Here is a 112,450-nt window from a genome sequence, read left to right on the forward strand (position 1 = left end):
GATCAGGACTTCGTCGTCACTCTTCGGAGCACTGAACTGCCTGCGCTGCAGGGCGTATCGACCGGCGATGGCCAATCCGACGCGGGCGGCCGCTGCCGCGGAACCACCGACGGTGACACGTCCACGAACCAGTGTGCCGACCATCGTGAAGAAACGACGGTTCGGGTTCTCGATCGCCGAGCTGTACGTGCCGTCCTCGGCGACGTCGGCGTAACGGTTGAGTAGATTCTCACGCGGGATGCGGACCTGGTCGAAGACGATGCGGCCGTTGTCGACTCCGGGCAGTCCACCCTTGAGCCCGCAGTCGGACGTCGTGACGCCGGGGAGGTCGTTGCCGGCGTCGTCACGAATCGGCACGACAAAGCAGTGGACGCCCTGACTTTCGCCTCCGGTGATCAGCTGTGCGAACACCGCTGCGACGGTGGCGTGCTGGGCAGCGCCGCCGATGTAGTCCTTGCGAGAGGACGGAGTGGGGGAGTTGACGACGAACTCGCCCGTCTCGACGTCGTAGGTCGCCGTGGTTTCGAGTTCCTGGACGTCGCTGCCGTGACCGGTCTCGGTCATCGCAAAGCAACCGAGCAGGTCCAGATCGATCAGCGGCTTGACGTACGCCTGGTGGTGACGCTCGGTGCCGAGGTTTTCGATGGCGCCGCCGAACAGACCCCACTGGACGCCGGCCTTGACCATCAGTGAGAGGTCGGACATCGCGAGCATCTCGATGCTGGTGACGGCGCCACCCGCGTCGCCCGTTCCGCCGTGAGAGACCGCGAAACCGTTTGCGGCGTACCCGAGATCGGCGAGGACCCGCATCTGTTCGAGAGCCTTGGAGCGCGCAATGGCGGTGTTGGGTGTGTAGTGCGGAGCAAAACGTTCGTCGTTCAATTCGCCGCGAACGCGCTCACGCACCTCCCGCCAGCGTCCGTCGAGTGTTGTCCTGAGGTGGTCCGCTGTGGTGGCCATGGAACCGACGATAGCGCGTAGCGCACCGCGGGCAACCCGGTTCGATCCCAACCTCACATTCAGCAGGAGCCCGCGGCACCCGCTTCGATTCCTTGGCGGAAGAGTTCCTTCTCGCTCTCGGACATAGCCTGGTACGAAGGGTCGTTCTCGACGATCTTCAGGAAGTCGGCGCCCGCCGTCTGGGTCGACGTGTCGCCGCTCTGAACACGCTGCTGAACGTAGACGGACACCGCCGAACACCCGCCGAGAAACGCGGGGTCGGTGCTCGTCGCTGCGGTGGTTCGAGCCGAGTCGGTGGCGCTCGGCGGCGACGAAACTGTCGCCTTGTCGTCGTTCGAAGCGTCCGAACCACACGATGTGAGAAGAATCGCAGCCGAGACTATCAGCGTCGTCAACAGTCGCTTCATGTCCGGAATCGTCTCACGCGGGGCCCGGTTCGACCGGAAAACTCGCCTCGAGCACCGAAGTCCTACACCCTGTCGTTGTCAGATTCGACAGAACTGGGACACTGGAAGCCGTGACTGTGTCTTCCGGTGATCCCGACGTGCATGCAACGAACTCCGCTCGGCTCTTCGAACGTGCCGGCAACGTGATTCCGGGTGGCGTCAACTCGCCCGTCCGCGCGTTCGGTTCGGTCGGCGGAACACCGCGATTCATTCGCGAAGCATCCGGCTACACCCTCACCGACGTCGACGGAAACAATTACGTCGACCTGGTGTCGTCCTGGGGTCCGATGATTCTCGGGCACGCTCACCCGGCAGTCGTCGAAGCCGTTCGCGAAGCAGCCCTCGGAGGTCTCTCCTTCGGTGCGCCGACCGAAGGCGAAGTTGCCCTCGCCGAGGAAATCGTCGCCCGCGTCGCGCCCGTGGAAAAGGTTCGCCTGGTCAACTCCGGAACCGAAGCCACGATGAGCGCAGTCCGCCTCGCCCGCGGATTCACCGGACGCACCAAGATCGTCAAGTTCTCCGGTTGCTATCACGGCCACGTCGACGCCCTTCTCGCCGACGCCGGATCCGGCCTCGCGACGTTCGGGCTGCCGACCTCTCCCGGCGTGACCGGCGCTCAAGCAGAAGACACCATCGTCGTGCGCTACAACGATCTCGACGCGGTGGCCGCGGCCTTCGCGGCCAATCCCGGCGGCATCGCGTGCGTCATCACCGAAGCTGCCGCCGGAAACATGGGCGCCGTCGCACCGCTTCCCGGTTTCAACGAGGGTCTGCGTCGTCTCACCCGTGAGCACGGCGCACTCCTGATCATGGACGAGGTGATGACCGGATTCCGCGTCAGTGCCTCGGGTTGGTACGGCATCGACAACGTCGCAGGCGACCTCTACACCTTCGGCAAGGTCATGAGCGGCGGACTGCCCGCCGCAGCATTCGGCGGCCGCGCCGACATCATGGGCCACCTCGCACCGGACGGTCCCGTCTACCAGGCAGGCACCCTCTCGGGTAACCCCGTAGCCGTCGCCGCCGGACTCGCGAGCCTGCGCGCCGCCGACGCCGAGGTGTACGCCAAGCTCGGCCGGAACGCGACCGCCCTCGGCGACCTCATGACCCAAGCACTCACCGCCGAAGGCGTCGAACACCGAGTGCAGTACGCAGGCACCTTGGTGAGCGTGTTCTTCACCGAGAACACGGTGACCAACTACGACGAAGCCAAAGCCGCGCAGACCTGGCGATTCCCCGCCTTCTTCCACGCACTGCTCTCCCGCGGCGTGTACCCGCCGCCGAGCGCGTTCGAAGCGTGGTTCGTCTCCGCAGCACTCGACGATCGAGCCTTCTCGATCATCGCCGACGCCATGCCGCACGCAGCCAAGGCCGCAGCTGCTGCCGTCAAGCCCTGACCAGTTCCCATTCCAGAAGACCCGCACGCTTCCGACATCCATCATCTTCAGCGAGGACCCTCGACTGTGACCGACGCCGATCACCCCGACCACACGTCCACCCGCACCATCGTCCACGTCCTGCGCCACGGCGAAGTACACAACCCGCGCGGGATCCTCTACGGACGGCTCCCGGGCTTCCGGTTGTCGGTGGCGGGCGAAGCTCAGGCTCGTGCGGTCGCGTCGGTGCTCGCCGATCACGACATCACCCACGTGGTCGCGTCGCCGCTGCAGCGGGCGCAAGAGACCGCGACTCCGATCGCCGAGGCACACAAGCTCGACATCGTCACGGACGAAAACCTGATCGAGGCAGGCAACGAGTTCGAGGGTCTCAAGGTTGCCGTCGGGGACGGTGCGCTCTCGCGTCCGCGTCACTGGTGGAAACTGCGCGACCCGTTCACCCCGTCCTGGGGCGAGCCCTACCTGCAGATCGCGCATCGCATGCTCGCAGCCGTCAATGCCGCACGCGTCGCGGCAGTCGGACACGAAGCCGTCGTCGTCAGCCATCAGCTTCCGGTCTGGACTCTGCGTCGATTCCTGCAGGGTGAGCGTCTGTGGCACGATCCCCGTCACCGTCAGTGTGGACTGGCGTCGTTGACGTCACTGGTCTACGAAGGCGACACCCTGGTCGACATCGTCTACTCCGAACCTGCCGGCGCCTCCGACCCGAGAGTGACAGGAGCATGATTTCGCGCCGCATCGCCGCAGCATTCGCAGCCGCTGCGTCGGCGATGCTTCTTCTCTCGTCCTGCGCGACCGGCGACGACGCCGTCGCACAGGGCGGAACTTTCGACTTCGTCTCACCGGGCGGACAAACCAAGATCTTCTACGATCCGCCGTCCGACCGAGGCACCATCGGCAAGCTCTCCGGGCCCGATCTGATGAACGAAGGTCAGAAGGTCGGTGTCGAGGACTTCGAGGGCAAGGTCGTCGTCCTCAACGTCTGGGGTCAGTGGTGCGGACCGTGCCGTGCCGAAGCCGACGACCTGGAACAGGTCTACGAGCAGACCAAGGATTCGGGCGTGCAGTTCCTCGGCATCAACGTCCGCGACGATACCAAGAACAAAGCGCAGGACTTCGTGGTCGACAACAAGGTCTCGTACCCGTCGATCTACGACCCGTCGATGCGTTCGCTGATCGCCCTCGGTGACGGCTACCCCACGTCGGTCATTCCGACGACGATCGTCCTGGACCGCCAGCATCGCGTCGCCGCGGTGTTCCTCCAAGAACTTCTCGCCGAGGATTTGCTGCCCGTCGTCCAGCGAGTAGCTCAGGAAGACGCGCAGTAAAGATGACAACCACGACCACTACGCTGCTGGCCGGCAGCGACACATTGAGTGCCGGTGTGGGCGAAGCGTTTCAGAACGCGGCGTCGTCCGGTCCGCTTCTGCTCGCCCTCGGCGCCTGTGTGCTCGCCGGTCTGGTGTCGTTCGCTTCACCGTGCGTCGTGCCGCTCGTTCCCGGCTACCTGTCCTACCTGGCCGGCGTCGTCGGTGCCGACGCTCCCGCGATCACCGCCGAAGAGGCGAAGACGCGGACGATCACCCGGAGCAGTCGACTGAGGGTGGCCGGTGCGGCCGGACTGTTCGTCGCGGGCTTCACCGTTGTGTTCGTCCTCGCGACCGCGTCGGTATTCGGCGTGATCTCCACGCTGCTCGTCAACCGCGAGGTCCTGATGCGAGTGGGCGGTGTCGTCACCATCGCAATGGGTCTCGTCTTCATCGGGCTGATTCCGGCGCTGCAGAAGGACGTTCGTTTCGAACCGCGTCGCGTGTCGTCACTGGTGGGTGCGCCGCTGCTCGGGGGAGTGTTCGCTCTGGGCTGGACGCCGTGCCTCGGTCCGACATTGGCAGGCGTGATGTCCGTAGCGGCGGGAACCGACGGGATGACCGCCGCGCGTGGTGTCACGTTGATCGTCGCGTACTGCATCGGACTCGGCCTGCCGTTCATCATCTTGGCGCTGGGATCGGCGCGCGCGCTGACCGGCGTCGGCTGGTTGCGTCGTAATGCACGCACCATTCAAATTTTCGGCGGAATCATGTTGGTGGCAGTGGGAATCGCCCTCGTCACCGGCGCGTGGGACCAGTTCGTCGGCTGGGTTCGCGACGCATTTATCTCGGAGGTGACGCTGCCGATATGACAGCTGACGACAATAACGACCACCCGAAACCCGTGCTGCCGAAGCAGTCGGTGATCGGTCGAGTCGTTGCACTCGGGCGCAACACCTGGCGCGGGCTCACCTCGATGCGGACCGCGCTGGTACTGCTGTTCCTCCTCGCGCTCGCTGCGATCCCCGGCGCCCTGCTGCCACAGCGAACCCTCAACGAGGGCAAGGTCACCGACTACATCGCCGCGCGTCCGACGCTCGGTCCGTGGATGGACCGCCTCGAATTGTTCGACGTGTTCAGCAGTTTCTGGTTCACCGCGATCTACGCACTGCTCTTCATCTCGCTGGTCGGCTGCATCCTGCCGCGTTGCGTGGAGCACGCGAAGGCGCTGCGCACCCGTCCGGTGAATGCGCCGCGCAATCTTGCTCGCCTGCCGCACCACACCAAGAGCGTCGTGGACGGCGAGACTCCCGACGAACTTGCTGCCCGGGTGTCGAAAGAACTGCGCGGGTGGCGCGTCGAAACGCGTCGCGGCGATTCGAAATCACGACGCGAAGGCGAGATCACCATCTCGGCGGAGAAGGGATACCTCCGCGAGTTCGGCAACCTCGTGTTCCACCTCTCGCTGGTCGGATTGTTGATCGCGATCGCCGCGGGCAAGTTGTTCGGCTACGAGGGCAATCGCATCGTCATCGCCAACGACGGCCCCGGGTTCTGCACGACCTCGCCGGCAGTGTTCGACTCCTTCGTCGCCGGTCTGAGCCTCGACGGCACCGGCATGACCCCGCTGTGTGTACGTGTGAAGAATTTCCAGGCCGACTACCTCGAGACCGGTCAGGCCGAGATGTTCACCTCGGACATCTCGTACCAGGCAGGCGACGACCTCGAGTCCGATACCTGGCGGGACACGACCATCCAGGTGAACCACCCGCTGCGGATCGCCGGCGATCGTGTGTACCTGCAGGGACACGGATATGCGCCGACGTTCACCGTCACGTTCCCGAACGGTGAGACCCGCACCGAGACGCTCCAGTGGCGTCCGGACGACGCCACGACGTTCCTGAGCAGTGGCGCGATGCGCTTCGACCCGCCGGGCGGCATGTATCCCGATGCGGACGAGCGTCGGAAGAATCAGATTGCCATCGAAGGATTGTTCGCGCCCACCGCGCTGTTCCACGGCAACCTGCTGTCGTCGAGTTACCCGGCGATGAACGATCCGGCAGTCGCCATCGACATCTACAAGGGCGACACCGGACTCGATACCGGTAACCCGCAATCGCTGTTCGAACTCAACACCGAACTGATCAATCAGGGCCGACTGGTCAAGCAGGATCGAGTCAATCTGTTTCCGGGGGAGAGCGCGACGCTTGCCGACGGAACCCAGGTGCGATTCGATGGTGCCGTCGACTTCGTGAACCTGCAGGTCTCCCACGATCCCGCTCAGGTGTGGGTGTTGGTTTCGGCGTTGACCATGATGGCGGGCCTACTCGTCTCGCTCGTGATCAAGCGTCGCCGCGTCTGGGCACGTATCTATCCAGATGACGAACGACGTACTGTAGTAGAACTTGGTGGGCTTGCCCGCACCGACCACGCAGGCTGGGGCGACGAGTTCGACCGCCTCGCCGACCGCTTGCTGAAAAGCAATCCGACCACCGCGGTGAACCAACCGCACGCGCAGGAGAACGCCCGATGACAACGAACGAGACACTCGCGCAGTACAGCGACTGGGCCTTCAAGTCCGCCTTCACCGTGCTCGTGCTGGCGTTTGTGCTGCTCATCGTGCAGTACGCGTCGGCCAGAGCAAAGGCGGTTCAGGACAAGGAACTGGTCTCCGCCGGCGGTGTCGACGCATCCGTGCCTGGCAGGGTCGCGGAGACTCCGAGCAAGTCGCTCTCGGAACGATTCGGCGGAATGGGCCGAGCTGTCCTGGTCGTCGGAACGGTGCTGATCATCGCGTCGATCGTGCTCCGCGGATTTGCGACGGAACGATTCCCGCTCGGCAACATGTACGAATTCGTGGCGATGGCGTGTGCGGCGTCGTTGCTGGTCGGGCACGTCCTGTTGATCAAGCCGGCGTACCGTCCGATGTGGGTCTTCCTGCTGGTGCCGGTTCTGATCTTGATGTTCCTCGCCGGCACGGTCCTCTACGCCGACGCGGCTCCCGTGGTGCCGGCGCTACGCTCGTACTGGCTTCCGATTCACGTGACGATCGTCAGCGTCGGTTCCGGAATCTTCATGATCGGCGGTATCGCGAGCCTTCTGTTCCTGCTGCGACTGAAGTTCCCGCCCGGTGACGAAGGCACGAGCATCGGTGGCCGGATCGCAGAGCGACTGCCCGATGCCCAGACTCTCGACCGCTTGGCGTACAAGAGCACGATCATCGCGTTTCCGCTGTTCGGCGCCGGCGTCATCCTCGGTGCCATCTGGGCGGAAGCTGCGTGGGGACGCTTCTGGGGTTGGGATCCGAAGGAGACGATGTCCTTCATCGCCTGGGTGATCTACGCGGCCTACCTGCATGCGAGGGCAACGTCCGGGTGGCGGGAGACGAAGGCCGCCTGGATCAACATCGCCGGTTTTGTTGCGATGCTGTTCAATCTCTTCATCATCAACATGGTCGTCTCCGGCTTGCACTCCTACGCGGGACTCACCTGATCCTCTCGAGGTACCGTGGGTGGCTGCCGACCGGTCTGTAGATATTACCGGTAGGTACGTCAGGGGCGGGCAACAGTTACGATGCAGCTTGGCGAATTACTAGCTGTCTGGTAGCTGTGGGATCGACGAGGGGGAGCGGCGAGATGGCCGACAAGATTGAAGACGCCGGAGCAGGATTGTGGGAGCCGGTGCGCCCAGCCGAGCCGACGCGGCGCGAGCCGCGCGCATCCGCGCCCGAGCCGTCATCGGACTCGGTTCCCAGCGACGTTCGTAGTCTCTTCGTGGCCCCGGTCGACTCCGGGCCGCTCCAGCAAGTCGCCGGCCAGGCGCCCGGTGCACCCGCCGCTCCGCCGCCGACGACGACCCCAGCGGCTCCGGTACCAGGTCCCAAGACTCCGGTCATCCAGTATCCGGCAGCGCAGCCAGGCCCGATCAACGGCCAGTTCTCGACCTCGCCTGCGATGCCGATGCAGACCTACGAACCTACGAATCGTGGAGGGTCGCTTCCTGATTCACGAACTGGCGTTCCGCAGCCTGTTCAGAATTCGCAGCCTGTTCGGAACTCGCAGCCTGTTCAGAACCTGCATCCTGTTCAGAATTCGCAGCCCGGCCCGACGGCGCATTCATCCGCGAGACCGCTCCAGCAACCGCAGGCACCTTTTTCGCCCGGCGTCCATCCGCCCAATCCCGCGATTCGGCAGTTCGGTCATCCCGGCGCTGCGCCGGTGCAGAACGGCCACGCCCTCCAGAATGGTCAGGCCGTGCCGATGGCCCCGCCGACGGCGCCACCTACTCGCGCTCTGATGCCGCAGACCGGACTCACCTCGGCTCCGGACAGTCGCTTCGAGTCCGCTCTCCCGATGACTGCGCAAGATCTCTCGGCTGCGCTCCTCGTCAAGCGGCCTGTCCGGCCTGCCCCGGTGGGTGGCTGGCGCAAGGCGCTGTACACGTTGTCCGGCCGATCGGTGAACCTCGGAAACGGTGCAAAGGAGCAGCACCTCGTCGAGTTGACGCGCCAGATCAACCAGCCGCTGCAGGGCTGCTACAAGGTTGCGGTGCTCAGTCTCAAAGGCGGCGTCGGAAAGACCACGACCACAGCGACACTGGGGTCGATGTTCGGCTCGATCCGCGGCGATCGCGTCGTCGCTGTCGATGCAAACCCCGACCGGGGAACGCTGAGCCAGAAGATCCCGCTCGAAACTCCGGCAACAGTGCGAAACCTGCTGCGCGACGAGAACAGCATCGAGAAGTACAGCGACGTCCGTGGCTACACATCGCAAAATCGACACCGGCTCGAAGTGCTTGCCTCCGACAGCGATCCAGCAGTTTCAGAGGCCTTCAGCGGTGGGGACTACACGCGCACGGTCGACATGCTCGAGAAGTTCTACAGCATAGTTCTGACCGATTGCGGCACCGGATTGATGCACTCGGCGATGCAGGCCATTCTCGAAGGTGCAGATTCGTTGATCGTCGTCAGTTCCGGTTCCGTCGACGGTGCACGTAGCGCCTCCGCAACACTTGACTGGCTCGACGCTCACGGTTACAGCAGGCTGGTCGCCACGTCCGTAGCTGTCATCAACGCGGTACGGCCTCGCTCGGGCAAGGTTGATCTGCCGCGGGTCGTCGAGCACTTCGAGCAGCGCTGTCGAGCGGTGAAACTGATTCCGTTCGATCCGCATTTGGAAGAGGGCGCCGAAATCGATCTGGACCGGCTGCGTCCAGGTACTCGGGAAGCGGTGCTGGAGTTGGCTGCGGTGGTTGCGCAGGACTTTCCGGCCTCCCCGTTCGCGTTGACGGGGCGGTAATCGGATAGCCGGGCGAGCCCGGACGCTACGTCGACGCGTCAGTCGGCGGTACGTCCGGACCTTCCGTGCGCTTGCGTCGTGTTTGCTGGTTCACATTCCACAGGAATTCGGGATCGTCATCCGGCCCGCGTACACCGCTCACCGGGGTGCGCGTCGACGGATCGGGCCCGAATGCCTTCCACATCAGAACGATCAATGTCACCAAACCCACCAACGCCAACAGATACAACACGGCGCACCTCCTCAGGGAACTGAAGTCGAGCCTACTCAGTCTCCGCCCCGCTTCACCAGAAGTGGTGCGGACAAGCGTTTCGGCTCAGTGCGCTAGTGCTGTATCTGTCGGGTACTGCAAGATCTGTCGGGTACTGCAAAGTGCTTCGAAGTGAGCCGAGTTTGCTCAGTTGTTGTCTGCTTCGGTGGTCAGCGAGCGCAGAAGCTGCATGACCTCGGTCTCACGGAATCGACGATGTCCTCCTGGCGTGCGAAGCGAGCCCAGTCGTCCTGCGTGTGCCCAGCGGGTCACGGTCTTGGGATCGACATGAAACAATGCCGCTACCTGTCCGGGCGTCATGAGTGCGTCTGCGGCGGTATTGAAGGTTGGTGCGCTCATTGTGAGGTCCTCCATGTTGATGTCGAACGTTTGACGAACAGTGATTCCGAACCGAGCAGTGATTCCGAACTTTGGTTCCGAACCGGTGTGTCGACCAGTTGCCAAAAACCTGCGTCGAGTTTGTTTCGAAGTCCTTCGCTCACATTCGACCGTTTTCTGAGTGGTAGCGCAATGTTTGCACAGATATAGCCGGGTAGTCGATCTTTCAAGAAAAAGTAATGTTTAAGTAAAGGACAAAATGGATATAGCGGGCTCGGTCCCACCCGTATTCGGAATGGGTAACCTGAGAGGGTGAGTCAGTTGTCTGAAAACCCCGAAAATGTTCCTTCTGAGCCGGTTAAGGCCAGTAAACCTTCCGCAAACTCTGGGCAAGCAAAGTCGGCTTCCGGGCCGGTGACCAAGGGTCAACTGGCCCGCGACGTGGTGCTGTACTCGGTCGCTCGGCTGCTGCTTGTCGTCGTGATCGGTGCCGTCATCATCGGTGGCGGAAAGCTCGCCGGCACGGACGTTCCCTTGATCGTCGCGGCGCTGTTCGCAGTTCTGATCGCGCTGCCGCTGTCGTTGCTGTTCTTCGCGAAACTGCGCAAGCGTGTCAATGCGGGCATTGCGGCGGTCGACGCCCAGCGTCGGTCCGATCGTGACGATCTTCGCTCCAAGCTGCGCGGAGACGGGCGGTGACCACGGGCTCGCTCGACGTCGACCGTCGGACCTCACGCCAGTGGGTCGACAACGCGGTGCGGTTGATCGAAGCCGACGCGCAACGCAGCGCGGACACTCACCTGCTGCGCTATCCGCTGCCGAGTAACTGGACCGTCCAGCTTTATCTGAAGGACGAGTCGACCCACATCACGGGGAGTCTCAAGCATCGACTCGCACGGTCGCTTTTCCTCTACGCGATCTGCAACGGCTGGGTTACCGAAGAGACCACTGTCATCGAAGCGTCGTCCGGATCGACTGCTGTCAGCGAGGCGTATTTCGCGAAGTTGCTGGGCCTGGATTTTGTCGCGGTGATGCCCGCGAGCACGAGTCCCGCCAAGATCGCGTTGATCGAGGCGCAGGGGGGACGTTGTCATTTCGTGAGCGATCCGTCGTCGATCTACTCGGAATCGCATCGGCTCGCGAGTGAGTTGAACGGTCACTACATGGACCAGTTCACCCACGCCGAGCGCGCGACGGATTGGCGCGGAAACAACAACATCGCCGAATCGATCTTCACTCAGCTCGAACACGAGGAACATCCGATTCCCGACTGGGTGGTCGTCGGAGCCGGGACGGGCGGAACCGGTGCCACGATCGGCCGCTTTCTTCGTTACCGGAAATTCGACACGGGGCTGTGCGTGGTGGACCCGGAGCACTCCGTGTTTTTCGACGCGTGGCGAGCGAGCGATCCGTCGATCGTCGGTACTCGAGGTTCCCGGATCGAGGGCATCGGCCGTCCGCGCGTCGAACCGTCGTTTGTCGGTCAGGTGGTCGACCGAATGATCAAGGTGCCGGACGCAGGCTCGATCGCGGCCGCACGGCACGCCAGCGCGGCCCTGGGGCGCAAAGTGGGCGGCTCGACGGGGACGAACCTGTGGGGAGCTTTTGCGTTGATTGCCGAAATGATGGCGGCCGGGCGCAGCGGCAGCGTCGTCACCCTCCTGTGCGACGGCGGAGAGCGTTACTCGGGGACGTACTACAACGACGAATGGGTGGCGTCGGAAGGGATCGACCTGCTCGGTCCGACGGCAGTGCTGGACGAGTTCGTCCGTTCGGGTGCGTGGACGGCCAGTTCCTGAATCGCCGGCGCCGGACCGTGTGACGGGCGGCTCATCGTCACCCGCGGCCAGGCGTCCAGCCCGGACGACTGCTCGTCCGTTCTGATGCGTATCAGGCCGGGAGAGAGCGTGTTCTCGGCCAGACGCACGAACCCGAGTCGCTCGTAGTACGGCGCGTTCCACGGAACGTCGACGAACGTCGTCAGAGTCACGAGATCGTGGTGATGGTCCGCCGCCCATTCGGTGACGGCGTCGATCAGCTGAGCTCCGAGGCCTTTGCGGGCATGATCGGGGTGAACGGAGACCTGTTCGATATGCGCACCGCCGTCCACGATCTCGACGAGCGCGTACGCAACGGGTACGTCGTTTGCGTCGGTCTGAACCCAGATGTGCTCGGCTGCGAGAAAATCGTTCAACTCGTCGAGCGTCGGCGGTGGATCGTCTGCGATGGCGTCCATCCCGATGTCTCGGAACGGTTCGCCCGCGGCGATCTCGATCTGTTGCAGTGCGGGTAGGTCGGTGGATATGGCCGAGCGGATCACAGAAACCGTTTTACCTCGAGAGTGGAGTTTCTCCCAGCGCTACGCCTTCTGTAACGCAAACCTACGCAACCGTAGGTTGTGTATCGTTTGGTCAAGGGGCACTTCTCCAGCGAGGGCGGACCATGGGCAATCCTGAAGTTTCACTCGACAATTACGAGGCTGTGTACGAGTACTACCGCAGTCATCAGCAGAACCGATTCGTGGCGAAGCTCGCTTATGCCGCATTGGCGCTGAAGTACCGCCCGCGAGTGAGGTACGCGCCGGGTGCGGAAGCTGCGCTGAAGACTCTGCTGGAACGTAAGACGCAGTTGGTCGTGGCGGTCAATCATCTGACCGAGAGCGACCAGTTCACGCTCGCCGCGACCGCGTGGCGTACTCCGTTGCGTCGAGTGATCGGACGGACCCGGGTCCTCGCCAAAGACGAACTCTTCGTTGATCCTTCACAGCGCAAGAAGGTCGACATGATGGGCAGCATCCCGGTTTTTCGCAGCAAGAACTACGGTCTCCGGGCTGTTTCGGATGCCGGCCGAGTGATGATGGACGTCGCGGCCGAGCGTCTGGGCAACGGGGATTGTCTGGCGATTTTCCCGGAAGGGACGTGCAACACCGAAGATCCGACGCGGTTGCAGCACGTCAACAGTGGAATCGGCCACATCATCGCGCGCGCCGAGAAATTGGGATGCTCACCGGCTCTGGTGTCGATCGGCATCAACTACGGTCCGGTGGCCGGCGACGTCAAGGCTGCGAGTGTCTTTGTCGGAATGCCGGTGACCGAACTTCCGGACAAGCCGATGGATATCGCCCGAACTGTGCAGGCGGATTTGCAGGTGGCAGTGAACGGGGCCGTCGCCGGATACTAGGCGCGCCTGTCAATTTTGGTTGACAGATTCCGGTTGTCAACCTAAATTGACATCATGACCGAAGCAACCTCTCTCGCTGCTGCCGCCGGTAGCCCGGATCCCACCGAGGGATTGCGTGCTGTTCGAGCGCTGCGTCGTCTTCTCGAAAAACTCGAGGCCATTCAGGTCGCTAATGCGCGCCGTCACGGATGGTCCTGGCAGGCGATCGCGGAAGCTCTCGAGGTCAGCCGTCAAGCCGTCCACAAGAAATACGCGTCCGCGCAGTCGGAATCGATGCTGCGTTCACTGCGCGAGAAGGGCAGGTAATTGCCATGTTCGAAAGGTTCTCCGCACAGGCTCGAGGCGTCGTTGTCGATGCTGTCGCCGGCTCCGGTCCTGTCACGCCGATGGAACTTCTGACCGCGCTGCTCACCTCTGATCGGGGCATCGCCACCGAGGTGCTCACCGAGTCTGGTGTCACGCTCGACGTGATCCGCCACGCCGGCGCCGGATCGAACGAAGGTAGCTCCAACAATTTCGACGACGACGCCGAGATACTCAAGTCGATCGGCATCGATCTCGATGCGGTTCGGGAGAGTCTCGAGCAGTCCTTCGGCGAAGGTGTGCTGGACGAGACTCCTGTGCCGGACGGCGTCGACACTTCTCGCAAGAGCCGATTCGGGTTCCCTCGTTCACGATTCGAGAAGGACTCCAAGAAGGTGTTGGAACTCTCGCTCCGTGAAGCGCTCGCGCACAAGGACAATCGAATCGGTGCCGAACACATCCTGCTCGGCATCCTGCGTGTCGCCGACGGGCCTACCCGTCAGGCCCTCGAAACGCAGGTCACGATGTCGGTGATCCGTGAGCGCTTGGAAGCGAAGATGAATCGCGCCGCCTAGATTCGGCACGGCTCCGCATGCACGGGGCGGGATGTGCCAGCATTCAGACATGACATTTCTGGCACGTCTCATCATCAACGGCATAGCCATCTGGCTGGCGTCGGCGTGGGTCACCGGCATCACGATCGCCAACCACGACAACGGCACCTGGGGCACGGTTCTCGTGATCGCGGTGATCGCTTTGATCTTCACGGTGGTCAACGCGTTCATCAAGCCGGTAGTGCAGCTTCTCTCGCTACCGCTGCTCATCCTGACTCTCGGATTGTTCACGCTCGTGATCAACGCCCTCATGCTGATGCTGACGGCGTGGATCTCGTCCGGAACGTCCTACGGCTTGACGGTCGACGGCTTCTGGACGGCAGTCTGGGGCGCGCTGATCATCTCGATCGTGAACTTCCTGCTCAGCGCGTTCGTCCCGGACAACCGTTGAGTCCGTCGACTTTCAGGCGAGACTGAGCGCAACTGCGGTCGCGGCACCCCAGACGAGCATGGCGAGTCCGGTGTCGCGCAACGCGGGGATCAGGGCCATACCCTGCCCGCCCGAACGCAGTGGGGCGTTGGCTCGGATTGCCAGTGGCAACGCCAGCAATCCGAGCAATGCCCACGGAGTACGCAGGATCAGCAGCAGGGTCGCGACGAACGGGACGGCCAGCAGGATCACGTGCAGCGTGCGGGTCCTGGCGTCGCCGAGCCGGACTGCGAGAGTGATCTTTCCGGACTCGGTGTCGGTCGGGATGTCTCGAAGATTGTTGGCAACGAGCACCGCGCTCGAGAACGAACCGATGGCAATCGCGCCGGCCAGCCCGGCCAGATCCACCCGCTCGGCCTGTACGAACTGAGTTCCCAGTACTGCAATCAGTCCGAAGAAGATGAACACGGCGATCTCGCCGAACCCGCTGTATCCGTAAGGCTTCTTGCCGCCGGTGTAGAACCAGGCACCGATGATGCAGAACACGCCGACCGCAACCAGCCACCAGGCTGTGGTCGCCGCCAGAACGAACCCGGCTACCGCGGCAACGGTGAAGCAGCTGATCGCCGCGGCCTTCACGGCTCCGGGACTGACCAACTTCGATCCGACCAAGCGCAGTGGCCCGACGCGGTCGTCGTCCGTTCCGCGGATTCCGTCGGAGTAGTCGTTCGCGAAATTCACCCCGACGATCAAGGCCAAGGAGACGATCAGTGCCAGGAGCGCCTTCCACCACACTGCGAGGTCCAGGGACGCCGCGGCTCCGGTGCCGACCAGCACGGGCGCAATCGCGTTCGGGAGTGTGCGCGGCCTCGCGCCTTCGATCCATTGAGCAGCTGTTGCCATACAACGATCTTTGCACTGTGCAATACGATCGAACGCGGTGGATCAGCACATGACTCGAGACGTGAGTGAGCGCGCCAGGTACGCGCAGTCGGGCGAAGACCTGGCAGACATTGCCTTGCTCGGACCCGTTTCGACCAAAGTGGGCGGTCGTCTGGTTCCGTTGCCGGGTCCGCGAGCTCGAACTCTGCTGGTTGCGCTGGCTCGCAATCCGGGTGAGCCACGTACCGCGCAGAGCCTGATCGACGACGTCTGGGGGCTGGAGCCGCCGCGCTCACCGATGAACGCCCTCCACACTCAGGTCTCGCGCCTGCGATCTGCACTCCCGGACGGGGCCCTCGAAGTCACGGCGGCCGGATACCGGCTCACTCTCGCTCGGGAGCGTGTCGACCTGGCCAGGGCAGCGGACGCCGCCCGTGGTCTGCGCACCGTCGGCGCCGACGCGTCCGAAGCGCTCGCCGTCACGACCGCGTCATTGCGCCTGTGGCGCGGTACCCCCGGGAGTGACGTCGTCGGCGACGTTGCAGATCGTCTGGCGCTCGACGCAGGCCGGGTGTACGACGAACTGGAGACGGCGCAGATCGACGCGTTGCTCACATTGGGGGAGTACGCGGCAGCCATTCCCCTGGTGCGCGGACGCCATCTGGCGAGCCCATTCGACGACACAGCGGCCGAGGCGTTGATGCGTGCGCTCGCCGGAGCAGGCCGAGTCAACGAGGCACTCGAAGTGTTCGCGGAGTTCCGCAACCACCTCGCCAATCGCCTGGGCGCTGATCCGTCACCCGCACTGGTGACTCTCAACGCGGAACTTCTCGGGGCACCTGCGGCTACACCGCGGGCCGCGCGTGCGATCGGTCTGCGCGCTGCCCCCAACACCTTGCTCGGTCGCGACAACGACATCGACCAGATCGAATCCTTGCTCGCCCGCTCGCGCGTCGTCACCATTCTCGGACCTGGTGGCGCCGGAAAGACCCGTCTCGCACACGAATTGGGCCTGCGCGGATCCGTGAATCAGCCGGGCGTCTCGGTGGTCCTCGTGGAGTTGGCGTCGTTGCGCAGCAGCGAAGATGTCATCGCGGCCATCGGAGGCACCCTCGGAATCAGCGAATCCGATCTGGCGCCAGGCAAATTGACCGTCGGCCGAACGCATTCGGCGAGAGAGCGACTCAAAGAGGCGCTGTCCGCCGGTCCGATGTTGCTCATCCTCGACAACTGTGAGCACGTGATCGGCGCGTGTTCGGAGATCGTGGCCGAGATGATCGCGGCCGGTCGTCAGCTGACGGTTCTGACCACCAGTCGTTCTCCGCTCATGATCAGTGCCGAGGCGGTGTACCCGTTGCCGCCGTTGGCGATCGACGACGGAAGCGGCTCGGCAGTCGAACTCTTCTCGGCGAGAGCCCGTGCGGTGCGGCCCTCTGTTCATCTGGACGTCGACGCGGTAGTCAAGCTGTGTACGACGCTCGACGGACTCCCGTTGGCGATCGAGCTCGCTGCCGCTCGGGTCCGTACCATGAGCGTCGACGAAATCGGTTCGAGACTGCGAGACAGGTTCGCGTTGTTGCGCTCCGATGATCCGACGTCTCCGGATCGGCATCGCACCCTGCACGCGGTGATCGACTGGAGCTGGAATCTGTTGGGCAGCGGGGATCAGATTGCGTTGCGTCGATTGTGCCGATTCCCGGCCGGCTTCACCCTTTCTTCGGCGCAGGCCGTTGCCGGGTGGGGCGAGTTGACCGATGTGGCAAGTGCCGTCGAAGCGCTGGTGAATCAGTCACTTCTTTCCGTCAGCGACGGGCAGGGAGATCTTCGGTACTACATGCTCGAGACTGTCCGTGAATACGGCGAGGAGCAACTCGCCGCGTCCGGGGAGGGACCGGAAGTGATTCGGCGCCTCGACGACTGGGCGATTGCGATCGCCGAGGATGCCGTCGTGCGTGCAAGGACGGATCAGCTCCGTCTGATTGCCGACCTCGATGCCGAGCACGACAACCTTCTGGCTGTACTTCGCTGGGCCGTGGAACGCGGCGACGCGGTGACCGTAGCCAACGTCTTTCCCGTCCTCGCGATTCTGTGGGCCGTACGAGGATCGAACTCGGAAATCTCGAACTGGGCGTCGAAGATCGTCGGGGCGACCGCGGACAACGATCTGCGCGACGTGAATGCAGAACTGGTGGGCGCTACGTTCATCCTGGTGGCGATGCATCTCTTCTTCGGAGAGGCCGATCGAAACCATGCCCGTGCGCGGATCCGACTTCGAAAGTTGTTGCGTGAGCGCGATGATCTCGGTCCGTTGTTCGCATTTCTGATCAAGCTGACCACGAGTGGGATCGCCAACCACAAACTTGCGCGGTTGGTGGCCGAAGGCGTTCGCAGTTCCGATCCCGAGACCCGAATGGCGGCGCTGTCCGCGCGTTCGAACATGCGGGAGAACATCGGAGATCTGCGCGGTGCGTTGCTGGACGGGGAGACTCTGTTCGACTACGCCACCAGCATCGGTGACGAGTGGGGTCTGGCGATGGCGGCCCAACATGTCGGGTCGGTTCACAGCCAATCCGCCCGCTATGGCGAGGCCATCGAGTTCTACGCGATCGCGGCGGCGTCGATGGAACGCCTCGGTGCGCGTGACGAGGCGATGCAGCTCATCTGCTTTCAAGCCGGAGCAATGATCGCGGCCGGTGACACGGCTGGTGGTCGGGTGCTTCTCGATCGTGCACGTCCGGCATTGGCGCATTCGGGTGGGACCGGGGCCATCGAAACCGATCAACGGCGCGCAGCGCTCATAGCGAGTATCGCCGAGGCGGATCTCGCGGACGGCCGTATCGACGAGGGCTTGGCTCGGTATCGAGAAGCGCTGGAGCTGTTGGGTTCTGCGATCGAGAACATCTTCGGTGATCCCTTCGTCGTTCTGCTCGGTGCCGCGGCTGTGTGCGCTCACGCAGTTCACGGCCGGCACGAACTGGTGGCGGGCCGCGTTCTGCAGATGAAGGAGTCGAGTGCTCTCAAGCTCGATCCCAACGGTTACGCGGACCTGCCGCTCGCGGGTTCGTTGGCGTCGGCGATCGGGTCGTTCGATCTTGTCACGGGCAACATCGAACGCGGAGTCGAACTGATGGCTTTGTCGTTGAAAATGCCGGGGAGACAAGACTTCGTCTCGCTCCATCACGCGCGCCTCTCCGACTTCGCGGTTGGTCTGGTCGGAGCCGACAGGTGGTCTGTGGAAACCGAGAAGGTATCGGGTTACTCACGCAGAGCGGTCCGCGAAGCAGTGTTGGCTGCGCTTCGCGGACCGGTGCTGGACTAGGTCTGGACGATGGTGCGGGACTTATGTCTTGCGCATGTACATCCGCACGGTCAAAGGTGCCATGACGGCAACGATCACCGCGGCGCCCACCAGCGACCACACGACGTGGATACCGAAGTGGCCGTCGTTGGCCAGCTCGCGAACCGCGGTCACCAGGTGTGAGACCGGATTGACGTTCACGAACTTCTGAAGCCAACTCGGCATGGTGGCAGGATCGACGAACGCATTCGACAGGAACGTAAGCGGGAACAGCACGAGCATCGAAACACCCTGCACCGTGGACGCTTTGTTCATCAGCACGCCCATGAGAGCGAAGATCCAGCTGATGGAGAACGCGCACACCATGACCAGGATCGCGGCAGACAGAATGCCGACCACGCCGCCTGCGGGGCGGTAACCCATCGCGAAACCGACGATGAACGTGATGGTCGTGGCGATGCCGTAGCGCACGACGTCGGCGAGCAATGCACCGGACAGCGGGGCGATACGAGCGATGGGAAGGGACTTGAAGCGGTCGAACACGCCCTTGTCCATGTCCTCACGAAGCTGCGTGCCCGTGACGATGGAACCGGTGATGACGGTCTGGACGAGGATGCCGGGGATGATCGTCGGCAGATATGCCGTCACGTCACCGGCGATCGCGCCGCCGAAGATGTAGGTGAACATCAACGTGAAGATGATCGGCTGGATGACGACGTCGAACAGTTGCTCGGGATTGTGCTTGATCTTGAGAATTCCGCGGTACGCCATCGTGAACGTGTTCGCGAAGCTCTGCTGCAGGCTGATGCGGCGGGGTGCGGCATCCGGCTGGGCTATCGGCGACCGGGGTTTGGTGAGGGTGGTTGTCATGCGACGCTCCGATCGGAGTCGTTGTCGGACTGGGCGTCGTTGCGGCCACCGTCTTCGGGCTGGTGCCCGGTGATGGTCAGGAACACTTCGTCCAGGCTGGGTTTCTGTACGTTGATTTCGTCGACGGCGATACCTTGCTCACGCAGACGGATCAACAGGTCCGCCGTGATCGACGGGTCGCTCAGCGGGGCGGTGATCCGCCCGACCTCGGGAGTGACACCCACCTCGACGCTCAGCGCAGCGGCGATGAGCGAGCGAGCCTCCTCGGTGCGATCACGATCGACCAGCTTGAGTTGGAGCGAGGAGATCCCGACCGAAGCCTTGAGTTCGTCGGCGGTGCCGTTGGCGATCACGCGGCCGCGGTCGATCACCGCGATGCGATCGGCCAGTTGATCGGCTTCGTCGAGGTACTGCGTGGTGAGCAACACCGTCGAACCCTCGGCGACGAGTCGCCGGATGGTCACCCACATCTGGGCGCGGGTGCGCGGATCGAGGCCGGTGGTGGGCTCGTCGAGAAACAGCAGCGGCGGGCGCGCGATCAGGCTTGCCGCCAGATCCAGGCGTCGACGCATGCCGCCGGAGAAGTTCTTCAGCGGTTTGGTCGCGGCCTCGACCAGATCGAACTCCTCGAGGAGTTCCAGGGACTTGGTGCGCGCATCGCGGCGGCTCAGGCCGAGCAACCGCGAGAAGATCACGAGGTTCTCGGTCGCCGTCAGATCCTCGTCGACGGAGGCGTACTGACCGGTGACGCCGATCAGGGATCGGACCGCGGTGGGTTCACGGCTGACGTCGTGGCCGAAGATGCGCGCCTCACCGCCGTCGGGGCGAAGGAGAGTGGCGAGCATGCGGACGGTGGTGGTCTTGCCGGCGCCGTTCGGCCCGAGGACGCCGAACACCGAGCCGGTGGGGACGGTGAGGCTGACGCCGTCGACCGCGCGGTGCTCGCCGAACTTCTTGACGAGTCCGTCGGCCTCGATGGCAAGAGGCGAAGCTGTGTGGTTCATGGGATGAAGCTTGGCAGACCGATCTTGCATGGACCTTGCGTGGAACTTGCGGTTACTTGCACAGTGCGCGAGGTCGGTGCTCCACAACCGGCAAACAATCCCCAGACGGATCTTGCTTGTCGGTGTGCGGGCGCGGCGGCATCACGCTCGCTGCATGGAGATTCTTACGCGGGCACAGGCTCACCGGGACGGCACCAGCGACGCGCAGTTGCAGCGAGCGGTCAGGCGCGGCGAGCTGCACCGAATCGCAGCGGGGATCTACATGCGCGCCGATCACTTCCGCGAACTCGATGCGAGAGCACGCCACCGCTGCGCTGTCATGGTAGCCACCGAAAGCTGTGGACCAGGCGCAATCGTGAGCCACGCTTCGGCAGCGGTCATGCACGGATTGGATTGCGGCGGATTGCGATTGGACACCGTGCACATGACGCGTAACCGGTGCTCGGGTGGGCGGAAGAGTCAAACCTTGCATCTTCATCCGGCAGTGGTCCCGGCCGAGGAGGTCGTGCTGATCGACGGCGTCGCAACCACGTCGCTTGCGCGAACGTTCGTCGACCTCGCACGGACGACGCCGTTCGAGACCGCCGTGGTGATCGGTGATTGCGCCCTGCGACGTGGGATGAGGCGTGAGAACGTCGACGCTTCGCTCGATCATGCGCGCGGACGGCTGGGAATGAGTCGCGCTCGAGTGGCGGCGACGTTCATCGAACCAGGTGCCGAGAGTCCGGGGGAGTCCATCAGCCGGGTACGCATGCGCGACGACGGTTGGCCGATGCCGACCCTGCAGCACGAGATCCGTCACGGTGGCCGGTTCATCGGGAGAGTCGATTTCTTCTGGAAAGAGCACGGTGTGGTGGGCGAGTTCGACGGGATGGTCAAGTATCGCGGCGACAATCCAGGGAGGGCGGTAGAGCGCGAGAAACTGCGGGAGGACGCGATCCGGGACGCGGGGTTCGAGGTGTTCCGGTGGGTATGGGCGGATCTTCGCGACTTCGAACGTGTCCGCGAAAGGTTCGAGCGGGCTTGCCTCCGCGGAGCCGCGCGCTGATTGTGCAGCCGCGGCGCTGATCAGGCCTGCGGCTGAACAATCGGGCTGCGGCTGCTAGCTGAACCGAGCCACCAGGGCGGCGCGGTCGAGCTTGCCCGGTCCGCGCAGGGGGAGCGCGTCCAGGACGAAGAGTTCCCGCGGCGCTGCGGTGACGTCGAGTGTCCGCTGAGCATGTGCGCGTAGTTCGTCGAGCGTCGGAGCTTCGCCCTCGGGTACGACGACGGCCACCACCCGCTGCCCCAGCCGCGGGTCCTTGATGCCGATCACCGCGCACTCGCGAACGGCGGGGTGATCGGCCAGCGCGGCCTCGACCACCTGCGGTACGACGGTCAGCCCACCGGTGGAGATTGCCTCGTCCAACCGGCCGCTGATGCGCAGGACCCCGTCGACCACAGCTCCGGCGTCGTCGGTCCGGAACCATCCGGGTTCGGCGAAAGCGGGGTGGTCGGGAAGCCCGCGGTACCCGGACGCGAGCATCGGACCGCCCAGCAGTACTCGCCCGTCGTCGATACGAATCTGCGCTCCGGACAACGGGATTCCGTCGTAGACGCAACCGCCGGACGTTTCGCTCATCCCGTAGGTGCGGACGACGGTGATGCCCGCTTCGGTGGCCTGCGCGAGTACCGGTGCGGGAGTAGCAGCGCCGCCGAGCAGAACCGCGTCGAGCGAAGCCAGAGCCTCGACCGCGGCGCGATCACCGAGTGCCTTGACCAACTGCGTCGGCACCAACGAGGTGTAGCGGCGCGGTCCGCTCATCGCGGCGACAGCGCCCGGCAATGCGGCAGGGTCGAAACCCGCACTGACGTCGACGATCACCGGTTGTGTTTCGGCGAGGACACTGCGCAACAGAACTTGCATCCCGGCGATGTGGTGCGGGGGGAGAACCAGCAACCAGGATCCGGTGCCGCCGAGGCGTTCATGGGTCGCGTCGCCGCTGGCTCGCAGTGCGCTCGCGGCGAGCATCGCGCCCTTCGGGGTTCCGGTGGTCCCCGACGTGGCGACCACCAGCGAGATGCCGTCGTCGATTGGCTGATCGGGGTGCAGAGCGTCGCTCAGTCGGGCCGTCTCGCGTGCGTCGGCCGCCGGGACGGGAAGCACGGCGTCGTGCACGCCGTCCAGGATCTGCGCGATGGCAGGCAGTACCTCGAAGACCGCCTCACCCTGTGGAACGGCCAGTGTGCGAAGAACGTTCACCGGACGTCCGGTCCAGCCAGCGGCCAACCACCGGCAGCCAGATGGCTTCGTACGCGGTCGACGTCGGTTTCGAGTGGCATCTCGTTGGTGATCTTCGTGATGAGGACCTGGATGTCGGTCTTCTCGATGGGCAGATCGCCGTCCTCGATCAACGCGTCGGCGACGGCGTCGACCTCGGTTTCGGAGAGTCTGCGAGTGAGGAGCGCGAAAAGTGGGATGTAGTCCTGCTCGGGGACGCCATTGGGATAGCCGGCCCGCAACCAGCCGACTATCGACGTGAGGAAGGGCGGAAGGGCCATGACGTCAGCTCACGTCTCGAACTTCGTTGTCGGTGTCCACGTCTTCGATGACCGGCCACCCACCTGCGCGCAGCCTTTCGGTGACACGATCGACGTCGTCCTCGGACGGCTCCTCGTTGAGGATTCCCTCGATGATGGCGCGGATGGTGTCGTAGTCGACATGGCGGTCCGGCACTTCGTGTGCCGACTCGATGGACATCGAAACGACCTGCTCGATCTCCTCGTCGGTCAGACGACGACGGAGAACGGCGAGCAGCGCAAAATGATCCTTGTCCGGGATGCCCTCGGGATACCCGGCACGCAGCCAGTCGAGCACGCTGCGCAATGAATACTTGCTCAAATCCTCGGCCTCATTTTCGTTTCGGTGGTTTCAGTGGTGTGCCGCGACGACCACTCAGAAGACGTGGATTCCGAACGTGCTGGCCAAGAAGTTCTTCATCAACAACAGTATTCCGGCGAAGATCGTGACGAGCACGACCGCAAAACAGAGGTACGCACCCATTTTACCCAGGGTGGACGGTCCTTCGGTGCCGTCGGCGTTCGGCAGACTCAGCGACTTGAGGCCGAAGGCGAAGATCGCCGGCAGTCCGGCTCCGAAGAGCAGTCCGACTGCCACTACCTGCCAGAGCGAATCGAGGGTATCGGTGAGTAGATGCATTCTCTTGCGCCCCTTTCAGGAGTTGCGAGTGGGTTCGGTGGACGGAGTGGGATCAGCAGTCGGAATCTCGCGAGCCGTCGCATCCGGATTCTCGTCCCATTCGGCGGTCACGTTGGCGGCGTCTACGGGTTCCTTACGCGAACGCAGGTACATGAAGATCGCGAACGCGATGAGGGCAGCGAAGACGACGAGAACGCCGGCCAGGCCGCCGATCAGATGCGCGAGTGCCCAGCAGATGGCGCCGACCACTGCGGCCGACGGCAAGGTGATCAACCAGGCGGCGGCCATCCGGCCTGCGACGCCCCAGCGGACCTCGGCGCCCTTGCGCCCGATGCCGGTACCGAGGATCGATCCGGTGGCGACGTGGGTGGTCGAGAGGGGGAGTCCGAGGTGGCTCGACGTGAGAATGATGGCGGCGGACGACGCTTCGGCTGCCAGACCCTGCGGCGCGGCGATCTCGACAAGGCCCTTGCCCAGGGTGCGGATGATGCGCCAACCGCCCAGGTAGGTGCCGAGAGCGATCGCGACGGCACAGGTGAACTTCACCCAGAACGGCATCTCGGTCTCGGCGGTGATGGTGCCGTGAGCGACCAGGGCCAAAAAGATGACGCCCATAGTCTTCTGGGCGTCATTGGTGCCGTGCGCAAGTGAGATCAATGAGGCGGTGCCGATCTGGCCGAAACGGAAACCGCGCTCACGCTCGTCTTCCTTGACGGATGCGGTGATTCGGTACACGAGCTTGGTACCGACGCCTGCGACCAGGGCCGCGACGACCGGCGCGAGGATCGCGGGGACGACGACCTTGGTCAGAACTCCACCCCACTCGACGCCGCCCATACCGATGGAGGCGATTGCGGCGCCGATCAATCCGCCGAACAGTGCGTGTGAGGAGCTCGACGGCAATCCGAGCAGCCAGGTCGCCAGATTCCAGATGATTCCGCCGACGAGACCGGCGAAGACGATCAGCAGCAGATCCTGCCCACTGACCGCACCGAGGTTGACGACGCCTTTGGCTACCGTCGCGGCGACCTCGACGGACAGGAACGCCCCGACCAGGTTCAGGATCGCGGAAAGTGTGACCGCAACTTTGGGCTTGAGTGCTCCGGTCGCGATGGAGGTGGCCATTGCGTTACCGGTGTCGTGAAAACCATTCGTGAAATCGAACGCGAGGGCGGTGACAACTACCACCAGGAGGATTACGAGCTCTGCGGTCACAACGTGAATTGTGCGTATCGAACGCGTAAAAGTACAGCGAACGGGATGCGAACAGGGGCTCCGCGGAGTACGTCCCCGCGCGTGGGCTGCGGCGCTGCCGTTCGCGATGTGTTCAGCGCCACGAAATCGGAACCCTGTGTGGGACCTCACTTTTTGGTCTCACTCACCGGGAAGGCACATTCGGACCGTTTTAAACGCTGATTACCTACGGGCACCGAGCGCACCGGAACAGGGGTTTCACCCCTGTTTCTCGGTGTCTGTCAGTGAGAAGGAGAGCTCCGACCGTGAAGCCCAACAAGTCCACGAAGCTGATCGTGGCACTCGCCGCGACCGCCGTTCTGGCGTCAGCCTGCGCATCGAATCGTGGTGACGATCCCTACGCCGTCGCTGTCGGCGGACCCGGCGTCAGCGCAGACCTTGCGTCGAGCACATCCGACGCGAAGTTCGGCACCCTCGATTCGCCCTGTGGTGAAGGCGACGCCACCGGCGCAACCGATCAAGGCGTCAGCGACACCGAGATCAAGATCGGGTTCGGTGACGACCGCGGTTATGTGAAGTCTCCTGGACTGAACAAGGAAATGAGCGATGCGGTGAACGCGCTCATCTCTTGGTGCAACGATCAGGGCGGCATCAACGGCCGCAAGGTTGTCGGTACCGACTACGACGCCGCGATGACGCAGGCCAACTCAGTCATGCAGGAAGCGTGCGCGAGCCAGTTCATGATGGTCGGCTACGGCTTCGCGATGGATCAGACCGCCGAGCAGACGCGTGTCGCGTGCAACCTGGTGTCCGTGCCAGGCTTCACCGTGTCACCCGACGCAGCCAACGGACCGATGACATTCCAGGGTGTCCCGTTCCCGGTCGACTACGCGAACGGTTCGCAGTGGTTCCAGATGGCCGAGATGCACCCCGATCTGGTGAACGACTTCGACGTCGTCAACAGCACGATGCCCACGATCATCAGCTCCACCACGAAGATTCGCTCGATCGCCGAGGCTGCGGGCTTCAAGCTCAAGGATTGCGGCGTCACACTCAACTACGAGGGGGAATCGAGCTATGTGCCGTTCGCCGAGAAGTACAAGGAGTGCGGCGCGAAGGGGATCTGGACGTCACGATCGGCAAGCCCGTCGGAGCTGAACTTCGTGAAGGCCCTCGACCAGGTCGGGATCGATCCCATCTTCTTCGGTGAAGCCACCTGGTACGGCGCGACCGTCTCCGATTGGAACAAGGACACCGGACTGCTCGACAACCTCAACGCGGGCATGACCTTCCAGATGCTCGAGAACGCGGACAAGGTGCCCGCAGTGAAGAAGTACGTCGATCTGGTCTCCGAGCAGGGTGGCAAGACCGCGCTCCTCGGTATGCAGGCGGCGTCGTCCTTCCTGCTGTGGGCGGCCGCCGCGGACGAGTGCGGTAGCGATCTGACGCGTCAGTGCATGGTGAACGAACTCTCGAACATTCACGAGTGGGACGGCGGCGGATTGCACGCCGTCACCGATCCCGGCAAGAACATGCCGGCCACCTGCGGACTCATGACCTCGTTGAAGGGCAGTAGCTACGCGCAGGCGTTCCCGTCCACCGCGGGCGAATTCAAGTGTGACCCCAAGTACCTCGTCGCGACCGACAAGAGCACCTGGGGGACCGAACTCGGCGCTGACCGCGTGTCGACGAAGTACCAGAACGCCAACGTCATCAAGCCGCAGTCCTGATTCTTCCGACTCGGGCGGCGAGCGCCAACCGCCGCCCGAGTCCCTAACGAGGGTTCAGCCATGAACACTTTTGTCACTTTCACGATCCTGGGCCTGGTCCTGGGGTCGGTGTACGCGATCGCCGCCTCCGGGCTGGTACTCACGTACAACACGTCAGGCATCTTCAACTTCGCGCACGGTGCACAGGCAATGCTCGGTGCGTTCATCTACTGGCAGTTGCGCTACGGCTGGGAACTTCCCACCGTCGTCGCTTTGCTGATTTCACTCGTCCTGGTCGGGCCACTGATGGGCCTCGGCCTCTACGTCCTGATCATGAAGGGTCTGCGCGATACCGCCGAGGTCACCAAAATCGTTGTGACGGTCTCGATCCTGCTCGGAATGCTCTCGATCTCGCACTGGTTCTGGCACCCCGAGACCGCTCGGACGATGCAGATGTTCTTCGGCGACCAGTCCAAGATCACGGTGTTCGGCGCGAGCATCCGCTACCACGAGTTGATCTGCATCCTCGTTGCGATCGCCATCGCCGTCGGCCTGCGCATCCTGTTCACGCGCACCCGCGCCGGTGTCGCGATGCGCGGCGTCGTCGACGATCCGGAACTGTTGCGCCTCAACGGCCACAATCCGGAGCGTCTTGCGGCCCTGTCCTGGGCGATGGGTTCGACGCTCGCAGTCCTGGCCGGCATCCTGATCACCCCGATCAGTGGCGGCACACTCGAGGCGAACATGTTGACACTCTTGGTGATCGACGCGTTTGCCGCGGCCATGTTCGGCCGGTTGCGCAGCATTCCGCGCACGTTCGTCGGCGCCGTGGTCCTCGGGCTTGCCGGTACGTACGTATTGGCGTACTTCCCGACGAGTTGGAGTTGGACATCGAATTTCCGTGTCTCCCTGCCGATGATCGCGCTGTTCGTGGTGCTGATCGTGCTCCCACAGGACCGCTTGCGTGGCGCGGTCACTCGTACTCGCGAGCGTTACCACGTGCCGAGCGTGCCCAAGGCCGTCGTCTGGGGCGTGGCACTGATCGTCATCGTCTACCTGATCCGTCTGCTGATGGTGACCTCCGCCGTCACCACACTGACCATCGGAATGACTTTCGCGATCATCGCGCTCTCGCTCACACTCCTCACCGGCTACGCGGGTGAATTGAACTTGGCGCCGGTATCTTTCGGCGCTATCGCTACCATCGTGGCCTTCCACTTCGGGATCTCCGGTTCCGGGTTGGCTGCGCACCTCAACCTGTGGGGCATCGTCGTCGGAGTCCTCGTCACCGCCGTGATCGGTGGCCTCGTCGCCCTGCCGGCGCTGCGGCTCAGAGGGCTGTATCTCGCGCTGGCAACCATGGCCTTCGGAGTGTTCCTCTCCAACATGGTCCTTCGCGACACCACCGAACACGAGATGTTCGGCATGAAGTACTCGCTGTTCAAGGACGGGAACATCGCCCTCCCTCCGCTGAAGATCGGTCCGCTCGATCTGAGCAACGAGACGGTGTTCCTGATGACCGTGACCGCGCTGTTCTCGATACTCGGCGTCGGCGTCATCGCGTTGCGTAACAGCGGCTACGGGCGCCGACTCGCGGCGATGAAGGACAGCCCGGCCGGTTCGGCCATGCTCGGACAGAGCCTGGTTCGGCTCAAGCTCAGCGTCTTCATGATCTCTTCGGGGATCGCCGGTCTCGGCGGCATTCTGATGTCGAGCGCCATGGGGTCCGTCTCGGGCGAGAGCTTTGCCATCATGGTCAGCCTCTCGCTGCTCATGCTGACCGTCGTCGCGGGTATCGGATACGTCACCGGCGCCCTGTTCGGTGGACTGATGGCTGGAATCGGGTTTGCGGTCATCATGGTCTCGTTCACCAATCTGGCTTCGGCGCAACCGGAGTTGGAGGGAATGTGGCTGCTCTTCGGCAACATCGCGGCAGTCAGCCCGGCACTGATCGGCATCGGCGTCGGCGCGAACCCCAGCGGAACGGTCCACAGCGTGATCGAGGGCTACCGACGGCTCGCCGGTGCCAAGCCTGTTCTGATCGGCGGCGCCGCAGTCGTTCTGCTGACCTACGTCCTCGCTCTGACCGGTGTACTCGGCAACTGGTGGTTCGCGTCCATCACGATCGCGGTGGTGTTCATGCTGCCGGTGATCGGTGAGATGGTCATGCCCAGCGCGGTTCTCACTCCGGAGGAACTGGCCGCCAAAGCGACAGTCGTTCCCGAGGACATCGGGATCGATGTCCCCTACAGCCCCGAGATCCGTGACGAGATCGACCGCGAACTGGGGATTCCTCAGTACCAGGGTGGCTCGCCGAAGGAGTTGACCGTCCATGTCTGATACACCACTTCTCGAAACGCGCGGTGTGAGCGTTCGTTTCGGTGGACACGTCGCGGTCAAGGACGTTTCGCTCACCGTGCAACCCGGCACCGTGACAGGACTCATCGGACCGAACGGTGCCGGCAAGACGACGCTCTTCAACACCATCACCGGGCTGCAGAAACCCACCTCCGGTCAGGTGTTCCTCGGCGGCGTCGACGTGACGAAGCTACCGCCGCACAAGCGGGCAGGTCGCGGGCTGGCACGTACCTTCCAGCGGCTCGAACTGTTCGTCTCGCTGTCGGTGCGTGACAACCTGCGCGTCGCCGGAGACATCCACAAGGCGAACGGCCGCAACAAGATCGACGTGGACAGCGAGACGGATCGTCTGCTGGAGCTGACCGGGCTGACGGATGTCGCGGACAAGGACGTCGCGGACATCCCCACCGGACGCGCCCGCGTCGTCGAAGTTGCACGGGCGCTCATGACCGACCCGCGAGTGCTGCTGCTCGACGAACCGGCCTCGGGTCAGACCGAGCAGGAAACCGAGGTCTTTGCCGAGATGCTCACCGAACTTGCTGCGGGTGGACTCGGAATCTGTCTGGTGGAGCACGACATCCCGCTGGTGATGAAAGTGTGCTCGACCATCCACGTGCTCGACTACGGCGCAGTCCTCGCCTCGGGTGAACCGGAGAAGATCCGGACGGATCCGGAAGTGATCGCGGCCTACATCGGGACCGAGGAGGAGGCGGTATGACTTCAGCGAAAATTGGCGAGGCGAAAATCGACGAGGGTATACGCAGCCCCGACCGCGCCGAACCGTTGCTCGAACTGTCCGGTGTCCGCGCCGGTTACGGATCCATCGAAGTTCTGCACGGGGTGGACCTGATTCTGGAACCGGGCGCCGTGGTGGCGCTACTCGGACCCAACGGTGGCGGCAAGACGTCGACGCTCAAGATCTGCTCGGGCGTCCTTCCGGTCACCCGCGGCGAGTTCCGGCTCGCGGGCCAGGTCGTGAACGGAGTCGAGCCTTCGGAGTTGGCTCGGCTGGGGGTCTGCTCCATCCCCGAAGGACGCGGGATCTTCGCCAACCTCACTGTGCGGGAAAACCTGTGGATCGCCACCGGAACGGGCGTCGGGCTGGCCGAACTCGAAGAGGTTGCGTACGGCAGGTTCCCGATCCTGGGGGAGCGGCGCGGACAGTTGGCCGGATCGATGTCCGGTGGTGAGCAGCAGATGCTGGCGCTGTCACGGGCACTCGGCACTCACCCGACGGTGCTCCTGCTCGACGAGCTGTCGATGGGTCTCGCACCTCGAATCGTCTCGCAGATGTACGACGTCGTCGGCTCGCTTGCAGCCGAAGGCATTTCCATTCTCGTCGCCGAGCAGTTCGCGCGAGCGGTGCTGCCCATCGCGACGTCGGCCGCACTGATGTTGCAGGGACGCGTCGTCAAGACCGGCGATCCACACGACATCGAAAACGAACTTTCTACCAGTTATCTAGGAGGATGACGATGACTACTCTCGCCGAAGATCGCCGTGAGGAATTCAAGAAGAACATCGCAGAGTTGAAGCTGGACAAGAAGCAGGCAGGCGGCGACGCGGCGACGCGCATCGCGGGCCTGGTGCTCATGGTCGTCGGAGTGGTCGGCGCCTTCGTCGTCTACATCTCTTCGCTGACGCTCTCGGACCTGCGGGATCTGGTGTCGTACCAGATCCTCACCGTGGTTTTCCTCGCCCTGACAGTGGTCGGTGCCGCTCTCTTCCTGGCCGCATCGGTGGCAAAGGTGCTGCGGCTGTGGCTGGTTCGCCAACTGCTCGAGGGCCAGGCACAGACAGATCAGATCTCGCAGGCGTTGAGCACGCGCAACTGATCTTTGTGAAGAACCGAAAGATGCCCGCCACGAAAGTCGTGGCGGGCATCTGTCATTGCTCGGCTACAGCGGTGTCTCGGCTACAGCGGTGTCTCGACTACGCGGACGGTGGCCGGGAATCGCGTCGGATGGGATGGTCCTCCGGGATCTGCACCATCACGATCGGTGTCCCGTCCGGGTCGGCGATCCACATCTCGTGTAGACCCCACGGTTCCTGTCTTGCCTCGCGCGCGATCTTGACCCCGGCGAGAACCAGTTCGGTCTGAACGGCAGTGAGGTCCCGGACCTGCAGCCAGATCGCGCCGCGAAAGCCGCCCTCGCCGGTGCCGCCGTGCGCAGCGACTTCGATCAGCCCTTGGCCGGCGAAGAAGACTGTGCCGCCGGGATATTCACGAGCGATCGCCAGACCGAGGGTGTCTCGGTAGAAGCTCAGCGTTCGTTCGTACTCGCTCGGGCGCAAAATCGTCCGACTGCTCAGAATCTCCACGTCCGACCTCCCTCTCGCACCTACTGTGTCAGAAATACCAGGGATATGGTGACCAGTCGGGATCACGCTTTTCGAGGAACGAGTCACGACCCTCGACGGCCTCGTCGGTCATGTACGCCAAACGTGTTGCCTCACCGGCGAACAGCTGCTGGCCGACCAACCCGTCGTCCTGCAGGTTGAACGCGTACTTGAGCATCCGCTGTGCCTGCGGCGACTTGCCGTTGATCTTGCCGGCCCAGTCGATCGCGACGTTTTCGAGTTCCGCGTGGTCGACAACCTTGTTGACCGCGCCCATCTGATGCATTTCCTCGGCGGTGTACGTCTCACCCAGGAAGAAGATCTCGCGAGCGAACTTCTGGCCCACCATCTTTGCCAGATAGGCGCTGCCGTAGCCGCCGTCGAAGCTTCCGACGTCGGCGTCGGTCTGCTTGAACCGTGCGTGCTCGCGGCTGGCGAGCGTCAGGTCGCACACCACGTGCAGGCTGTGGCCGCCGCCCGCAGCCCAGCCGTTGACCAGGCAGATCACGACCTTCGGCATGAAGCGGATCAGGCGCTGGACCTCGAGGATGTGCAGGCGCCCGGCGCGTGCTTTGTCGACGGTGTCCGCCGTTTCACCTTCGGCGTACTGGTAGCCGCTGCGACCACGGATGCGCTGGTCTCCGCCGGAGCAGAACGCCCAACCGCCGTCCTTCTCGCTGGGTCCGTTGCCGGTCAGGAGCACCGCTCCCACGTCGGAGGTCATCCGGGCGTGATCGAGCGCGCGGTACAACTCGTCGACGGTGTGCGGGCGGAACGCATTACGCACTTCCGGTCGGTCGAAGGCGACGCGAACGGTGCCTTGACTGACGTGCCGGTGGTAGGTGATGTCGGTGAGGTTCTCGAATCCGGGGACAGGGCGCCAGAGCTGCGGGTTGAAGGTCACCTGAGCCACGATAGAGGCACGGCTCGCGCGTCTAACGGATACCTGAGGTAGAACACGTTCCCGGGCGCGCTAACGTGCAGGTCATGAGCGAACAAACCGCAGACGGCACGGAGATCGTCACAGACGGTGAGAAGCGGGGCGGATTTCCACGGTTCCGGCACACTCCCGCAGGTCCGGACTTCGGCCGCTTCGTCGAAGCGATGCGCAGGTTGCAGGACCTTGCCGTCTCGACCAATGTTCCCGACGACGTACTCGCAGACATCGCTACGCAAGCCGAAGAGCTTGCCGATCGGTTGACTCCGTACGAGGTCCCGGAAGGCAAGTCGCCCGCAGGCTCGAACATCCAACTGCCCGGACGCGGCAGCCTCCTCATGCTCCCGTGGATGGTCGAGAAGTTCGACACCGAAGGAGTCCGCAGTACCGGCGTCTTCCGTCGCTACCACCTGGGCGGCAACGGCGCCGCTCACGGCGGTGTCCTGCCCTTGCTGTTCGACGACGTCTTCGGGATGACGGTCCACGCGGGTGGCCGTCCGATCTCCCGCACCGGCTACCTCCACATCAATTACCGCGCGATCACTCCGCTCAATCAACAACTGGTGATCGAGGGGCAGGTGGATCGGGTCGAGGGTCGCAAGACTTTTGTCAGCGCGCGCCTGACCGATCTCGACGGCAAGCTCCTCGCCGACGGTGAGGCGCTCATGATCGAACTGCTTCCGGGACAGCCCTGACATGTTCCCCTCGTTCGACGATCTGATCGCGGACGCCGTGGTGCTCGCACTACCGATGCGAGTTCGCTTTCGCGGCATCACGACTCGTGAGGCCCTGCTCGTTCGCGGCCCGGCCGGGTGGGGAGAATTCGCCCCGTTCGTGGAGTACGACGACGACGAGGCGTCGCAGTGGCTGCTCGCCGGGATCGAGGCGGCGTGGCTGGGTCCGCCGCCGGCGCTTCGTGACGCAGTTCCCGTCAACGCGACCGTGCCGGCGATCGACGCGTCTGCCGTTCCGGAATTGCTGGAGCGCTTCCCCGGCGCCCGGACAGCCAAGGTCAAGGTCGCCGAGAAGGGACAGTCGCTGGCGCAGGACGTCGCCCGGGTGAACGAGGTGCGTCGGCACATCCCGAACGTGCGCGTCGACGCCAACGGCGGGTGGAGCGTGGACGAGGCGATCACGGCCTTGCGAGCGATCACCGATGACGGTGAACTCGAATACGCCGAGCAGCCTTGTGCAAGCGTCGAGGAACTGGTCAGGGTCCGCGCCGCGGGGACCGGTGTGCGGATCGCTGCCGACGAGAGCATTCGCCGTGCCGAGGACCCGCTGCGCGTCGTACGAGCGGGCGGAGCGGACGTCGCCGTCGTGAAGGTGCCGCCGCTGGGCGGAATGCGTGCTGTGGTGGCGCTGTCGGCGCAGCTGGCGGACTACGGGGTGCCGGTGGTGGTCTCGAGCGCTCTGGACACGGCTGTGGGGATGTCCGCGGGACTGGCGGCCGCGGCAGCCTTGCCCACCCTTCCGTTTGCCTGCGGACTCGGTACCGGCGGCCTGTTCGTCCGGGATGTCGCGGTCACCGGGGCAGCTGTCGACGGTGCTTTGTCGGTGGGTGCCGTCGAGCCTGATCCGGTTCTGCTCGAGACGCTGGCCGCGCCCGCGGACCGGCGCGACTGGTGGTTGGTGAGGGCCAGGCGCTGCCATCGGATACTCGGCAGTAGGGACCAGCCGAATTTCGTATAGTCTCGGGCGCGACCTGATGAACATCAGTGAAGAATGAAGGGATCGAAAGTGGTTGCAGCTCTGAACGAAACCCTGCTCGAGGAATCACGGGTTCCCGCGGTCGTCGCGGACGTGCAGACCTTGATCGACGCAGAGGTTTCGGATAAGTCGGGGGCCTCAGGGCTGGCTCTCAAGGGTGGCTACGGCGCGGTCAAGAAGGTGAGCCCGTCCATCGTGCCGGACGCCGTCACCGCGCTTCTGCCGGCTTTCGTGGCAAAGCTCGAGCCGTACTGGCAGGAATTCTCGGCTTCCGGCGAAGGCAGCTTCGCCGATTTCATCAGCGCCCGCGGTGACGCGGTTGCCGATTCCCTCCTCGAGGTGACGGACGAGCGTATCGAGGGCAGCGACAAGGCCGTCGTCAAGTCGATGTACTCGAAGCTGCGCGGTTCGGCGAAGAAGCATGTGACTGCAGCTCTGCCGCGTCTGGGCGATGTGATCCAGAAGCACGCTGCATAAGCGAACGTAAAACGACGAGTGGCCCGGGAGTTTCTCTCGGGCCACTCGTCGTTTTCGGTGCGTTTGTCAGTGAGCCGAATGTCCGTGGCGCCAGAAGCCGGTGAAGGTGATGTCGGTTTTGGCGAACTTCCGGTCGTTCACGAGGTGCCGACGCAGCCCGGTGGTGAGTGCCTGTTCGCCGGCGACAAAGGTGTACGACGGCCCCTCGGGCAGTTCGGCGGCGCGGACGGTCTCGAGGGTCAGAACACCCGGCGTCGCGTGTTCGTCCTCGCGAACGAGCCAATGCACGTTGACGTTCGCCAACTCCGGAATGTCTTGCTTGTCTTCGATGTTCGGAATCTCGACGAAGACCTCGGCACGCAGGTCTGCGGGCGCGGATTCCAGAATGCCGATGATCGCGGGAAGTGCACTCTCGTCGCCGACGAGCAGTTGCCACTTGGCCTCGGGTGTGGGGTTGTAGATGCAGCCTTCGTCCAAGAGAGCGACCTCGTCGCCGGCCGACGCGGTGTCCGCCCACGCGGATGCCGGGCCGATGTCGCCATGATAAGCGAAGTCGATGTCGATCTCCGTGGTCTCGCCGAAGAGACCGGATCCGGCGGCACGGTAGGCGCGAATCGTGTAGTTGCGCACGACGGGTCGCGTGTCCTTGGACATCAACAGGTACTGCGCATACCAGAGATTGCTGGCCGCGCTCGGCAACCGGAGTTCACTCTGGCCGACCTGCGGGATGAACATGCGGAACCACTGATCGGCACCCATCGGAGCGATGGTGGACAGCTCTTCGCCGGCAATGGTCACCCGGATGAAGCTGGGGCTGATTCGTTTGTTCGCCACGACCTGCGCCGACACGATGCTGCGTGAGGCCGGTTTCACGAACTTGGCGCGCTTGGCCATGACTGGTTGCTCCCTGATTATCTGTTACTCGTACCTAATCAGGTAACCCTAACCTGATTTACGGTCGCTGTGGAGTGGTGGGTCTGTCCTTTTCGACGACTTCGGGAGGAAGACCCCACTGCGCTCGGCCAAGTCGGCTCATCGGTGCGATTGCCGCGAAGTCCGGTAGGCCGTCGTCGGCGACAGCCTCGGGACGTACGGCGACCGCCACCACATTTCCCATCACGACAAATGAATTACCGACCTCGATGACCTGGTGGAGCGTGCATTCGATGGCGATCGGGGAGTCGGCGACCCGTACGGGGCGAACCCGCTCGCTCGGCTCGCTACGGATGTTCAACTCGAGAAACTCGTCGGCCTCGGCGTCGTAGAAGGCGGAACTCTGGTTCACCACGTCGGCAAGCCTGGCAGTCGCCAGGTTGATCACGAATTCGCCGGTCGCTTCGATGTTGCGCAGACTGTCCTTGCGTCCGACCGACGTGAACTGCACGATCGGCGGCGCCGAACTTGCCACGGTGAAAAAGCTGTACGGAGCCAGATTGCCGACGCCGTCCGCCGACAGCGTGGACACCCAGGCAATCGGCCGGGGGACCACCGAAGCGGTGAGTAACTGATAGAACCGGCGGGGTTCGAGCTCGGCTGGATCGAAGAGTGTGCGCACCCACACATAATGCCGCTGTCCCCGCCCCTGGGCATGCTTGCGCCCGAACATCTGACACTCTTGAAGGCGTGAATCCGTCCACTGCACAAGCCACAGCCGTCGTCGACGAACTGGTTCGTGGTGGCGTGCGTGAAGTCGTGCTGTGTCCAGGCTCTCGCAACGCGCCCCTCGCATTCGCCCTCCAGGCCGCCGATCTCGACGGCCGGTTGCGTCTGCACATGCGGATCGACGAGCGGACAGCAGGCTTTCTGGCACTCGGACTGGCAATCGCCGGGAAACGACCGGTCCCCATCGTGATGACTTCCGGGACCGCCGTCGCGAATCTCGGACCCGCTGTCCTCGAGGCCAACTACGCGCGAGTGCCGCTGGTGGTCCTGAGCGCCAACCGGCCGTACGAGATGCTCGGCACCGGCGCCAACCAGACCGTCGAGCAACTCGGGCTCTTCGGCAGTCAAGTCCGCGCAACCATCAGCCTGGGCCTGGCGGAGGACGATTCGACGCAGAACAGCCAGTGGCGCTCGGCGGTCTGCCGGGTCCTCGCCGCTGCCCGCGGAACCAGATCCGGAAACGCGGGTCCGGTGCATTTCGATATCCCGCTCCGTGAGCCGCTGGTGCCGGACGTTCACGTCCAGGGACCGGTTCCGGAGGGCCGTCCCGGCGGTGCGGCCTGGACCACCACCCAGAATGCGACGCTCGACGTTCCCGTCGATCTGGATCTCACCGCAGATACGGTGGTCATTTCCGGACACGGCAGCGCACTTCGGCCTGAGCTGGCCGGCCTGCCGACCGTGGCCGAGCCGACGGCTCCGATGCACGGGATCGCACTGCATCCACTCGCGCTATCGCAACTCAAGCCCAAGCAGGCGATCATCACCGGCCGCCCGACGTTGCATCGTCAGGTCTCGAAGGTGCTGGCCGACCCGGGCGTCGACGTCTACGCGCTGACTACCGGGCCGCGCTGGCCGGACGTATCCGGCAACGTACTCGCCACCGGAACCAGAGCAGTGGTCACCGGGACTCCCGATCCCGCCTGGATCGCTCGATGCGCCGCGCTGACCGAACACGCCGAAACTGCCGTCCGCAAGCAACTCGACGCCCACCCCAAGGCCACCGGCCTGCACGTGGCAGCTGCTGTCATGGATGCTCTCGCGGACGGCGACCAGCTTCTGCTCGGCGCATCCAACCCTGTTCGCGACGCGGCCCTCGTGAGCTATCCCAAGCCCGCCGTACGGGTGCTGTCGAATCGCGGCGTCGCAGGTATCGACGGCACCGTCTCGGCGGCGGTCGGTGCTGCGTTGGCGTACGACGGCGGCCGGACCGTCGCTCTCATGGGCGACCTGACCTTCCTGCACGACGCGTCCGGGCTGCTGATCGGGACCGGTGAGCCGAGGCCGAGCGACCTCACCATCGTCGTCGCCAACGACGACGGCGGCGGTATCTTCGAGCTCCTCGAACAAGGCGACCCGCAGTACGCCGGCGTCTTCGAGCGAGTGTTCGGAACACCACACGGCATGGACCTCGCTGCGCTGTGCGCGGCCTACCGCGTGCCGCACGCAGCGGTCACCGTCGACGCCCTGGCAACGACGCTGGCGCAACCGGCCAACGGCATTCGTGTGCTCGAGGTCGCGACGGATCGCAGTGGGCTGCGCGAACTCCACGCTTCCGTGCGGGCACAGCTGTGACGCAAACAGTTCTGCGTCGCCTCCGCATCGGTGTGCTGGTGGTTGCGGTCGGCATTTCCGTGCTCGCGGTGATTCTGGTTCTCGGTGCCTGGCGCAACGATCGGACCATCGAATCGAACATGGGGACCGCAACCGCCGAGGTGCTCTCGGCGGGCTCGCTACGTTCGGCGATCAGCTTCGTGACACCGGACGGCGCGAATCACAACCCTGAACTCGGCGTGCTCTACCCCACCAATCTGACTGTGGGACAGCGCATCGAGGTGGAGTACTACAAGACCGAGCCCGATTTGGTTCGGGTAGCAGGACGTAACGCGACGGTGGCACTGATCCCGGCCGGATCGGTGATCGTCGTGACGTGGCTCCTGGCCGGACCGTCGATCTGGTACCTGCGCAAGCGGGAAGCGCAGGCGGCAAGTTCGGCGCCGGTCGCCTCGAGTTAGTTCGCGCTTCGCCCGAACTTCACACGAACATGACGTGGACTTTTCCTGGCCCTGTCACCGTTCTCGGTGTGAGAGTAGCCATCGTTGCGGAGTCATTCCTGCCCAACATGAACGGCGTCACCAACTCGGTACTACGCGTGCTCGAACACCTCGATCGCACTGGCCACGACGCCATGGTCATTGCGCCGGACACTGTCGGATCCGACACCTCTGCCGCCACCGAACACGAAGGCGTTCAGGTGGTTCGGGTGCCAGCCGTCATGGTGCCCAAAGTCAGTTCACTTCCCGTCGGCCTGCCGCAACCACGATTGACCACGGCCGTGCGGACCTTCGCGCCCGACGTCGTCCATCTGGCGTCACCGTTCCTGCTCGGCGCCGGAGGAGTGGCCGTCGCCAAACGCCTCGGAATCCCCACCGTCGCGGTCTACCAGACCGACGTCGCCGGATTTGCCGAAAGCTACGGGCTCGGCGTCACCAGCCGCGCCGCGTGGGCGTGGACCCGTCGAATCCACAAGAGCTGCAACAGGACACTCGCGCCCTCCACGTCGGCAGTCGACGCCCTCGAAGAGCACGGCATTCCGCGCGTGCACCGATGGGCCCGCGGCGTCGACGCACAACGATTCGCGCCTTCGCGTCGTAGCTCGGTGTTGCGGCAGTCCTGGATCGGCGACAGCGACCGGTTGGTGGTCGGCTTCGTCGGTCGCCTCGCGCCCGAAAAGCACGTCGAACGATTGGCGGCCCTGGCCGGCGATCCCAGTGTGCAGATCGTCGTCGTCGGAGACGGCCCGGACCGCGAGAACCTACGACGACTGATGCCGGACGCGATCTTCACCGGACAACTCGGCGGTACCGCGCTGGCCGACGCCTACGCGAGCCTGGACGTATTCGTTCACCCCGGCGAGCACGAGACCTTCTGCCAGGCGGTCCAGGAAGCCCTCGCGAGCGGTGTGCCTGTCGTCGGACCGGACGCCGGCGGACCACGTGACCTGATCTCGCATTGCCGCAACGGCTACCTCCTGCCGACGGACAGGTTCACCGAACTCCTGCCAAGCGCAGTCGACGCACTTCGTCAGCGTGATCTGCGGGTGCAGTTCGGCTCCGCGGCGAGGCGCTCGGTGCTGCACCGGACCTGGCCGGCAATCTGCGAAGAGTTGCTCCGTCACTACGAGGACGTGCAGGGCCTCGGGCGGCGAACGGGTGCCAGAGCAGCCTGAACGCCCTCGCTGCCCGAGGGTTGGTAGCGTTTCGGGTGTGGCCACTACACACGGAACCCGAGCAACTCTCGAGAAGCAACCGCACGAAGTCGCGTCGATGTTCGACGACGTCGCGGAGCGATACGACCTCACCAACACCGTGCTGTCCTTCGGCCAGGACAAGGGCTGGCGCAAGGCCACCCGCGAAGCCCTCGACCTCAAGCCGGGCGAGAAGGTACTCGACCTCGCCGCCGGAACCGGAGTCTCGACCGTCGAACTGGGGCGCTCCGGTGCCTGGTGCGTCGCCACCGACTTCTCCAAGGGAATGCTCAAGGCCGGAATCTCGCGCAAAGTTCCGATGGTCGCAGGTGACGCGATGTACCTGCCCTATGCCGACAACGTGTTCGACGCCGCGACGATTTCCTTCGGCCTGCGCAACGTCTCCGACTTCGAAGCCGGACTGCGTGAGATCGCCCGCGTCACCAAGCCGGGCGGACGTCTCGTCGTCAGCGAGTTCTCGACGCCCGTCTTCGGGCCCTTCCGCACGGTCTACATGGAGTACCTGATGAAGGCGCTCCCGCAGGTCGCACGCACCGTCAGCAGCAACCCCGACGCCTACGTGTACCTCGCCGAATCGATCCGCGCCTGGCCGACCCAGGAAGAGTTGGCCCGCAAGATCGAGGCTGCCGGCTGGAAGAACGTCAAGTGGCGCAACCTCACCGGCGGCATCGTGGCGCTGCATTACGCCACTGCCTGAACTGCTGTGCGCCTTTATCAACCCCCGGCGGTTATTAAAGGCGCACAGCACTTGCTCAACCGAACAACGGTCGGGAGTCGATCTTTCTCGACGCGGCCCCCGACGCCCGCCAGGCCCTCGCCGTCAGGTCGACGTCGGCGTCGGTGACGAGGTTCCCCATCACCCGAACGGCGACCGTCATCAGTGCACGTGAGCGCATCGCAATCGGGCCCGACGCGGGCAGGAACTGCGGAACCGTCAGCAGGCCTGCGAGCCGGCGCGCGACCGAGAACGCCTGGCCGTAATGCTCCCGAAGCACGGTCGGCCACAGCTCCGTGAGGTCGTCGGCGCCGAGCTGTTCGACCACCAGACGTCCGCCTTCGAGGCCGTAGTCGATGCCCTCACCGTTGAGCGGGTTCACGCACGCTGCGGCGTCGCCGATCACGGCCCAGTTGCGTCCGGCGATGTTGGAGACGGCGCCGCCCATGGGTAGCAAAGCCGAAGCGACGGAATGTATCTCGCTGCTCCACTGCCACTCGCTTCGGCGCTGGTCGGTGTACAAGTCGAGCAAGGGACGCAGGGCACCCGGCGCCGGGCGCTTGGACGTCGCCAGTGTCCCGACGCCGATGTTCACCTCGCCGGTGCCGAGCGGGAAGATCCAGCCGTACCCCGCCTGCAACGTGCCCTCGGTGTCCCGCAGTTCCAGATGCGAGGTGATCCACGGGTCGGCGCTGCGCGGCGTCGCGACATACGCGCGTGCCGCGACGCCGTACGCGGTGTCCCGGTGCCACTGCCGTCCCAGCTTCTTGCCGAGCGTCGAGCGAACGCCGTCGGCGATGATCAGCGTCCGACAACGAAGGGTGCTTCGTCCCGAGGGGCCGGCGAGTACGACGGCGGCTACTCGATCACCGTCGAGTTCGACGTCGACGGCCTTGGTGCCCTCGACCATGACCGCGCCGGATTCGACGGCGCACCGGCGAATGGCGTCGTCGAGTTCGGTCCGAGGGATCGCACTGCCGATCGGCGGGAACGACGTCCCTGGCCACTCGAGTTCGAGTTCTTGTCCGAAGCCGGACAACCGCAGGCCCTTGTTCGTCGTATGTGACCGAACCCACTCGCCGAGGCCGAGGAGATCCAGTTCGGCCACGGCGCGCGGAGTGAGTCCATCACCACAAGTCTTGTCTCGCGGGAACACGGCAGCGTCCACCAGCACGACGTCTCGGCCGCTGCGGGCGGCCCACGCCGCGGCCGAAGAACCCGCGGGACCTGCGCCGATGACCACAATGTCGGTTTCGGTCGGAAGCGTATCGACGACGGGGGACTGCTCTTCTACGGACACACTCACATCTTCCCAGGCTCGCGATCGCCACCGTGGCGAGGCCGTCCCGAGTGCGAACCGCTAGGTTCACTACCGTGGGAACCGAGCCGTCACTGACGACAGGAATGGGTACTGACATCGTGAGCACCGAAAAGACTGCTGCCGACGCAACCGCATCGAGCACCGTCGTTGCAGGCATCGACCTGGGCGACGAACAGCTCGCCGCAGTAGTGCGTGGTGGACTCTCCGATGTCGAGGAGTTGTTGGTCAGCGAGCTGTCCGACGGAGAAGACTTCCTCACCGAGGCCGCGCTGCATCTCGCGCGAGCTGGTGGAAAGCGCTTCCGTCCGTTGTTCACGATCCTGACAGCGCAACTCGGACCGGTGCCGAACGATCCGTCGATCATCACCGCAGCGACTGTCACCGAACTCGTTCACCTGGCGACGCTCTATCACGACGACGTCATGGACGAGGCGTCCATGCGGCGCGGAGCACCCAGCGCCAACGCCCGCTGGGGAAACAGTGTGGCGATCCTGGCCGGCGACTATCTGTTCGCGCACGCATCACGACTGGTGTCGACGCTCGGACCCGAGGCCGTTCGGATCATCGCCGAAACGTTCGCCGAACTGGTCACCGGCCAGATGCGCGAGACGATCGGTGTCAAGAAGGAGCAGGATCCGGTCGAGCACTACCTCAAGGTCGTGTGGGAGAAGACCGGTTCGCTGATCGCTGCTTCGGGACGCTTCGGCGGCACCTTCTCCGGCGCCGACGCAGCTCACATCGAGCGCCTCGAGCGCCTGGGTGACGCCGTCGGCACCGCGTTCCAGATCTCCGACGACATCATCGACATCTCGTCCGTCTCGGCGCAGTCCGGCAAGACGCCCGGCACCGACCTGCGCGAGGGTGTCCACACCCTGCCCGTCCTGTACGCGTTCCGCGAAGAAGGAGCCGACGCAGATCGCCTACGGGAGCTGCTCGCGGGCCCGGTCACCGAAGATGCCCTGGTAGAAGAAGCTCTCGAACTGCTCGAGCGTTCGCCGGGCATGGTCAAGGCGAAGGCAAAGCTGGGCGAGTATGCCGTCGCGGCGAAAGCTCAGTTGGCTGAGCTCCCGCAGGGACCGGCCAACGAAGCGCTCGTGCGTCTCGTCGATTACACGATCGAACGAGTCGGCTGACACCTCGGCGAATCGGGGCTACCGGGTGGAAACCCCGACAGTCACTGGGTGGGAACCCTGATGACCCTGTCCTTCGTTGACTGAACAGAACCGGTGCATACACCGGGGAGTTCGGGTGAGCCTTCGGCTCCAGCGAGGCAAGAGGTGAGCGGTTTGCACGGCTACGCGAACGGTGCGAAGACATTCGGCTTGTTGGTGGGGATGTCGGCGCTGATCGTCTTCATCGGCTCGCTGTTCAACAGCCCGTTCCTTCTGTGGGGATCCGTTCTGTTTGCCGTCGGCATGAATGCCTACGTGTACTTCAACAGCGACAAGCTGGCGCTTCGATCGATGCGCGCCCAGCCCATCACCGAGGTCGAGGCACCGGCGATCTACCGGATCGTGCGCGAACTCGCCACGACGGCGCACCAACCGATGCCCAGGCTGTACGTCAGCCCCACGAACGCCCCGAACGCGTTTGCCACCGGTCGTAGCCCTCGGCACGCCGCGGTGTGCGTGACCAGCGGCATCATGCAGATCCTGAACGAACGCGAACTGCGTGCCGTGCTCGGGCACGAACTCTCCCACGTCTACAACCGGGACATTTTGATCTCGTCCGTGGCCGGCGCGATGGCCAGCGTCATCTCTGGCCTGGCCAACTTCGCGATGTACGCGAGCATCTTCGGCGGCCGAGGGAACGGGCAGGGAAGCAATCCGATCGCGCTGCTGCTCGTCTCCCTGCTGGGACCGATCGCAGCAACCGTGGTCAAGCTGGCCGTCTCGCGCTCTCGCGAGTACCAGGCGGATCAATCGGGAGCCGAGCTCACCGGTGACCCGCTGGCGTTGGCGTCGGCGCTGCGCAAGCTCGAGTCGGGCGTGGCAGCCGCGCCGTTGCCGCCTGAGCCCAAGCTCGCGGCGCAGTCACACCTGATGATCGCCAACCCCTTCAGAGCGGGGGACAAGGTGAGCAAGCTGTTCTCGACGCATCCGCCCATGGCGGATCGTATCGAGCGTTTGGAGAAGATGGCGGGGATGTAGGGGCCTTCGGCCCCTGTGAGCCTTTCTGGTCGTCGGAACTACCAAAAAGGCGCACAGGGGCGCAGCCCCTACTACCGGTAGTTCACGAACTGCAGGGCGATCCCGAAGTCCTCACCCTTGAGCAGGGAGATGACGCCCTGGAGGTCGTCGCGCTTCTTGCTGCTCACACGAAGTTCCTCACCCTGGATCTGCGCCTTGACGCCCTTGGGGCCCTCGTCGCGAATCTTCTTGGTGATCTTCTTCGCGTTCTCGCTGCTGATGCCCTGGACCAAGGTTCCGGACAGCTTGTAGATCTTTCCGGACTGCGCCGGCTCGCCGGCATCGAATGCCTTCAGCGAGATGTCGCGACGGATCAACTTCTCCTTGAACACGTCGAGGGCGGCCAGCAGTCGCTCCTCGGTGTCGGCGTTCAACGTGATCGTCTCTTCACCAGACCACTCGATCGACGCTCCCGTGTTTCGGAAGTCGAAACGCGTGGTCAACTCCTTGGCAGCCTGATGCAGGGCGTTGTCCACCTCTTGACGGTCAACCTTGCTCACCACGTCGAAGGACGAATCAGCCACTTCACACTCCCGCTTTCCGGTAGTTCACGAACATCGAGTTCCGCCCACCTTCCATACCGGTGGACACCTCGACGTTATCGGGTCGGCACCGCCCGTTACCACCCGGTTTGCAAAATGGGGGTGTGTTCGTTGTATTCTTCTCACCGCACCGAGGAAGCCGTTTTCGGCCGCCGCACGTCGCGATATACTTGCGAATGCGCCGGATCGAAGCCTGGTGCAAGCACGGCAGATTGCCCGAGCGGCCAATGGGAGCGGACTGTAAATCCGTCGGCTTATGCCTACGTAGGTTCGAATCCTACATCTGCCACACCAAGTCAGCCCCGATTCTCTTCGCGAGAGTCGGGGCTGACTTTTTTTGTGCGTGTACCGAGGTCGAGCGCGCGTTGGCGACGCAGGCGCCGGCTTCGGCTCAGGGGTGTCGGGGGCTCAGGGGCCTCGGGATGGGCACCGGGGGATGGTTTCAGGGGGAGTGCAGGGTCGAGCTGGTTCCCGCAAAGCCCTCGCCAGCGGCCCCGATCGGTGCAACAATGGGCTCCGGCACCATTTTTGCCCCGATGACCAGCGGATTTGGTGCTGGCGCTCGTTCGTGTGTAATCTTTCGGAGGCTTCAAGAGAGCGGCAACGCACTCCTGAGCCACGCCCCCTTAGCTCAGTCGGTAGAGCGTTTCCATGGTAAGGAAAAGGTCAACGGTTCGATTCCGTTAGGGGGCTCGCTGGATTGTGGTGCCGTGCTTTCCGCGCGACACTCGACACCGAGGCGGTGTAGCTCAGTTGGTAGAGCAAACGACTCATAATCGTTGCGTCGCCGGTTCAAGTCCGGTCACCGCTACACAATATGCATGATCCACCCTGATTGCTCGTAATCAGATACACCCGAAAGAAGGCATCCCGTGGCCTCCTCGACCGACGTTCGGCCCAAGATCACCTTGGCCTGCGAGGTATGCAAGCACCGCAACTACATCACCAAGAAGAATCGGCGCAACGACCCCGATCGCCTGGAGCTCAAGAAGTTCTGCCCCAACTGCGGAACCCACCAGTCGCATCGCGAGTCGAAGTAGTAAGTCCTTAACAGGACGACGATTTTCGCGGAAGACCCTCTCTGGGCCTGCGTCTTCGGGTCCTAGCTAGAAGAGAGTCTCACCGCGTGACAGATTTGCAAGAGAACCAGGCAGCGGCCGAGGTCCCTACGGACCCGGCCGCTCATGCCGTCCAGATGGTCGGTCACCACTATCGTGTCGAAGACTTCTACGAGGTCGGACGCGAGAAGGTACGCGAGTTCGCTCGCGCCGTCCAGGACGCCCATCCCGCGCACTACGACGAGACGGCAGCCAAGGGCCTCGGATATGACGGCCTGATCGCTCCCATCACGTTCGTCGCCATCGTGGGTGCCATTGCTCAGCGACGTCTGTTCGAAGAGATCGTCACAGGCTACGACCTGAGTCAGATTCTTCAGACCGATCAGCGCTTGGTGCTGCACAAGCCCATGCAGGTCGGTGACCGACTCTTCTGCGACGTCTTCCTGGATTCGTTCAGGCAGGCCGCAGGTAGCGACATCATCGTGACCAAGAACATCATCACCGATCAGAACGACGAAGCCGTCGTCACCACGTGGACGACGCTTGTTGCTCGAACGGGTGGGGAAGTGGACGAGAACATCGCCCACGCAGTCAAGGACGTGATGATGCATGTCGCTTCGTAAATTTTCCGATGTGAGTGTCGGCGAACTTCTCCCCGAGAAGTCCGTCACCCTGACGCGTGGAAACCTCGCCAACTACGCGGGTGTTTCGGGAGATCCCAATCCGATTCACTTCAGTGACGAGGTCGCACGACTTGCCGGCTTGCCGGACGTCGTCGCGCACGGCATGCTCTCCATGGGCATCGGTGCCGGCTACGTCACCGAATGGCTGGGAGATCCGGGCGCAGTGACCGAGTACAACGTACGGTTCACGAGCCCGGTGATCGTGGCAGCCGACAAGGCTGCCGAGATCGAGTTCACCGCCAAGGTGAAGTCGATCGACGAAGAAAGCAAGACCGCAGTACTGGCAATTGTGGCCAAGTCCGAAGGTAAGAAGATCTTCGGTCGTGCCACTGCCACGGTCCGTCTAGCCTGATCGCAGGGCGGATTGTGTTTGTTCCGGGGCTTTGAAGTACACTGAGATTTCTGGGATTCCTCAGCGCTGCGCGCTGCCCTGAATGTTGCAAGACATTCACCTCGGGTAGCGCGTATGTTGTGTGATCGCAGAACGGTTGATTCAGGCAGGATCTACCTGTCGAGGTCAACCAAAGGGGCGTAGCTCAACTGGCAGAGCAGCGGTCTCCAAAACCGCAGGTTGCAGGTTCAAGTCCTGTCGCCCCTGCCCCCGGATGCCAGCGACTGAGAGGAACGACGTGAGCGAGGAGCGCGCCAAGCGCGACGCCGACACTTCGGATGCGGAGACTTCACCGTCTGCCGATTCGACCGGTGTCGACGACACTGCAGCTGACGCGACTACGCGTTCCGATCTTTCGTTGGACAAGGACGGTGCCGAAAAGGCTCCCTCCGCATCCACTGGGGTTTCCAACAAGCCGACCGGCAAGCGCGCTGCACGCGGCGCCTCGGTCAGCGCGTCCACCGTGAAGACTCCGGCCCGGACGGCATCCCGGACATCTTCGGCCAAGCCGACTGCAACGAACCCCGGCAAGAAGCCCAAGGCGAAGAAGGACAACATCTTCAAGCGCCTGCGCAAATTCTTCCGCGAGGTCATCGCAGAACTCCGTAAGGTCATCTGGCCGAACCGCAAGCAGATGATCACCTACACCAGCGTCGTGCTGACGTTCGTGGTCTTCATGGTCGCTTTCATCAGCGGCGTCGATATCGCTGTGATCAAGGGTGTCACCTGGCTGTTCGGCTGATCGCCGTAGCAGTCGGGCGTCTTTGCCTGCGAGCGCGACAAGACCCGACCCGGGTCCGAGTAACGAGAGGAAGCGAGTGCCCCAGTGAGCACCCCCGAGAACGACACGAATGAGGCTTTGGCCGAAGAGCGTGTTTCTGCCGAGGCGGCAGCCGAAGTAGACGTCGTGGTTGCCGAAGGCACCGATGCAGACGTTGCCGAAGGCACTGATGCAGACGCTGCAGCGACCGAGGACGTCATCTCCGACGATGCCGAGAACTCCGACGAGGCCGCTCCCGCCGCCGAGCTCGAGGTCGAGGATCCCGTTGCCGAACTCAAGGCTGCGCTGCGCCGCGCCCCGGGTGACTGGTACGTCATCCACTCGTACGCCGGTTACGAGAACAAGGTCAAGACCAACCTCGAGACTCGCGTTCAGAACCTCGATGTCGGCGACTACATCTTCCAGGTGGAAGTTCCCACCGAAGAGGTCACCGAGATCAAGAACGGCCAGCGCAAGCAGGTCAACCGCAAGGTTCTGCCCGGATACATCCTTGTTCGCATGGAGCTCAACGACGAGTCGTGGGGCGCCGTGCGCAACACGCCTGGTGTCACCGGTTTTGTCGGTGCTACGTCGCGTCCCTCGCCGCTGACCCTCAACGAGGTCGTCAAGTTCCTGCTCCCGCAGCAGGAGCAGAAGAAGCAGCAGGCTGCAGCGGCCGCCGTCGCAGCAGGCGAGGCACCGTCCGAGTCCTTCGGCAAGCCCCTCATCGAGGTCGACTTCGAGGTCGGCGAGTCGGTCACCGTCATGGACGGCCCGTTCGCAACCCTTCCGGCCAGCATCAGCGAGGTCAACGGCGAGCAGCAGAAGCTCAAGGTTCTCGTGTCGATCTTCGGTCGTGAAACCCCGGTTGAGCTCAACTTCAACCAGGTCGCGAAGATCTGACCACCCCAAAACTTGCAATTTGTTCGACGCAAGACACACACCCAAGCTAGAAACTAGGAACTAGAGATGCCCCCAAAGAAGAAGAAGCTCGCCGGGCTCATCAAGCTGCAGATCCAGGCAGGTCAGGCTAACCCTGCACCTCCCGTGGGTCCCGCGCTCGGTCAGCACGGCGTGAACATCATGGAGTTCTGCAAGGCCTACAACGCGGCGACTGAGTCCCAGCGCGGCAACGTTGTGCCGGTCGAGATCTCGGTCTACGAAGACCGGACCTTCGATTTCAAGCTGAAGACCCCTCCCGCCGCCAAGCTGCTCCTCAAGGCAGCCGGCGTCGCCAAGGGCTCCGGCGAACCGCACAAGACCAAGGTTGCCTCGGTGACCATGGATCAGGTGCGCGAAATCGCGAAGACCAAGGCTGAAGACCTCAATGCCAATGACATCGAGCAGGCCGCGAAGATCATCGCCGGCACCGCTCGTTCCATGGGCATCACGGTCCAGGCCTGATAGTCCGCTCCACAGCATTACGTGGGAGGGCCGGCCAGGCCCCGACCACAACTGAACCATTCACCACTGCACAGGTAATTCGCTGCAGTGACAAGTAAGGACAGAACAAATGGCAAAGCGCAGCAAGGCGTACCTCGCCGCCGCTGAGAAGATCGACGCAGACAAGCTCTACAGCCCGCTTCAGGCTGCAAAGCTCGCCAAGGAGACGTCGTCCACCAAGATGGATGCAACCGTTGAGGTTGCAGTTCGTCTGGGCGTCGACCCCCGTAAGGCTGACCAGATGGTCCGCGGAACGGTCAACCTGCCCCACGGCACCGGTAAGACCGCTCGCGTCATCGTGTTCGCTGTTGGCGAGAAGGCAGCAGAAGCCGAGGCTGCAGGCGCTGACGTAGTCGGTGCAGAAGACCTGATCGAGCGCATCCAGGGTGGATGGGTCGATTTCGACGCCGCAATCGCGACTCCTGATCAGATGGCCAAGGTCGGCCGCATCGCCCGTGTCCTCGGACCGCGTGGCCTGATGCCGAACCCGAAGACGGGCACCGTCACGGCGGATGTCACCAAGGCTGTCAACGACATCAAGGGCGGAAAGATCAACTTCCGCGTCGACAAGCAGGCCAACCTGCACTTCGTCATCGGCAAGGCATCGTTCGACGATGAGAAGCTGGTGGAGAACTACGGCGCAGCCCTGGACGAGATCCTGCGTGCGAAGCCCTCGTCGGCCAAGGGTCGCTACGTGAAGAAGATCACGGTCTCGACCACCACCGGTCCGGGCATCCCGGTGGATCCGAACCGTACTCGCAACCTCCTCGAGGATGCTGCAGACGCGTAAGCAGTCCGCATACGAACAAGAAGGCCGGCAGGGATCACTCCCTGCCGGCCTTCTTGTCGTTTCGGGAGAGGGTGATCCCTGCCGGTGGTATCGGTCCATCGGTGGTATCGGTCCAACGGTGGTATCGATCTAACGGTGGCATCATCGGGGTATGCACGAAGCGTTCCAGTTCCTCGGAAACTTTTGGTGGCTGATCTTCGTTTTCGGCGGCACCATCGGTGGGGCGCTGAAGGGTGTCGCGGTTGCCAACGAAAGGCGGATCGAGCGCCGGCAAGAGCGCTTCCGGCTCAAGCAGCAGACCAAGGTCGCCATCGCGCAGGCCAACGCGCAACATCACGCCGACGAAGAAACACAGCGCCGAGAGCTGGCCAAGGCCATCGAGCAGCACGATGCGGTCGACGCCCGATGGTTCTCGTACGAGCTCGACCCGGTCACACTGCTCGACACTCCGATGATGACGGACATGCGTGAGCCTTTGACGGCCGATTTTCATCGAGCCAAATATCGTGCCGATCTGCTTCGCCCAGGCAATCCGGAGACGATGATCGGCAACCAGCAGGCACAAACCGAGTACCGCGAGGCGGTGCACGCTTACTCGATCGCCTTCGAAATCGCGGAAGCTGAGGCGAAGCGCCGCCGACGGAGCGGATTCACCCTCGACGAACAAGAACGCCTGGTACGGGCGCAACGTCTGCTGCGACTGGCCATGGACGAGGGCGCGACGCCACAGGAACGTCAGAGTGCGTATCGGAAGGCCCACAAGGAACTCGATGGACTGCTGGTGTTGCCGGACCGAGCTCGGGCAGCAATCGAACACAAGATCGCCAGGGCTATCGGTGCTTGAAGAAACCGGGTGCGTGACGAACCCGATTTGGTTATGCAGCGAGCAGTCAGGTAGTCTTCGACGCGGAGTTCAGTGCTGGATATGAACTTCACCCCAAAATCATGTTCTACCCAAGACCGTTGGTGATTGCACTCAGTGATGGGTGTGGTTGAAAGTCCGGGAGTGCCCGGCGGCCCACGTAGGTGAACGAGGTAGGGGGATAGCTTGATGTAGTGGTTCTACAGTTTGCCTGGTTATGCACTGCCTCGCTTTGCATCGTTACGCTGATTCGTAAGCCTCTTCTTCATGTTTCCTCTGTACGCCCCGTGCGCTTGCGCCGGGGCGTTTTGCATGTCGCGGACTGTGTCTTCTCGGGTTCACCCCGATGAGGTGCAGCGGTTCCTGAGTGGGACAACGACTGTCACGAGAGGAGGCGAAGTATGGCAAAGCCTGAGAAGGTTTCCGCAGTTGCGGAAATCACCGAGCAGTTCAAGGGTTCGACCGCCGCTGTGGTCACGGAATACCGTGGCCTTTCGGTTGGCAACATCACGACACTGCGACGCGCTCTCGGAGAAGGTGCCACCTACTCCGTCGCCAAGAACACCCTGGTCAAGCGTGCCGCCGCAGAGGCTGGCATCGAGGGCCTTGATGACCTGTTCGTTGGTCCGACCGCCATTGCATTCATCAAGGGCGAACCGGTCGACGCTGCGAAGGCTCTGAAGAACTTCGCTAAGGACAACAAGGCGCTCATCATCAAGGGCGGCTACATGGACGGCGCTGCGCTGTCCGTGGAAGAGGTCAACAAGATCGCGGATCTCGAATCCCGCGAAATCCTGTTGGCAAAGCTTGCCGGCGCGATGAAGGGCAACTTGGCAAAGGCCGCAGGCCTGTTCAATGCTCCCGCTTCGCAGATGGCCCGTCTGGCCGCTGCCCTGCAGGAGAAGAAGGCTGCAGAAGGCGGAGCCGCAGAGGCACCCGCAGAGGCTGCCACCGAGGCTCCGGCCGAGGCCGAAGCCGAAAGCTGATCCGCACCCGCGCATCACTGCTATAACCCCGCCCGGTCGCGGATCAGCGACATGGGACTTACAGGAAGGACCGCCACAATGGCGAAGCTCAGCACCGAAGAGTTGTTGGACCAGTTCAAGGAGCTCACCCTCCTCGAGCTCTCGGAGTTCGTTAAGGCATTCGAGGAGACCTTCGAGGTCACCGCTGCTGCTCCCGTCGCCGTCGCCGCTGCAGGCGCACCGGCTGCCGGCGCAGAAGCTGCTGAAGAGCAGGACGAGTTCGACGTCGTCCTCGAGTCGGCTGGCGACAAGAAGATCCAGGTCATCAAGGTCGTCCGTGAGGTCGTTTCCGGCCTCGGCCTGAAGGAAGCCAAGGACCTCGTCGAGAGCGCTCCGAAGGCCATCCTCGAGAAGGTTGCCAAGGACGCCGCAGAGGCTGCCAAGGAAAAGCTCGAAGCTGCCGGCGCAAAGATCGTCATCAAGTAAGACGGTTTTCCCGCTGCTCTTCGCGAGTAGTAACGAAGAGGGCCACTCCCCACGGGGAGTGGCCCTCTTTTTTTGAACTTTTTTCGCGGGTGATATGCCGGAATTCATGCAGGTGGGAGGGGTGTCCGAACTAGGCTGTGATCTGAATTATGCTTCTTCCCTACTCGTTAGTAGTATTCGCAGTCACGGGTACCACTCCCATGCGATAGAGTGACCCAACCCACACGGGTGCATGCATGCAACGGACGTCGCGGAGGTAATGGTGGGAGTCGAGGTAGCGGTACAAGGACTGACAAAGTCTTTCGGGTCGCAGAGGATTTGGCAGGACGTGTCGTTGACACTTCCCGCGGGTGAGGTCAGCGCACTGCTCGGGCCTTCGGGTACCGGTAAGTCGGTGTTCCTGAAGTCCCTGATCGGACTGCTCCGCCCTGAACAAGGCTCCATCGTCATCGACGGCACGGACATCCTGCAGTGCTCCTCCAAGGAGCTCTACGAGATCCGCAAGCTGTTCGGCGTTCTCTTCCAGGACGGCGCACTGTTCGGCTCGATGAACTTGTACGACAACATCGCCTTCCCGCTTCGTGAGCACACCAAGAAGTCGGAATCCGATATCCGCAAGATCGTGATGGAGAAGTTGGACCTCACGGGTCTGGTCGGCGCCGAGGACAAGCTTCCCGGTGAGATCTCCGGCGGTATGCGCAAGCGTGCCGGTCTGGCGCGTGCACTCGTTCTCGATCCCGAGATCATCCTCGTCGACGAGCCCGACTCCGGTCTGGATCCGGTGCGTACGACGTACATCAGCCAAACGCTGATCGACATCAACGCCCAGTCGGACGCGACGATTCTGATCGTCTCGCACAACATCAACCTCGCACGCACGGTGCCGGACAACATCGGCATGCTCTTCCGTCGTCAGTTGGTGATGTTCGGTCCTCGTGAGGTGCTGCTCACCTCGGACGAGCCCGTCGTCAAGCAGTTCCTCAACGGAACGATGATCGGTCCGATCGGTATGTCGGAGGAGAAGGACGAGGCTCAGATGGCGCACGAGCAGGCGCTCGTCGACGCCGGTCACCACGCCGGTGGTGTCGACGACGTCGAGGGCATCGTGCCGCAGATGAAGGCCACCCCCGGAAACCCGGAGCGTCAGGCTGTTCGTCGTCGCCAGGAGCGCGTCCGTCAGATCATGCACACCCTCCCAGCTAACGCACAGGCGGCGATTCAGGACAGCCTCGACGAGGTTGACGGAACTGGGCAGTACGATCCCCAGTACGCCGAAGCGAGCGGCTATCAGGGGGAGTGGAACGACAACTCGCAAGACACGCAGGTCATTCCTGCATACGAGGGCGATCCCTACGGAAACACGACACACGGGCAAGGGTAGGCATATCGGATGGGGGTTACCCGCAACTCGGTTCTGAGTCCGGTCAACGGAGCATTAACTCAGGCCGGAAACATCGTCGAACTGTTTGTCGACGTCGTCAGGAATACGTTCCGGCGTCCATTTCAGTTCCGTGAGTTCATCGAGCAGGCCTGGTTCATCGCCAGCGTGACAATTTTGCCGACGGCATTGGTAGCCATCCCTTTCGGCGCCGTCGTCTCACTGCAGACCGGTTCGCTGATCAAGCAGTTGGGTGCAGAATCGTTCACCGGCGCTGCCAGCGTCCTGGCGGTGATCCAGCAGGGTAGCCCCCTGGTGACAGCGTTGCTGGTCGCCGGTGCGGCCGGATCGGCCGTGACGGCCGATCTCGGTTCTCGAACCATCCGTGAAGAGATCGACGCGATGGAAGTCCTCGGAATCAATCCGATTCAGCGCCTGGTGGTTCCGCGTGTACTCGCGATGGTGCTGATCGCTGTTCTGCTCAACGGACTGGTGTCCGTCGTCGGTATCGCGGGTGGTTACTTCTTCAACGTGATCCTGCAGGGCGGTAACCCCGGTGCCTACATCTCGTCGTTCTCAGCTTTTGCGCAGCTACCGGACATTTGGAGCGGTGAGATCAAAGCCGCGGTGTTCGGTGTCATCGCTGGTGTGATCTCCGCGTACAAGGGACTCCACCCGTCCGGTGGCCCGAAGGGCGTCGGTGAGGCGGTGAACCAGGCCGTCGTCATCACGTTCCTGCTGTTGTTCTTCGCCAATCTGATTCTGACGATGGTGTACCTCCAGATCGTGCCGGCGAAGGGATCTTGACCTAAATGACCATCGCACGAGGCCGCGGCGATCAGTTCCTGCTGAAGAGTCGCAAAGTAGCCAGAATTCCAGTGAACGCGTTGGACCGCGCGGGCGAGCAGATGTCGTTCTACGCGCGCGCCATCGCGTGGACCCCGCGCACCCTGCATCGGTATCGGAAGGAGACGCTTCGACTACTCGCCGAAGTGACCTTCGGTAGCGGTGCGCTCGCAGTGATCGGCGGAACCATCGGCGTCATCGCGATGATGTCCGGATTCACCGGTGTCGTCGTCGGCCTCCAGGGCTTCGCCGCTCTGGAGCAGTTGGGTAGCTCGGTCCTGACCGGCTTCCTCTCCGCATACGTCAACACCCGTGAGATCGCTCCGATCGTTGCGGCTCTTGCGCTCTCGGCCACGGTTGGTTGTGGCTTCACCGCCCAACTCGGTGCCATGCGTATCTCCGAAGAGATCGACGCGCTCGAGGTCATGGCAGTTCCGTCGGTGCCGTTCCTGGTCACGACGCGCATGATCGCCGGCTTCGTCGCCGTCATCCCGCTGTACATCGTGGGTCTGCTTGCGGCGTACCTCGCCTCGAGAGTGATCAGCACGGTCTTCAACGGGCAGTCGACGGGTTCCTACGACCACTACTTCAACCTGTTCCTGCCACCGCAGGACGTGCTGTATTCGTTTGCGAAAGTCCTGGTATTCGCCTTCGTGCTGATCCTGATCCACTGCTACTACGGGTTCCATGCCTCAGGTGGTCCCGCAGGTGTCGGCGTGGCCGTCGGCCGCGCTGTTCGCGCCGCAATCGTGACGATCGCCGTTCTCGACTTCTTCCTCAGCCTCGCAATCTGGGGCACCACGACGACAGTGAGGGTGGCCGGATGATCGAGGCTCCGTCAGTCCTGCGCCGCCGTGTGCTCGGACTCGTGTTCTTCGTAGTGTTGGCATTGTTCCTGGCCTTCACCATCGGAACCTTCAACAAGACGTTCAAGGACGTCGTGAAGATCGACCTCGTGACCGACACAGTCGGAAATGCGTTGCCACCCAACGCGGACGTCAAGGTCCGTGGGCTGCTGGTCGGCGAGGTGCGATCCGCGTCGACGAAAGACGGCCAGGTCACCTCGGTCCTCGCGATCGAGCCGGACAAGGCTGATCTCATTCCGTCCAACGTCACGGCGCGTCTGCTCCCGAAGACGCTTTTCGGTGAGCGCTACGTCTCCCTGATCATTCCGGAGGGAACCACCGCGACCCCGATTTCCGCGGGAACGGTGATCCACCAGGACAAGAGCGGCAATGCTGTCGAGGTCGGCGACGTTCTGGACGGACTGCTCCCACTTCTGCAGGCGATTCCGCCGCAGGATCTGGCGAACACTCTCGGTTCTCTCGCGCAGGGTCTGACGGGACGCGGCGCCGAGCTCGGTCTGACGGTCGATCGTCTCGAGGAGATCTTCCGCGGCGTCAATACCGAACTGCCCGCGGTGCAAGAGGATCTGCGCAAGTTCGCGGACTTCTCCCAGACGTACTCGGACGCTGCGCCCGATCTGATCAACGCTCTCGACAATCTGCGGACCACGGGTAACACGGTGGTGCAGAAGCAGGACCAGTTGCGGACACTGCTGGCGTCGCTCACCGTGACATCGTCTGACACCGCAGCCTTCCTCGAAGCGAACTCGTCCTCGATCATCACGCTCGCTGCGGATTCGAAGGAAGCTCTCCAGCTTCTGGCCCAGTACTCTCCGACCTTCGGGTGCACGTTCAAGGGCTTCTCGGACACCGCTCCGGAAGCTGCCAAGATCCTGTCCACCGACGCGCCCAATCCTGGTGTGCGTGCGAGTATTCAGATCGTGAACCCCAAGGGTCGCTACCTGCCCAACCAGGACGAGCCACGGCTCGTCGACAACCGCGGCCCGGTTTGCTACGACAACGTCACCGAGCCCGGTCGTCCGTTCCCGCAGTACCCCGGCGGTTCGTACGGTGACGGTTCCTACCAGGTTCCTTCCCGCAATCCAGGTCCCGCCACCATGGAATTCCTGCCTGCACCCGAGGGCTCCGGACCTCAGTTGTTCTCGACCAACAACAGCGGTCCGGCTCAGCAGGCCGGCTACGCGGGCTCGAAACTCGAAGAGGATACGTTGAAGGTGATCTACGGACAGGCCAACGGTGTTGCGCCGGACGATGTTCCGGCGTGGACCACGATGGTCAGCGCTCCGGCATTCGCAGGTGCGGAGGTGAGCGTCCAATGAGAGGACTCGCAGCTCCGCTGACAAAGCTCATCATCTTCGTTGTGGTGACGGTCCTGGCGACAGGACTGCTGGCAGCCAGTATCGCCAACCTCGGCGGCGGTGGCGGCACCAAGTTCAACGCCGTCTTCTCCGACGTCACTTCGTTGAACGAGGGCGACGAGGTCCGCATTGCCGGTGTTCGTGTCGGCCAGGTCGAGAAGATTGCCATCGTCAACGACAACCAGGCCGAGGTCCAGTTCTCGGTGTCCGACCGTGATTGGTTGCCGGCCAGTTCCATCGCCACCATCCGGTTCCGCAACCTGGTGGGGCAGCGGTACATCTCGCTCTCGCAAGGTGAAGGCAGCCAAGGCAAGAAGATCACCGGCGGCGATACCCTGCCGCTGTCTCAGACGCGCCCGGCAGTCAACCTCACGACACTCTTCAACGGCTTCAAGCCGCTGTTCACCACCCTGAGCGCGGACGACGTCAACAAGCTGTCGTACCAGATCATCCAGGTCTTCCAAGGCGAATCGGGCACCATCAGTGAGCTCGTGCGCAACACCGCGAGCCTGACCAACACCGTCGCGGACAAGGACGCGGTCATCGGCGCGGTGATCAAGAACCTCAACGACGTTCTCGACACCGTCAACGCGAACGACAAGAACCTCGATTCACTTATCGTCAACACCCAGCAACTCGTCACCGGGTTGGCCAACGAGCGTGGGGTGGTCGGTTCGGCCGTCACCTCACTCGCCGGCCTGACCGACGCGACGGCAGACCTGCTCGAGCCGACGCGGCCGTCGATTCAGGGCTCGATCACGGCACTCAACACGCTGGCGACCACACTCAATCGTCGGAGTGACGACGTCAACGCGGTGCTCGAGACCTTGCCGGTCAAGCTCGAGAAGCTCGCACGCGTAGCGAGCTACGGTTCCTGGTTCCAGTTCTATCTGTGCGGAATCGACATCGTTGCCGGTCCAGGACAGTCTGCGTCGCTGAATCTGCCCACCGGCCTGCCGACGGTCAATCAGCCGATTTACACCAACGCGGCCACGCGATGCACTCAAGACGGTATGAGGGAGTTGCAAGGTCGATGAGTAAACGTCGCAGTCCGGCAATGGCCGGAGCCATCGGTATCTTCGTGGTGCTGCTGGCCACTTTGTCCGCGTTCTTCCTCGATTCGCTTCCGTTCGTGGGAGCAGGCTCGTCCTATTCCGCCGAGTTCTCCGAAGCCGCGGGTCTCAAGCCTGGTAACGAGGTTCGTATCGCCGGCGTGAAGGTCGGCAAGGTCACTTCCGTCGATCTCGACGGTGACCGTGTTCTCGTCGACTTCAAGGTCAGTGACGCGTGGGTGGGAGATCAAACCTCTGCGTCCATTCAGATCAAGACCATTCTGGGACAGAAGTACCTCGCCCTAGATCCGCGCGGAACCGACAACCTCGATCCCAAGGATCGGATTCCGCTCGAGCGCACCACCTCTCCGTACGACGTCGTTCAGGCCTTCTCGGCCGCGGCGGACACCGTCGGCGACATCGACACCGACCAGTTGGCGAAGAGCATGGAGACGTTGTCCCAGGCATTCTCCGAGACACCTGGCGATGTCCGCGCTTCGCTCGACGGCGTCAGTCGGCTGTCGCAGACGATCGCGAGCCGCGATCAGGACTTGCAGAAGCTCTTCGCCGCCACCGGGAAGACGTCGCAGATTCTTGCTGACCGCAACAAGGAATTCACCCAGCTGATCCGTGACGGCGGACTTTTGGTGCAGGAACTCAACAATCGCCAGCAAGCGATTTCGCAGCTGCTCACCGGAACTCAGCGCGTCTCTCAGCAGCTCACCGGTCTCGTTCGTGACAACGAGGCGGCAATCGGGCCGGCGCTGACGCAGCTCAACGGCGTCATCGACATCTTGAAGGCCAACAACGAGAACTTGGACAAGGCACTGAAGCTCTACGAACCCTTCATTCGCTTGTACGCCAACGTGGTCGGCAACGGCCGTTGGTTCGACCAGGTCGTCGTGAACCTTCTTCCGCCGGGTCTGCCGGACATTCCGGGCTACCGTGACCCCGTTCGTACGTTGGGAGGCAACTGATGGCTGATACTGCCGAAGCCGGAAGCGGCTCCAAGAAGCGCTCGGTCGCGATCATCGCCGCTGTTCTGATCGGGTTACTCGTAATCGGTGGTGCGCTGTGGTGGGTGTTCACTCGCGCCGGTACCACCAAGATCACCGCCTACTTCGACAAGTCGGTGGGTATCTATGACGGTTCCGACGTTCGTGTTCTCGGTGTCAAGGTCGGCACCGTCGAATCCGTCGAACCCCAGGGAGATCAGGTCAAGGTCGAGCTGCGTGTCGATCGTGGGATCGACATTCCCGCGGGTGCCAGTGCCGCTCAGATCACGCCGTCGGTGGTTGCCGACCGCTACATCCAGCTGACACCGGTCTTCACCGGCGGCGACAAGATGGCCAGCGGTGCAGTAATTCCGATCGAGAAGACGGCGACGCCTGTCGAGGTCGACCAGTTGTACTCCAGCATCGACGAACTCGCGTCGGCTCTCGGTCCTGAAGGTGCCAACAAGAACGGAGCACTGTCCGATTTCGTCGAGACAGGTGCGGCCAACCTCGAGGGCAACGGTGAAGCGTTGGGAGACAGCATCACCAACCTCTCGGATGCCGCACGGACGCTCAACGATTCGCGTGACAACATCTCGCTCACCATCAAGAACCTGGATACTTTTGTGGGCGCTCTCGCGGCCAACGATCAGCAGGTGCGCCAGTTCAACACGCAGTTGTCGGACCTGACCGGATTCCTGGCAGGTGAGCGCGACGATCTCGGTGCCGCTCTGAACCAGCTCTCGATTGCGCTCGGCGACGTCGCGAAGTTCGTGGCCGACAACCGCGATCAACTGGTCCAGACAACCGAAGGTCTCGTCGAACCGACACAGACATTGGCGAACAACAAGGAAGCACTGGCCAACACGCTCACCATGCTTCCGCTGGCGATCTCCAACTTGGTCAACTCGTACGACGCCGAATCAGGTGTGCTGGCTTCACGTCTGGCGTTCCCTGATCTTCAGAACCCGGCCGGCGTGCTCTGCAAGTTGATGGACCTCGGCAAGCTGTTGCCCGGTGATCCGCGGTTCGAGGCATTGGGAAGGCAGATGCAACCGGCCATCGACCAGTGCGCAAACGTCGCAGCGATGACCGACGCAGCCAATCAGGCTGCAGGCCTGAACCTTCCCTTCGGCATCCTTGCCGGTTCCGAACGACAGATGCAGGTAGTTCCGGGCACTGTGCCCGGCGTCGTGTCACCGCGACTGACCAGTGGAAACGGGGAGGGCGAGTGAAGCGTTCGTTGATAGTCGGCGCCGGATTGTGCGCCGTCCTGATCTCGGCAACCGCCTGCTCGTCCGAGGGGATCTACGCTGTCCCGCTTCCCGGCGGTCCTGATGTGGGTTCCGATCCGATGCACTTGACCATTCAGTTCGACGACGTGCTCGACTTGGTTCCGCAGTCCGCTGTGAAGGTCGACGGCGTTCCCGTCGGTCGAGTCGACGACGTGTCGGTCGGACCGGACGGATGGACCGCGGACGTCGGAATCATCCTCGACTCGTCGGTTGATCTGCCCGCCAACGCAATTGCCGCGGTCGAGCAGACCAACCTGCTCGGCGAGAAGTTCATCCAGCTGTCGGCCCCGCCGTCCGGACCGGACTCTGCGAAGCTGGCCGACGGTGACCTCATTCCGCTGGATCGCACTCGCCACGCCACGGAGATCGAGCAGGTTCTCGGCGCATTGTCGCTGCTGCTCAACGGCGGCGGTGTGGGCCAGTTGCAGCCCATCGTCGAAGAACTCGGTGCCGCGTTCGACGGTCGCGAAGGCAAGACGAGAAGTCTTCTGGAGCAGGCGAACACACTCATCGGTGGACTCAACGAGCAGCGTGACGACATCACACGCGCCCTCGACGGCCTGGATGTGCTCTCGACTCGCGTCAACGATCAGAACGAGAAGATCGGGAAGATTCTCGAGGAACTCCCCGTTGCGACACAGGTTCTCAACGAGCAGCGTCCGCAGCTGACGCAGATGCTCGCTCAGGTGGATCGACTCGGAACAGTGGGAACCGACGTCCTCACACAGTCCAAGGACGATCTGATCGCTGATCTTCAGGCTCTGCGTCCGACGCTGCAGGCGCTCGCAGACTCCGGTGACGACTTCGTGGGGGCACTTCCGTTCCTTCCGACGTTCCCGTTCCCGGACGGTGTCGAGAAGATTGCACAGGGTGGTTCCGTCAACCTCTTCCTGAGTGTCGACCTGCAGATCGGCAATACACTCTCGGGTCTCGGTGTCGGGCAGGGAGAACCGGAATACCGCCAGCCCAAGTTCGGCAATCCCAAGCCGGTGGTCGACCCCTCCAACCCGTACTACAACGGCAACGGGCCGCGACCGGGGTGGCCGACAGTGTCACTGCTGCCGATCGCTCCGATCCTGCCGCAGGTTCCCGTTGTCGCCGGCCTTCCCGCCACAACAGCGGGTGACCCGGCAACGCCGGCGCCCGCGGCGAACCCACTCAACCCCATCCAGGGAATGCTGGAACAGTTCGGAATCGGCGGTGATGGACAGTGAGATCAGCTCTGGTCAGATGGCAGCTCGTCGGCTTTGTCGTGGTTGCGCTCCTGGGTCTCATCTACGTCGGCGCCAAGTACGTGCGCCTGGACAACCTCATGGGGTTCGGTCAGTACACGGTCAAGACCGAATTGGCCACGTCCGGTGGAATTTTCACCAACGCCGAGGTGACGTATCGCGGCGTGCCGGTCGGGCGAGTGGGCGACATGTCGTTGACCGAGGACGGAATTCAGGTCGACCTGAAGATCGACAACAGTGCTCCGGAGATTCCCGCGTCGGCCCGTGCCGTCGTGGCCAACCGCTCCGCCATCGGTGAGCAGTACGTCGACCTTCAGCCCGATACCGACCAGGGACCGTTTCTCGAGGACGGCTCGGTGATCGCGGTGGGGGACACCACAACTCCGATCCCGATCGAGGATGTGCTGACCAGTGCCAACGGCTTGGTCAAGTCCGTGCCCGTCGACGCGCTCCACACCGTCGCCGTCGAACTCGGTGCAGCGTTCAACGGCAAGGGCGAGGACATTCAGGTCCTGGCCGATTCGCTGTCCGGCCTCTCGCAGTCCGGGCTCGACACTCTGCCTCAGACGCTCGCGCTGATTCGGAACAGTGAGACGGTATTGACGACGCAGTCGGATCAGTCCTCCGCGATCAAGCAGTTCAGTACCGATCTCGATGCTGTCACGGCGCAGTTGCGGACCAGTGATCCGGACATCCGTCGCTTGATCGACAACGGCATCCCGGCCAGCGATCAGATCGGTGCTCTCATCAACGAGGCGGGCCCGAGCCTGACGACTGACCTGACCAATCTTGCCGCGACCACCAAGACGCTTGCGCCGCGAACGATCGCGCTGCAGCCGTTCCTGATCTTCCTTCCCGGTCTGGCCGCTGCCGCACCGACGGTTGCTCCCGGCGACGGAACGGTCCATCAGGGCTTGGTGCTGGAGACCAACAATCCGCTCTCGTGCACGGTGGGTTACGAAGGCACCATGGCGATCCTGGACGAGATGAAGCGTCAGAATCCCAATTTCGAAGACACCCAGCAGGACTTCCCGCTCAACACCGCCGCGTCGTGTGAGACGCCGCTGGGCAGCGAGACGGGCGTCCGCAGTGCCAACCGCGTGGTGTACGCCGATCCCGACACGATCCAGCCTTGGGACTTCAAGCCGAAGGTCGATCCGGACAAGTTGAACCTCAACCCGATCGCGACGCAGTTGGCGCCGTTGCTCGGAGTGACACCGAAGTAGACCGATCCGAATGTGGTCGAGTTTGTGCAGTTCAGGCTACTGAGTTGTGGCAGTTGACGATTCGCGGCCAGAGGCTGGGCAAAACAGGTAAGTAGGGTAGTGAGTGTGATTCAGAGAAACAGTTCCCCGCAGTCCGGCGGGCCCGAGCAAGTCGAATCGGGAGCGCCGACAACCGGTAGACCGAAGGGGCTGACAGCGTCTCTGATTGCGGTCGGTGTCCTGCTTCTGGCGGCCGTGGTTGTGCTCGGTGTGTTCGGCGTCCCGTACGTTCGGGCGCTCACCACCGACCGCACCACCGCCGAGATGCGTGACGACGCGCTTATCGGTGCGCAGCAAGTCGCGATCAACCTCAACAACGCGGATTCGGCCAATCTCGACCAGTCGATCGAGAACATGCGTTCTTCGGTGACCGGTGACGAGATGACGACGTATCTGCAGACCGTTCAGGATTCCATCACCGACGAGTTGCGTAACTCGGGCTCGAAGGCTGACACCGAAGTCGTTCAGTCCGCGCTGACCGAGCTCAATACCGATGACCGGACCGCCACGGCACTGGTCGTCGTTCGAGTCACCACGACCCAGGGCAACCAGTTCGTCAAGAATCAGCTCGGCATGCGGCTGGGCATGGTCGAGGTCGACGGGGTCTGGAAGGCTCAGTCGGCTGATCCGATCGGCTCTCGGCTCGATCTCGGCTCCGGCACCCTGCCGGCCACCGACGGCTCCACGCCTGCTCCTGACGCAACGCCCGCACCCGGTTCGGGGACCGAGGCACCTGCCTCCGGTGCTCCCGCACCGACAACCGAGGGTGGTGATTCCGGTGGCCAGTAGTTCGTCGAACCTGCACACCGACATCCCTCGAAGGAGAAGCGCGTAATGCCACCCAAACGTCGTACCGGCGGACCGTCCTCCCCGCAGAACCGTCGGCCGAAGATCGCGGGAAGCGCTCGCTCGCTCAACGTCCCCGCGGGGACGTCCGATTCGGATCCGGTCGAGCCCACGATCGAACAGCCGGAAGAAGAAACACAGGAGGCTGTGAAGCCGGAGGTTGCGAAGCCGACGCTCACGAAGGCCGAGTCCGGAGACATCGAGCCGCCGAAGACGGAAACCGACGCTCCGGAATCCACACCGGGCCCCGATCTGACCAAACCGGCGAAAACCGTCGCAGACGAGCCCAAGGCCCCTGCTACCCCGGAGACGGGCGCGGGGGAGTCGGCGACAACACCTACACAATCCAAGGCCGGTTGGCGCCTGGTCGCGATCCTGGGGGCCGCAGCGGTCATCGTCGCGATCCTCGCCGGCATCGCCTTCTTCAAAGTCGGCGCGAAGACGGACGACATCGCCTGGGTGGACGAAGGCGCCACGGCTGAAGTTCTTCGTGTGACGCCGTCGGCGTTGGCTGCAGTCTTCACGTTTTCTCCCGACACGTTCGACGCCGATTTCGACAAGGGTGTCCAGGGCTTGAACCAGTCGATGCGCGATCAGCTGACGCAGTACAAGGACACGCAGAAGGCCGGCGTCGAACAAACCCAGACGGCAACGACCGCTGATGTCCCGCTGATCGGGATCACACGGCTCGAGAAGGACCGAGCACAGTTGCTCGCCCAACTGAACGTCAGCTCGACGCAGAACGGCGTGGCGGCAGACTCTCGCTCCGGAATGGTCATCGTGAGTCTGGAGAAGCAGGATGGAAACTGGCTGATCTCGGAGATTCGCGACCAGTAGCTCGGAGATTCGCGACCAGTAGCTCGGAGATTCGCGACCAGTAGCACCTGCGCACCAGCGCGAAGATCTGGATCGACGCACGATGTCGGTCCAGATTTTTCGTATGTGACGCCGTTGCTGGCTACACTCCCGGTGGCAGTGTTCGAATGCGCGTCACGAATGTTCGAATGCTGCGACACGCGCTCTCGCCCTTGACGGAGCGGTCCGCAAGGTCCACTCTGATCGGTGAACATGCACGGACGAGTGATCGGCAGTCTCACGTCAGTATCTGAATTCGACCCTCAGTTACACCCGACTCGACATTTCCAGAGTAAGGGTGTACTTTTGGACGTTGCGCTGGCTGCCTCCTGTCCACCCCTCGTCTCAACCGCTGCGAAGTCAAGTACTTCTTGCTTTCTGCGACGGGTTTCGTTCGGGTTGTAACCAGCGAAATTCGAAGCAGATACAGCGGCGGTCGCAACAGCACGGAGCGGCCCGCGTGAGGTGCTGGAAGGACGCATCTTGGCAGTCTCTAGCCAGACCAAGGCAGTTTCCGGAATCCCCGGAGCCCCGAAGAGGGTTTCGTTCGCGAAAGTTCGCGAACCCCTCGAAGTTCCCGGGCTTCTTGACGTACAGACAGATTCGTTCGAGTGGCTGATCGGCGCGCAGAGTTGGCGTGAACGAGCAGCGGCACTCGGCGACAATGCAGTGTCCGGTGGTCTCGAGGACATCCTCGCGGAGCTTTCTCCGATCGAGGATTTCAACGGCACTATGTCGCTGTCCTTCTCCGACCCTCGATTCGACGAGGTCAAGGCCTCGACGGACGAGTGCAAAGACAAGGACATGACCTACGCGGCGCCGTTGTTCGTCACCGCGGAGTTCATCAACAACAACACTGGTGAGATCAAGAGCCAGACGGTCTTCATGGGAGATTTCCCGATGATGACCGACAAGGGCACCTTCATCATCAACGGCACCGAGCGTGTGGTCGTCTCGCAGCTCGTGCGTTCCCCCGGTGTGTACTTCGACATGAGCGTCGACAAGAGCACCGAGAAGGATCTGCACAGCGTCAAGGTGATCCCGGGTCGCGGCGCATGGCTCGAGTTCGACGTCGACAAGCGCGACACCGTTGGTGTCCGTATCGACCGCAAGCGTCGTCAGCCTGTCACCGTCCTGCTCAAGGCACTCGGCTGGACCACCGAGCAGATCACGGAGCGCTTCGGCTTCTCCGAGATCCTCATGGCCACGCTGGAGAAGGACAACACCGCCGGCACCGATGAGGCGTTGCTCGACATCTACCGCAAGCTGCGTCCGGGCGAGCCCCCCACCAAGGAGAGCGCGCAGACCCTGCTGGAGAACCTGTTCTTCAAGGACAAGCGCTACGACCTCGCTCGCGTGGGTCGTTACAAGATCAACAAGAAGCTCGGCCTGAACGCGGGTCAGCCGATCGTTGCATCCACGCTCACCGAAGAAGACATCGTCGCCACCGTCGAGTACCTCGTGCGTCTGCACGCAGGTGACACCTCGATGACGGCTCCGGGCGGCGTCGAGGTTCCCGTCGAGGTCGACGACATCGACCACTTCGGCAACCGTCGTCTGCGTACCGTAGGCGAGCTCATCCAGAACCAGATCCGCGTGGGCCTGTCCCGCATGGAGCGTGTGGTTCGTGAGCGCATGACCACACAGGACGTCGAGGCAATCACGCCTCAGACGCTGATCAACATCCGTCCCGTCGTCGCTGCGATCAGGGAGTTCTTCGGAACCTCCCAGCTGTCGCAGTTCATGGACCAGAACAACCCGCTGTCGGGGCTGACGCACAAGCGTCGTCTGTCCGCCCTCGGCCCGGGTGGTCTGTCCCGTGAGCGCGCCGGCCTCGAGGTTCGCGACGTTCACCCGTCGCACTACGGCCGCATGTGCCCGATCGAGACCCCGGAAGGCCCGAACATCGGCCTGATCGGTTCGCTGTCGGTCTACGCCCGCGTCAACCCGTTCGGTTTCATCGAGACCCCGTACCGTCGCGTCGTCGACGGACAGGTGACCGACGAGGTCGACTACCTGACCGCTGACGAAGAAGACCGCCACGTAGTCGCGCAGGCCAACTCGGCCATCGACCGCGAGGGTCGCTTCACCGACTCGAAGATTCTCGTCCGCCGTAAGGGTGGCGAGGTCGAGTTCGTCGCGTCCTCCGACATCGACTACATGGACGTTTCGCCGCGTCAGATGGTGTCCGTCGCAACCGCGATGATTCCGTTCCTCGAGCACGACGATGCAAACCGTGCCCTGATGGGCGCGAACATGCAGCGTCAGGCTGTCCCGCTGGTTCGCAGCGAGGCACCTCTCGTCGGTACCGGCATGGAGCTGCGTGCAGCTGTGGATGCCGGCGACGTCATCATCACCGAGAAGACCGGTGTCGTGGAGGAGATCTCCGCGGACTACGTCACGGTGATGGCTGACGACGGAAGCCGCAAGACGTACCGGATGCGCAAGTTCGCGCGTTCCAACCAGGGCACGTGCGCCAACCAGCGTCCGATCGTGGACGAGGGACAGCGTGTCGAGGCCGGCCAGGTTCTGGCCGACGGTCCTTGCACCGAGAACGGTGAGATGGCGCTGGGCAAGAACTTGCTCGTCGCGATCATGCCGTGGGAAGGCCACAACTACGAGGACGCGATCATTCTGTCGCAGCGTCTCGTGGAAGAGGACGTCCTGACCTCGATTCACATCGAGGAGCACGAGATCGATGCCCGCGACACCAAGCTCGGTGCCGAGGAAATCACTCGCGACATCCCGAACGTCTCCGACGAGGTCCTCGCCGACCTCGACGAGCGCGGCATCATCCGTATCGGTGCCGAGGTTCGTGACGGCGACGTGCTGGTCGGAAAGGTCACGCCGAAGGGCGAGACCGAGCTGACCCCCGAAGAGCGCCTCCTTCGCGCCATCTTCGGTGAGAAGGCTCGCGAGGTTCGTGACACGTCCCTCAAGGTTCCTCACGGTGAGACCGGCAAGGTCATCGGAATCCGCGTGTTCTCGCGTGACGAAGACGACGATCTGCCTCCCGGTGTCAACGAGCTGGTCCGCGTCTACGTGGCACAGAAGCGCAAGATCCAGGACGGCGACAAGCTCGCCGGCCGCCACGGTAACAAGGGCGTCATCGGCAAGATCCTGCCGCAGGAAGACATGCCGTTCCTCTCGGACGGCACGCCTGTCGACATCATCTTGAACACGCACGGCGTCCCGCGTCGTATGAACATCGGTCAGGTCTTGGAGACCCACCTCGGGTGGATCGGCAAGACCGGCTGGAACGTTCAGATCGCGTCCGACGGCTCTCGTCCCGACTGGGCTGCGACCCTGCCGGAAGAGATGCTGTCCGCTCCGGCCGACTCGAACATCGCCACCCCGGTGTTCGACGGTGCGAAGGAAGACGAGCTCACCGGTCTCCTCGGCGCGACGCTGCCGAACCGTGACGGCGAGCAGATGGTCGGACCCGACGGAAAGGCCACCTTGTTCGACGGCCGCTCCGGCGAGCCGTTCCCGTACCCGGTCTCGGTCGGTTACATGTACATCATCAAGCTGCACCACTTGGTCGACGACAAGATCCACGCTCGTTCGACCGGTCCGTACTCGATGATCACGCAGCAGCCTCTCGGTGGTAAGGCCCAGTTCGGTGGCCAGCGCTTCGGTGAGATGGAGTGCTGGGCGATGCAGGCCTACGGCGCGGCTTACACGCTGCAGGAACTGCTGACCATCAAGTCTGACGACGTGGTCGGTCGAGTCAAGGTGTACGAAGCCATCGTCAAGGGCGAGAACATCCCCGAACCCGGCATCCCCGAGTCGTTCAAGGTGCTCCTCAAGGAGCTCCAGTCGCTCTGCCTCAACGTGGAGGTGCTGTCCTCGGACGGCGCGGCCATCACGATGGCGGACGGCGACGACGAGGACTTGGAGCGGGCCGCAGCGAACCTGGGCATCAACCTGTCCAGGAACGAAGCTGCGACGGTCGACGACCTCGCGAACTAGGTTTCGGTCCCCGGGTTGCTCTTGAAAGAGCGGCCCGGGGGCGTAGTTCACATTTGAATTGGCAGTCAGGTTGCCGGGTGACCGGCAACCGTAACCCCAACGGGGAAAGGAAGTTACGTGCTCGACGTCAACTTCTTCGATGAACTCCGCATTGGCTTGGCCAGTGCAGAGGACATCCGCAATTGGTCCTACGGCGAGGTCAAGAAGCCGGAGACCATCAACTACCGCACGCTCAAGCCCGAGAAGGACGGCCTCTTCTGCGAGAAGATCTTCGGCCCCACTCGGGACTGGGAGTGCTACTGCGGTAAGTACAAGCGTGTCCGCTTCAAGGGCATCATCTGTGAGCGCTGTGGCGTCGAGGTCACTCGCGCCAAGGTTCGTCGTGAGCGCATGGGTCACATCGAACTGGCCGCACCGGTCACGCACATCTGGTACTTCAAGGGTGTTCCGAGCCGTCTCGGTTACCTGCTCGACCTGGCTCCGAAGGATCTCGAAAAGATCATCTACTTCGCTGCCTACGTCATCGTCGGTGTCGACGAGGAGCTCCGTCACAACGAGCTGTCCACCCTCGAAGCCGAGATGCAGGTCGAGAAGAAGACCGTCGCAGATCAGCGCGACGCCGATCTCGAGGCACGTGCGCAGAAGCTCGAAGCCGACATCGCCGAGCTCGAGGCAGAGGGCGCGAAGTCCGATGTCCGCCGCAAGGTCAAGGACGGCGGCGAGCGCGAAATGCGTCAGCTCCGTGACCGCGCGCAGCGTGAGCTGGATCGTCTCGACGAGATCTGGACCACCTTCACCAAGCTGAGCGTCAAGCAGCTCATCATCGACGAGCTCCTGTACCGCGAGCTGGTCGACCGTTACGGCGAGTACTTCACGGGTGCGATGGGCGCAGAGTCCATCCAGATCCTGATGCAGAACTTCGACCTCGACGCCGAGGCAGAGTCTCTCCGCGAGACCATCCGCAGCGGCAAGGGCCAGAAGAAGCTGCGTGCACTCAAGCGCCTCAAGGTGGTTGCGGCATTCCAGACCAACGGCAACTCGCCGATGGGCATGGTCCTCAACGCTGTTCCGGTGATCCCGCCGGAGCTTCGCCCGATGGTTCAGCTCGACGGTGGACGTTTCGCGACGTCCGACCTCAACGACCTGTACCGCCGCGTCATCAACCGCAACAACCGCCTCAAGCGACTGATCGACCTCGGTGCTCCCGAGATCATCGTCAACAACGAGAAGCGGATGCTGCAGGAGTCGGTCGACGCCCTGTTCGACAACGGTCGTCGTGGACGTCCGGTCACCGGACCGGGTAACCGCCCGCTGAAGTCCCTGAGCGATCTGCTCAAGGGCAAGCAGGGTCGCTTCCGTCAGAACCTGCTCGGTAAGCGCGTCGACTACTCGGGTCGTTCCGTCATCGTCGTCGGTCCTCAGCTCAAGCTGCACCAGTGTGGTCTGCCCAAGCTGATGGCTCTCGAGCTGTTCAAGCCGTTCGTGATGAAGCGTCTGGTCGATCTGAACCACGCGCAGAACATCAAGTCGGCAAAGCGCATGGTCGAGCGCAAGCGCGTCCAGGTGTGGGACGTCCTCGAAGAGGTCATCGCCGAGCACCCCGTGCTGCTCAACCGTGCACCTACGCTGCACCGTCTGGGTATCCAGGCATTCGAGCCGCAGCTCGTCGAGGGCAAGGCCATTCAGCTCCACCCGCTGGTGTGTGAGGCCTTCAACGCCGACTTCGACGGTGACCAGATGGCTGTTCACCTCCCGCTGTCGGCAGAGGCACAGGCCGAGGCACGCATCCTGATGCTGTCCTCGAACAACATCCTCTCGCCTGCTTCGGGTCGCCCGCTCGCCATGCCGCGTCTGGACATGGTCACGGGTCTGTTCCACCTGACCCGTCTCGACGAGGGTGTCACCGGTGAGCTCGTTGCTCCGACCAACGACGAGGCAGAGCAGGGCGTGTACTCCTCGCCCGCCGAGGCTCAGATGGCAGTCGACCGCGGCGCGCTCTCGGTTCAGGCTCAGATCAAGGTGCGTCTGACGCAGCAGCGTCCGCCGCGCGACCTCGAGAACGAACTGTTCCCCGAGGGCTGGAACTACGGTGACGGCTGGACCGCCACCACGACACTCGGCCGTGTGCTCTTCAACGAGCTGCTTCCGGCGGACTACCCGTTCGTCAACGAGCAGATGCCGAAGAAGCGCCAGGCGACGATCATCAACGATCTCGCCGAGCGGTACCCGATGATCGTGGTTGCTCAGACCGTCGACAAGCTCAAGGACGTCGGGTTCTACTGGGCCACCCGTTCGGGTGTCACGGTCTCGATCTCCGACGTGCTCGTGCCGCCGGAGAAGCCTGCCATCATCGAGGACTTCGAGGCTCAGGCCGACAAGATCGAGAAGCAGTACCAGCGTGGTGCTCTGGACAAGAAGGAGCGCAACAGCGCTCTGGTCACCATTTGGCAGGAAGCGACCGACAAGGTCGGCAAGGCCATGGAGGCTCACTTCCCCGACAGCAACCCGATCCCGATGATCGTGAAGTCCGGCGCAGCCGGCAACATGACTCAGGTTCGCTCGCTCGCCGGTATGAAGGGCCTGGTGACAAACCCGAAGGGTGAGTTCATCCCGCGTCCGATCAAGTCTTCCTTCAAGGAAGGCCTGACCGTTCTCGAGTACTTCATCAACACGCACGGTGCTCGTAAGGGTCTGGCCGATACCGCACTCCGCACCGCCGACTCGGGTTACCTGACCCGTCGTCTGGTGGACGTTTCGCAGGACGTCATCGTCCGCGAGGTCGACTGTGGAACAGAGCGCGGCATCGTCACCACGATCGCCGAGAAGCAGGCCGACGGCACGATGATCCGCGATGCTCACGTGGAGACCAGCACGTACGCCCGTACCTTGGCGGCCGATGCAGTCGACGCGAACGGCACCGTCATCGTCGAGCGTGGCCACGATCTCGGTGACCCCGCGATCGATGCTCTGCTCGAAGCCGGCATCACGACGGTCAAGGTCCGCTCGGTCCTGACCTGCACCACCGGCACCGGCGTTTGCGCCACTTGCTACGGCCGCTCGATGGCCACCGGCAAGCTGGTCGACATCGGTGAGGCTGTCGGTATCGTCGCCGCACAGTCGATCGGTGAGCCCGGTACCCAGCTGACCATGCGTACCTTCCACCAGGGTGGTGTCGCAGGAGATGACATCACCGGCGGTCTGCCGCGTGTCCAGGAGCTGTTCGAGGCACGTGTGCCCAAGGGCAAGGCTCCTATCGCGGACGTCACCGGTCGGGTACAGCTCGAAGACGGCGATCGTTTCTACAAGATCACCATCGTTCCGGACGACGGCGGCGAAGAGGTTGTCTACGACAAGCTCAGCAAGCGTCAGCGTCTGCGTGTCTTCAAGCACGCCGACGGTCGCGAAAGCCTCTTGGCTGACGGTGACCACGTCGAGGTCGGACAGCAGCTCATGGAAGGTGCTGCCGATCCCCACGAGGTCCTGCGAGTCATGGGTCCGCGTCAGGTTCAGATCCACTTGGTCAACGAGGTCCAGGAGGTGTACCGGAGCCAGGGTGTGTCGATCCACGACAAGCACATCGAGGTCATCGTGCGCCAGATGCTTCGTCGCGTGACGATCATCGATTCCGGTGCCACCGAGTTCCTGCCCGGTTCGCTCACCGAGCGCGCCGAGTTCGAGTCGGCAAACCGCCGCGTTGTCGCCGAGGGTGGCGAGCCCGCAGCCGGCCGTCCGGTGCTCATGGGTATCACGAAGGCGTCGCTCGCGACGGATTCGTGGCTGTCCGCGGCATCGTTCCAGGAGACCACTCGTGTCTTGACCGACGCGGCTATCAACTGCCGCTCGGACAAGCTGATCGGTCTGAAGGAAAATGTCATCATCGGCAAGCTGATCCCTGCCGGTACCGGTATCAACCGTTACCGCAACATCCAGGTTCAGCCCACCGAAGAGGCACGCGCCGCTGCTTACGCAGTGCCGTCGTACGACGACCAGTACTACAGCCCGGACGGCTTCGGCCAGAACACCGGTGCTGCAGTTCCGCTGGACGACTACGGCTTCAGCAACGACTACCGCTAGTCGGGTAGTCGCATGTGACGACTACCGCTAGTCGGGTAGTCGCATGTGACGACTACCGCTAAGCGTTAGTTCGTAGAAATCCCCCCACTTCGAAAGAGGTGGGGGGATTTTTCATGTCAGGAGTGGGACGTTTTCAGGAGCTGCTGCCGCTGAGGTCCGGGATGACGATCTCTTGGACGGCCCACTTGTTCCCGTCGGGGTCGGCGAAGTAGATGAACCGCCCCCAGGCCTGGTCGTCGATCGGGCTGATGTCGATGCCGCGGCTCTTGAACTCGCGCTCGGCCTCTTCGATGTCTTTGACCACTACCTGCATGCCGACGACCGAGCCGGGCTCGGCGTCGGTGATTCCCTTGCCGATGCAGATCGAGCAGGCCGAACCGGGAGGGGTCAGCTGGACGAATCGCAGGTCTTCGCTGACCGTGTGATCGTGGTCGGCATTGAATCCGAGGCGGACGTAGAAGTCCTTGGCGCGGTCGATGTCGGTGACGGGAATGGCGACCAGTTCGAGCTTGATGTCCATGACGTGCCCTTCATGTGATGGTGAATTCCGGCGACAGGTCCAGTGTTGCGGGTATTGCGGTCAGAAACGGTCCTCGTTTAGCGCCCGGATGAAACTTTCCAAGTTCCTTGTTGCTCCGAGAGTGCTTCTCTCACTGCTCGACCGATCCCGAACCAGGAGCGGATACCCCGACTCCGCAGCTCTGACGCACTCCGTCGAACGCGCTGCGCACGCCGACGCTCTCGGCTACCACCGGTTCTGGGTGGCCGAGCATCACGCGGTGCCCGGGATCGCGAGCGGGTCGCCGGCAGTGCTGCTTGCCGCGATCGGCGCGCACACGCGCGATATCAGACTCGGGAGCGGTGGGGTCATGCTGCCGAATCACCAACCGCTGATCGTCGCCGAGCAGTTCCTGATGTTGGAGGCTCTCTACCCGGGGCGAATCGATCTCGGCCTGGGTCGATCGCTGGGATTCACGGAGCCTGTTCGTCAGGCTTTACGACGCAGCAAGGACGCCCCGGACACGTTTGTGTCGGATCTGGAAGAGGTGAGGCGCTACCTGGAGGGTTCTGCGGCAGTGACGGCACGGCCGGCGTCGCAGACTGGAGTCCCGATCTTCGTGCTCGCCACGCGCACAGGCTTGAAAGTGGCAGCGCAGCTGGGGCTTCCGGTGGTCGTGGGCGGGCCGATACTCGGAATCGGTAGCACCGACCGGGTGGATGCGTTGGACGAGTACCGCCGAGCCTTCCGGCCCACCGACGCTCATCCCGAACCCTATGTGGTGGTTTCACTCGAAGTGGCGGTTGCCGATACCACCGACGCGGCGCGTGAGTTGCTGATCCCGGAGGCGTACGCGCTCGCTGAATCGTCACGGACAGGGGAGTTTCCGCCGCTCGTGTCGCCGGACGAGATCAGGCGCGCCCCGCGCAGTGATCGAAACGCCAGGCGCATCGAGTCGTTCACGGCTTCGGCGCTGCACGGGACGCCCGTCGAGGTGAAGCAGCAGCTTCACGATCTGGCCGAGCGAACCGGTGCCGACGAATTGCTGGCGTCCACGTCGACGTACGACCGTGACGCGCTTGCACTTTCGGACCGCCTACTGCGTGAGGTGGTTTAGCAGTGTGGTTGATCTAACGAGGCACGTGAAACTCGAGCAGAGTGGCGACGGAGTCGTCGAGTTCGGTCCACGGCACCGGTACGGAGAGGACGGCGATCGCCGAAGTCGGGAACTTGTCGCGGATACGTTGGGCCGCTTCGGAGTTTTCGTTCGATGCGAGATCGAGTGCAGTCCAGGGAATTCCGGGTTCGTGTCCGACGATCAGGAGCGTCTTGACGTGGTCGGACGTGGTTCGCGCAGCTGCAATGACGTCTGCGGGTGAGCCGCCGTAGATGGACTTCTCGAACCCGGCGGGAGCTTCGATTCCCGTCGAGGCAAGGGTTTCGACGGTCCGCCGGGAGGTGGAGCACAGAACGGCGTCGACGGGCGGGACGTTTTCACGGATCCATTCGCCGCCGATGCGGGCCTCGCGCAGGCCCCGTTCGGCGAGCGGACGCTCGTGATCACGGATGCCCTCGGGGTAGCTGGACTTGCCGTGTCGCATGAGGACGAGGGTGCGGTGGTCGGCCATGCGTTCACGGTATCCGCTTTGTGCCCGTCAGTCCGGTTACTCTGGATGGTCAGGACCTTGAAGGAGGTTTTCGATGGCCGGTAAGAAGCTCGATCGAACTAATGCCCGAACTGCACTCGAGGTGGTACGCGAAAGCCCCACCATCGCTTTCATCACCGTTGCCCCGGCAGTGGTCGTGTTCGGCGTGGTGTGGTGGCTCTTCGGTTTCTGGGCCGCGATTCTTCTTGCGTTGGTGTTCGGTGTCGCGGCTGTCGCGACCCAGAAACTGCGTTAGAGGGCGCTCACCTGCGCAACTGCGCGGAGCGCTTCGCCGACCAGGAACCAGACCGTGACGGTCTTGTCGTCGACGCGGCTGCGCAGGACGACGTCGTCGCTGGAGACGATGGGGGAGAGGTACTCGATCAGTGCTCGATGCGGAACTGTCCGTAGTTCGGTGCGAGCGCTGAGGACCTCTTCGACTGCCTGCCAGTAGACGGCGTTGTTGACGTGGTCGAACGGGTCGATATCCGTGGCGCGCAGAGCGAACGGCGTGTCCAGAACACCGGCGTCGTCCGCCTCCGGTGCGTTCTCGGCGAGTACCCGCTTCCACTTCAGGCGATGCTCGTCGGTGGATTCCTCCAGTGGCCGCATGAAGTCGTCGCTCATCCGCGTGGGCATGCCCGACTCGGCGCTGATGTTGATCCAGAAGCCTTCGGTTTCCATCAGCGCGCCGTTGCTGCCGTCGAAGCGCACACGCATGTTCGCCCATCTCGTGGAGAAGCCGGAGCACCAGCGAGTCATAGTCAACTCTTCCGGCCAGATCGCCGGGCGTACGACGTCGACGACCGTACGACGCACTATCCAGAGCGGATGGGTGTCGATGGCTCCCGCGGCCTCGATGTTGTCGTTGCCGATGTCCTGCAGGTAGCGGGCGACGGCGTCGAGCCTGACCTGCTTGGCGACGTCGATGTCGCCGGTGCGGACCGGGCGGGACTTGACGAAGATCGGTCCTCGGTCCGGCTGTTGCGCGAGCGTGAGATCTGGGTTCACGTGAGATTCCTGTTCGCTGGAGTGAGCCGATTCTGTCAGGCTTTTCAGCGAGTGGCGATTATCTGCTTTCCGCAGCCGGAGCCGTCGACCATTCGTGCCACGGCGACGGCGGTGTCGGCAAGGGGATGAACGGAGTCGATCACCGGGGTGATGTCACCTGCGTCGATCATCTGCGTCAGGACCTCCAGATCGTCGGCGTTCTCCGAAGCGATGAAGGTGCCCATTTTCTGAGATATGAACGGAGACAAGCACTGTGCGCGTATTTGGCGATCGGTTCCGCCGAGCCACCGTCCGCCGTTCTCGCCGCCGACGATCACCAGCGTTCCGGTGCGTGTGAGCGCCCGTCGAAGATCTCGCAGTCGGCGGTTGCCGCCGGTGTCGATGATGACGTCGTACCGATGCGATCCGTCGGTGGCGTCGTCGACGCGGTAGTCGAGAACCTCGTCGGCACCGATGGAGCGGACGGTATCGGTTTTCGAGGTGCTGCACACGCCGGTGACGTGAGCGCCCATGGCTTTTGCCACCTGCACCGCGTAGATCCCGACGCCACCGGATGCGCCGAGTACGAGGACGGATTGGCCCGCCTGCACGCGGCCGTGGTCGCGCACGGCTTGCAACGCTGTGAGGGCGGAGACCGGCACCGCTGCTGCTTGTGCGAACGACAACCGGGCAGGTTTTGCGGCAATCTTCGTCTCGAGTGCGCGTGCGTACTCCGCGAACGAACCGACCGCGATCCCGTATACCTCCTGGCCGACTGCCACGCGGGTCACCGAACTGCCGACGGCCTCGACTCGGCCGGATACGTCCAGTCCGCGTACCCGGTTCCTAGGTCTGCGCAGCCCGAAACCCGCGAGGCGCAACGGATATGGCAGTCCGGCCATGAGATGCCATGCCCCGCGGTCGACGGACGCGGCCTCGACGCGTATCAGCACTTCGTTGTCGGCGACAGTGGGGCGCGGAATGTGGTCGAGGTAGAGAACGTCGGCCTCGCCGTAGCGATCCTGTACGACGGCGGTCATCAGTTCCTTCGGCATGCGAGTCTCCGTTCGTCGAATACTTACAGCGTAAGTATTGCACTTACGGTGTAAGTTCTGTCAACGTGGAGAAGCGCGCAAGATTGACCCGAGACGACGTCGTACACGCTGCTGTCGCGCTTGCCGATTCCGTCGGAATCGATTCGATGACCATGCGGAAGTTGGGCACCGAACTGGGCGTCGAAGCGATGTCTCTGTACAACCATGTTTCGGACAAGGGGGATCTGCTCGACGGAATGGTCGATGCGGTCTTCGCGGAGATCGATCTGCCGACGCCGGGACGCCCGTGGCGCACGGAACTTCACGTGCGAGCGGTATCGACAAGGGAAGTGTTGGGGAGGCACCCGTGGGCAACTCCGTTGATGGAGTCCCGAACGACGCCTGGTCCCGCGACCCTGCGCCACCACGATGCCGTCATCGGAACGCTACGCGCCGCCGACTTTCCCGTCGCCCTTGCTGCGCATGCCTTTTCGATCATGGATGCGTACATCTACGGCTTCGTGCTGCAAGAAGTGAGCTTGCCGTTCGAAACAGCGCAGGAAACGACGGAACTGGCGAAGGCGATCATGGGCTCGTTCGAGAGCGGTCAGTATCCGCACCTGGCCGAGTTGACCACTGAGCACGTCCTTGCTCCGGGATACAGCTACGCTGCCGAATTCGCTTTCGGTCTCGATCTGATTCTCGACGGACTCGAACGTCTGCACATCGGGAGCGAACGATGATCTGACGTGAGTACCGGGTTAAAGTCGAGAAAACCGGGTTACCGGTCCAGACTTCAGATGTCCCGAAGAGGAGCTTTCTGTGCGCGCCATGGTGGTTACGGAACTGTCCGGTCCCGAAGGAATTGTCGCGCAGGAGGTTCCCGAGCCCGCAGCCGAAGGTCTTGTTCTCATCGATGTGAAGGCAAGTGGCGTCTGCTTTCCGGACCTGCTCATCACCTACGGCAAGTATCAGATCCGCCCGGAACCGCCGTTCATTCCCGGCGCGGAGATCTCGGGCGTCGTGGTCTCCGCGCCGGAAGGGTCGGGTTTCGCTCCGGGCGATCGTGTTCTCGCGGCCGCGTATCTGGGTGGGTATGCAGAGCGGATTGCCGTCAACCCGGCGCAGGTACTCCGAATTCCGGACGGACTCGCCTTCGACGAGGCGGCCTCGCTGATCATCAACTATCAGACGATGGAGTTCGCGCTCGCTCGTCGCGCGAAGATCGTCGCGGGGGAGACTGTCGTCGTGCTCGGCGCTGCAGGCGGAGTCGGAACGGCAACCCTCCAGCTGGCCAAGGCGCACGGTGCCCGGGTGATCGCCGTGGTACGACGCGAGGGCGTCGACGACTTCTTGCGTGAGCTCGGTGCCGACGAGGTGGTCGCGCTGGCTCCGGGATGGGGAGAGCGGATTCGGGAACTGACCGACGGCGTCGGCGCTCAGATCGTGGTGGATCCGGTGGGCGGCGATGCGTTCGACGACGCGGTCCGGGTTCTGGCACCCGAAGGACGACTCGTGGTGATCGGATTCGCCGGCGGCGGTATTCCCGAGGTAAAGGTGAACCGGGTGCTGTTTCGCAATATCAGCATTGTCGGCGCGGCATGGGGTGAGTTCACGCGTACCAATCCCGAAGCGGTAGCCGAGGTGCATGCATCGCTGGTAGAACACGTCCGGAACGGCTTGCGTCCGCTGGTCAAGGCACGGTATCCGCTTGCCGACGCAGCAGTTGCCCTGGCTGATCTCGAAAGCGGCAAAGTTCTCGGAAAGGCCATCTTGCTGCAGGAATGATTCTTCGCAACGTGATGGTGGTCACCAAATAATAAGTTGCAACATGTTTTCATTTGGGCAATAGTTGCAACCGCACTACCATTTGCCAGGTGATCGCTTCCGATTCTGATGACCTGTATGGAGCACTCGACGAGTTGTTCACTCGCCTGATGAGCGCCGGTGATTCGGAGTCGATCGATGCGTTGATCGAACTGGATCTCTCGTTCTCTCAGGTGCGTGTGCTGTTCGTACTTGCACAACGTGATGCGGCGATCCCGATCAACGAGGTTGCCGACGAGCTTCGGCTCTCGGTGGCAGCTACGGGGCGGAACATCGATCAGCTCGTGAACATGGGTCTGGTCGATCGCCGTGAAGACGAGCGGGACCGACGCGTCAAGCGGGTTTCCTTGTCGGAGGCCGGTCGTAAGGTGACGACCAACCACATCGAGTGCAAGCGCGGCCAGCTTCGCGAATTCGCGTCGCGTGTTCCTGAGCCAGAGCGGATTCGTTTGTTCGAGGCTCTCAAGCCCATTCTCGCGGGTGACTATCTGCGAGCACTTAACCAGGAGACTTCGCGATGACATCGCCGAACGCGCCGGCACCGGCGTCCGACAAACTTGACGGGGCGGTCCTCAAGATCGCTTCCGTGGTGGTGCTCGGCGCCATCATGTCGATTCTCGACGTAACCGTGGTGAGCGTCGCGCTCACCACTTTTGCCGAGGACTTCGAAACTTCGTACGCCACCGTCGCGTGGACGATGACGGCCTACACGCTCGCCTTGGCGACGGTCATTCCGGTTACCGGTTGGGCTGCCGACCGTTTCGGCACCAAGCGCCTGTACATGACAGCCCTGGTGCTGTTCGTACTCGGTTCGGTCGCTTGTGCGATGGCGTGGGACATCACCTCGCTCATCGGCTTCCGCGTGCTCCAGGGTCTCGGCGGCGGCATGTTGATGCCGCTCGGTATGACGATCATGACCCGGGCCGCCGGTCCGGACCGCGTCGGTCGCGTCATGGCAGTTCTCGGTATCCCGATGCTGCTCGGCCCCATCGGTGGCCCGATCCTCGGTGGTTGGCTGATCGAGGCCGCGAGCTGGCACTGGATCTTCCTGATCAACCTGCCGATCGGCATCATCGCGTTGGCAGCAGCATTCATCATTCTGCCGTCCGACAAGGCGAAGCCTTCGGAGTCGTTCGACTTCCTCGGCATGATCCTGCTGTCACCCGGCCTCGCGCTGTTCTTGTTCGGTGTGTCGTCCATCCCCGAGGTGGGAACGGTTGCGTCGGCTCGGGTTCTGGTGTCGGCCGGTATCGGTCTGGCGCTGATCATCGCCTTCGTGTTCCACGCGCTCAACAAGGATCACCCGCTGATCGACCTGCACCTGTTCAAGAACCGTCAGTTGACCACCGCCGTCATCACGACGTCGCTGTTCATCGTCGCGTTCATGGGCGCCGGGTTGCTGTTCCCGAGCTACTTCATCCAGGTCGGCGGTCACACCACGCTCGCGGCCGGATTGTTGATGGCTCCGCAGGGTCTGGGCGCTATGGTCACCATGCCGATCGCTGGTCGACTGGTCGACAAGATCGGCCCGGGCAAGATCGTCCTGACCGGTTTGCCGCTGATTCTCATCGGTTTGGGTGTGTTCACACAGGTTGCCTCGGATTCCCCGACGTGGCTGCTGATGGGCGCCTTGTTCGTCATGGGCCTCGGTATGGGTTGCACCATGATGCCGCTGATGACCGCAGCTATCGTGACGCTCTCCAACGAGCAGATCGCTCGCGGCTCCACTCTGATGAACATCGTTCAGCAGACCGCAGGTTCGATCGGTACCGCCGTGATGTCGGTGGTCTTGACCAACCAGCTTCTCGATCGTGGCCTCGATACGACGATGGTCGGTGCGGCCTCGCACATTCCGACCGAGCCGGGAAGTCCGCAGGAGTCTGCTGCGAATTCGATTCTCAGTGCGGCGTCGGACGCTTTCGGCAACACCTTCCTCGTTGCCACTGTGCTGATCGTCCTGACCCTCATCCCGGCGTTCTTCCTACCGCGGAGCAAGACCACCAGGCCGGTGGCCGAGGGCGAGACGGCAACGCCGATCGTTATGCACTGACCGCTTTTCGGTAGATCGTTCGTCCAGGTGAGGGCGGCACACATCTTGTGTGCCGCCCTCACCTTTTTGCCGTGGAATACAGCCGGATGGTTGAATGTTTGATCAGTTACATGCAAACGCATGGATCTAGTTCGCGGAGGAGCAACCATGCAGTTCGGAATCTTCACGGTCGGTGACGTCACCACTGATCCCACGACGGGGGCGACCCCGACAGAGCACGAGCGCATCAAGGCCATGACAACCATCGCCAAGCACGCCGAGGAAGTCGGTCTCGACGTCTTCGCGACCGGCGAGCATCACAACAAGCCGTTCGTTCCGTCGTCTCCGACGACGATGCTCGGATACATCGCTGCTCAGACCGAGAAGATCACGTTGTCCACGTCCACGACGCTGATCACCACCAACGACCCGGTGAAGATCGCCGAGGATTACGCGATGCTCCAGCACCTCGCCGAGGGGCGCGTCGATCTGATGATGGGTCGCGGAAACACCGCGCCTGTGTACCCGTGGTTCGGCAAAGACATTCGCGCCGGTATCCCGTTGGCGCTCGAGAACTATCAACTTCTTCGCCGGCTCTGGGACGAGGAGGTCGTGAACTGGCAAGGGGAGTACCGCACTCCACTCCAGGGATTCACGTCCACACCGCGCCCGCTGGACGGCGTCGCGCCGTTCGTGTGGCACGGCTCGATCCGCAGCCCCGAGATCGCGGAGATCGCGGCGTATCACGGCGACGGATTCTTCGCGAACAACATCTTCTGGCCGAAAGAGCACTACATCGAGCTGATCAATCTTTACCGCCGGCGTTACGAGCATTACGGCCACGGGTCCGCGGATCAGGCGATCGTCGGTCTCGGTGGTCAGGTCTTCATGCGCAAGAACAGTCAGGACGCGGTCAAGGAATTCCGTCCGTATTTCGACAATGCTCCGGTGTACGGCCACGGGCCCTCACTCGAAGAGTTCACCGAGCAGACGCCGCTGACCGTCGGTTCCCCTGAACAGGTCATCGAGAAGACGTTGGCGTTTGCCGATTTCTTCGGTGACTACCAGCGCCAGCTGTTCCTGATGGATCACGCCGGACTGCCGCTGAAGACGGTGCTCGAGCAGCTCGATCTGCTCGGTGAGGAAGTTGTTCCGGTTCTGCGCCGTGAGTTCGCGGCCAGGCGGCCAGCACATGTGCCGGACAACCCGCCCACTCACGCGTCGATGAAGGCGGCTCGTGAGGCAAGCAGTGTCACTGCCTGACGAGCAACCGCCTGAGGTTCCGGTCAGCACCACCGAACTCGCCACCGACGCCTGGGAAGCCTTGTTTCGCGCCCAGGTGTCGGTGATGCGGCGGCTCTCTGCCGATGACGTCTGGGATCAGGTGTCGATGCGCGAGTACGACGTGCTGTTCACGCTGAGTCTTGCGCCGAGTAGTTCCCTTCGCCTGCATGACCTGAATCGGGAGATATTGCTGAGCCAGCCTTCGCTCAGTCGCCTGGTGGAACGGTTGGAGGGCGAAGGTCTGGTAACGAGAAGTGTTGATCCACAGGATCGCCGCGGGACGATCGTGCAACTCACCGAAACGGGTGCAGCGCTGCAGAAATCAGTGGGTCGCCGTCATGCCGCGAGCATCCGCCGCCACGTCGGACCGGCCCTGGACGCGGATGAACTTCGACTGTTGGCCGAATTGTGCACGCGTCTGCGTCTCGCGCAGTCATGACTGGAGGCAGGATGGACGATATGAGCAACCTCGAAGCGCAGCCCGTCGAGCAGGAATGCGAAGGCCATCCGGCGGAGAGCGAGATTCAGATCCTCACCCCGCGCGACGTACCGCTCGGTGGCCCGCGGGCCATGCGAGTGCGACGCACCCTCCCGCAACGCGAGCGTTCGCTGATCGGGGGATGGTGTTTTGCAGATCATTACGGTCCGGATGACGTCGGCTCAGGACCGGGCATGCATGTGCCGCCGCATCCGCATACCGGTTTGCAGACGGTGAGTTGGCTGTTCACCGGAGAGATCGAGCACCGTGACAGCATCGGTTCCCATGCGATGGTGAGGCCGGGTGAACTGAATCTGATGACGGCCGGGAGTGGGATCGCGCACTCCGAGGTGTCGACGCCGAATACGAAGGTTCTGCACGGGATGCAGTTGTGGGTGGCGCTGCCGGATGCGGCGCGCGATACCGCACCCGCGTTCGTTCACTATCGACCGGAGCCGGTGACCACCGATGGTGTCACGCTCAGTGTGTTCCTCGGTTCGCTCGCCGGTGAAACGTCTCCGGTGTCTACCTTCACCGAATTACTCGGTGCCGAGGTGATTCTCGATCCTGGGGCCGAGATCGCCCTCGATGTCGATCGTTCACATGAGCACGGCGTGATCGTCGATCAAGGATCGGTTGTTCTGCGTGGTACCACTGTCGGCTGGGCCGAGTTGGGTTATCAAGCACCGGGTTTCGGAAAACTGACTTTGCGCAATCCGGGATCCGAACCGGCTCGACTGCTACTTCTCGGCGGGAAACCGTTGGGCGAGCAGGTCATCATGTGGTGGAACTTCATGGGCCGTACACACGAAGAGATCGTCGAGTATCGACGCAAGTGGCAGGCCGAGCTTGCCTCCGGATTCGACGGCAGCGTCCCGGACCGGCGTTTCGGCGTCGTGCCGGGATACGACGGTCCGGCGCTCCCGGCACCCGAGTTGCCGAACAGTACGTTGCGGCCCCGAGGCTAGTCGTTGCTCTTGCTGCTACCGGCCGCGAGCGTCGTTTCGATCAGGCTTGTTCGATGTCCTGGTGAGCCTTCGCGAGCATGATGTAGCCGGCGCCGTTGGCGGTGATACCGGCCTTTTCGCCTTCGGAGAGTTCACGTTTGACCTTGGCGGGCACGCCGGCGACCAGTGATCCAGGTGGGATTTGCATCCCCTGAGACACGACGGCGCCGGCTGCAATCAGTGACCCCGAGCCGATGTGTGCGCCGTTGAGCACCACGGCACCCATGCCGACGAGAACGTCGTCTTCGACGGTGCACCCGTGCAGCACTGCGTTGTGGCCGACCGAGATTCGTTCGCCCAGCACTGCGGGGAACGTCGGGTCGGCGTGCACGGTGCAGTTGTCCTGAATGTTGGTGTCAGCGCCGATGGAGATCGATTCTGCGTCGCCGCGGATAACCGCGCCGTACCAGATGCTGGCTCCCGCAGCGATGGTCACCGCGCCGACAACGGTGGCGTTGGGTGCGATGAACGCACTTTCGTCGATCTGCGGGGTGTTACCGAGAACGGTGGCGATGATCGGGTTGGTCATGGTTCTCCTGTGCGTTGGAATGACGTGCTCTGACGGTACCTGGACTACTTCGCTGTGGGTTTTCGATTCATGACGACTGTGCCGACGCCCGCGGTCACCACCAGTGCGATGGCCACGAGTGTGAACGCGTCGAGCGTTTGCCCGATCACGAGGACTCCGGCCAGTGCGGCCGCTGCGGGTTCGAGGGCGATGAGGACGGCAAAGACTTTCTTGGCTAGAGAGCGCAGCGCCCACATTTCCAAGCTGTACGGGATGACGGACGAGAGGACGGCGACGGCTGCGCCTGCGGCGAGCATCGTCGGATCCAGCAGTTCACTTCCTCCCGAGACGACGCCGAAGGGCAGCGTCAATACGGCCGCGACGATGCTTGCGCCTGCCAACCCGTCGGCGCTCGGGAGCGTCGCGGCCAGGTGGGAACCGGCCACGATGTATCCGGCCCACGCAGTAGCGGCGATCAACGCGAACATCACCCCGATCGGGTCCAAGCCGGATTCGCCGTGATCGCCCAACCCGAGCAGCAACACTCCGCCGAAGGCGAGCAGCACCCATGCTCCGTCGGCCCACCGACGAGACAGAACTGCGGCCAGGGTGAGCGGTCCGAGGAACTCGATGGTGACGGCCGTTCCGATGGGCACCGTGTCGAGGGCGAGGTAGAAGGCGCCGTTCATCACGGCGAGGGCGATGCCCAGCGCGAAGATGCCTTTGCGCTGCCGGTTCGACCATCTGCTCCATCGCGGGCGGACGATGACGCCGAGGATGATCGCGGCGATCGTCAGCCGCAGCGTCGTGGCTCCGGCCGGCCCGATCTGCGAGAACAGTGTCGTCGCGAATGCCGCTCCGAACTGGAGCGACAGTATCGACGTGAGGACTGCTCCGACCGGCAGTAGCTGACTGCCGGCCTTCATTCTCCGGTGAACTCGGGACTTCGACGCTCGAGCATCGCGGCGACGGCTTCGTGGTGATCTCGGGTGTGGTGGGCGATCGACTGCATGGCGGCCGAGAGTTCGAGCAAGCTCTCGAGGCTCTGGTGCTGGCCCTCGCGGAGGAGCTTTTTGGTCATGCGGAGTACCTGCGGGGGATTGGCGGCTACTCGAGCTGCCAAAGCGTGCGCAGCGGAAAGCAATTCCTCGGGCTCGGTCACCTGCGAGACCAGACCCCAGTCGAGTGCCTTCGCAGCATCGATCGGTTCACCGGTGAACGCCATCTCGGCCGCGCGGGCGTTGCCGATCGCGCGGGGGAGCAGCCACGCTCCGCCGTCGCCGGGAATGAGTCCTACCTTGACGAAACTCTCGGCGAAGACTGCGGCGGTCGAGGCGATGCGGAGGTCGCACATGAGTGAGAGGTCGCAGCCCGCTCCGATGGCCGGGCCGTTGACCGCCGCGATGGTCGGCACCTCACACGTGTACAGCGCGAGCGGGATGCGTTGGATGCCGTGCCGGTAGCCCTGGCGGATCTCGCCGGGTGCGCCACCGAACATGCCCTCCTTGTCTCGCATGTGCTTGACGTTGCCGCCGGAGGAGAAGGCCGATCCGGCCCCCGTCAGAATGACCGTGCGCACACTCTGATCTCGGTTGACCGCGGTGACTGCGTCTTCGAGGGCCTCGATCATGTCGATCTCGGAGATCGCATTGCGGGTGTCCGGGCGATTGAGGGTCCACGTGACCACATCGCCGGTTCGCGAGATCAGTACGGCGTCGCTCATGGGTGCTCCTGGTTGTCGATGGCAGTTGAACTCAGTCTCTCACCACAGGATTTCGCAATAACAATCATTCGTGCTTGATTTTTATGGATGTGGGTGTGATGCTGGTCGCATGGCCGAACTTCAGACGTTCATCGATGACTTGCGGGCCGAAGGCGAGAGCCTCGACGCCCTGGTTGCGGATCTGCCCGAGGAGAAGTGGGCGACAATGACGCCTGCGGAAGGGTGGACCATCGCACATCAGATCGGGCACCTGCGCTGGACGGACAGTGCAGCGATCCTGGCGATCACCGACCCGGACGGGTTCGCGGAGCGGTTGAAGGCGGCGTTCGTGAACCCGGCAGGGTTTGTCGACGACGGTGCTGCCGAACAGGCGGCCCGCCAGCCGGCGGAGTTGCTCGCCGATTGGCGAGCGGGGCGCACCGCTCTCGTCGAGGCGCTCACCGCCGCCCCGGCCGGGACCAAGTTCCCCTGGTACGGCCCGCCCATGGGCGGTGTCTCCATGGCTACCGCGCGACTGATGGAGACGTGGGCGCACGGGCAGGACGTTGCCGACGCACTCGGCGTCGAACGCGCTCCGACGGCGCGCATCAAGAACATCGCTCACCTGGGTGTGCGGACGCGAAACTTCGCGTACTCGGTCAACGAGAAAACGCCGCCCGCCGACGATTTCCGGGTTGAGTTGACCGCGCCGGACGGGTCGCTCTGGACCTGGGGGCCGGAAGATGCACCGCAGAAGGTCACCGGGCCGGCGTTGGACTTCTGCCTGCTGGTTACCCAGCGCGCCAATCGCGCCGATCTCGATCTGGTCGCCGTGGGTGCCGACGCGGACGAGTGGCTCGGGTTCGCGCAGGCCTTTGCCGGACCCAGCGGTGAGGGACGAGCCGCCGTCGGATCCAGCGGTGAGGGACGAGCATCGAAGGTGGGCAAATGAGTTCGGTACGGATCGGTAACTGCTCCGGGTTCTACGGCGACCGCGTCTCGGCGATGCGCGAGATGCTCGAGGGCGGCGAACTCGACTACCTGACCGGCGACTACCTGGCCGAACTGACGATGTTGATCCTCGGGCGGGATCGGATGAAGGACCCGTCGCTCGGCTACGCGAAGACGTTCCTGCGGCAGGTGGAGGACACGCTCGGCCTTGCGCTCGACAAGGGGGTGAAGATCGTCGCGAATGCAGGCGGTCTCAATCCCGCCGGACTGGCCGACGCGTTGCGCGAGGTCAACACCAAGCTGGGGTTGAACGCGAAGATCGCCCACGTCGAGGGCGACGATTTGATCTCTCGGGCAGACGAACTCGGACTCGGCTCCCCACTGACGGCCAACGCGTACCTCGGCGCCTGGGGCATCGTCGAAGCATTGTCGGCCGACGCCGATGTCGTGGTCACCGGACGGGTCACCGATGCGTCGGTGATCGTCGGTCCGGCCGCTCACCATTTCGGTTGGAAGCGAGATGATTTCGATCAGCTTGCAGGTGCTGTCGCGGCGGGCCACGTCATCGAGTGCGGAACCCAGGCCACCGGCGGCAACTACGCGTTCTTCACAGAGATTCCCAATCTGGGCCGGCCTGGCTTCCCGATCGCCGAGATCAACGCGGACGGAACCTCGGTCATCACCAAGCACGCCGGAACGGACGGCGAGGTGAGCGTCGGCACGGTGACGGCGCAGCTGCTGTACGAGATCACCGGTGGACGCTATGCAGGCCCGGACGTGACGACCCGCATCGACAACGCAGTGCTCACCCAGGAAAGCCCGGACCGGGTGTTGATCAGCGGCGTCACGGGCGAGGCTCCGCCGCCGCAGTACAAGGTCTCGCTGAACGCGCTGGCCGGGTTCCGCAACGAGGCCACTTTCATTCTCACCGGTCTCGACATCGAGGCCAAGGCCGATCTGGCGAAGACTCAGCTCGAATCCTGGCTGACGAAGAAGCCCGCCGAACTGGTCTGGACTCTCGCTCGCACGGATCATCCGGATTCCGACACCGAGGAAACCGCGAGTGCGTTGCTGCGCTGCGTGGTTCGCGATTCCGACCCCAAGGTGATCGGTCGTCCTTTCTCCGCGGTTGCGGTGGAAATGGCACTTGCCAGCTACCCCGGCTTCTCGCTGACGGCTCCGCCGAGCAACGGCCAACCGTACGGAGTGTTCACCCCCGGCTACGTCGACGCGGGATCGGTGCCGCACGTGGCCGTACTGCCGGACGGCACGCGCGTGGACATCGCTCCGTCCACGTTGACGCAGGACCTCGAACCCGTCGGCGAACCGGAGCGTCCGGAGCCGTTGCCGCCACAGACGTCGCTTTCAGTACCACTCGGCACGATCGCCGGTGCCCGTAGCGGCGACAAGGGCGGAAATGCCAACGTCGGCGTCTGGGTTCGCACGGACGATCAGTGGAAGTGGTTGGCGCACACACTGACCGTCGAGATGCTCAAGGAACTGCTACCGGAAGCAGCAGACCTGAACGTCACTCGCTACCAGCTTCCGCACCTTCGTGCCGTCAACTTCGTGATCGAGGGAATTCTCGGTCAGGGTGTCGCCTCGCAGGCGCGGTTCGATCCGCAGGCCAAGGGAATTGGTGAATGGCTGCGTTCGCGCCACATCGACATCCCGATTTCGCTACTCCCCGTAACTGACGAGAAAGAGGATTCACGGTGACCGTGTGGACCACACCGGAAAGGCTTGCGCTTCGCGAGACCGTACGCGGATTCGTGAACCAGGAGATTCTGCCGCATCTGACGCAGTGGGAGCGAGACGGCGAGATTCCGCGCGAATTGCACCGCAAGGCAGGCGCTCTCGGACTCCTCGGGGCCAGCGCACCCGAATCGGCCGGTGGTGAGGGCGGCGACGCCGTCGACTCCATCGTGATCTGTGAGGAGATGCATCAGGCAGGTGCGTCGGGCGGGCTGTTCGCATCGCTCTTCACCTGCGGCATCGCGGTGCCGCACCTGATCGCGGCCGGCGACGAGGCGCAGATCGAGAAGTGGGTCAAGCCGACCCTGCGCGGCGACAAGATCGGCTCGCTCGCCATCACCGAGCCCGGCGGAGGCAGCGACGTCGGGCACCTGACAACTACAGCCAAGCGCGACGGCGATCATTACGTCGTGAACGGCGCCAAGACGTTCATCACCTCCGGCGTTCGAGCGGACTTCGTCGTTACAGCGGTGCGCACCGGTGGTCCCGGCGCGGGTGGTGTCTCACTGCTCGTGATCGAGAAGGGCACACCGGGATTCACCGTCTCGCGCAAACTCGAGAAGATGGGCTGGCGCGCATCCGATACCGCGGAACTCTCCTTTGTCGACGCCCGGGTTCCGGTGGAGAATCTGGTCGGTGCAGAGAACAGCGGCTTCGCGCAGATCGCCCAGGCATTTGTCTCCGAGCGGGTAGCGCTCGCCGCGCAGGCGTATGCCAGTGCAGAACGTTGCCTGGAGCTGACGCTCGAATGGTGCCGCGCCCGTGAGACTTTCGGTCGCCCCCTGATCAGTCGGCAGGCCGTCCAGAACACCGTCACCGAGATGGCCCGCAAGATCGACGTCGCCAAGGTGTACACGCACTCGGTGATCGAGCGGTACATGGCCGGTGACGGCGATCTGATCGCCGAGGTGTGCTTTGCGAAGAACACGGCAGTCGAGACGGGCGAATGGGTTGCGAACCAAGCTGTTCAGCTGTTCGGCGGCCTCGGATACATGCAGGAAAGCGAAGTGGAGAGGCAGTACCGGGACATGCGAATTCTGGGAATCGGTGGCGGAACCACCGAAATCCTCACCGGCCTCGCGGCCAAGCGATTGGGGTATCAGTCATGAGTGTCATCCGGTCAACACTGGACACCAATTCCGAGGTGTACAAGACCGCAACTTCGACCATGAACACCAAGCTCGCCGAGATCGAGGTCGAGCACGCCAAGGCGTTGGCGGGTGGCGGCGAGAAGTACACCGAGCGGCACCACAAGCGGGGAAAGCTCCTGGCACGCGAGCGGATCGAACTCCTGCTCGATCAGGATTCACCGTTCCTCGAACTGTGTCCCCTCGCTGCGTGGGGGAGTGACTTCCCGGTCGGCGCCAGCACCGTGGTCGGTATCGGCGTCGTCGAAGGTGTCGAATGCCTGATCGTCGCCAACGATCCCACCGTGCGCGGCGGCACCAGCAACCCGTGGACGCTGCGTAAGGGTTTCCGCGCCAACGACATCGCCATGCAGAACCGACTCCCGGTGATCTCCCTCGTAGAGTCCGGCGGCGCAGACTTGCCGACGCAGAAAGAGGTGTTCATCCCGGGCGGGCGTATGTTCCGTGACCTCACTCAGCTGTCCGCAGCCGGAATCCCCACCATTGCACTGGTCTTCGGTAACTCGACGGCCGGCGGTGCGTACATCCCGGGCATGTCCGACCACGTCGTGATGATCAAGGAACGCTCCAAGGTGTTCCTCGCAGGCCCGCCGCTGGTCAAGATGGCCACCGGTGAGGAATCCGACGACGAGGCACTCGGCGGCGCCGAAATGCACGCTCGCAAGTCCGGGTTGGCCGACTACTTCGCCGCCGACGAGCAGGACGCGATCCGCATCGGGCGCTCGATCGTCAAGCGGCTCAACTGGACCAAGAAGGGGCCGGCGCCGCGCGCGGAGATCATCGAACCGCTCGAGGATCCGGAAGAGTTGCTCGGCATCGTTCCGGCCGACCTGAAGATCCCGTTCGATCCGCGTGAGGTCATCGCCCGTATCGTCGACGGTTCCGACTTCGACGAGTTCAAGCCGCTCTACGGTTCCTCCCTCGTGACCGGGTGGGCAGAGCTCAACGGCTACCCGATCGGCATCCTGGCGAACGCACGTGGAGTGCTCTTCAGTGAGGAATCACAGAAGGCCACGCAGTTCATCCAGCTCGCCAATCGTTCCAACACGCCGTTGCTGTTCCTGCACAACACCACCGGCTACATGGTGGGTAAGGAATACGAGGAGGGCGGCATGATCAAGCACGGATCGATGATGATCAATGCGGTTGCCAACTCCAAAGTTCCGCACATCTCGATCCTGCTCGGAGCGTCGTACGGCGCCGGTCACTACGGCATGTGCGGACGGGCGTTCGATCCGCGATTCCTCTTTGCCTGGCCCAGTTCCAAGTCCGCCGTCATGGGCGGTGCGCAGCTCGCCGGCGTCATCTCCATCGTGGGACGCGCTGCTGCCGAGGCGCGCGGCCAGGTCTTCGACGAGCAGGCCGACGCCGGCATGCGCGCGATGATCGAGAACCAGATCGAGGCCGAGTCACTTCCGATGTTCCTGTCGGGTCGTCTGTACGACGACGGCGTCATCGATCCCCGAGACACCCGCACCGTGGTGGGAATGTGCCTGTCGGCCATCGCCACCGCCCCGATCGAAGGCACCGAGAACTTCGGCGTCTTCCGTATGTGAGGCACGCCGTGACAATCACTTCAGTACTGGTCGCCAATCGTGGCGAAATCGCCCGCCGTGTCTTTGCAACCTGCCGCAAGAACGGAATCGGCACGGTCGCGGTATTTTCCGACGCAGATGCCGACAGCCCGCACGTCGCCGAAGCCGATGCTTCGGTTCGCCTGCCGGGTAACACGCCTGCCGAGACCTACTTGCGGGGTGAGCTCGTCATCGCCGCAGCCAAGGCTTCGGGCGCCGACGCGATTCACCCCGGATACGGATTCCTCTCCGAGAACGCGGAGTTCGCGCGCAGCGTCATCGACGCGGGACTGACGTGGATCGGCCCGCCCGTCGAATCCATCGAGCTCATGGGGTCGAAGGTCGAGTCCAAGAAGATCATGGACGCCGCCGGAGTGCCGGTGCTCTCCGAACTCGATCCCGCCGCGGTGACCGAGGCTCATCTGCCGGTGCTGATCAAGGCGTCGGCGGGCGGCGGCGGACGCGGAATGCGTGTCGTTCGTGAATTGTCGGCGCTGGACGGCGAACTGGAAGCGGCGCGGCGTGAGGCGCAGTCCGCTTTCGGCGACCCGACAGTCTTCTGTGAGCGGTACCTCGAGACCGGTCGGCACATCGAGGTTCAGGTCATGGCAGACCGCCACGGTGCGGTGTGGGCGGTGGGGGAGCGCGAGTGCTCGATCCAGCGTCGGCATCAGAAGGTGGTCGAAGAGGCACCGTCGCCGCTCGTGCAACGCATCCCCGCCATGCGCGACAAGCTGTTCGACGCCTCGCGGCTCGCCGCCAACGCCATCGGTTACGAAGGCGCAGGAACCGTTGAATTCCTGGCTGACGAAAAAGGCGACTTCTTCTTCCTGGAAATGAACACGCGTTTGCAGGTGGAGCATCCGGTCACCGAGTGCACCACTGGACTCGATCTGGTGGAACTCCAATTGCAGGTCGCTTCAGGTGAAGCACTTCCGGACGAACAGCCGGAGATCCGGGGGCATTCGATCGAAGTGCGCCTGTACGCCGAGGACCCCGCCAAGAACTGGCAGCCGCAGAGCGGAACCGTCCACCACATCGAGTTGCCCGGTGACCCGCAAGAATTCAGTGTTCTGCGTGAGCAGGGCGTTCGCCTCGACTCCGGCGTCGTCGACGGCAGTGTTGTCGGCGTCCACTACGACCCGATGTTGGCCAAGGTCATCTCGTACGCGCCGACGCGGACCGCAGCTGCCCGGCTGCTCGCATCGACGCTGGCGCGCACCAGGATTCACGGCCTGCGCACCAACCGCGACCTGCTCGTCAACGTCCTGGCCCACCCCGCCTTCATTGCCGGAGACACCGACACTGCCTTCTTCGAGACTCACGACCTCGAGAAGCTGTCTACGCCCTTGGCCGATACCGACGCCGAAAGACTCTCGGCGCTGGCGGCGGCACTTGCCGATGCCGCGCACAACCGGGCGTCGGCCCGCGTCATCGGCCGCTTGCCCAGCGGGTGGCGCAACCTCCCGTCGCAGCCGCAGAGCAAGAGCTATTCCACTGCGTCGGGCGACTACGACGTCCGCTACTCCCTGAGCCGAAGCGGCGTGCTGAGTGCAGAAGGCTTCGACGACGTGCGCCTGGTATCGGCAACTGCGACCCGGGTAGTGCTCGAGCAGAGCGGAGTACAGCGCTCGTTCGACGTTGCGGCCTACGGGAGTGAGATTTTTGTCGACTCCTCGCTCGGACCCGTCGCGTTGACGGCAGCACCGCGCTTCGTGGATCCGTCGGCAGAAGTCGCCGCCGGTTCGTTGCTCGCTCCGATGCCGGGATCGGTCATCCGCCTCGGTGCCGCACTCGGTGACACCGTCACCGCCGGCCAGCCGATTCTGTGGCTGGAGGCCATGAAGATGGAACACACCGTCACCGCGCCGACTGCCGGTGTCCTGGTGGAACTTCCGGTCGCCGTCGGCCAGCAGGTCGAGGTCGGATCGGTACTCGCACGTGTGGAAGAACCCGCTACAGAAGAGGAAGCATGATGAGTTTCATCGAAACCGAAGAGCAGAAGGAACTGCGGGCATCCGTTTCCAAACTGGGTGAGCGCTTCAACTACGTCGACTACGTGCTGCCCAAGGCGCGAAAGGGGGAGCCGCTCACCGAATTGTGGAACGAGGCGGGCAAACTCGGATTCCTGGGCGTCAACCTGCCGGAGGAATACGGCGGCGGCGGTGCAGGCATCTACGAACTCGCGCTGGTGCAGGAGGAATTGGCGGCGCAGGGTGCCGGTCTGCTCCTGGTTGTCGTATCCCCGGCCATCTGCGGCACCATCATCGGCAAGTACGGCACGGCGGAGCAGAAGCAGCAGTGGCTACCCAGCCTCGCCGACGGCTCCAAGATCATGGCGTTCGGAATCACCGAGGCCGACGCTGGTTCCAACTCTCATCAGATCACCACGACGGCACGCAGGGATGGAGACGACTGGATCCTGAGCGGCAACAAGATCTACATCTCGGGTGTCGATCAGGCTGACGCGGTCCTCGTCGTTGCGCGCACCGAGGACTCCAAGACGGGCAAGCTCAAGCCCGCTCTGTTCATCGTCCCCACGGATTCTCCCGGATTCGTGAAGACGCAGATGGAGATGGACATCATCGAACCGGACCACCAGTTCATCCTCTTCCTCGACGACGTCCGTCTGCCGGCCGACGCTCTGGTCGGCGAAGCCGATGCCGCCCTGATGCAGTTGTTCGCCGGCCTCAACCCCGAGCGCATCCTGGGTGCGTCGATGGCCATCGGCATGGGCCGTTACGCCCTGAATGCCGCAGTGAAGTTCGCCAACGAGCGCACGGTGTGGAAGACGCCGATCGGTGCGCACCAAGGTATTTCGCATCCACTCGCGCAGGTGAAGATCGAACTCGAGCTCGCCAAGCTGATGATGCAGAAGGCCGCGGTGCTCTACGACAGCGGTGACGATTTCGGTGCTGCCGAAGCCGCGAACATGGCAAAGTACGCCGCCGCCGAAGCCAGCATCAAGGCGCTCGATCAGGCGATCCAGACGCATGGCGGCGCAGGACTGACGAAGGAATACGGACTGGCCGCCATGCTCGGTGCGGCTCGTATCGCCCGTGTCGCGCCGGTGAGCCGCGAGATGATCCTCAACTTCGTCTCACAGCATTCCCTCGGTCTGCCACGGTCCTACTAGGAAGAGGCGACTCATGACGGATCAGGACAAGCCATACGTACGGTACGAAGTATCGGGCGGTGCTGCCACGATCACTCTCGACTCACCCCACAACCGCAACGCGATTTCGACGCGGTTGGTCACGGAGTTGCAGGCTGGGTTGACGGCGGCTGCCGCCGATCCGGCAGTTCGAGCGGTGGTACTCACCCACACCGGTGGAACATTCTGTGCGGGAGCCGATCTGAGTGAGGCCTCCGGTTCGTCCGCATCACCGGAGGACGCCGTCAAGGAGCGAGGACGGGGGATGCTGACACTCTTGCGCAGCATTCTCGAGCTTCCCAAGCCGGTGATCGGGCGGATCGACGGTCACGTCCGGGCCGGAGGCATGGGTCTTGTCGGGGCGTGCGACATCGTCGTCGCCGGACCGGCGAGCACCTTCGCGGTGACGGAATCACGGTTGGGTTTGGCGGCGTCCATCATCTCGCTCACGGTCCTACCGAGGCTCGACCAGCGATCTGCGAGCCGCTATCTGCTCACCGGCGAGAAGTTCGGCCAGCACGAGGCCGAATCCATCGGACTCGTCACCTCCGCGTCGCAGGACACGGAGGAGTCGATCACCGAACTGCTCGGCACCTTGCGCCAATGTTCACCGCAGGGACTTGCCGAATCGAAGTGGATCACGACGCGTTCGGTCCTGGCTGGATTCGACCGGGACGGCGAGGAGATGATCGCGCAGTCGGCTCGGCTGTTTTCCTCTGACGAGGCTCGTGAGGGCATGATGTCTTTCTTGCAGAAGCGTCCAGCGGCCTGGGTGCAGTAGAAACTGCGCAGCTGGGACACAGAAGCGCTGGAACACAGAAGTAGAAGGGATGGCGGCGCGATGACTCGAGAGCCCAAGCAGGACCGAAGTCGAGTCACGCGCTCCCACCTGCTCGAAGTGACTGTGGAGTGTCTCGCCGAACTCGGGTGGAGCGCAACGACGATGAGCGTCGTCGCGCAGCGTGCCGGGGTGTCCAGAGGCGCGATGCAGCATCACTTCCCGACCCGCGAGGACCTCATCACCGCGGCGCTCGAGGTGATGTTCGACGCCCGGATGGATCAGGCACGAAAGGAATCGACCGACCTTCCGGTGGGTGCCGGACGAACCGAGGCGATCATTTCGCGGTTGGTGGAGTACTACACCGGGACTCTGTTCAAAGCAGCACTGCAGGTGTGGACGGCCGCTGCCTCCGACCCCGACCTGCGTGCCCGCGTACTGCCCCTCGAGGAACGATTCGGGCGCATCGCGCACCGCATGGCCGTCGAGAGTCTGGGTGTCGACGACTCCGACCCGGTGACGCACCGCTTGGTACAGGCGACCCTGGACCTGGCCCGCGGGCTGGGGCTGGCTGATGTCTTGACAGACGACTCGCGCCGACGCACCGAGGTGGTCAAACAGTGGGCGGCGCAATTGGATTCCACGCTTGTTCGGGTACCGGTGGCAACTCCCTGAATCGGTAGCGGCGGGGCCGGCGCCGGTGCTCTCGACGCGCACGTGGCGTGTGTCGGGGGCCACCGAGAAGTACAGTCGGCTCCATGGCCGCACGCACTCTCACTTCGATCGGGACTTCGGTATTGGTCTCGGCTGCCGTGCTCTCGGCCGTGGTCGGCTGCAGCTCCGGCGACGGGTCCGTCGATCAGCCGGGCGACGGTGCGGGTTCGCAGGCACTCGCACCTACGGATCCGGGCCCGATGTTCGCCGAATGCGGCTCGGTGACCGACGAGGAAGTTGTCAACGCCTTCAATCTCGGCACTTTTGCGACGACGACGCGCAACGGCGTCGGTTGCCAGTGGGAAGTCGCCGGTTCGAACGGTCCGAGCGTCAGTTTCTCCTGGTACCGCGGTAGCCCGATCGGCCGCGAACGGGCCGGGTCCGACCTGCTCGGACGTCCTGCCGACGACATCACGATCGGTGGACACCAGGGCTTCATCGCGTCCACGGCAGGTTCGTTGTGCGAGTTGGGTATCGCGTTCGGCGGAGACTTCGTGCACTGGTCGATCACCTACGGTTTGCTGCCACCGACCGCGGATCCATGCACGGTGGCGCGGGATCTGATGGAAAAAACAGTTTCGAGGGCACAGTGAAGTTCGAGGGCGCCGTGAAGCGCGTAAGGATCGGGCTCGCCCTGGCTGGGTCGCTGGTTCTACTCACGGGGTGCGGCTCCGTGGTCACCGGGACTCCCCGTGCGGAGGGCAGCTACGGCGGTAGTGACAGCCAGGAATTCGCGAACGTCCTCCAAGAATGCGAAGCCGTCACCGACGAGCAGATCGCCGGTGCCGTGGGTGCCGACGCCGTCGGGCGTGGGTTCTTCGGCGCTATCTGCCGTTGGGACGGCATCGGCGCCGCGGGTCCGATCAAGATCACCTTCAACTGGTTCGAGACGGGCACCCTCGATCACGAGCGCGCTGCATTCGAGCACCTGGGATACGTGGTGGCGAAAATCGACATCAACGGCAGTGGCGGGTACCAGGTTCGCCAGCCGGCCGATCCGCAGAGCTGCGGGGTGAGCGCGAGCGCACCGGCCGGGGGAGTGTTCGGTTGGTGGGTCACCGAGCCGCAAGGCGGCGCGGATCCGTGCGAGGCTGCGGCAAAGCTCGGCGCGTTGACGTTGAACCGCAGCATCTGATCGCGACCGGTCCGGCTGCGTGGTCTGAGTGTGCAGCCAGAGTCTCTGGTCAGAGCGTGAGGTCACTATCACCGTGGCCTCGCTTTGACCTCGTGGCGCGCCGACAGGTATCGTTATGGGTCGTGTCCGGCATGCCCGGGCCGATCTGTGTGCCTAGCTAGGTATTGCCGTGCGCGCGTTCGAGCAGAAACTGCTGATGAACGAGCATCCGGCTGCCTGTGTGGGGGTATGCGACACGCCCGACCTCGGGGGCAGTGCGCGGCATGAAAGTGCTGAGTACAGACTCTGAGGTGGGTGAGGAGCAGCAGCTCTCTTGCTCCAACTGCTAGATCCCTAATTTCAGAACAGCCACGTTTTCGAACGGCCCGAGTTCGCTCGAGCAGTCTGTTCGTCACAAGAAAGCCGGTAAATGCCAACCATCAACCAGCTGGTCCGCAAGGGTCGCCGCGACAAGACCGCCAAGGTCAAGACGGCAGCCCTCAAGGGCAGCCCGCAGCGTCGTGGCGTGTGCACTCGCGTGTACACCACCACCCCCAAGAAGCCGAACTCCGCGCTCCGTAAGGTCGCACGTGTTCGCCTCACGACTTCGGTCGAGGTCACCGCGTACATCCCCGGTGAAGGTCACAACCTTCAGGAGCACTCCATGGTGCTCGTCCGTGGCGGTCGTGTGAAGGACCTCCCGGGTGTCCGTTACAAGATCATCCGCGGCTCCCTCGACACCCAGGGTGTCAAGGGTCGCAAGCAGGCACGCAGCCGCTACGGCGCCAAGAAGGAGAAGAGCTAATGCCACGTAAGGGCCCCGCTCCGAAGCGCCCGCTCATCAACGACCCGGTTTACGGTTCCCCGTTGGTGACGCAGCTCGTCAACAAGATCCTGCTGGACGGCAAGAAGTCCACCGCAGAGCGAATCGTGTACCAGGCTCTCGAGCAGGCACGCGAGAAGACCGGCACCGATCCGGTCGTCACCCTCAAGCGCGCCCTGGACAACGTCAAGCCTGCACTCGAGGTTCGTAGCCGCCGCGTCGGTGGCGCTACCTACCAGGTGCCGGTCGAGGTTCGCCCCGGTCGTTCCACCACGCTGGCACTGCGCTGGCTGGTCACCTTCTCGCGTGCACGTCGTGAGAAGACCATGGTCGAGCGTCTCGCCAACGAGCTCCTCGATGCCAGCAATGGCCTCGGTGCAGCTGTGAAGCGTCGCGAAGACACTCACAAGATGGCCGAAGCCAACAAGGCATTCGCCCACTACCGCTGGTGATGTAAAGCGTCGGAGCAACTGCCATCGGGTGGGGCTCCGACGCTTGTCGCCGTTGGCGGCCTGATCATCGCGACGGATTCCGGACGCAGGTGGCCAGGTTCGCCTCGGCAGAGACATAATTGAAAGACCATGGCCCTGACGGTGGAACACACCGATAAGGCCGACACCCGAAAACCAAGCAACGAGCGGGGAAGAAACCTGTGGCACAGGAAGTGCTGACTGACCTGAACAAGGTCCGCAACATCGGCATCATGGCGCACATCGATGCCGGCAAGACCACCACCACCGAGCGCATCCTGTTCTACACCGGTGTCAATTACAAGATCGGTGAGACGCACGACGGTGCGTCGACGACGGACTGGATGGAGCAGGAGAAGGAACGCGGCATCACGATCACGTCTGCCGCCGTGACTTGCTTCTGGAACAACAACCAGATCAACATCATCGACACCCCCGGCCACGTCGACTTCACGGTCGAGGTGGAGCGGTCGCTGCGCGTGCTCGACGGCGCAGTTGCTGTCTTCGACGGTAAAGAGGGTGTCGAGCCGCAGTCCGAGCAGGTTTGGCGTCAGGCTGCCAAGTACGACGTTCCGCGCATCTGCTTCGTCAACAAGATGGACAAGATGGGCGCGGACTTCTACTTCACAGTCCAGACCATCATCGACCGCTTGGGCGCGAAGCCGCTCGTTCTCCAGCTGCCCATCGGCGCTGAGGACGACTTCGACGGCGTCGTCGACCTGGTCGAGATGAAGGCCATCACCTGGCGCGGCGTGGTCCCGACGGGAACCGCTCCGACCATCGAGGAGATCCCCGCGGATCTCGTCGAGAAGGCTGCCGAGTACCGCGAGAAGCTGCTCGAGACGGTTGCAGAGTCCGACGAAGCTCTCATGGAGAAGTACTTCGGCGGCGAAGAGCTCACCATCGAGGAGATCAAGGGCGCCATCCGCAAGATGACGGTCGCCTCCGAGCTGTACCCGGTTCTCTGTGGCTCCGCGTTCAAGAACAAGGGCGTTCAGCCCATGCTCGACGCTGTCATCGACTACCTTCCGAACCCGCTGGACATCGGCGAGGTCATCGGCCACAAGCTCGGTGACGAAGAAGTAGAGATCACTCGCAAGCCGAGCAAGGACGAGCCGTTCTCGGCTCTCGCCTTCAAGATCGCTGCTCACCCGTTCTTCGGCAAGCTGACCTTCGTCCGCGTGTACTCGGGTCGTATCGATCCGGGTGCTCAGGTGCTCAACGCAACCAAGGGCAAGAAGGAGCGCATCGGAAAGCTCTTCCAGATGCACGCCAACAAGGAGAACCCGGTAGACGAGGCCGTAGCCGGCCACATCTACGCAATGATCGGCCTCAAGGACACCACCACCGGTGACACCTTGTGCGATCAGGCGAGCCCCATCGTCCTCGAGTCGATGTCGTTCCCCGCGCCGGTCATCCAGGTCTCCATCGAGCCCAAGACCAAGTCCGACCAGGAGAAGCTGGGCGTCGCGATCCAGAAGCTCGCCGAAGAGGACCCGACCTTCTCGGTCGAGCTCGACGAAGAGACCGGTCAGACCGTCATCGGCGGTATGGGCGAGCTCCACCTCGACATCCTCGTCGACCGCATGCGTCGCGAGTTCAAGGTCGAGGCGAACGTCGGTAAGCCGCAGGTTGCGTACCGCGAGACCATCACCAAGAAGGTCGAGAAGCACGACTACACCCACAAGAAGCAGACGGGTGGCTCGGGCCAGTTCGCAAAGGTCATCATCGCTCTGGAGCCTTTCGTGGGTGAAGACGGTGCTACCTACGAGTTCGAGAACAAGGTCTCCGGCGGACGTATCCCGCGCGAGTACATCCCCTCCGTGGATGCCGGTGCGCAGGACGCGATGCAGTACGGTGTTCTCGCCGGCTACCCGCTCGTGAACCTGAAGCTGTCGCTGCTCGATGGTGCTTACCACGACGTCGACTCCTCGGAAATGGCGTTCAAGGTTGCCGGTTCGCAGGCACTGAAGGAAGCCGCCCGCAAGGCCGGCCCCGTCATTCTCGAGCCGCTCATGGCTGTCGAGGTCACAACGCCCGAGGAGTACATGGGCGACGTGATCGGCGACCTCAACTCCCGCCGTGGCCAGATCCAGGCCATGGAGGAACGCAGTGGTGCCCGTGTCGTGAAGGCGCTGGTTCCGCTCTCGGAGATGTTCGGTTACATCGGTGACCTGCGGTCGAAGACCCAGGGCCGAGCGAACTTCTCCATGGTGTTCGATTCCTACGCAGAGGTTCCCGCGAACGTCTCGAAGGAAATCATCGCCAAGGCGACGGGCGAGTAAGCACAGCGAGCTCCCCAGCCCGCGCCGGCAAGTAACCTCGGTTTCTTCCGGCACGAAGCACGACCTAGTAACAACCAACCGCACTGCTGCATACGGCAAGCAACAACAGTCCAGGAGGACACAAAGTGGCGAAGGCGAAGTTCGAGCGGACGAAGCCGCACGTGAACATCGGCACCATTGGTCACGTCGACCACGGCAAGACCACGACGACGGCGGCCATCACCAAGGTTCTCGCGGATGCATTCCCCGACCTGAACGAGGCTTCGGCCTTCGATCAGATCGACAAGGCTCCCGAGGAAAAGGCTCGTGGCATCACGATCAACATCTCGCATGTTGAGTACCAGACGGAAAAGCGCCACTACGCGCACGTCGATGCACCGGGTCACGCCGACTACATCAAGAACATGATCACCGGCGCAGCTCAGATGGACGGCGCTATCCTCGTCGTCGCAGCTACCGACGGCCCGATGCCCCAGACGCGCGAGCATGTCCTGCTCGCTCGCCAGGTTGGCGTTCCTTACATCCTCGTCGCCCTGAACAAGGCCGACATGGTTGACGACGACGAGATCCTCGAGCTCGTCGAGATGGAGGTCCGCGAACTGCTGGCCGCTCAGGAATTCGACGAGGAAGCCCCCGTCATTCCGATCTCGGCACTCAAGGCACTCGAGGGTGACCCGAAGTGGACGCAGTCCATTCTCGACCTGATGGCTGCTGTCGACGAGTCCATCCCGGACCCGATTCGTGAGACCGAGAAGCCCTTCCTCATGCCCGTCGAGGACGTCTTCACGATCACCGGCCGTGGCACCGTTGTCACCGGTCGTATCGAGCGTGGCGTTGTCAACGTCAACGAAGAGGTCGAGATCGTCGGCATCAAGGAAACCTCGACCAAGACCACGGTCACGGGTATCGAGATGTTCCGCAAGCTGCTCGACTCGGGCCAGGCCGGCGACAACGTCGGACTGCTCGTTCGTGGCATCAAGCGCGAAGATGTCGAGCGTGGACAGGTTGTCGTCAAGCCGGGCACCACGACTCCCCACACGGAGTTCGAGGGCCAGGCATACATCCTGTCGAAGGACGAGGGCGGCCGCCACACCCCGTTCTTCAACAACTACCGCCCGCAGTTCTACTTCCGTACCACGGACGTTACGGGCGTCGTGACGCTGCCTGAGGGCACCGAGATGGTCATGCCCGGTGACAACACCGAGATGTCCGTCAAGCTGATCCAGCCTGTCGCCATGGACGAGGGCCTGCGCTTCGCAATTCGCGAAGGCGGCCGTACGGTCGGCGCCGGCAAGGTTGCCAAGATCATCAAGTGAGACTCTTGTCTCGCTAGCTGATTCACAGCACTGAAAAGGCGCTCATTCCCTTCGGGGAGTGAGCGCCTTTTCTGTGTCTGTGATCGAGTGGCCTGTGATCGAGTGTTCGGTGATCGGGTGCCTGCGTGCTTCTTACTTACTTGTTGGCTTCCACCCGGTCGAGGTGCAGCAGAACCTGTACTGCGACGGTTGAGCCGTCGAGGCTGCGCCTGGTTGCGCTGGCGATGCGTTCGGCCGAAGCGGTGAATCCGGCGACGTCGATCGACGGATCTGCAGTGACGACAATCGACAGCGTCGGCAGTCCGCGATCGACCGTCGCTTTGCTCTTGGTGCTCCGCACGCCGATCAGTTGAGCGAGTTCGGCCGCTACGCCGTCAGCGACGGGTCCGAGATCCACGCTGACGTCGGTACCGGATTCGTTGTGCCGCAATGTGACTGCGCTCGTACGGCGCCGGCGAAGGTTCAGGTACAACAGCCCGAAACCGGCGAAGACGCAGAGGACGAAGGTGCCCGACAGTACCCAGTGCCACCAAGGCTCCTCCGGAAGGCCGAAGAGGACCTCCCGATCGAGGCGTGACACCCAGGTTCGAATCAGCGACGCGCCCGCGTCCCACGCGATGGCGTATGCGCCCGCCGCGAGGAGTGCGATTCCGACGATGAGGACGATGATCCGATCGACCGCGGAGATCCAACGGTTCACGAGGCGTCCTTTCGTCGTACTACAGTTTCTCGCACGACAACCGAAAGTTGCAGTGGCCGCTGCAGTATCGCGAGGTGGGGCCGAACCGCCGCGTCGACGGCTGCGGCAAGTTCAGCTCGATCGCCACCGGTCGATTCGATGTGAACCTTGACGTGTTTACGGTCGACGCTGGTGTGAGCCGAGCCGACGCCGGGAACGACCGCTGCGTGGCTACTGCACAGACGTGCAATGTCAGTCGGCCGCATCCACACCGTCGATGCGCTCGGGTTCCCGAGTGGGACATGGGTTTTCGCACGGCGTTTGATCGCCGACATTATCAGGACAACACCCGCGACAACGGCAGCGATCGCCACCGGAAGTAGCCACGGTTGCCAGTGCAGACGAGACGTCCACTCCACGGAGTTTCGGATCCAGGGTGCCGATTCGAAAGTTCCACGGTTGATGAACCATTCGCGCGAGACGACGAAGGCGAGTGCGAGTAGACCACACGCGATGACGACGGCCGAAACCGCGGCCGCCGGGTTCGCAGAGGGGACCCGCGGCGGAATCGGATCCGAGAGTGCCTGCTGTGCCGGGCCCTCCGCGATCTCGACGCCGGAAACACAGGAGTCGTCAGAACCCTCGGTTGCCGCGATCATCACGTTCATGTCGTGGAGTGGAAGCCCGGTCAGCGATTCGACGCTGCGACCGACTTCCGTTCGCACCCGGCCGGTCAACTCGGTGACCGAACACGGCCAGGACACGGCGAGGAAGAGATTGATCGCGACGGCGTCGCTACCCATCGAGATGTCGGCTCGCGGAAGATCGCGTCCGGTCAGGCGGGTCAAGCCACCGGACTGGCGGACCACCCCCGGGACGTTCACCGCTGCGGCCGTGGCGATCTTGGCCATCGCACGGTCCTTGATGACCAAGGAGCCGCGTAGGCCAGGATCGTCCGCTGCGCTGGGATCGGACGGCTCAGCCACGGCCACGGCTTCGGAGGATCGCGCCGAGGTCGAGATGTCCGTCGCGGTGTGCTCCGATCGCCATACCGGCGGCGCCGAGCAGGACTGCGAAGACGAAACCGCTGAACCCACCCATGATTCCGGCGAGTGCGAGGAGCAGACCGACCAGCAGTCCGACGGTGGTGCTGTTCATGTCAGTTCCCTTCTCGAATGTTCGGTGCAATGTCTGTGACGGTGGCAGGCTCGGTGACTGCATTTTCGGAATCAACGGGTAGATATCCCGCTGTCGACAGGTCGCCGACGGTCACGTTCACCGGTACGTCGACCAATCTCGCCACCACCGCTCGTACGCGTTCGGCGACGCTGCGAACGTCGGCCGGATAGTGAACGGAAATGTGTACAGCACAAGAGTTTTCGTCGACGACGACGCCGGTTATGCGGCGTCCGGGGAGGTAGGTTCCCACTTCGCCGAACTGTCCTCCGTGCAAATCTGCCACTTCCGGGATGGCAAGAACTGCGTCGGCGACTACCTCGGCCGCGTCGATCTCGCGGCCGGCGTCGGCGGTACTCACTGAACCCTCGGCTTGGCTTCCGGATCGGTACTGCCGCCGCTCTCTGCATCCTCGAAGAGCATGACGTCGAAGACGGTGATGTTGACCTCGGTGACCTCGAGACCCGTCATGCTCTCCACTGCGGCAATGACGTTGCGGCGGATACCTACCGCCAGTTCGTGGAGTGCGACGCCGTACTCGGCGACAATGCCGATGTCGATGGCGGCTTGTTTCTCGCCTACCTCCACCGCCACACCCTGGGCATGGTTGACGCGGGCGCCCGGTATGCGGTCGCGAAGTGCCCCCACCGCACGCGCTGTGCCCCCGCCGACGTCGTACACGCCGTTGATCTCGCGGGTCGCGATACCGGCGATCTTGGCGACCACGGCGTCGGCGATGATCGTCTTACCCTGGGTGCTGACTAGTTCCGCGCCACCGTCGGCGCCGAATCGGACGCTGTTCTTTTCACTGGAATCGCTGGTCATGGGGGCTCCCTGCTCATGTGTCAGTGCGTGCGTCTGAAGTACCTCCAACTGTAGTGACTGGTAGGTGACCATGCGGGATGCACCACACCTACTCCGGCATTTGGTATGGCAGAGTCGGAGGCAAATAGTGACGGCGTTCATAGTGAGCGCTGCAAGTGACGTGGGTCGGACAGGGTGGTACGTGGTGGCACGGATAGTGATCGTGGGTGCGGGTTTGTCGGGACTGCGGACCGTCGAGGAACTGCGACGAGCTGGTTTCGAAGGTGAATTGACGCTCGCGGGTGGGGAAACGCATCTGCCCTACGACAGGCCTCCGTTGTCGAAGGAAGTGATCCGCGGCGACAAGGACGAGACGACCTTGCGTCCGGCCGAGTTCTACGTCGAGAACAAGGTCGATCTCAAGCTCGGTTCGCCGGCAACCTCGGTGGACACGGTCGCCAAGTCGGTGGCGTTCGCCGACGGATCCACCCTGGACTACGACGAGTTGGTCATCGCGACCGGACTGACTCCGCGTCGCATCGCCGGCCTTCCGGAGTTGTCCGGAGTGCACGTTCTGCGCTCCATCGAGGAAGCGTTGGCCCTCCGCGCCGACCTTGCTCCCGGTAAGCGTGCGCTGATCGTCGGGGCCGGCTTCATCGGCTGCGAACTGGCCGCGAGCATGAAGTCTCACGGCGTCGACGTCGTGTTGCTCGAACCACAGCCGACGCCGCTGGCGTCGGTGCTCGGCCCCACCGTCGGCGCCCTCGTCGAACGTCTGCATCGGAACGAGGGCATCGACGTCCGAGTCGGTACGGGCTTGACCTCGTTGTCCGGCGACGGAGCGGTTGCCGCTGCGACCTTGAGCGACGGTTCGGAAATCCCGGTCGACGTGGTCGCGATCGGAGTCGGTTCTGTGCCGGTCACGGGATGGCTCGACGGTTCGGGGATCGAACTCGACAACGGAGTGCTCTGCGACGGCGTCGGCCGCACCAGCACCGAACACGTCTGGGCGGTCGGCGACGTCGCGTCCTGGCAGATCGGAGATCGACGCAAGCGTGTCGAACACTGGACCAATGCTGGGGACCAGGCCAAGATCCTGGCGGGAGCGATCACCGGAACGGGTGATCCGGACGCGCCGGCGCAGGTTCCGTACTTCTGGAGCGATCAGTACGACGTCAAGATCCAGGCATTGGGGACCGTCGCACCCACGGACACCGTTCACATCGTGAAGGACGACGGCCGAAAGTTCGTCGCCTACTACGAGCGCGACGGTGTGCTGGCAGCTGTCGTCGGCGGCGGTAGCGCGGGAGCTGTGATGAAGATGCGCGCGAAGATCGCAGCCGGCACGCCCATCTCGGACGTGTTGGAGTCCACACCGGCCTGAACGGATGAGGCAGGACCGGTTCCGAGGCGATAGGTTTGTGCGGTGATCGTTGCACTCATCGACTCGGGACTGGGCCTGCTCCCTACCTCTGCGTGGCTCAGACGCCTGCGCCCGGATCTCGATCTTGTGCTGTCCCTCGATCCGGACGGCGCCCCCTGGGGGCCCAAGCCCGAGCCGTGGGTCGTCGACCGGGTACTCGGTGCGGTGCGGCGGAGCCTCGATCGTGGGGCTCAGGTCATCGTTCTTCCATGCAATACCGCGAGCGTCACCGCTCTCCCACACGTCCGCGAACTGGTCGGACCGGGTGTGCCGGTCATCGGAACGGTGCCCGCGATCAAGCCCGCGGCCGCCGCGTGCGATTCAGTGGCGATCTGGGCTACCGCCGCGACGACTGCCAGCCGGTACCAAGCCGATCTGATCGAACAGTTCGGCAACGGCGCCAAAGTCGTCGGGGTGCCGTGCCACGGCTTGGCCGATTCGATAGACCTCGGTGATCGTGCAGCCGCACTTGCAGCCATCGAATCCGCAGTGGCCCGGACGCCGGACGACGTCAACGGCGTTGTCCTCGGCTGCACGCACTACCCACTGCTCGCCGACGAGATCGCAGCACGGCTACCCGCCGGCGTCACACTCTTCGACAGCGCCGAAGCCGTTGCACGACAGACTCTGCGGCGGATCGACGGGCTCGGTGCCGTGGGCGAAGGATCGGGAACCGTCGAGGTGTTTGTGAGCGGTCGTCCGGGCGCACTACCGCCCAGCGCCGAAGCCTTCGACGCCGGGCGGTTGTTGGGCGCGATCAAAGCCTGATCCAACCTGTATTCAGCCATTCATCAACGGGCGGCTACTCCGCTCTGTCAATGGGCGGCTACGCCGCCGTGACCCCCGTGATGCATCCGCGCACTCATCACCGGCATCGCACTCACCGCGACCACAACGGTCAGGACCCCGACCACCCAGGCCGTCCACGACGCACCGCGTAGAGCGTCGAAGCTCATGACCCAGGGTGAAATGAACATCAAGACGCCGAAAACGCCCATCGCGTAATCCGCCATGGCCATGTCCGGACGTGCCATGTGCGCCAGACCCGACAGTGCAACCAGGACACCCAGGACGACGAGTGACCACATTGCCCGATCGGTGGTGTCGAGCCACATCGGCGAGAGAGCCGCAAAGACGCCGAGAACCACCGCGACGGCATCTTGCATTCGATTCCACGACTTCATGACGAGACCTCCAAAGACGAGAGTGTGTCCACCTGTAGTACACGCCCGCGGCAGATCGAGATCAACTCTCCGCCAATTGCATTCGCGTTGCAGTTAGAGGCGATGTGGAGGCTCGAATATCAAGATTTGTGACTATTCGTCCGGATTGCCACGAGCCCGCGCGGAGCGCTGGCCGCGATATGTCCCGAGAGTGCCATGAGGGTGAGAGTGGTGAATGCGATAGCGGCGGTGATCATGGGTGGTCCTTTCACTGACTGTCCTCGAGTGTCGTCTGCCGACCTGTGGCCGAGCAGGGCACACGGTGTGAGGACGCTGAGAGAATCGAAGAGTCCGCACAGACGACCCGTGAGAAGGTTCTGGGGTGACGCAATCGAGTGCCCAGGACGTGATCGAACAGTTGGCCGACCTCGCGGATCCCGCGGATGCCGTCCAGCTACAGAAGTTCTTCAAGACAGCGCCGGGGGAGTACGGCGAGGGTGACGTCTTCATCGGCGTGCGAGTACCGAAGACGCGTTCGGTGGTGAAGAAGCATGTCGGTCTCGAGTTGCCTCAGGTACGCCTCCTTCTCGACAGCGACGTCCACGAGCATCGCTTGGCCGGTCTGTTGATCCTTGTTGCTCGATTCGAAAAAGTCAGTCGCCCAAAATTTTTCGACGACGAGAGTCGCTCCCGCATCGCCGACTTCTATCTCAGCGCTGTCGAGGACGGGCGGGTGAACAATTGGGATCTCGTGGATTCGTCCGCCGGACAGATCCTCGGCGGCTGGCTGTACGACCGAGATCGCCGGCTGATCTTCGAGCTTTCCGATTCGGGTGACCTGTGGCGACGACGGGTGGCGCTGCTGACGACGTACGGATTCATCACTCGCGGCGACGGGTCGACCACGCTCGAACTTGCCGCGCAGGTGCTGGGTGATCGACGAGACCTGACCCAGAAAGCGACGGGCTGGATGCTCCGCGAGGTGGGCAAGCGGGTGGACCGGGATTTGTTGACCGGTTTCCTCGCGAAGAATGCAGCAGACATGGGACGCACGGCGCTGAGCTACGCGTGCGAACACCTGACCGCAGAAGAGCGAGCGCACTTCCGGGCGGCCCGCTAGCGAAGTACCGCTCGGTAGGTTGTGGGACGATTCTCGGTATGCCCGCCACCCGTGTCGAGGCGTCTCGAATTGTGACGATCGGTTCACTGATCGCTGCCGGCGTCGCAGCTCTGTGTTATCTCGTGTTCTCCGTTCGAGCCGTCGAACCCGTTGATTTTCTCGTCTACCGCTACGCTGCCCAGGCGTTCGCAGCGGGATCGAACATCTACGAGGGCAATCTGTCCGGCCCGTTGATCGTCGAAGAGGGTATGCCGTTCACCTACACCCCATTCGCGGTGATCTTCCTCTGGCCGACTGTCCTCTTCGACTGGTGGACTGCCTATCTGCTGTGGTCGGGATTGTGCATCGCGGCGTTGGTGTGGACGGTTGCGAGGTTCACTCCCGCTCGCGTCCCCAAGCGGCCGCTCGTCATGGCGGCATTGGTCCTGGCCGTGTCGGTGACCCCCATCGTCAGTGCGCACATCTCATTCGGCCAGGTGAACTTGGTGCTGATGGTGCTCGTACTGCTCGATGTGACTCGCCGAGAGGATTCGAGATTCGGCCGGTGGTTTCCGCGAGGACTGCTGATCGGCGTCGCGGCCGCGATCAAGCTGACTCCGGCTCTCTTCATCGTCTACTTCGTCGTCACGAAGCAGTGGCGACTCGCGATCTGGAGTTCGATCGGATTTGCCGCGGCGACCGCCGTCGCAGCAGTGGTGGACCCGGCCGTCAGCTGGACCTTCTGGTCGGACGTCGTCTGGAACCTCAGCGACCGGGTGGATTTGAGCGGGCAGGCGATCGCGAGTGCCGGCAACAGTTCGCTGCAGGGCGGACTTGCCGCGCTGGGCCCATGGACAGCGTCTCTGGCGATGCCGTCGACCGTGCTGTGCGCGGGGGTAGCGCTATGGATCGCCCGAGATGTCTATCGCGTCGGGCGAGCGGTCGATGCGGCGTTGGTGATCGGATTGAGCGCGCCGATTCTTTCGCCGATCAGCTGGATTCACCACTGGGTGTATCTCGTGCCTGCCGCCGTCACGGTTCTCTTTCGGCTTCGATCGCCGCTGCAGTTCGGTGCGGCCGCTCTGGGGTTGGCGATCGTCTACTGCGGGCCGAGTATGGGACAGCAGTTCATCGAGACGTCGCCGCTCCTGCTGTCGTTCGGGTTGGTCTTTCGTGAGGGTTTCCTGATCGTGACCCTCGCACTGATTCTTGCGCTGTGGCGGTTGCCCACAACGGCGCCTGCGTGGGTTTCGCGGCGGGACTCGGAAGATGACTCGGGAGACTCCGAACATGACAAAGCCCCCGATTCCGCAGGGAATCAGGGGCCGTCATGCATCGAAGCAGGGTTCAGAACTCGATCTTCAGGTGATCGGTGATCGGCTTCGCCTGGCAACCGAGGATGTAGCCGTTCGCCACGTCCTCGGCGTCGAGGATTTCGGAGTTGTCCATCTGAACTTCGCCTTCGGTGACGGTGCAGGCACACGACCCGCACTCGCCTTCCTGGCAGGAGTACGGCACGTCGAGGCCCTTGGCGAGCATGATGTCGACGAGCGTCTGCTTGCGCGGCCAGACGAGGGTGTGGGTTTCACCGTCCAGTTCGACCTCGACGGTTGCGGCGTCGGCTGCTTCCTCGTCGGAGACCTCGGCTACCTCGACGTCACGGAACGGGTCACCCGCGAGTGAATTGAAGACCTCGGCGTGAACCTGCGTGCGGGGCATGCCGGCCTCTGCCAGTGCCTTGTGGACGGCGTCCATGAAGGGGCCTGGACCGCACATGAAGGCCTCGTACGCGACAAATGGCTTGGCCAGTGTCGCCAACTGTGAGACGGCGGGGAGTCCCTGCACGGTTTCGATCCAGTGGACAACGGTGAGGCGGCCGGGGTGTTGCGCTGCCAATTCGCGAAGTTCGGCGCCGAAGATGACGGACTTCTCGTCGCGATTCGCGTAGATCAGCACGACGTTGCCGCTGCCCTGCGTGAGGGCGGACTTGAGGATCGAGATCACCGGAGTGATACCGCTGCCTGCACCGAAGAGCAGGAAGTCGTGATCGAGCGACTTGGGCGTGAAGACACCTGACGGCGGCAGCACTTCGATGGTGTCGCCGACCTGGAGCTTGTCGCACAACCAGTTGGAGCCGTAGCCGTCGACGGTTCGCTTGACGGTCACCTTGGGGGCGTCGTCGGTGAAGGGTGAACTGGCCAGCGAGTAGCAGCGTGCGACCGAGCCGGTCTGATCACTCGGGATGCGCAGGGTCAGGAATTGACCTGGCTTGTAGTCGAACTTGTCCTTCAGTTCTGCGGGAATCTCGAACACCAGCGACCGGGCGTCGGAAGTCTCTTCGATGACTCCGGACACGGTGAGTACCGCCGATCGCGAGCTGTGCGGTACCTCGACTGTCGTCATCGCGAAGCTAGTCCTCTCGTGAAGCTGGGTAAAGCGCAGGTCAGTGAAGTGCAACATCTAGAACGTGTTCTAGTTCAATGTTAGCAGTGATGAAAAGCTACTGGGGATCGTAGTCGCCGAGCAACACGTTCCCGATCAGCGGGAACCACGGCGGTCTGATCCAGCCGTCCTGGCAGTCCGGGGTGGCGTCGACCTGCCCGAACGGGCGGTTCGTGAGCGGCGTCCGGGCGGTTGAGCTGCCGAAGTCTGTGCACGGGCTGTTTGTCGGTACACAGTGGGAACCAGGTGAGACGCCGGTCACAAAGATTCGGCTCGAATCCCTCCCGCAGTCACATTCGTGCACATCCCTGAGGAGATACCGATGGCTATCGAGCTCAACCAGATCTGGGACTTTCCCATCAAGGAGTTCCACCCCTTCCCTCGCGCCCTGATGGGTGTGGGCGCTCACGACATCATCGGGGTGGAGGCCAAGAACCTCGGCTTCAAGCGCACCCTTCTGATGACGACCGGTCTGCGCGGTTCGGGCATCATCGAGGAACTCGTCGGCAAGATCGAGTACCAGGGTGTCGAGGTCGTGCTCTACGACAAGGTCGAGTCGAATCCCAAGGACTACAACGTCATGGAGGCCGCGGCTCTCTACCAGAAGGAGAAGTGCGACTCGATCATCTCGATCGGCGGTGGTTCGAGCCACGACGCCGCCAAGGGCGCTCGCGTCGTGATCGCACACGACGGTCGCAACATCAACGAGTTCGAGGGCTTCGCCAAGTCCACCAACAAGGAGAACCCGCCCCATATCGCCGTATCCACCACGGCCGGAACGGGTTCCGAGACGTCGTGGGCGTACGTCATCACCGACACGTCGGACATGAACAACCCGCACAAGTGGGTGGGCTTCGACGAGGCGACCATCGTCACCCTGGCGATCGACGATCCGCTGCTCTACTACACCTGCCCTCAGCATTTCACCGCGTACTGCGGCTTCGACGTACTCGCGCACGGCAGTGAGCCTTTCGTGTCTCGTCTCGATTTCGCGCCTTCGCTCGGTAACGCGATCTACTCGGTCGAGTTGGTCGCGAAGAACCTGCGCGAGGCCGTCTTCGAGCCGCGCAACCTCAAGGCCCGCGAGGGAATGATGAACGCGCAGTACATTGCCGGGCAGGCCTTCAACTCCGGTGGGCTCGGCATCGTTCACTCGATCTCGCACGCGGTCAGTGCCTTCTTCGACAGCCACCACGGTTTGAACAACGCAATCGCGTTGCCGCGTGTGTGGGAGTACAACCTGCCTTCGCGCTACGAGCGCTACGCCCAGTTGGCCGGCGCACTCGGTGTCGACACTCGCAACCTCACCACGGTTCAGGCCGCGGATGCTGCCGTCGAGGCTGCCATCCGTCTGGCCAAGGACGTCGGTATCCCCGACAACTTCGGTCAGGTTCGCACCGACTCGTACGCGAAGAACCAGATGAACACCAAGAAGTACGAGGGCCGTGGTGATGTCATCAAGGGTGACGAGAAGACTGTGCGCGCCATCTCCGAGCACATTCAGGACGACTGGTGCACCCCGGGCAATCCCCGTGAGGTCACCGTGGAGTCGATGATCCCGGTTGTCGATCACGCGATCAACAAGTCGTACTTCTAGCAGGGCCTTCGGCCCCGTGCGCCTTTTTGGTAGCCCGCACTACCAAAAAGGCGCACATGGGCTGTGCCCCTATCGAAAGGTATTCCATGTCCGGTCGCAGTTTCTCCAGCGGAATCGAAGTGAAAGATGCTCTGCGAGAGCAGGACTACATTGCCGATGACGAGTTCGCGGTAGTCGTTCATCTGGCGACGGCGCTGGGGCGTCCGCTCCTGCTCGAAGGTCCGGCCGGTGTCGGCAAGACGGAACTGGCTAAGTCTCTGGCTGCGATCGGGGGCCGCAAACTGGTGCGATTGCAGTGTTACGAAGGGCTGGACGACAATCGCGCCCTGTACGAATGGGACTACGCGAAGCAACTCCTGCACGTGCAGATGCTCCGCGACCGGATCAGCGATCAGGTTTCCGAATTCGACAGCGTCGCCGAAGCGTCCAAGTTTCTGGCCGATCAGGATTTCGGTTTGTACTCCGAGAACTTCCTGTCCGTACGACCGCTGCTCGAAGCAATCCTCTCACCCGATCCGGTAGTGCTTCTGGTCGACGAGGTAGACCGCACCGAGGAGTCGATGGAAGCACTGCTCCTCGAGATTCTCGCCGAACAGCAGATCACCATTCCCGAGGTCGGTACGTTCGTTGCCCGCTCGCAGCCCTGGGTCATCCTGACGTCCAACGACACCCGCGAGCTCTCACCCGCACTCAAGCGTCGTTGTCTGCATTACCATCTCGGCTATCCGACGTCGGAGCGTGAACGCGAGATCGTCACGGCCCGAGCGCCGGAGGTGGATTCGGCTACGGCCACCGAGGTCGTCGAATTGGCTCGCATCCTGCGTGACCTCCCGCTGCGCAAGAGTCCGTCCATCTCGGAGGTCATCGACGCGGCCAGAGCGGCAACAGTGCTCGCGGCCGGCGGATTCGACACCGCTTCCGACGCCAAGGTGCGCGACATCCTGCTCACGGCGTTGCTCAAGTACTCGTCCGATGTGACGCTGGCCAAGGAACGATTCGACGGAAAGCGTTTCGAATCATCGTCGCGTGACGGTGGCGAGCCGATCGAGCGGGCCACGGTGGCAAGCAAACCCGCCAACACGACGACGGCCGTGTTCCGGGGCACGGGTGGACGTGACCCTCATCAACAGGGAATCCGCGGCGGCAGCGGAATCCGTTCGACGCGATGACGACGCTCGGTGGCCTTGCCGTGTGGCAACCGTCCTTTGTTCTCGACGTGGTGTCCGCGAGTTTCGGCCGATTGCTGAGGGCGGCCGGAGTTTCCGCGTCACCGGCCGAGGTCATCGAGGTTCGGCGTGTTCTCGCGATGGTCGGCGCTTCGGATCGTGAGACGTTGCGAGCATGTCTTCGGGCAGTGTGCGCCAAGTACTC

The 112,450-nt window shown here is 63.3% G+C and carries 115 protein-coding genes and 4 tRNA genes (2 of these 119 running past the window's edge); 86 read left to right on the forward strand and 33 right to left on the reverse strand.

Annotated features, from left to right (window positions below):
• Together ACVZUB_RS08280 and ACVZUB_RS08285 are read right to left on the reverse strand one after the other, a co-directional pair.
• Window positions 1-960 carry the beginning of an acyl-CoA dehydrogenase family protein gene (locus ACVZUB_RS08280; protein ID WP_024487810.1) on the reverse strand. The gene continues 972 nt to the left of window position 1, outside the view, so 960 of the gene's 1,932 nt are visible here — the first part of the coding sequence; it begins with the start codon at window positions 958-960; its stop codon lies beyond the left edge, outside the window.
• 59 nt (window positions 961-1,019) lie between these two features.
• Entirely contained in the window at window positions 1,020-1,367 is a 348-nt protein-coding gene (locus ACVZUB_RS08285; RefSeq protein ID WP_064113984.1) for a hypothetical protein, read from the reverse strand.
• A 110-nt stretch (window positions 1,368-1,477) separates the two neighbouring features.
• On the opposite strand from ACVZUB_RS08285, the gene hemL reads away from it, so the two are divergent.
• From hemL to ACVZUB_RS08320, 7 genes are all read left to right on the forward strand, one after another.
• On the forward strand, window positions 1,478-2,803 hold the full coding sequence (gene hemL / locus ACVZUB_RS08290; RefSeq protein ID WP_219468062.1) for a glutamate-1-semialdehyde 2,1-aminomutase: 1,326 nt from the start codon (window positions 1,478-1,480) through the stop codon (window positions 2,801-2,803).
• 66 nt (window positions 2,804-2,869) lie between these two features.
• Complete coding sequence (locus ACVZUB_RS08295; RefSeq protein ID WP_003941868.1) at window positions 2,870-3,529, forward strand: histidine phosphatase family protein; 660 nt, start codon at window positions 2,870-2,872, stop codon at window positions 3,527-3,529.
• Entirely contained in the window at window positions 3,526-4,131 is a 606-nt protein-coding gene (locus ACVZUB_RS08300; RefSeq protein WP_007735280.1) for a TlpA disulfide reductase family protein, read from the forward strand. The genes ACVZUB_RS08295 and ACVZUB_RS08300 overlap by 4 nt, the downstream gene beginning before the upstream one ends.
• Window positions 4,132-4,133: 2 nt before the next feature.
• A complete protein-coding gene (locus tag ACVZUB_RS08305) occupies window positions 4,134-4,982 on the forward strand; it encodes a cytochrome c biogenesis CcdA family protein (RefSeq protein ID WP_007735278.1) in 849 nt (282 codons plus the stop codon).
• The gene (resB, locus tag ACVZUB_RS08310) at window positions 4,979-6,643 is read left to right on the forward strand and encodes a cytochrome c biogenesis protein ResB (RefSeq protein ID WP_003942064.1); all 1,665 of its coding nucleotides are present in this window, start codon (window positions 4,979-4,981) and stop codon (window positions 6,641-6,643) included. Before ACVZUB_RS08305 ends, resB begins: the two co-directional genes overlap by 4 nt.
• Window positions 6,640-7,602, forward strand: coding sequence for a c-type cytochrome biogenesis protein CcsB (gene ccsB, locus ACVZUB_RS08315; RefSeq protein ID WP_003941951.1), 963 nt, complete (start codon window positions 6,640-6,642; stop codon window positions 7,600-7,602). Before resB ends, ccsB begins: the two co-directional genes overlap by 4 nt.
• A 143-nt stretch (window positions 7,603-7,745) precedes the next feature.
• A complete protein-coding gene (locus ACVZUB_RS08320) occupies window positions 7,746-9,407 on the forward strand; it encodes a MinD/ParA family ATP-binding protein (RefSeq protein WP_482628286.1) in 1,662 nt (553 codons plus the stop codon).
• Between the two features lie 25 nt (window positions 9,408-9,432).
• On the opposite strand, the gene ACVZUB_RS08325 is transcribed toward ACVZUB_RS08320, so the two are convergent.
• Together ACVZUB_RS08325 and ACVZUB_RS08330 are read right to left on the reverse strand one after the other, a co-directional pair.
• Complete coding sequence (locus ACVZUB_RS08325; protein WP_003941996.1) at window positions 9,433-9,639, reverse strand: hypothetical protein; 207 nt, start codon at window positions 9,637-9,639, stop codon at window positions 9,433-9,435.
• Window positions 9,640-9,804: 165 nt separating this feature from the next.
• A complete protein-coding gene (locus ACVZUB_RS08330; RefSeq protein WP_003942029.1) occupies window positions 9,805-10,017 on the reverse strand; it encodes a BldC family transcriptional regulator in 213 nt (70 codons plus the stop codon).
• Window positions 10,018-10,308: 291 nt separating this feature from the next.
• Here ACVZUB_RS08330 and ACVZUB_RS08335 point away from each other — a divergent pair, with 291 nt between their 5' ends.
• Window positions 10,309-10,695: a DUF4229 domain-containing protein gene (locus ACVZUB_RS08335; protein ID WP_482628287.1), complete on the forward strand. Its 387-nt coding sequence runs from the start codon at window positions 10,309-10,311 to the stop codon at window positions 10,693-10,695.
• The gene (cds1, locus tag ACVZUB_RS08340) at window positions 10,692-11,795 is read left to right on the forward strand and encodes an L-cysteine desulfhydrase Cds1 (RefSeq protein ID WP_063314765.1); all 1,104 of its coding nucleotides are present in this window, start codon (window positions 10,692-10,694) and stop codon (window positions 11,793-11,795) included. The genes ACVZUB_RS08335 and cds1 overlap by 4 nt, the downstream gene beginning before the upstream one ends.
• On the opposite strand, the gene ACVZUB_RS08345 is transcribed toward cds1, so the two are convergent.
• A complete protein-coding gene (locus tag ACVZUB_RS08345) occupies window positions 11,693-12,316 on the reverse strand; it encodes a GNAT family N-acetyltransferase (RefSeq protein ID WP_063314764.1) in 624 nt (207 codons plus the stop codon). The genes cds1 and ACVZUB_RS08345 overlap by 103 nt on opposite strands.
• 122 nt (window positions 12,317-12,438) lie before the next feature.
• Here ACVZUB_RS08345 and ACVZUB_RS08350 point away from each other — a divergent pair, with 122 nt between their 5' ends.
• From ACVZUB_RS08350 to ACVZUB_RS08365, 4 genes are read left to right on the forward strand one after another with little or no spacing between them, the layout of a single operon-like run.
• Window positions 12,439-13,176 (forward strand): lysophospholipid acyltransferase family protein, encoded by a 738-nt coding sequence (locus ACVZUB_RS08350; protein ID WP_054828445.1) that lies wholly within the window; start codon window positions 12,439-12,441, stop codon window positions 13,174-13,176.
• A gap of 54 nt (window positions 13,177-13,230) precedes the next feature.
• Window positions 13,231-13,482 (forward strand): helix-turn-helix domain-containing protein, encoded by a 252-nt coding sequence (locus ACVZUB_RS08355; RefSeq protein WP_003941869.1) that lies wholly within the window; start codon window positions 13,231-13,233, stop codon window positions 13,480-13,482.
• Window positions 13,483-13,487: 5 nt separating this feature from the next.
• Window positions 13,488-14,054, forward strand: coding sequence for a Clp protease N-terminal domain-containing protein (locus tag ACVZUB_RS08360; RefSeq protein ID WP_003941949.1), 567 nt, complete (start codon window positions 13,488-13,490; stop codon window positions 14,052-14,054).
• 49 nt (window positions 14,055-14,103) lie between these two features.
• Window positions 14,104-14,484, forward strand: a complete 381-nt coding sequence (locus ACVZUB_RS08365; protein WP_003941998.1) for a phage holin family protein — start codon at window positions 14,104-14,106, stop codon at window positions 14,482-14,484.
• A gap of 12 nt (window positions 14,485-14,496) precedes the next feature.
• Here the strand turns inward: ACVZUB_RS08365 and ACVZUB_RS08370 are convergent, their stop codons facing one another.
• Window positions 14,497-15,366 carry a 1,4-dihydroxy-2-naphthoate polyprenyltransferase gene (locus tag ACVZUB_RS08370; protein ID WP_007728497.1) on the reverse strand — a complete coding sequence of 290 codons (870 nt, stop codon included), beginning with the start codon at window positions 15,364-15,366 and terminating at the stop codon, window positions 14,497-14,499.
• Between the two features lie 49 nt (window positions 15,367-15,415).
• Between ACVZUB_RS08370 and ACVZUB_RS08375 the strand changes: the two genes are divergently transcribed.
• Window positions 15,416-18,664 (forward strand): AfsR/SARP family transcriptional regulator, encoded by a 3,249-nt coding sequence (locus ACVZUB_RS08375; protein ID WP_042453055.1) that lies wholly within the window; start codon window positions 15,416-15,418, stop codon window positions 18,662-18,664.
• A gap of 21 nt (window positions 18,665-18,685) precedes the next feature.
• Here the strand turns inward: ACVZUB_RS08375 and ACVZUB_RS08380 are convergent, their stop codons facing one another.
• Together ACVZUB_RS08380 and ACVZUB_RS08385 are read right to left on the reverse strand one after the other, a co-directional pair.
• Window positions 18,686-19,513, reverse strand: coding sequence for an ABC transporter permease (locus tag ACVZUB_RS08380; protein WP_003941848.1), 828 nt, complete (start codon window positions 19,511-19,513; stop codon window positions 18,686-18,688).
• Window positions 19,510-20,517 (reverse strand): daunorubicin resistance protein DrrA family ABC transporter ATP-binding protein, encoded by a 1,008-nt coding sequence (locus ACVZUB_RS08385; protein ID WP_003941960.1) that lies wholly within the window; start codon window positions 20,515-20,517, stop codon window positions 19,510-19,512. The genes ACVZUB_RS08380 and ACVZUB_RS08385 overlap by 4 nt, the downstream gene beginning before the upstream one ends.
• 154 nt (window positions 20,518-20,671) lie before the next feature.
• Here ACVZUB_RS08385 and ACVZUB_RS08390 point away from each other — a divergent pair, with 154 nt between their 5' ends.
• Window positions 20,672-21,565 (forward strand): type IV toxin-antitoxin system AbiEi family antitoxin domain-containing protein, encoded by an 894-nt coding sequence (locus tag ACVZUB_RS08390; RefSeq protein ID WP_050768582.1) that lies wholly within the window; start codon window positions 20,672-20,674, stop codon window positions 21,563-21,565.
• Between the two features lie 54 nt (window positions 21,566-21,619).
• Here ACVZUB_RS08390 and menE read toward each other — a convergent pair whose 3' ends face one another.
• Genes menE through ACVZUB_RS08415 form a run of 5 tightly spaced genes read right to left on the reverse strand, consistent with a single transcriptional unit; the run spans window position 21,620 to window position 24,931 of the window.
• Window positions 21,620-22,759, reverse strand: coding sequence for an o-succinylbenzoate--CoA ligase (gene menE, locus ACVZUB_RS08395; RefSeq protein WP_482628288.1), 1,140 nt, complete (start codon window positions 22,757-22,759; stop codon window positions 21,620-21,622).
• A complete protein-coding gene (locus tag ACVZUB_RS08400) occupies window positions 22,756-23,058 on the reverse strand; it encodes a DUF3349 domain-containing protein (protein ID WP_003941976.1) in 303 nt (100 codons plus the stop codon). The genes menE and ACVZUB_RS08400 overlap by 4 nt, the downstream gene beginning before the upstream one ends.
• Before the next feature lie 4 nt (window positions 23,059-23,062).
• Window positions 23,063-23,398 (reverse strand): DUF3349 domain-containing protein, encoded by a 336-nt coding sequence (locus ACVZUB_RS08405; RefSeq protein ID WP_003941853.1) that lies wholly within the window; start codon window positions 23,396-23,398, stop codon window positions 23,063-23,065.
• 54 nt (window positions 23,399-23,452) lie between these two features.
• The gene (locus ACVZUB_RS08410; protein WP_003942079.1) at window positions 23,453-23,716 is read right to left on the reverse strand and encodes a hypothetical protein; all 264 of its coding nucleotides are present in this window, start codon (window positions 23,714-23,716) and stop codon (window positions 23,453-23,455) included.
• A 15-nt stretch (window positions 23,717-23,731) separates the two neighbouring features.
• Window positions 23,732-24,931, reverse strand: coding sequence for an inorganic phosphate transporter (locus ACVZUB_RS08415; protein ID WP_007728486.1), 1,200 nt, complete (start codon window positions 24,929-24,931; stop codon window positions 23,732-23,734).
• A 284-nt stretch (window positions 24,932-25,215) separates the two neighbouring features.
• Here ACVZUB_RS08415 and ACVZUB_RS08420 point away from each other — a divergent pair, with 284 nt between their 5' ends.
• Genes ACVZUB_RS08420 through ACVZUB_RS08440 form a run of 5 tightly spaced genes read left to right on the forward strand, consistent with a single transcriptional unit; the run spans window position 25,216 to window position 30,812 of the window.
• Window positions 25,216-26,640 carry an ABC transporter substrate-binding protein gene (locus tag ACVZUB_RS08420; RefSeq protein WP_063314760.1) on the forward strand — a complete coding sequence of 475 codons (1,425 nt, stop codon included), beginning with the start codon at window positions 25,216-25,218 and terminating at the stop codon, window positions 26,638-26,640.
• A 60-nt stretch (window positions 26,641-26,700) separates the two neighbouring features.
• Entirely contained in the window at window positions 26,701-28,959 is a 2,259-nt protein-coding gene (locus tag ACVZUB_RS08425; protein WP_482628289.1) for an ABC transporter permease, read from the forward strand.
• The gene (locus ACVZUB_RS08430; protein WP_063314758.1) at window positions 28,952-29,695 is read left to right on the forward strand and encodes an ABC transporter ATP-binding protein; all 744 of its coding nucleotides are present in this window, start codon (window positions 28,952-28,954) and stop codon (window positions 29,693-29,695) included. The genes ACVZUB_RS08425 and ACVZUB_RS08430 overlap by 8 nt, the downstream gene beginning before the upstream one ends.
• Complete coding sequence (locus tag ACVZUB_RS08435) at window positions 29,692-30,450, forward strand: ABC transporter ATP-binding protein (protein ID WP_003941866.1); 759 nt, start codon at window positions 29,692-29,694, stop codon at window positions 30,448-30,450. Before ACVZUB_RS08430 ends, ACVZUB_RS08435 begins: the two co-directional genes overlap by 4 nt.
• A 2-nt stretch (window positions 30,451-30,452) precedes the next feature.
• The gene (locus tag ACVZUB_RS08440; RefSeq protein WP_003942018.1) at window positions 30,453-30,812 is read left to right on the forward strand and encodes a hypothetical protein; all 360 of its coding nucleotides are present in this window, start codon (window positions 30,453-30,455) and stop codon (window positions 30,810-30,812) included.
• A gap of 97 nt (window positions 30,813-30,909) precedes the next feature.
• Here the strand turns inward: ACVZUB_RS08440 and ACVZUB_RS08445 are convergent, their stop codons facing one another.
• Both ACVZUB_RS08445 and ACVZUB_RS08450 read right to left on the reverse strand, forming a co-directional pair.
• On the reverse strand, window positions 30,910-31,299 hold the full coding sequence (locus ACVZUB_RS08445; protein ID WP_003941917.1) for a VOC family protein: 390 nt from the start codon (window positions 31,297-31,299) through the stop codon (window positions 30,910-30,912).
• A gap of 28 nt (window positions 31,300-31,327) precedes the next feature.
• Window positions 31,328-32,221 (reverse strand): 1,4-dihydroxy-2-naphthoyl-CoA synthase, encoded by an 894-nt coding sequence (locus tag ACVZUB_RS08450; RefSeq protein WP_024487301.1) that lies wholly within the window; start codon window positions 32,219-32,221, stop codon window positions 31,328-31,330.
• A gap of 83 nt (window positions 32,222-32,304) precedes the next feature.
• Between ACVZUB_RS08450 and ACVZUB_RS08455 the strand changes: the two genes are divergently transcribed.
• The 3 genes from ACVZUB_RS08455 to ACVZUB_RS08465 are packed head-to-tail and all read left to right on the forward strand — an operon-like array spanning window position 32,305 to window position 34,441.
• The gene (locus tag ACVZUB_RS08455) at window positions 32,305-32,949 is read left to right on the forward strand and encodes a PaaI family thioesterase (RefSeq protein WP_037129937.1); all 645 of its coding nucleotides are present in this window, start codon (window positions 32,305-32,307) and stop codon (window positions 32,947-32,949) included.
• Window position 32,950: 1 nt separating this feature from the next.
• Entirely contained in the window at window positions 32,951-33,946 is a 996-nt protein-coding gene (locus tag ACVZUB_RS08460) for an o-succinylbenzoate synthase (protein ID WP_482628290.1), read from the forward strand.
• A 48-nt stretch (window positions 33,947-33,994) separates the two neighbouring features.
• Window positions 33,995-34,441 carry a DUF6918 family protein gene (locus ACVZUB_RS08465; RefSeq protein ID WP_003941973.1) on the forward strand — a complete coding sequence of 149 codons (447 nt, stop codon included), beginning with the start codon at window positions 33,995-33,997 and terminating at the stop codon, window positions 34,439-34,441.
• A 66-nt stretch (window positions 34,442-34,507) separates the two neighbouring features.
• On the opposite strand, the gene ACVZUB_RS08470 is transcribed toward ACVZUB_RS08465, so the two are convergent.
• Both ACVZUB_RS08470 and ACVZUB_RS08475 read right to left on the reverse strand, forming a co-directional pair.
• Window positions 34,508-35,335 carry a siderophore-interacting protein gene (locus ACVZUB_RS08470; protein ID WP_042453072.1) on the reverse strand — a complete coding sequence of 276 codons (828 nt, stop codon included), beginning with the start codon at window positions 35,333-35,335 and terminating at the stop codon, window positions 34,508-34,510.
• A 58-nt stretch (window positions 35,336-35,393) separates the two neighbouring features.
• Entirely contained in the window at window positions 35,394-35,996 is a 603-nt protein-coding gene (locus ACVZUB_RS08475; protein ID WP_039972961.1) for a flavin reductase family protein, read from the reverse strand.
• Between the two features lie 68 nt (window positions 35,997-36,064).
• On the opposite strand from ACVZUB_RS08475, the gene menD reads away from it, so the two are divergent.
• The 4 genes from menD to ACVZUB_RS08495 all read left to right on the forward strand — a co-directional run bounded on the left by menD (window position 36,065) and on the right by ACVZUB_RS08495 (window position 40,068).
• A complete protein-coding gene (menD, locus tag ACVZUB_RS08480) occupies window positions 36,065-37,678 on the forward strand; it encodes a 2-succinyl-5-enolpyruvyl-6-hydroxy-3-cyclohexene-1-carboxylic-acid synthase (RefSeq protein WP_058038142.1) in 1,614 nt (537 codons plus the stop codon).
• On the forward strand, window positions 37,675-38,118 hold the full coding sequence (locus ACVZUB_RS08485; RefSeq protein WP_042453078.1) for a DUF3592 domain-containing protein: 444 nt from the start codon (window positions 37,675-37,677) through the stop codon (window positions 38,116-38,118). Before menD ends, ACVZUB_RS08485 begins: the two co-directional genes overlap by 4 nt.
• A 68-nt stretch (window positions 38,119-38,186) precedes the next feature.
• A complete protein-coding gene (locus tag ACVZUB_RS08490; protein WP_197523597.1) occupies window positions 38,187-39,332 on the forward strand; it encodes a glycosyltransferase family 4 protein in 1,146 nt (381 codons plus the stop codon).
• Window positions 39,333-39,369: 37 nt separating this feature from the next.
• Window positions 39,370-40,068: a demethylmenaquinone methyltransferase gene (locus tag ACVZUB_RS08495; RefSeq protein WP_003941879.1), complete on the forward strand. Its 699-nt coding sequence runs from the start codon at window positions 39,370-39,372 to the stop codon at window positions 40,066-40,068.
• Between the two features lie 55 nt (window positions 40,069-40,123).
• Here the strand turns inward: ACVZUB_RS08495 and ACVZUB_RS08500 are convergent, their stop codons facing one another.
• Window positions 40,124-41,386 carry a geranylgeranyl reductase family protein gene (locus ACVZUB_RS08500; RefSeq protein WP_482628526.1) on the reverse strand — a complete coding sequence of 421 codons (1,263 nt, stop codon included), beginning with the start codon at window positions 41,384-41,386 and terminating at the stop codon, window positions 40,124-40,126.
• A gap of 104 nt (window positions 41,387-41,490) precedes the next feature.
• Here ACVZUB_RS08500 and ACVZUB_RS08505 point away from each other — a divergent pair, with 104 nt between their 5' ends.
• Together ACVZUB_RS08505 and htpX are read left to right on the forward strand one after the other, a co-directional pair.
• Window positions 41,491-42,540, forward strand: a complete 1,050-nt coding sequence (locus ACVZUB_RS08505; RefSeq protein ID WP_037129929.1) for a polyprenyl synthetase family protein — start codon at window positions 41,491-41,493, stop codon at window positions 42,538-42,540.
• Window positions 42,541-42,693: 153 nt separating this feature from the next.
• Entirely contained in the window at window positions 42,694-43,557 is an 864-nt protein-coding gene (htpX, locus tag ACVZUB_RS08510) for a zinc metalloprotease HtpX (RefSeq protein ID WP_007728460.1), read from the forward strand.
• A 71-nt stretch (window positions 43,558-43,628) separates the two neighbouring features.
• Here htpX and ACVZUB_RS08515 read toward each other — a convergent pair whose 3' ends face one another.
• Entirely contained in the window at window positions 43,629-44,120 is a 492-nt protein-coding gene (locus ACVZUB_RS08515; RefSeq protein ID WP_003941854.1) for a YajQ family cyclic di-GMP-binding protein, read from the reverse strand.
• Window positions 44,121-44,344: 224 nt separating this feature from the next.
• On the opposite strand from ACVZUB_RS08515, the gene ACVZUB_RS08520 reads away from it, so the two are divergent.
• The 27 genes from ACVZUB_RS08520 to ACVZUB_RS08650 all read left to right on the forward strand — a co-directional run bounded on the left by ACVZUB_RS08520 (window position 44,345) and on the right by ACVZUB_RS08650 (window position 71,610).
• Window positions 44,345-44,427, forward strand: a tRNA-Tyr gene (locus ACVZUB_RS08520).
• A gap of 331 nt (window positions 44,428-44,758) precedes the next feature.
• Window positions 44,759-44,831, forward strand: a tRNA-Thr gene (locus tag ACVZUB_RS08525).
• Window positions 44,832-44,876: 45 nt separating this feature from the next.
• Window positions 44,877-44,949 (forward strand) — tRNA-Met (locus ACVZUB_RS08530).
• Between the two features lie 61 nt (window positions 44,950-45,010).
• Window positions 45,011-45,178 (forward strand): 50S ribosomal protein L33, encoded by a 168-nt coding sequence (gene rpmG, locus ACVZUB_RS08535; protein ID WP_003941903.1) that lies wholly within the window; start codon window positions 45,011-45,013, stop codon window positions 45,176-45,178.
• Window positions 45,179-45,264: 86 nt separating this feature from the next.
• The gene (hadA, locus tag ACVZUB_RS08540) at window positions 45,265-45,819 is read left to right on the forward strand and encodes a (3R)-hydroxyacyl-ACP dehydratase subunit HadA (RefSeq protein WP_007728457.1); all 555 of its coding nucleotides are present in this window, start codon (window positions 45,265-45,267) and stop codon (window positions 45,817-45,819) included.
• Complete coding sequence (hadB, locus tag ACVZUB_RS08545) at window positions 45,806-46,231, forward strand: (3R)-hydroxyacyl-ACP dehydratase subunit HadB (RefSeq protein WP_003941909.1); 426 nt, start codon at window positions 45,806-45,808, stop codon at window positions 46,229-46,231. The genes hadA and hadB overlap by 14 nt, the downstream gene beginning before the upstream one ends.
• Window positions 46,232-46,404: 173 nt before the next feature.
• Window positions 46,405-46,477, forward strand: a tRNA-Trp gene (locus tag ACVZUB_RS08550).
• A gap of 31 nt (window positions 46,478-46,508) precedes the next feature.
• A complete protein-coding gene (gene secE, locus ACVZUB_RS08555) occupies window positions 46,509-47,012 on the forward strand; it encodes a preprotein translocase subunit SecE (protein ID WP_007728455.1) in 504 nt (167 codons plus the stop codon).
• Window positions 47,013-47,096: 84 nt separating this feature from the next.
• Window positions 47,097-47,933 carry a transcription termination/antitermination protein NusG gene (gene nusG, locus ACVZUB_RS08560; protein ID WP_003942049.1) on the forward strand — a complete coding sequence of 279 codons (837 nt, stop codon included), beginning with the start codon at window positions 47,097-47,099 and terminating at the stop codon, window positions 47,931-47,933.
• A 66-nt stretch (window positions 47,934-47,999) separates the two neighbouring features.
• A complete protein-coding gene (rplK, locus tag ACVZUB_RS08565) occupies window positions 48,000-48,434 on the forward strand; it encodes a 50S ribosomal protein L11 (RefSeq protein WP_482628291.1) in 435 nt (144 codons plus the stop codon).
• A 109-nt stretch (window positions 48,435-48,543) separates the two neighbouring features.
• Entirely contained in the window at window positions 48,544-49,263 is a 720-nt protein-coding gene (rplA, locus tag ACVZUB_RS08570; RefSeq protein WP_003941982.1) for a 50S ribosomal protein L1, read from the forward strand.
• Window positions 49,264-49,414: 151 nt separating this feature from the next.
• The gene (locus tag ACVZUB_RS08575) at window positions 49,415-50,107 is read left to right on the forward strand and encodes a hypothetical protein (protein ID WP_042453090.1); all 693 of its coding nucleotides are present in this window, start codon (window positions 49,415-49,417) and stop codon (window positions 50,105-50,107) included.
• 419 nt (window positions 50,108-50,526) lie between these two features.
• Window positions 50,527-51,111, forward strand: coding sequence for a 50S ribosomal protein L10 (rplJ, locus tag ACVZUB_RS08580; RefSeq protein ID WP_003942074.1), 585 nt, complete (start codon window positions 50,527-50,529; stop codon window positions 51,109-51,111).
• A 78-nt stretch (window positions 51,112-51,189) separates the two neighbouring features.
• The gene (gene rplL / locus ACVZUB_RS08585; protein ID WP_003941857.1) at window positions 51,190-51,576 is read left to right on the forward strand and encodes a 50S ribosomal protein L7/L12; all 387 of its coding nucleotides are present in this window, start codon (window positions 51,190-51,192) and stop codon (window positions 51,574-51,576) included.
• Between the two features lie 259 nt (window positions 51,577-51,835).
• On the forward strand, window positions 51,836-52,957 hold the full coding sequence (locus tag ACVZUB_RS08590; RefSeq protein WP_007728450.1) for an ABC transporter ATP-binding protein: 1,122 nt from the start codon (window positions 51,836-51,838) through the stop codon (window positions 52,955-52,957).
• 9 nt (window positions 52,958-52,966) lie between these two features.
• Window positions 52,967-53,761 (forward strand): MlaE family ABC transporter permease, encoded by a 795-nt coding sequence (locus ACVZUB_RS08595; RefSeq protein ID WP_003942038.1) that lies wholly within the window; start codon window positions 52,967-52,969, stop codon window positions 53,759-53,761.
• Window positions 53,762-53,766: 5 nt separating this feature from the next.
• Window positions 53,767-54,627, forward strand: coding sequence for an MlaE family ABC transporter permease (locus ACVZUB_RS08600; RefSeq protein WP_003941894.1), 861 nt, complete (start codon window positions 53,767-53,769; stop codon window positions 54,625-54,627).
• Window positions 54,624-55,985, forward strand: coding sequence for an MCE family protein (locus tag ACVZUB_RS08605; protein ID WP_003942007.1), 1,362 nt, complete (start codon window positions 54,624-54,626; stop codon window positions 55,983-55,985). Before ACVZUB_RS08600 ends, ACVZUB_RS08605 begins: the two co-directional genes overlap by 4 nt.
• Window positions 55,982-57,061 (forward strand): MCE family protein, encoded by a 1,080-nt coding sequence (locus ACVZUB_RS08610; RefSeq protein WP_003941932.1) that lies wholly within the window; start codon window positions 55,982-55,984, stop codon window positions 57,059-57,061. Before ACVZUB_RS08605 ends, ACVZUB_RS08610 begins: the two co-directional genes overlap by 4 nt.
• On the forward strand, window positions 57,058-58,053 hold the full coding sequence (locus ACVZUB_RS08615) for an MCE family protein (protein ID WP_003942053.1): 996 nt from the start codon (window positions 57,058-57,060) through the stop codon (window positions 58,051-58,053). Before ACVZUB_RS08610 ends, ACVZUB_RS08615 begins: the two co-directional genes overlap by 4 nt.
• Window positions 58,053-59,306, forward strand: coding sequence for an MCE family protein (locus ACVZUB_RS08620; protein WP_003941941.1), 1,254 nt, complete (start codon window positions 58,053-58,055; stop codon window positions 59,304-59,306). The genes ACVZUB_RS08615 and ACVZUB_RS08620 overlap by 1 nt, the downstream gene beginning before the upstream one ends.
• Entirely contained in the window at window positions 59,303-60,580 is a 1,278-nt protein-coding gene (locus ACVZUB_RS08625) for an MCE family protein (protein ID WP_003941859.1), read from the forward strand. The genes ACVZUB_RS08620 and ACVZUB_RS08625 overlap by 4 nt, the downstream gene beginning before the upstream one ends.
• On the forward strand, window positions 60,577-61,824 hold the full coding sequence (locus ACVZUB_RS08630; protein ID WP_482628292.1) for an MCE family protein: 1,248 nt from the start codon (window positions 60,577-60,579) through the stop codon (window positions 61,822-61,824). Before ACVZUB_RS08625 ends, ACVZUB_RS08630 begins: the two co-directional genes overlap by 4 nt.
• Window positions 61,825-61,923: 99 nt before the next feature.
• On the forward strand, window positions 61,924-62,652 hold the full coding sequence (locus ACVZUB_RS08635) for a hypothetical protein (protein WP_204856321.1): 729 nt from the start codon (window positions 61,924-61,926) through the stop codon (window positions 62,650-62,652).
• Between the two features lie 45 nt (window positions 62,653-62,697).
• Window positions 62,698-63,546, forward strand: coding sequence for a superantigen-like protein SSL4 (locus tag ACVZUB_RS08640; protein WP_003941846.1), 849 nt, complete (start codon window positions 62,698-62,700; stop codon window positions 63,544-63,546).
• Window positions 63,547-64,029: 483 nt separating this feature from the next.
• Window positions 64,030-67,536: a DNA-directed RNA polymerase subunit beta gene (rpoB, locus tag ACVZUB_RS08645; RefSeq protein WP_003942068.1), complete on the forward strand. Its 3,507-nt coding sequence runs from the start codon at window positions 64,030-64,032 to the stop codon at window positions 67,534-67,536.
• Window positions 67,537-67,653: 117 nt separating this feature from the next.
• Window positions 67,654-71,610, forward strand: coding sequence for a DNA-directed RNA polymerase subunit beta' (locus tag ACVZUB_RS08650; RefSeq protein ID WP_003941914.1), 3,957 nt, complete (start codon window positions 67,654-67,656; stop codon window positions 71,608-71,610).
• A 133-nt stretch (window positions 71,611-71,743) separates the two neighbouring features.
• Here the strand turns inward: ACVZUB_RS08650 and ACVZUB_RS08655 are convergent, their stop codons facing one another.
• On the reverse strand, window positions 71,744-72,130 hold the full coding sequence (locus ACVZUB_RS08655) for a glyoxalase superfamily protein (RefSeq protein ID WP_042921033.1): 387 nt from the start codon (window positions 72,128-72,130) through the stop codon (window positions 71,744-71,746).
• 88 nt (window positions 72,131-72,218) lie between these two features.
• Here ACVZUB_RS08655 and ACVZUB_RS08660 point away from each other — a divergent pair, with 88 nt between their 5' ends.
• Window positions 72,219-73,226 (forward strand): LLM class flavin-dependent oxidoreductase, encoded by a 1,008-nt coding sequence (locus tag ACVZUB_RS08660; RefSeq protein ID WP_075832679.1) that lies wholly within the window; start codon window positions 72,219-72,221, stop codon window positions 73,224-73,226.
• Window positions 73,227-73,239: 13 nt separating this feature from the next.
• Here ACVZUB_RS08660 and ACVZUB_RS08665 read toward each other — a convergent pair whose 3' ends face one another.
• Complete coding sequence (locus ACVZUB_RS08665; protein ID WP_007728426.1) at window positions 73,240-73,737, reverse strand: SixA phosphatase family protein; 498 nt, start codon at window positions 73,735-73,737, stop codon at window positions 73,240-73,242.
• A 73-nt stretch (window positions 73,738-73,810) separates the two neighbouring features.
• Between ACVZUB_RS08665 and ACVZUB_RS08670 the strand changes: the two genes are divergently transcribed.
• Complete coding sequence (locus ACVZUB_RS08670) at window positions 73,811-74,011, forward strand: hypothetical protein (RefSeq protein WP_003941897.1); 201 nt, start codon at window positions 73,811-73,813, stop codon at window positions 74,009-74,011.
• Here the strand turns inward: ACVZUB_RS08670 and ACVZUB_RS08675 are convergent.
• Complete coding sequence (locus ACVZUB_RS08675) at window positions 74,008-74,766, reverse strand: acyl-[acyl-carrier-protein] thioesterase (RefSeq protein WP_007728423.1); 759 nt, start codon at window positions 74,764-74,766, stop codon at window positions 74,008-74,010. The two genes, ACVZUB_RS08670 and ACVZUB_RS08675, sit on opposite strands and share 4 nt — an antisense overlap.
• A gap of 44 nt (window positions 74,767-74,810) precedes the next feature.
• Window positions 74,811-75,800 carry an NAD(P)-dependent alcohol dehydrogenase gene (locus ACVZUB_RS08680; RefSeq protein WP_218679928.1) on the reverse strand — a complete coding sequence of 330 codons (990 nt, stop codon included), beginning with the start codon at window positions 75,798-75,800 and terminating at the stop codon, window positions 74,811-74,813.
• A 65-nt stretch (window positions 75,801-75,865) separates the two neighbouring features.
• Here ACVZUB_RS08680 and ACVZUB_RS08685 point away from each other — a divergent pair, with 65 nt between their 5' ends.
• The 7 genes from ACVZUB_RS08685 (at window position 75,866) to ACVZUB_RS08715 (ending at window position 82,365) form a co-directional block, all read left to right on the forward strand.
• Window positions 75,866-76,522: a TetR/AcrR family transcriptional regulator gene (locus ACVZUB_RS08685; RefSeq protein WP_003941871.1), complete on the forward strand. Its 657-nt coding sequence runs from the start codon at window positions 75,866-75,868 to the stop codon at window positions 76,520-76,522.
• 79 nt (window positions 76,523-76,601) lie between these two features.
• On the forward strand, window positions 76,602-77,567 hold the full coding sequence (locus ACVZUB_RS08690; protein ID WP_482628293.1) for an NADPH:quinone oxidoreductase family protein: 966 nt from the start codon (window positions 76,602-76,604) through the stop codon (window positions 77,565-77,567).
• Window positions 77,568-77,656: 89 nt separating this feature from the next.
• Window positions 77,657-78,127 (forward strand): MarR family winged helix-turn-helix transcriptional regulator, encoded by a 471-nt coding sequence (locus ACVZUB_RS08695; protein WP_003941890.1) that lies wholly within the window; start codon window positions 77,657-77,659, stop codon window positions 78,125-78,127.
• Window positions 78,124-79,656, forward strand: a complete 1,533-nt coding sequence (locus ACVZUB_RS08700) for a DHA2 family efflux MFS transporter permease subunit (RefSeq protein ID WP_003942006.1) — start codon at window positions 78,124-78,126, stop codon at window positions 79,654-79,656. Before ACVZUB_RS08695 ends, ACVZUB_RS08700 begins: the two co-directional genes overlap by 4 nt.
• A gap of 147 nt (window positions 79,657-79,803) precedes the next feature.
• Window positions 79,804-80,898 carry an LLM class flavin-dependent oxidoreductase gene (locus ACVZUB_RS08705; protein ID WP_007728412.1) on the forward strand — a complete coding sequence of 365 codons (1,095 nt, stop codon included), beginning with the start codon at window positions 79,804-79,806 and terminating at the stop codon, window positions 80,896-80,898.
• On the forward strand, window positions 80,885-81,358 hold the full coding sequence (locus ACVZUB_RS08710) for a MarR family winged helix-turn-helix transcriptional regulator (RefSeq protein ID WP_007728410.1): 474 nt from the start codon (window positions 80,885-80,887) through the stop codon (window positions 81,356-81,358). The genes ACVZUB_RS08705 and ACVZUB_RS08710 overlap by 14 nt, the downstream gene beginning before the upstream one ends.
• A 20-nt stretch (window positions 81,359-81,378) precedes the next feature.
• The gene (locus ACVZUB_RS08715; RefSeq protein WP_039972959.1) at window positions 81,379-82,365 is read left to right on the forward strand and encodes a pirin family protein; all 987 of its coding nucleotides are present in this window, start codon (window positions 81,379-81,381) and stop codon (window positions 82,363-82,365) included.
• A gap of 40 nt (window positions 82,366-82,405) precedes the next feature.
• Here the strand turns inward: ACVZUB_RS08715 and ACVZUB_RS08720 are convergent, their stop codons facing one another.
• From ACVZUB_RS08720 to ACVZUB_RS08730, 3 genes are read right to left on the reverse strand one after another with little or no spacing between them, the layout of a single operon-like run.
• Window positions 82,406-82,933, reverse strand: coding sequence for a gamma carbonic anhydrase family protein (locus ACVZUB_RS08720; protein ID WP_003941993.1), 528 nt, complete (start codon window positions 82,931-82,933; stop codon window positions 82,406-82,408).
• A 44-nt stretch (window positions 82,934-82,977) separates the two neighbouring features.
• Window positions 82,978-83,838 carry an EamA family transporter gene (locus ACVZUB_RS08725; RefSeq protein WP_042453112.1) on the reverse strand — a complete coding sequence of 287 codons (861 nt, stop codon included), beginning with the start codon at window positions 83,836-83,838 and terminating at the stop codon, window positions 82,978-82,980.
• The gene (locus ACVZUB_RS08730; RefSeq protein WP_047268912.1) at window positions 83,835-84,635 is read right to left on the reverse strand and encodes a crotonase/enoyl-CoA hydratase family protein; all 801 of its coding nucleotides are present in this window, start codon (window positions 84,633-84,635) and stop codon (window positions 83,835-83,837) included. Before ACVZUB_RS08730 ends, ACVZUB_RS08725 begins: the two co-directional genes overlap by 4 nt.
• A 109-nt stretch (window positions 84,636-84,744) precedes the next feature.
• Here ACVZUB_RS08730 and ACVZUB_RS08735 point away from each other — a divergent pair, with 109 nt between their 5' ends.
• The 14 genes from ACVZUB_RS08735 to tuf all read left to right on the forward strand — a co-directional run bounded on the left by ACVZUB_RS08735 (window position 84,745) and on the right by tuf (window position 100,696).
• Complete coding sequence (locus ACVZUB_RS08735; RefSeq protein ID WP_482628294.1) at window positions 84,745-85,566, forward strand: TIGR03084 family metal-binding protein; 822 nt, start codon at window positions 84,745-84,747, stop codon at window positions 85,564-85,566.
• Window positions 85,563-87,284 (forward strand): acyclic terpene utilization AtuA family protein, encoded by a 1,722-nt coding sequence (locus tag ACVZUB_RS08740; RefSeq protein ID WP_482628295.1) that lies wholly within the window; start codon window positions 85,563-85,565, stop codon window positions 87,282-87,284. The genes ACVZUB_RS08735 and ACVZUB_RS08740 overlap by 4 nt, the downstream gene beginning before the upstream one ends.
• Window positions 87,281-88,429: an acyl-CoA dehydrogenase family protein gene (locus ACVZUB_RS08745; RefSeq protein WP_007728404.1), complete on the forward strand. Its 1,149-nt coding sequence runs from the start codon at window positions 87,281-87,283 to the stop codon at window positions 88,427-88,429. Before ACVZUB_RS08740 ends, ACVZUB_RS08745 begins: the two co-directional genes overlap by 4 nt.
• Window positions 88,426-90,024, forward strand: a complete 1,599-nt coding sequence (locus tag ACVZUB_RS08750) for an acyl-CoA carboxylase subunit beta (RefSeq protein ID WP_003941989.1) — start codon at window positions 88,426-88,428, stop codon at window positions 90,022-90,024. Before ACVZUB_RS08745 ends, ACVZUB_RS08750 begins: the two co-directional genes overlap by 4 nt.
• An 8-nt stretch (window positions 90,025-90,032) precedes the next feature.
• Complete coding sequence (locus tag ACVZUB_RS08755; protein WP_063315118.1) at window positions 90,033-92,018, forward strand: acetyl/propionyl/methylcrotonyl-CoA carboxylase subunit alpha; 1,986 nt, start codon at window positions 90,033-90,035, stop codon at window positions 92,016-92,018.
• Entirely contained in the window at window positions 92,018-93,178 is a 1,161-nt protein-coding gene (locus ACVZUB_RS08760; RefSeq protein ID WP_003942033.1) for an acyl-CoA dehydrogenase family protein, read from the forward strand. Before ACVZUB_RS08755 ends, ACVZUB_RS08760 begins: the two co-directional genes overlap by 1 nt.
• Before the next feature lie 13 nt (window positions 93,179-93,191).
• A complete protein-coding gene (locus tag ACVZUB_RS08765; protein WP_482628296.1) occupies window positions 93,192-93,977 on the forward strand; it encodes an enoyl-CoA hydratase family protein in 786 nt (261 codons plus the stop codon).
• A 60-nt stretch (window positions 93,978-94,037) separates the two neighbouring features.
• A complete protein-coding gene (locus tag ACVZUB_RS08770; RefSeq protein ID WP_003942008.1) occupies window positions 94,038-94,649 on the forward strand; it encodes a TetR/AcrR family transcriptional regulator in 612 nt (203 codons plus the stop codon).
• An 83-nt stretch (window positions 94,650-94,732) separates the two neighbouring features.
• Window positions 94,733-95,281, forward strand: coding sequence for a DUF3558 domain-containing protein (locus tag ACVZUB_RS08775; protein ID WP_047268916.1), 549 nt, complete (start codon window positions 94,733-94,735; stop codon window positions 95,279-95,281).
• Window positions 95,278-95,823 (forward strand): DUF3558 domain-containing protein, encoded by a 546-nt coding sequence (locus ACVZUB_RS08780; protein WP_042453122.1) that lies wholly within the window; start codon window positions 95,278-95,280, stop codon window positions 95,821-95,823. The genes ACVZUB_RS08775 and ACVZUB_RS08780 overlap by 4 nt, the downstream gene beginning before the upstream one ends.
• Window positions 95,824-96,232: 409 nt before the next feature.
• The gene (rpsL, locus tag ACVZUB_RS08785) at window positions 96,233-96,607 is read left to right on the forward strand and encodes a 30S ribosomal protein S12 (RefSeq protein ID WP_003941908.1); all 375 of its coding nucleotides are present in this window, start codon (window positions 96,233-96,235) and stop codon (window positions 96,605-96,607) included.
• Window positions 96,607-97,077 carry a 30S ribosomal protein S7 gene (gene rpsG / locus ACVZUB_RS08790; RefSeq protein ID WP_003941856.1) on the forward strand — a complete coding sequence of 157 codons (471 nt, stop codon included), beginning with the start codon at window positions 96,607-96,609 and terminating at the stop codon, window positions 97,075-97,077. Before rpsL ends, rpsG begins: the two co-directional genes overlap by 1 nt.
• Window positions 97,078-97,277: 200 nt before the next feature.
• On the forward strand, window positions 97,278-99,380 hold the full coding sequence (gene fusA, locus ACVZUB_RS08795; protein ID WP_007728394.1) for an elongation factor G: 2,103 nt from the start codon (window positions 97,278-97,280) through the stop codon (window positions 99,378-99,380).
• Window positions 99,381-99,505: 125 nt separating this feature from the next.
• A complete protein-coding gene (gene tuf / locus ACVZUB_RS08800) occupies window positions 99,506-100,696 on the forward strand; it encodes an elongation factor Tu (protein WP_003941926.1) in 1,191 nt (396 codons plus the stop codon).
• A 136-nt stretch (window positions 100,697-100,832) separates the two neighbouring features.
• Here the strand turns inward: tuf and ACVZUB_RS08805 are convergent, their stop codons facing one another.
• From ACVZUB_RS08805 to ACVZUB_RS08825, 5 genes are read right to left on the reverse strand one after another with little or no spacing between them, the layout of a single operon-like run.
• The gene (locus tag ACVZUB_RS08805; protein ID WP_482628297.1) at window positions 100,833-101,396 is read right to left on the reverse strand and encodes a hypothetical protein; all 564 of its coding nucleotides are present in this window, start codon (window positions 101,394-101,396) and stop codon (window positions 100,833-100,835) included.
• Window positions 101,393-102,367 (reverse strand): Asp23/Gls24 family envelope stress response protein, encoded by a 975-nt coding sequence (locus ACVZUB_RS08810; protein WP_007728390.1) that lies wholly within the window; start codon window positions 102,365-102,367, stop codon window positions 101,393-101,395. Before ACVZUB_RS08810 ends, ACVZUB_RS08805 begins: the two co-directional genes overlap by 4 nt.
• Window positions 102,354-102,533: a hypothetical protein gene (locus tag ACVZUB_RS08815; protein ID WP_003942043.1), complete on the reverse strand. Its 180-nt coding sequence runs from the start codon at window positions 102,531-102,533 to the stop codon at window positions 102,354-102,356. The genes ACVZUB_RS08810 and ACVZUB_RS08815 overlap by 14 nt, the downstream gene beginning before the upstream one ends.
• 1 nt (window position 102,534) lies before the next feature.
• On the reverse strand, window positions 102,535-102,912 hold the full coding sequence (locus tag ACVZUB_RS08820; protein ID WP_003941945.1) for a hypothetical protein: 378 nt from the start codon (window positions 102,910-102,912) through the stop codon (window positions 102,535-102,537).
• On the reverse strand, window positions 102,909-103,376 hold the full coding sequence (locus ACVZUB_RS08825) for an Asp23/Gls24 family envelope stress response protein (RefSeq protein WP_003941912.1): 468 nt from the start codon (window positions 103,374-103,376) through the stop codon (window positions 102,909-102,911). Before ACVZUB_RS08825 ends, ACVZUB_RS08820 begins: the two co-directional genes overlap by 4 nt.
• A gap of 127 nt (window positions 103,377-103,503) precedes the next feature.
• On the opposite strand from ACVZUB_RS08825, the gene ACVZUB_RS08830 reads away from it, so the two are divergent.
• On the forward strand, window positions 103,504-104,739 hold the full coding sequence (locus tag ACVZUB_RS08830; RefSeq protein WP_230691564.1) for an NAD(P)/FAD-dependent oxidoreductase: 1,236 nt from the start codon (window positions 103,504-103,506) through the stop codon (window positions 104,737-104,739).
• A 42-nt stretch (window positions 104,740-104,781) separates the two neighbouring features.
• Entirely contained in the window at window positions 104,782-105,546 is a 765-nt protein-coding gene (locus ACVZUB_RS08835; protein ID WP_482628298.1) for a glutamate racemase, read from the forward strand.
• Between the two features lie 47 nt (window positions 105,547-105,593).
• Here ACVZUB_RS08835 and ACVZUB_RS08840 read toward each other — a convergent pair whose 3' ends face one another.
• On the reverse strand, window positions 105,594-105,962 hold the full coding sequence (locus tag ACVZUB_RS08840) for an SPW repeat domain-containing protein (protein ID WP_003941901.1): 369 nt from the start codon (window positions 105,960-105,962) through the stop codon (window positions 105,594-105,596).
• A 361-nt stretch (window positions 105,963-106,323) separates the two neighbouring features.
• Here ACVZUB_RS08840 and ACVZUB_RS08845 point away from each other — a divergent pair, with 361 nt between their 5' ends.
• Window positions 106,324-107,061: a DNA alkylation repair protein gene (locus ACVZUB_RS08845; RefSeq protein WP_482628299.1), complete on the forward strand. Its 738-nt coding sequence runs from the start codon at window positions 106,324-106,326 to the stop codon at window positions 107,059-107,061.
• Window positions 107,062-107,099: 38 nt separating this feature from the next.
• Complete coding sequence (locus tag ACVZUB_RS08850) at window positions 107,100-108,416, forward strand: glycosyltransferase 87 family protein (protein WP_228402037.1); 1,317 nt, start codon at window positions 107,100-107,102, stop codon at window positions 108,414-108,416.
• Here ACVZUB_RS08850 and ACVZUB_RS08855 read toward each other — a convergent pair.
• Window positions 108,388-109,443, reverse strand: coding sequence for a ferredoxin--NADP reductase (locus tag ACVZUB_RS08855; protein ID WP_003941851.1), 1,056 nt, complete (start codon window positions 109,441-109,443; stop codon window positions 108,388-108,390). The two genes, ACVZUB_RS08850 and ACVZUB_RS08855, sit on opposite strands and share 29 nt — an antisense overlap.
• Before the next feature lie 361 nt (window positions 109,444-109,804).
• Between ACVZUB_RS08855 and mdo the strand changes: the two genes are divergently transcribed.
• The 3 genes from mdo to madC all read left to right on the forward strand — a co-directional run.
• Entirely contained in the window at window positions 109,805-111,079 is a 1,275-nt protein-coding gene (mdo, locus tag ACVZUB_RS08860; protein WP_003942095.1) for an NDMA-dependent methanol dehydrogenase, read from the forward strand.
• 86 nt (window positions 111,080-111,165) lie between these two features.
• Entirely contained in the window at window positions 111,166-112,248 is a 1,083-nt protein-coding gene (locus ACVZUB_RS08865; protein WP_042453145.1) for a MadB family AAA-type ATPase, read from the forward strand.
• Window positions 112,245-112,450, forward strand: the 5' portion of a protein-coding gene (gene madC, locus ACVZUB_RS08870) for a MadC family VWA domain-containing protein (protein ID WP_064074178.1). Its footprint extends 1,318 nt past the window's final position; only the first 206 of its 1,524 coding nucleotides appear in the window; the start codon lies at window positions 112,245-112,247; its stop codon lies off the right edge, out of view. The genes ACVZUB_RS08865 and madC overlap by 4 nt, the downstream gene beginning before the upstream one ends.

It is taken from the genome of Rhodococcus sp. OS5, from assembly GCF_056837585.1.

Excerpts from the sequence above, each read along its gene's own strand:
- ACVZUB_RS08285 (WP_064113984.1), bottom strand. The coding sequence starts at position 1,367 with ATGAAGCGACTGTTGACGACGCTGATAGTCTCGGCTGCGATTCTTCTC.
- ACVZUB_RS08300 (WP_007735280.1), top strand. The coding sequence starts at position 3,526 with ATGATTTCGCGCCGCATCGCCGCAGCATTCGCAGCCGCTGCGTCGGCG.
- ACVZUB_RS08305 (WP_007735278.1), top strand. The coding sequence starts at position 4,134 with ATGACAACCACGACCACTACGCTGCTGGCCGGCAGCGACACATTGAGT.
- resB (WP_003942064.1), top strand. The coding sequence starts at position 4,979 with ATGACAGCTGACGACAATAACGACCACCCGAAACCCGTGCTGCCGAAG.
- ccsB (WP_003941951.1), top strand. The coding sequence starts at position 6,640 with ATGACAACGAACGAGACACTCGCGCAGTACAGCGACTGGGCCTTCAAG.
- ACVZUB_RS08320 (WP_482628286.1), top strand. The coding sequence starts at position 7,746 with ATGGCCGACAAGATTGAAGACGCCGGAGCAGGATTGTGGGAGCCGGTG.
- ACVZUB_RS08330 (WP_003942029.1), bottom strand. The coding sequence starts at position 10,017 with ATGAGCGCACCAACCTTCAATACCGCCGCAGACGCACTCATGACGCCC.
- ACVZUB_RS08350 (WP_054828445.1), top strand. The coding sequence starts at position 12,439 with ATGGGCAATCCTGAAGTTTCACTCGACAATTACGAGGCTGTGTACGAG.
- ACVZUB_RS08355 (WP_003941869.1), top strand. The coding sequence starts at position 13,231 with ATGACCGAAGCAACCTCTCTCGCTGCTGCCGCCGGTAGCCCGGATCCC.
- ACVZUB_RS08360 (WP_003941949.1), top strand. The coding sequence starts at position 13,488 with ATGTTCGAAAGGTTCTCCGCACAGGCTCGAGGCGTCGTTGTCGATGCT.
- ACVZUB_RS08365 (WP_003941998.1), top strand. The coding sequence starts at position 14,104 with ATGACATTTCTGGCACGTCTCATCATCAACGGCATAGCCATCTGGCTG.
- ACVZUB_RS08370 (WP_007728497.1), bottom strand. The coding sequence starts at position 15,366 with ATGGCAACAGCTGCTCAATGGATCGAAGGCGCGAGGCCGCGCACACTC.
- ACVZUB_RS08375 (WP_042453055.1), top strand. The coding sequence starts at position 15,416 with ATGACTCGAGACGTGAGTGAGCGCGCCAGGTACGCGCAGTCGGGCGAA.
- ACVZUB_RS08380 (WP_003941848.1), bottom strand. The coding sequence starts at position 19,513 with ATGACAACCACCCTCACCAAACCCCGGTCGCCGATAGCCCAGCCGGAT.
- ACVZUB_RS08385 (WP_003941960.1), bottom strand. The coding sequence starts at position 20,517 with ATGAACCACACAGCTTCGCCTCTTGCCATCGAGGCCGACGGACTCGTC.
- ACVZUB_RS08390 (WP_050768582.1), top strand. The coding sequence starts at position 20,672 with ATGGAGATTCTTACGCGGGCACAGGCTCACCGGGACGGCACCAGCGAC.
- ACVZUB_RS08400 (WP_003941976.1), bottom strand. The coding sequence starts at position 23,058 with ATGGCCCTTCCGCCCTTCCTCACGTCGATAGTCGGCTGGTTGCGGGCC.
- ACVZUB_RS08410 (WP_003942079.1), bottom strand. The coding sequence starts at position 23,716 with ATGCATCTACTCACCGATACCCTCGATTCGCTCTGGCAGGTAGTGGCA.
- ACVZUB_RS08425 (WP_482628289.1), top strand. The coding sequence starts at position 26,701 with ATGAACACTTTTGTCACTTTCACGATCCTGGGCCTGGTCCTGGGGTCG.
- ACVZUB_RS08430 (WP_063314758.1), top strand. The coding sequence starts at position 28,952 with ATGTCTGATACACCACTTCTCGAAACGCGCGGTGTGAGCGTTCGTTTC.
- ACVZUB_RS08435 (WP_003941866.1), top strand. The coding sequence starts at position 29,692 with ATGACTTCAGCGAAAATTGGCGAGGCGAAAATCGACGAGGGTATACGC.
- ACVZUB_RS08440 (WP_003942018.1), top strand. The coding sequence starts at position 30,453 with ATGACTACTCTCGCCGAAGATCGCCGTGAGGAATTCAAGAAGAACATC.
- ACVZUB_RS08455 (WP_037129937.1), top strand. The coding sequence starts at position 32,305 with ATGAGCGAACAAACCGCAGACGGCACGGAGATCGTCACAGACGGTGAG.
- ACVZUB_RS08460 (WP_482628290.1), top strand. The coding sequence starts at position 32,951 with ATGTTCCCCTCGTTCGACGATCTGATCGCGGACGCCGTGGTGCTCGCA.
- ACVZUB_RS08470 (WP_042453072.1), bottom strand. The coding sequence starts at position 35,335 with ATGGCCAAGCGCGCCAAGTTCGTGAAACCGGCCTCACGCAGCATCGTG.
- ACVZUB_RS08505 (WP_037129929.1), top strand. The coding sequence starts at position 41,491 with ATGGGTACTGACATCGTGAGCACCGAAAAGACTGCTGCCGACGCAACC.
- hadB (WP_003941909.1), top strand. The coding sequence starts at position 45,806 with ATGTCGCTTCGTAAATTTTCCGATGTGAGTGTCGGCGAACTTCTCCCC.
- rplK (WP_482628291.1), top strand. The coding sequence starts at position 48,000 with ATGCCCCCAAAGAAGAAGAAGCTCGCCGGGCTCATCAAGCTGCAGATC.
- rplA (WP_003941982.1), top strand. The coding sequence starts at position 48,544 with ATGGCAAAGCGCAGCAAGGCGTACCTCGCCGCCGCTGAGAAGATCGAC.
- ACVZUB_RS08575 (WP_042453090.1), top strand. The coding sequence starts at position 49,415 with ATGCACGAAGCGTTCCAGTTCCTCGGAAACTTTTGGTGGCTGATCTTC.
- rplJ (WP_003942074.1), top strand. The coding sequence starts at position 50,527 with ATGGCAAAGCCTGAGAAGGTTTCCGCAGTTGCGGAAATCACCGAGCAG.
- rplL (WP_003941857.1), top strand. The coding sequence starts at position 51,190 with ATGGCGAAGCTCAGCACCGAAGAGTTGTTGGACCAGTTCAAGGAGCTC.
- ACVZUB_RS08590 (WP_007728450.1), top strand. The coding sequence starts at position 51,836 with ATGGTGGGAGTCGAGGTAGCGGTACAAGGACTGACAAAGTCTTTCGGG.
- ACVZUB_RS08595 (WP_003942038.1), top strand. The coding sequence starts at position 52,967 with ATGGGGGTTACCCGCAACTCGGTTCTGAGTCCGGTCAACGGAGCATTA.
- ACVZUB_RS08600 (WP_003941894.1), top strand. The coding sequence starts at position 53,767 with ATGACCATCGCACGAGGCCGCGGCGATCAGTTCCTGCTGAAGAGTCGC.
- ACVZUB_RS08605 (WP_003942007.1), top strand. The coding sequence starts at position 54,624 with ATGATCGAGGCTCCGTCAGTCCTGCGCCGCCGTGTGCTCGGACTCGTG.
- ACVZUB_RS08610 (WP_003941932.1), top strand. The coding sequence starts at position 55,982 with ATGAGAGGACTCGCAGCTCCGCTGACAAAGCTCATCATCTTCGTTGTG.
- ACVZUB_RS08615 (WP_003942053.1), top strand. The coding sequence starts at position 57,058 with ATGAGTAAACGTCGCAGTCCGGCAATGGCCGGAGCCATCGGTATCTTC.
- ACVZUB_RS08620 (WP_003941941.1), top strand. The coding sequence starts at position 58,053 with ATGGCTGATACTGCCGAAGCCGGAAGCGGCTCCAAGAAGCGCTCGGTC.
- ACVZUB_RS08640 (WP_003941846.1), top strand. The coding sequence starts at position 62,698 with ATGCCACCCAAACGTCGTACCGGCGGACCGTCCTCCCCGCAGAACCGT.
- ACVZUB_RS08655 (WP_042921033.1), bottom strand. The coding sequence starts at position 72,130 with ATGGACATCAAGCTCGAACTGGTCGCCATTCCCGTCACCGACATCGAC.
- ACVZUB_RS08660 (WP_075832679.1), top strand. The coding sequence starts at position 72,219 with ATGAAACTTTCCAAGTTCCTTGTTGCTCCGAGAGTGCTTCTCTCACTG.
- ACVZUB_RS08665 (WP_007728426.1), bottom strand. The coding sequence starts at position 73,737 with ATGGCCGACCACCGCACCCTCGTCCTCATGCGACACGGCAAGTCCAGC.
- ACVZUB_RS08670 (WP_003941897.1), top strand. The coding sequence starts at position 73,811 with ATGGCCGGTAAGAAGCTCGATCGAACTAATGCCCGAACTGCACTCGAG.
- ACVZUB_RS08680 (WP_218679928.1), bottom strand. The coding sequence starts at position 75,800 with ATGCCGAAGGAACTGATGACCGCCGTCGTACAGGATCGCTACGGCGAG.
- ACVZUB_RS08700 (WP_003942006.1), top strand. The coding sequence starts at position 78,124 with ATGACATCGCCGAACGCGCCGGCACCGGCGTCCGACAAACTTGACGGG.
- ACVZUB_RS08705 (WP_007728412.1), top strand. The coding sequence starts at position 79,804 with ATGCAGTTCGGAATCTTCACGGTCGGTGACGTCACCACTGATCCCACG.
- ACVZUB_RS08715 (WP_039972959.1), top strand. The coding sequence starts at position 81,379 with ATGAGCAACCTCGAAGCGCAGCCCGTCGAGCAGGAATGCGAAGGCCAT.
- ACVZUB_RS08720 (WP_003941993.1), bottom strand. The coding sequence starts at position 82,933 with ATGACCAACCCGATCATCGCCACCGTTCTCGGTAACACCCCGCAGATC.
- ACVZUB_RS08725 (WP_042453112.1), bottom strand. The coding sequence starts at position 83,838 with ATGAAGGCCGGCAGTCAGCTACTGCCGGTCGGAGCAGTCCTCACGTCG.
- ACVZUB_RS08730 (WP_047268912.1), bottom strand. The coding sequence starts at position 84,635 with ATGAGCGACGCCGTACTGATCTCGCGAACCGGCGATGTGGTCACGTGG.
- ACVZUB_RS08735 (WP_482628294.1), top strand. The coding sequence starts at position 84,745 with ATGGCCGAACTTCAGACGTTCATCGATGACTTGCGGGCCGAAGGCGAG.
- ACVZUB_RS08740 (WP_482628295.1), top strand. The coding sequence starts at position 85,563 with ATGAGTTCGGTACGGATCGGTAACTGCTCCGGGTTCTACGGCGACCGC.
- ACVZUB_RS08750 (WP_003941989.1), top strand. The coding sequence starts at position 88,426 with ATGAGTGTCATCCGGTCAACACTGGACACCAATTCCGAGGTGTACAAG.
- ACVZUB_RS08760 (WP_003942033.1), top strand. The coding sequence starts at position 92,018 with ATGAGTTTCATCGAAACCGAAGAGCAGAAGGAACTGCGGGCATCCGTT.
- ACVZUB_RS08765 (WP_482628296.1), top strand. The coding sequence starts at position 93,192 with ATGACGGATCAGGACAAGCCATACGTACGGTACGAAGTATCGGGCGGT.
- ACVZUB_RS08770 (WP_003942008.1), top strand. The coding sequence starts at position 94,038 with ATGACTCGAGAGCCCAAGCAGGACCGAAGTCGAGTCACGCGCTCCCAC.
- ACVZUB_RS08775 (WP_047268916.1), top strand. The coding sequence starts at position 94,733 with ATGGCCGCACGCACTCTCACTTCGATCGGGACTTCGGTATTGGTCTCG.
- rpsL (WP_003941908.1), top strand. The coding sequence starts at position 96,233 with ATGCCAACCATCAACCAGCTGGTCCGCAAGGGTCGCCGCGACAAGACC.
- rpsG (WP_003941856.1), top strand. The coding sequence starts at position 96,607 with ATGCCACGTAAGGGCCCCGCTCCGAAGCGCCCGCTCATCAACGACCCG.
- ACVZUB_RS08815 (WP_003942043.1), bottom strand. The coding sequence starts at position 102,533 with ATGAACAGCACCACCGTCGGACTGCTGGTCGGTCTGCTCCTCGCACTC.
- ACVZUB_RS08825 (WP_003941912.1), bottom strand. The coding sequence starts at position 103,376 with ATGACCAGCGATTCCAGTGAAAAGAACAGCGTCCGATTCGGCGCCGAC.
- ACVZUB_RS08840 (WP_003941901.1), bottom strand. The coding sequence starts at position 105,962 with ATGAAGTCGTGGAATCGAATGCAAGATGCCGTCGCGGTGGTTCTCGGC.
- ACVZUB_RS08850 (WP_228402037.1), top strand. The coding sequence starts at position 107,100 with ATGCCCGCCACCCGTGTCGAGGCGTCTCGAATTGTGACGATCGGTTCA.
- ACVZUB_RS08855 (WP_003941851.1), bottom strand. The coding sequence starts at position 109,443 with ATGACGACAGTCGAGGTACCGCACAGCTCGCGATCGGCGGTACTCACC.
- mdo (WP_003942095.1), top strand. The coding sequence starts at position 109,805 with ATGGCTATCGAGCTCAACCAGATCTGGGACTTTCCCATCAAGGAGTTC.
- ACVZUB_RS08865 (WP_042453145.1), top strand. The coding sequence starts at position 111,166 with ATGTCCGGTCGCAGTTTCTCCAGCGGAATCGAAGTGAAAGATGCTCTG.